Consider the following 113,977-nt stretch of genomic DNA (forward strand, 5'->3'; position numbering starts at 1 on the left):
AGCCAAGCCCTTTTTCAGCAGCCTGTTAGAGGCCCGACTTATAGAAATGGCACTGATTGCCAACCGTGTGACGTTGGACAACGGCACAAGCCCGGCGGGGCAACGGCGCCGTCTGCCCGAAGCAGATCAAGCAAACATGGAGCAGTTTTTAGCAAATCTAAAAATTATCCTGCCCGTGATCGGTTTAGATTTACTCAAGCCCCAGCCACGCGCTGTTGCATATGTCGACACGCCACCAGAACAGCGAACAGCGTTCGAGACGAAATTCGAAATCCGGCACAAATCCGGCGTCTCTGCTGAAGCTGTAGAAGAAGATGGTGAGTTCGTTGTATTGGAAGGCTCTCAAGCCCTTCGCAACACCGGCTATGTTCAGCAAAGTTACGCAAGCCTAAAAGACAATCTCGTCAATTTAGGCATTTTAGTTATGCAGGCTGATGGGATGTATAGCTTTGTAAAGCCGTACAGTTTTAAGAGCCCATCTGCAGCAGCTGCTGTGGTACTTGATCGCAACAGCAACGGACGATCGGAATGGAAGGTTAAAGGCGAACGTCGCACTTACCATGAGTGGCAGCAGGCGCTTACGCCTACCGCCACTTCGGCAATCACGTCAAATTAACCAACGATTTCTTCCGGCTTAAAGAAGTACGCGATTTCGATCTCGGCGTTTTCGTCGCTGTCGGAACCATGCACGGTGTTGGCTTCGATGCTCTCGGCCAGTTCCTTGCGGATGGTGCCGGGTTCGGCATTGGCGGGGTTGGTCGCGCCCATGATGTCGCGGTTACGCTGCATTGCGTTCTCCCCTTCGAGCACCTGTACGACGACAGGGCCGGAGATCATGAAATCGACCAGTTCGCCAAAGAACGAACGCTCGCGGTGGACGGCGTAAAAGCCCTCGGCCTGTTCGCGGGTCATATGGATGCGCTTGGAAGCAACGACGCGAAGGCCTGCTTCTTCCAGCATTTTGGTGACCGCACCGGTCAGGTTGCGGCGGGTTGCATCGGGCTTGATGATCGAGAAAGTACGGGTCGCGGCCATGGCCGTTCGGCTCCATTTATGTGCGTGAAGGGGAATGGCCGCGCCTTAGTCGGGCCAAGTTGCCGATGCAAGCGCGCTTAGGCGGCTTGTTTCCAGCCATTGTCGGTCTGTTTCCAATAGCGCCGATCAATGCCATCGCGGTCGGCCAATGCTTTCCATGCGGCGCGCGCCGGCAGGATCGCGTCTTCGTCGAAAAAGTGAAAGGCGCGCTCGAACGTCAGCGCTTCGTCGCGCCAGACCCCGTCGATCAGCGCGATCATGCGCGCGGCATTTTTTGGCGCCGTTTCGGATGCGATCAATACCGGCTGCACCGAATCATCGCCTGATCCGGCGCAGGCATGCGGCAGGAAGCTGTCGGCGGCAAAGGTCCACAACAGGCGATCAATCGCCCCGCGCTGCTCTTCGCTGGCCGATACGATCAACAGCCGTTCACCGCTGGCCAGCACCTTTTGCGCGATCTGCGGCAGCGCGCGCGCAAGCGGCGTAAGCGTCAGATGATAGAAATCGACCTGCACTCTTGCGCCCCTTCGCTGCCCAGCCGCCGATCGACTTCAGCCTTCGAAATTATCGCGCACCAACCGGTCGAGCACGCGCACGCCGAACCCGGTCGCGCCCTTGTCATAGGTGCTGCCCGGCTTGTCGGCCCACACCATGCCCGCAATATCGAGATGTGCCCAGCGCACGCCCGGATCGACGAAGCGCTGAATGAACTGCGCGGCAGTGATCGATCCCGCGCCGCGCGGCCCGATATTCTTCATGTCGGCGATCGGCGAATCGATCAGCTTGTCATAGGCCGGCGACATCGGGAAACGCCACAGCGCATCGCCCGACGCACGGCTGGCCGCCAGGATCTGATCGGCCAGCGAATCGTCATTGGCGAACAGGCCGCCATGCTCGCTGCCCAGGCTGATGATCATTGCCCCGGTCAGCGTCGCCAGATCGACGATCGTCTTGGGGCGATGAGTCTGCTGCACCCAGGTGATGACATCGGCCAGCACCAGCCGGCCTTCGGCATCGGTATTGAGGATTTCGATCGTCTGGCCCGACATCGATGTCACCACGTCACCCGGCCGCTGTGCATTGCCATCGGGCATGTTCTCGACCAGCCCGACCACGCCGATGACATTTGCCTTGGCCTTACGCACGGCCAGCGCCTTCATCGCGCCCACCACCGCGCCGGCACCGCCCATGTCCCACTTCATGTCTTCCATGCCCGGCCCAGGCTTGAGCGAGATGCCGCCGGTGTCGAAGGTCACGCCCTTGCCGACCAGGGCGATGTCGGGGTCACCAGCGCTGTCGGTGCCGTTCCAGTGCATCGCCAGGATGCGCGCTTCGCGCACCGAACCCTGGCTTACGCCCAGCAGCGCCCCCATGCCATGCTCGGTCATTGCCGCTTCATCCAGGATCGTCAGCGTGACGCCGAGTTCCTCGAGATGGCGGCAGCGATCGACGAAGCTTTCGGGGTACAGAATGTTGGGTGGCTCGGAGACCAGCGTGCGCGTTAGCTCCAGGCCTTCGTTCAGCGCCTTGGCCTTGGTCCAGGCGGCATCGGTGCCGCCTGGCGCACCGACGATGGTGATGCCGGTCAGCGTCGGCTTTTGCCGCTCGGGCTGCTTGGTGCGATACACGTCGAAACGCCATGCACGCGCCGCCGCCGCCCCGGCAAAACGCGCAATGGCAGCGGGGCTTGGGTTGGTCCCGGCAAAGTCGACGATGATCGTCCCAATTCCGGCGGTCAGGAACCGTCCGGCAAGCGCGCCGCCAGCTTTTTCATGATCGATCTCATCGCCCGAACCAACCCCCAACAGGACCACCCGGCCAGTTCCCTGCTCTTGCGGGACGAATATTTCCGCAATCGTTCCTGCGTCACCGTCGAAGCGAGCGGCGATTGCGGCACCCTCGATCAGCGTCCGGGTCGATGCGTCGAAGCGGTCGAGCACCGGCTTGCCGTCGCGCTCGACGATCAGGGCGATCGTATTGGAGTTCTGGGGGGTCTCGGCGGCAAAATCGATCTGCATGCGGAAATGCTCTCTCCATCGGGCGCAAACTGCGCTTGATTGCCCTCATCTAGGGATTGCGGGGGCCGCTGGCAAAAGGCGCTGATTGCGGAAGCCCACACTCGGTGCGATAGGGCGGCGCTGGTCGCTGGTATTTTGCGGCGTAAGGGGACTCAAACCATCGTGAAGCGCCTGGCCTTGTTGCGTACCGCCGCGCTGCCACTCTCGCTTGGCCTGGCGGTCGCGGCGCAGGCGCAGGATTTGCAGGATCGTCCGGTTTCGCCGCCTGTCCCCGAACAGGCCGGCATCGACGCGCGCGGCGGCGACGAGATCGATTTCAGCGCCGATCTGCTCGAATATAATACTGACGGCGACGTCGTCGACGCCAGCGGCGATGTCCGTCTGGCGCGTCAGGGCGAACGGTTGCGCGCCGACAAGGTGACCTGGAACCGCACTACCGGCGAGGTCGTGGCCGAAGGCAACATCGCGATCACCAATCCGCAGGGTGATATTGCCTATGGCGACCGGATCGAACTTAGCGACAGCCTGCGCGACGGCGTCGTCCGGAACATGCTGGTCGTGCTCGAACAGGGCGGACGCCTTGCCGCCGAGCGCGGGGTGCGCGAGGAGGGCGGAATCATCCGGGTCACTCGCGCCGCCTATACCCCCTGCCCGGTCACCGACACCAGCGACTGCCCCAAGGAACCCACTTGGAAAATCAACGCGCGCGAAGTCACTTATGACCCGGCGCGCAGCAGGGTTCGGTACAAGGATGCACGCATCACCCTGTTGGGCATGACGTTGCCGCTGCCCAGCTTCTCACACACCATCGGCGGCAAAAGCGCGGACGGTGTGCTGGCCCCCGAAATCCGTTATGGCCGGGTCAACGGTCTCGAATTTGCGCTGCCCTATCATTTCGATCTGGGGGTAAATCGTGACCTGACGATCACGCCGCGCGTCTTCACCGGGTCATTGCCTATGATCCAGGCAGATTATCGCGAACTGAACAGCCTGGGGGCGTTCCGCGTCAACACCTACGGCACGTATAGTAGGCGCAGCGACGATCTGATCGTCACCGATGTGGCAGCAACCAGCGAAAAAGCCTTTCGCGGCTACATCGACGCCTCGGGCCGCGCGCAGTTTACCCCCGAATGGAGCGCTTATGCCTCGATCCGGGTCGCCAGCGATCGCACTTTCCTGCGACGCTACGATATTTCGCGTGAAGATCGACTGCGCAGCAATATCGGCGTGATGCGGATCACCGAAGACAGTTATTTCGCCATTAATGGTTGGGCGGTCCAGTCGTTGCGGCTCGACGGCACCGGTACCGCGCAACCGCTGGCCTTGCCCGAGATCGACTACCGCAAGCGATTCGACGACGGCATCCTTGGCGGCAAGTTCACGCTGCAATTGAACAGTCTGGCGATCAGCCGAAAGTCGGGACAGGACACCCAGCGCGCCTTTGCATCGGCGCTGTGGGAATTGCGCCGGGTCACCACACTGGGGCAGGAAGTGACGTTCAGCGCGCTTGGTCGCGGCGACGTTTACAACACGCAGGACACGTTGCTGACCAGCGTCATCTCCTATCGCGGCGACGAAGGGTTTTCCGCCCGCGCGATCGGTGCTGCCGCGGTCGACGTCAAATGGCCGTTCATCGGTGAGGCGATGGGCGGAACCCAGCGCTTCACGCCGCGCGTGCAGGTGGTAATCGCACCGCATATCGAAAACCTGTCGATTCCGAATGAAGACGCCCGCGCGGTCGATCTGGAGGATTCCAACCTGTTCGCGCTCAACCGCTTTCCCGGCTATGATCGATTCGAGGATTCGAGCCGCTTCACCTATGGCGTCGATTATGCCCTCGACCTGCCCGGCATCGCAATCAGTGCCAATATCGGCCAGAGTTACCGCCTCATCGAGCGACCTGCGCTTTTCCCTAACGGTACAGGTCTCGATGATCGTTGGTCTGATTTCGTTGGTCGGACCGAAGTGCGCTTCCGTCAATTTGTCAGTCTCACCCACCGCTACCGGATCGACAAAGACGGGTTTGCACTGCGCCGCAACGAAATCGACGCGACGATCGGTTCGCGGCAGACCTATGCGCAGTTCGGCTATCTTCGGTTAAACCGCAACATCGGTGCCGAGCTGGAAGATTTGCGGGATCGCGAAGAGGCGCGCGTCGCCGGGCGGATCGCGCTTTCTGGGCGATGGTCCGCTTATGGCTCCGCAACCGTCGACCTTACCGATCGCAGTGAGGACCCGCTGTCGTTGTCCGACGGCTTTGACCCCGTGCGCCACCGGATCGGCGTGGAATATGAGGACGAATGCCTGCGGATCGGCATTGCCTGGCGGCGTGACTATGCCGACATCGGGGATGCCAGGCGCGGCAACAGCTTTTTGCTGACGCTGGCATTGACGAACCTGGGGCGCTAAGGCGAGGTTCAGGCGAGCAACACCATGACACTGCATGTCAAAGGGCATTTGCCCAGGCGCGTGATGAGGTAACCGGATTTGGGTACGAAGATGAAGCGCTTCAGCGCACTTGCAGCCGCCACGATGCTGGCGGGTATTGCGGCGGCACAGACGGTCAGCGACCCGCAGGCTGGTTCCGGGCAGGAAGCGCCGGCAAGCAACCTAAATTTGCCACGCGATCTGCAGGTGTTCGGCAAGGCCGACCCGAATATCCGCAAGGCGACCGCGATCGTCAACGAAGCGGTTATCACCGGCACCGATGTCGATCAGCGTCTGGCGATGATCACCGGCCTTCGTGGTGTCCAGGTCAGCGCGGAAGAACGCGACCAGCTTCGGTTGCAGGTGTTGCGCGCGATCATCGACGAAACGCTGCAAATTCAGGAAGCGGCGAATAACGACATCAAGGTTGCCAAAGCCGAAATCGATCAGAGCTTTGCCCGGGTGTCGCGTAATTTCGAGCGTACGCCCGAACAGATGACGGCGTTTCTCACGCAAATCGGCTCGTCCGATCGTTCGCTTCGTCGCCAGATCGAAGGCGAACTCGCCTGGACCCGCTTGCTTCGCCGCCAGGTCGAGCCGTTTATCAGCGTCGGCGAAGAAGAAGTGAACGCGATCATTGCACGGCTGGAAGCAGCCAAGGGTACAGAGGAAACACACCTCAAGGAAATTTATCTCAGCGCCACGCCCGATCGTGCGGCAGAAGTGATGGAAAACGGGCGCAAGATGATCGAGGCGATGCGCGGCGGCACGCCTTTTGAATATTTTGCCCGTAATTTTTCGGAAGCGACGACCAAGGCGGTCGAGGGCGATCTCGGATGGATCAGCCCGGCAGTGTTACCCGAACCGCTGGCACAGGCAGCCAGGACCATGCAAGTGGGCCAGATCGCCGGCCCGATCGAAATTCCCGGTGGCTATTCGATCCTGTACATGGTCGACAAGCGGCAGGTGCTGATGGCCGACCCGCGCGATGCGCGGCTAAGCCTGCGGCAGGTCGCAGTGAAGTTTCCGACCGCATTGACACCGACGCAGGTGCAGGCAAGGGCCGACGAATTCGCCGAACTGACGCAAAGCATCCAGGGTTGCGGCAACGTCAATGCCGTCGCGCAGAAAATCGGTGCCGAAGTGGTCGACAATGACTCAATCCGTATCCGCGAGCTGCCGGCACAGTTGCAGGAAATGATGATGAATCTTCAGGTCGGTCAGGCAACTCCGCCCTTCGGCTCGCCTTCCGAAGGGGTGCGCGTTTTGGTGCTGTGCGGCCGCGATGATCCTGCAGCGGCGAATGCGCCCAACCCCGAACAGATTCAGGCCGGCCTGGAGCAAGAGCGTGTGAACCTTCGCGCCCAGCGCATGCTGCGCGATCTTCGCCGCGACGCCATCGTCGACTATCGGTGAGCCACGCCGCGGCCAACCGGCGATGATCCGCCCGCTTGTCGTCCCGTTGGGAGATCCCGCCGGCATCGGGCCAGAGATCGTGGCCAAGGCTTGGGCCGCCCGCAAACAATATGGGCTGGCCCCATTTTTTGCGGTCGGCGATCCGCGCGCAATCACCCAAGTGTGGGACGGTCCTGTCGCGCGGATCGGCGATCCCGATGAGGTTGCCGGTGTATTTGATACCGCGCTGCCGGTGATGGCGGTGCATGACGCCGGCATGGTGACTCCGGGTGAGCCGGATGGCGAAGGTGCCCGCAGCGCGCTTGAGTCGCTCGAAATGGCGGTAGGTCTGGCACGGTCGGGCGCAGCCGGCGCGCTGGTGACCGCGCCGGTGTCGAAGACCCAGCTCTATCGCATCGGCTTCCAGCATCCGGGGCAGACCGAGTTCGTTGCCGAACGCTGCGGCGTTTCGCCCGAAAATGCGGTGATGATGCTCGCCGGTCCGACGCTGCGGGTGGTGCCGGTAACGACGCATGTCGCGCTGTCGGCGGTGCGCGGATTGCTTTCGATCGAATTGATCGTCGCCAAGGCGCGGGTGACGGCGCGCGGGCTTACGCGCAATTTCGGGATCGAATGCCCCCGCCTCGCCTTTGCCGGGCTGAACCCGCATGCCGGTGAGGACGGTGCGCTCGGGACCGACGAGATCGAAGTGATCATGCCCGCGATCGAGCAATTGCGCGCCGAGGGTATCGATGCGGTCGGGCCGATGGCCGCCGACACGATGTTCCATGCCCGCGCGAGGGCGAATTATGATGCGGCGATCTGCTGTTACCATGACCAGGCGCTGATCCCGCTCAAGACGCTGCATTTCGATGAAGGTGTGAACATCACGCTGGGGCTGCCGATCGTTCGCACCTCTCCCGACCACGGCACTGCTTTCGGGATTGCCGGAAAGAATTGTGCCGAGCCGGGCGCGATGATCGCGGCGATCCGGATGGCGGCGAGTGCGGCCGAGCGGCGACTGAATATGCTGCCGTCATGAGCGTCGCGTTGCCGCCGCTGCGCGAGGTGATCCGGGCGCATGGGCTGACCGCCAGCAAGGCGCTGGGGCAGAATTTCCTGTTCGACCAGCAATTGCTCGATCGCATCGCACGGGTGCCGGGCAATCTGGCGGGTGCCGAAGTGCTCGAGGTCGGGCCAGGCCCCGGCGGACTTACCCGGTCGCTGCTGGCGGCAGGAGCGCGGGTGACTGCGATCGAGCGCGACCGGCGGTGTATTCCGGCGCTTGCCGAACTGGGCGAGGCGTATCCGGGGCAGCTCAAGCTGATCGAGGGCGATGCGCTGGCGATCGACCATGCCGGGCTGTTCGAGGGCAAGCCGCATGTGGTAGCGAATTTGCCGTATAATGTCGGCACCGCGTTGTTCGTCGGCTGGCTTTCCGCCGGCTGGACGCCGTGGTGGGAGAGCCTGACGCTGATGTTCCAGCGCGAGGTGGCCGACCGGATCATCGCCAATGCCAATGACGACGCCTATGGCCGGCTGGCAGTGCTGGCGCAGTGGCGGAGCGCCGCGCGGATCGCGATGCCGGTGCACCGATCGGCCTTTACCCCGCCGCCCAAGGTAATGTCGGCAGTGGTGCATGTCGTGCCGGGCGACCAGCCCGAAGGCATCCGGCTGCGGACGCTGGAAACGCTGACCGCGGCAGCGTTCGGCCAGCGGCGCAAGATGCTGCGCGCTAGCCTGAAAGGGATGCCGGGCGCGCTGACGGCGGTCGAGACGCTGGGGATCGACCCCACGCGGCGGGCCGAAACGGTCAGTGTGACCGAGTTCTGCGCGATCGCCCGCGTGATCGATTCCCGACCTAGTTAATTCTTCCCCGCCACCGGCGCGGGCACCGTCGTCGTCGCCGCAGCGGTTGCGGTCACCGGCGGTCCCTTGGCGATCACCGCCGCCAGCTCGGTCGCGTCGCCACATTCGGATTTGCACAGCGTCTTGATCTTGGCGAGGTTTTCCTTGGCCTTGGCCAGAGCACCCTTTTGCACCATCGCCTCACCCTGACCGCGCAGCGCCGCGACGTCGTTCGGCTCCAGCGACAGCGTTTCGCGGTACAGGCGGATCGCCTTGCCCGGCAGATTCTGTGCCCGCGCGACTTCGGCCATGACGATAAAGGCTTCGCGATTGCGCGGATCGACCACCAGAGCGGTTTCGAGCAAGTCGTTCGCCCCGTTCAGATTGCCCGCCGTCCGCGCCGCCCTTGCCCGCTCGACCAGGGCGACCGATCGCGGATCGATCTGGTCGTCGGGGCGCTGGCCGTGCAGCGAGGTCGAGATGCTGACGGCGGCAAGCGACAACGCGATGGTGACGGTGGTAAACCGCATGATCTTCTCCGAAACAGACACAGCTACATGGCTATCATGTGGCGCGAAGCATCGCGACAAAAAAGCCATCGGTCGAATGCGCCGCCGGCGTCAGCCGAATCCCCGCCCCGTGGCGCGCGCCGGCGGGCAGGTCGATCGCCGCCGACTGCCAGCCGGGATGGCGGTCGAGGAAGGCGGCGGCCTGATCGGCCCCCTCGGCATCGAGCAGCGAGCAGACGACATACACCACCGCGCCGCCGGACCGAACCAGCGTCGCCGCCAGATCGAGCAGGCGGCTTTGCGTCGCCTCAAGCTTGGTCAGCCGATCGGCGGTGAGCCGCCAGCGCGCTTCGGGATTGCGCCGCCAGGTGCCGGTGCCCGAACAGGGCGCGTCGATCAGCACCACATCGGCGCGGCCAATCTCGTCGCCGAGCATTTCGGCCTCATGCCCCGGATTGAGCAGCAGCGTGCGCGCGATCGTCACCCCGGCGCGTTCGGCGCGCGGCGACAGGCGTTGCAACCGCCCGCGATCGGTATCGGTGGCGAGCAGGTCGCCCTGGTTGGCCATCGCGGCAGCGAGCGCGAGCGTCTTGCCCCCTGCCCCGGCGCACAGATCGATCACGCGCATGCCAGGCTGCACGCCGCAGGCGAGCGTCACCAACTGGCTGCCGGCATCCTGCACCTCGATCAGCCCGGCTTCATAGGCGGGATGCTTGTCGACCGAGGTATCGGGCGGCAGCCGCAGCGCATCGGGGGCGAAGGCGAGCGGTTCGGCCCCTTCGATTATGATCTCCTCGCGAGTGGCGAGCAGCCGGTTGACGCGAATGTCGAGCGGCGCGCGTTCGAGCAGCGCATCCTGTTCGGCATCGTCCAGCCCTGACGCTGCCAGCGCGGTGACCAGCCAGGCGGGGGCGATGCCGGGGGTAGCGGGCTTTTCATTGGGGTTGATCGCGGGCGGGCCATAGGTCGAGCCATCGAAAGCGGCGGCGACGCCGGGCAGGCGCTGCGCCAGTGCGAGCATCGCGGCGCGCCCGTCGCGCGGCAATTCGCCGCACAGTCGAATCGCGTCATAGACCAGGTTGCGAACCGCGCGCCGATCCTTCGACCCGGCATAGCGCCGCGCAGCGAATCCGCGCGCGATGATGGTATCCGCGGCCGCGCCGCCTTCGCGCGCCGCGGCGATGATGAGGTCGAGCAGGTCGATCGCGGCCTGAACGCGGGCTGGCGGGGTCATGCGCGAAGGCCCGGAAGGGTCGGAAGGCTACAAAAGCTACAGTACGTACCCCCCGGATTCGCCCCTTCCGGGTGATGGCGGGGGGTGCGGATGGCGGCGCGATGGCTGTCGCTGGCGTCGAAAAGCGACGTCGGGTGCGATGAGTTCGACGGCGTGGCGGAATACTGGGCGTAAAGCGAATACATGGGGGCTGACCTAGCCGAATGGCGACGTGTAGGACAGCACCAACCATCGGGGCGGCCAGCCGCGTCCGACAGCAGCGGCCCTATTGGAACATAGCGTGAATCGGGCTACTCCAGCGATGATCGGAAATCCGAATCGGTCGGCGGAGCAATCGTTCAACGCGGCGCAATCGAAGCAGGACGACACCAATGACCGAACCGCGCACCTTCTACGAATTCTTCGCGGGCGGCGGCATGGCTCGGGCGGGATTGGGAAGCGATTGGCAGTGCGTGTTCGCCAATGATTTCAGCGAGATGAAGGCCAAGGTCTATACCGACAATTGGGGTGCCGGGCATTTTCACCCCGGTGACATCGCAGCGGTTTCCACCGAAAACCTGCCTGGCCGCGCCGATCTGGCCTGGGCATCATTTCCCTGTCAGGATTTGTCGCTGGCGGGCGGGATGCGCGGACTGGGCGACGCTTCGGCAACGGCGGCGACGCGATCGGGCACTTTTTGGCCATTCTGGTCCTTGATGACCAAGCTTCAGGACGACAAGCGCGGTCCGCGCGTAATCGTGCTCGAAAATGTGGTGGGCGCGATAACGTCGAAGCAAGGGCGCGACTTCGAGGCGATTTGCCGGGTGCTGGCCGACGCGAAATATCGGTTCGGGGCAATGGTGGTCGATGCGAAATGGTTTTTACCGCAAAGCCGGCCCAGATTATTCTTCGTCGCCATTGCCCAGGACCAGTTCGTGCCGGGCCATGTGATCCATGCGGAGCATGATCCGCTTTGGCATCCGGCGTCGCTCAGGGCTGCGGTCGGGCAATTGCCCAAGGCTTCGCGCAAGCAATGGCTTTGGTGGAAATTGCCCCAGCCATCGGCTCGCAAGCTCGGGCTGGCAGACCTGATCGAGGACGAGCCGACGGGCTGTGCCTGGCATTCGCCGCAGCAAACCAAGCAATTGCTGGCGATGATGGCTCCGCTGCACCAGCAAAAGCTAGAAGCAGCGCGCGCGACCGGGGCGAAGCGGGTCGGCGGCGTCTATAAGCGGACCCGGCTCGACCATGCCGGGGTGAAACGGCAACGCGCCGAAGTGCGGTTCGACGATATTGCGGGGTGCCTGCGAACGCCGGCGGGCGGATCGAGCCGGCAGTTGATCATCGTCGTCGAAGGGAGGACCACCCGATCACGATTGCTGTCGCCGCGCGAGGCGGCGCGGTTGATGGGGCTGAGCGATCAATATCGGCTGCCCGATCGCTATAACGACGCCTATCATGTCGCGGGTGACGGCGTCTGCGTGCCGGTCGTTCGGCATCTGGAACGGCATCTACTGTCGGAAATCCTGGCTGCGAACGAGCGCGGCGCATTGGCAAGCGCGGCATAGCCCCAAAAGATGATCGATCTTTCGTTTCGGCGGGCGGCGGTGAAGACCCTGACCAATCAGATCGGCTGCTATGTGCTGTGCGATCTCGACGATGTTCCGCTATATGTTGGCCAGTCGCGCGACGGCATCCGCGCTCGCGTGAACCGTCATCTGACATCGGCGCGATCGGACATCATCGCCAATCGGCAGATCGATGTGTGGGAAATCGCCTATGTCTGGACCTATCCGGTCGAGCAGGTGGCCGATATTGGCGGCCTGGAAGATCGGCTGTTCCATGCCTTTCACGCGCGATCGGCATTGATGAACGGCAAGGTGCCGCCCAAACCCGCGATTGCCGAGCCATTGCCCGATCCGTTTCAGCGGGTGCAGGTGATGGCGGATGCCGAAATTCGCGAAAAGCTGGACCCGGCCCTGAGGCTGCCGCGCCAGGCCGAGCATTATTCGCAGATTGTCGGGCATTTCCTGGCGGTGAAGAACTCGCGCGAAATCGCAGGCGCGATCGAGGCGCATTTCCAGCGGCTGCAACGCTATCACCGCGAGCTGCTGAAACTGGGTCAGGCAATCGAGGGTGATAGCGAAGAGGCCGAAGGCTAAGCCGGCGGGTGCCCGGCCCGCTGCTTAGCGAGTCGGGTAGTTGGGTGCCTCGCGGGTGATCGTCACGTCGTGAACATGGCTTTCGCGAAGGCCAGCGCCGGTGATGCGGACGAAGCGCGCCTTTTCGCGCAGCTCCTCAAGCGTGGCTGCGCCGGTATAGCCCATCGCCGCCTTCACCCCGCCGACAAGCTGGTGGATCACGTCGCGCGCCGGGCCTTTATAGGGCACCTGACCCTCGATCCCCTCGGGGACCAGCTTCATCTGATCCTTGATGTCCTGCTGGAAATAGCGGTCGGCCGAGCCGCGCGCCATCGCGCCGACGCTGCCCATGCCGCGATAGGATTTATAGGCGCGGCCCTGATAGAGGAAGGTTTCGCCGGGGGCTTCCTCGGTGCCCGCAAGCAGCGAGCCGACCATCACGGTCGATGCGCCAGCTGCCAGCGCCTTGGCGATGTCGCCCGAGGTGCGGATGCCGCCATCGGCGATGACGGGGACGCCCGACTTGGCCGCCTCGCGCGCGCTTTCCATCACGGCGGTGAGCTGCGGCACGCCGACGCCGGCGACGACGCGGGTGGTGCAGATCGATCCGGGGCCGATGCCGACCTTGATCCCGTCTGCGCCCGCGTCGATCAGCGCGCGGGTGGCTTCGGCGGTGGCGACATTGCCCGCGACGACCTGGACCGAGTTCGACAGCTTCTTGACGCGCTCGACCGCGCGGGCGACGTCGCGGTTGTGGCCGTGCGCGGTGTCGATGACGATCAGGTCGACCTCGGCATCGACCAGTTGTTCGGTGCGGTCGAAGCCCTTGTCACCGACGGTGGTGGCGGCGGCGACGCACAGGCGGCCGGTGCGGTCCTTGGTCGCATTGGGGTAGAGCACCGCCTTTTCGATGTCCTTGACGGTGATCAGGCCGACGCAGCGATAGGAATCATCGACCACCAGCAGCTTTTCGATCCGGCGCTGATGCAGCAGACGGCGCGCTTCCTCCTGCGACACCGCGGTCGAAACGGTGGCGAGGTTTTCGCGGGTCATCAGCTCGGCGACCGGTTGCGCGGGGTTTTCGGCGAAGCGGACATCGCGGTTGGTGAGGATGCCGACCAGCTTGCCCGAGGATTCGACCACCGGGATGCCGCTGATCTTGTGGCGCTGCATCAGCGCGCGCGCTTCGGCGAGCGGCGCTTGCGGGTGGATGGTGATCGGGTTGACGACCATGCCGCTTTCGAAGCGTTTGACCTGGCGGACGGCGGCGACCTGCTCCTCGACCGACAAATTGCGGTGGAGCACGCCGATGCCGCCCAATTGCGCCATCACGATCGCCATGTCCGATTCGGTGACGGTATCCATCGCCGATGACAGGATCGGGATGTTGAGGCTCAATTCACGCGAAACGCGGGTGCGGGCATCGGCCTGGCTCGGCACCACGTCTGACGCCCCCGGATACAGCAGGACATCGTCGAAGGTGAGGCCGAGGGGAATGTCCATGTGGTGCCGAATCCTGCGCGAAGGGGAAGGTTGGCGGCCCATGTAACCAAGGGGGCGCGCTGACGCTAGGGGGCGTGTGGGTGCGGGGCCGGTTGTGCTGGTTTGGTGCGGTGATCCTGCTAGCATCGGACGACAGGCAAGCGAGGATGTCGGGCATGGACGTGATTGCAGGGTTGCTGGGCGTGATCGTCGCGCTGGTGCTGGCGTATCTGTTCGCGAGCATCAAGATCGTGCGGCAGGGCTATAACTATACGATCGAGCATTTCGGGCGCTTCACCACCGTCGCGCGGCCGGGGTTCAACCTGTATCCCGCCTTTTTCTATCGTGTCGGCCGCAAGGTGAACATGATGGAGCAGGTGATCGACATTCCGGGACAGGAAATCATCACCCGCGACAATGCGATGATCTCGACCGACGGGGTGGTGTTCTTCCAGGTGCTCGACGCGCCCAAGGCGGCGTATGAAGTGTCGGACCTGTATATGGCGCTGATGCAACTGACGACGACGAACCTGCGCACCGTGATGGGATCGATGGACCTCGACGAGACGCTGTCGAAGCGCGACGAGATCAACGCGCGGCTGCTGAGCGTGGTCGACCAGGCGACGACGCCCTGGGGCGTGAAGATCACCCGCGTCGAGATCAAGGACATCCGCCCGCCCGCCGACATCGTCAACGCGATGGGCCGCCAGATGAAGGCCGAACGCGAGAAGCGCGCCAACATCCTGGAGGCCGAAGGCACGCGCGCGAGCGAGATCCTGCGCGCCGAGGGGCAGAAACAGGCACGCATCCTGGAGGCCGAGGGGCGCAAAGAATCGGCGTTCCGCGACGCCGAAGCGCGCGAACGCGCCGCCGAGGCCGAAGCCAAGGCGACCGAACTGGTCTCGATCGCGATCGAGCAGGGCAGCCCGCAATCGCTCAACTATTTCATCGCGCAGAAATATGTCGAGGCGATCGGCAAGTTCGCGACCAGCCCCAATGCCAAGACGATCCTGTTCCCGGTCGAGGCGACGCAATTGATGGGAACGCTGGGCGGAATCGGCGAGCTGGCCAAGGAAATCGTCGGCGGTGCGTCATCGCCCCCTGCCCCGCCGCCGCGCCCGCGGATCGAGGCGGCGGAGGACTGAGGCCGCATGGACTGGGACAATCCGGGGCTGTGGTGGATCGCCGCCGGCGCGGTGCTGGCAGCCGTCGAGCTGCTGGTGCCCGGCGTGTTCCTGGTCTTCGTCGCGATGGCGGCGGCGATCACAGGCGCGTTCCTGTTGCTGTTTCCCGATTTGCCGCTTGCCGGCCAATTGGCGAGCCTTGCCGTGTGGAGTGCGGTGACGATCGCGATCGGGCGGCGCTGGTATGTCGATTATTCCCCCGACAGCGCCGATCCGCTGCTCAACGATGTCGGCGCGCGGATGCTGGGCGCGACGGTGATCGTCGTTTCGTCGAACGCCGACGGCAGCGGGCGCGTGCGCGTTGCCGATGGCGAATGGCCCTCGCGCGGGCCGGTGCTGCCGGTGGGCGCGGCGGCGCGCGTCGTCGGCGTCCAGAATACCACGCTTATCATTGAACCGATTTCCCCGGAGTGACCGCATGAATCTCGACCGCCGCCAATTATTGCTCGCCACCGGCGCGACTGCCGCGCTCACCGCGATGCCGCTGTGCGCGGCGCAAGCCACTGCCGATGTGCGCGCACAGGCGCTGATGGACGGGATCGCCGAGGAATATCTGCTGCGCTCGCCCGAAAGCGCGACCGCGCTCGGCATCGACACCGGCGCGCGCGCTGGGCTTAAGGCACGCGCATCGGATCGATCGAGCGCTGGACGGTTGCACCAGGCGGCATGGACCAAGAGCGCGCTCGATCGGCTACGCGCGCTCGATACCGCCGCGCTGTCGCCGGCGATCCGCACCGATGTCGAGGTCGCGACCACCGCCTATGCCACCGCGATCGACGGCTTTGCCTTTCCCTATGGCGCAGTCGCGGTCGGCGGGTGGCGCAACGGGCCTTATGTCGTCGCGCAGAATATGGGCGCGTATCTCGACGTGCCGAAATTCCTCGACGCCACGCACAAGGTCGAAACCAAGGCCGATACCGACGCTTATCTGTCGCGGCTGGCGGCGTTCGCCGACAATCTGGATGGCGAGACCGAGCGGCTGCGCGATGCGCGCGGACGGGGGGTGATCGCGTCGGATGTGCTGATGGACAAGACGCTGGCGTCGATCAAGATGACGCGCGCCGGGCCGGCGAAGGACTGGCTGGTTGTCGAATCACTGGCACGGCGGACCAAGGCGATCCCCGGTGACTGGGCCGCGCGCGCCGAGAAGATCGCGACCGCCGACGTCGCGCCTGCGCTCGATCGCCAGATCACCGAACTGGAGCTGCATCGCAAGGCAACCAACGCCGATGCCGGGGTGTCGAAATTCAAGGACGGCCCCGATTATTACGCCTGGACGCTGCGCGCGGCGACCACGACGCGGATGACCCCCGACGAAATCCACGCCATGGGCCAGGACGAATTGCAGCGGCTGCAAGGCGAGATGGACGGCATCCTCAAGACGCTTGGCTATACCAAGGGCAGCGTCGGAGAGCGGATGACGGGCCTGGGCAAAGACCCGCGCTTTCAGTTCGCCGCCGGTGATGCCGGGCGCGCCGAGATCATGGCGATGATCCAGGCGACGATCGCCGATGTCCGCACCCGCCTGCCCCGTGCGTTCGGCGCGCCGGTAAAAGGGATCGTCGAGGTGAAGCGGATCGCGATCGCCGAGCAGGAAGGCGCGCCGCTCGCCTATGGCGGCGCGGGGACGATCGACGGATCGGTGCCGGGGCGTTTCTGGATCAACCTGAAAGACCCCGCGCTCCACACTAAATACAGCCTGCCGACGCTGACCTTTCACGAATCGATCCCCGGCCATGTCTGGCAGGGTGAGTATGCGCAGAAGCTGCCGCTGCTACGCTCGCTGATGGGGTTCAGCGCGATGGGCGAAGGCTGGGCGCTCTATGCCGAGCAATTGGGCAACGAACTGGGGGTGTATGACAATGATCCGGTCGGGCGGCTGGGCTATCTGCAATCGATCGCGTTTCGCGCGTGCCGGCTGGTGGTCGATACCGGGCTGCACACCAAGCGCTGGACCCGCGACTATGCGATCGACTGGTTCGCGCGGACCAACGGGTCGTCGGTGGGCGAAGTGACCAGTGAGGTCGACCGCTATTGCGCGTGGCCGGGCCAGGCATGCGGCTACAAGATCGGGCATAGCGAGATCAACCGGCTGCGGACCAAAGCGCAGGCCGATCTGGGTGCGCGCTATGACTTCAAGGCTTTCAACGATGCGGTGGTCGGCGGCGGCGGGGTGCCGCTGACGGTGCTGGCGGGCAATATCGATCGCTGGACGGCGGCGCGGCGGGGGTGATTGGACAAGTGACACTCGGGTCAGGCCGCTCCCCTACCCTTCCGGGCGGGACGCCATTGGCTCGACCACTGCTCGCGTCCTCGGCAAAGCCTCGGGCATCTCTTCGCGGATGAACGCCAGCAGTGCTTCGCGAATGTCGCAGCGCAGGTCGAAGGTGGTGCTGGCATCCCTTGCCGTCGCCAGGATGCGGACTTCGATCGCATCGGGCTTGGTATCGGTGACCTGCACCCCCTGGGCGCGGCCATCCCAGCGCGGATTCGCGCGGATGACCTCCTCGGCCTTTGCCCGCAGGCGCGGGATGTCGGTGGTGGGGTCGAGCCACAGGAATACCGAGCCGAGCAGTTTCGACGTGCTGCGCGTCCAGTTCTGGAAGGATTCCTCGAGGAATTTGGATACCGGCACCACCAGCCGCCGCTCGTCCCAGATCGCGATGACGACATAGGTGAGGCGGATTTCCTCCACCCTGCCCCATTCGCCATCGACAATGACGACGTCGTCGATTCGGATCGGCTCGGTAAACGCCATCTGGATGCCGGCGATCAGGTTCTTGAGCGCGGGCTGCGCGGCGGCACCGACCGCAAGGCCGACAATACCCGCCGATGCCATCAGCGTGACGCCGACATTGCGGATGCTGGGGATACTCAGCAGCATCAGGCAGATGGTGATAAAGCCGATGAGGAAGATCACGATCCGCCCCAGGATCACGCTGCGGGTGCGGCGGCGGCGCGCGGCCAGATTGTCGGCGACGCTCATGTCGGAGGTCAGTTCGATCGAGCGGCTGATCGCGCGGACCATCGCAATCGCCAGCCAACCCAGGATGCCGGGCACGATCAGCCCGGCAAGCTGAGTCCACAACATGTCGCTGAGCGGCATCAGGTGGAGGAACCGCCGGACGAATGCCAGCGCGATCGCCACCGCCAGCCAGCGCGCCGGGCGACGCGCCTCCTCGACGAACACATCGTCCGACGATGATGGGGTGCGCGCGGCAAAGCCGCGAAGCAACCGAAAGCCGACCGCGTGAACGATCAGCGCGATCAACACCGCCAGCGCGGTAATGGCCAGATTGATGAGCGGGGCGGGAATGTCCCAGGCGGCAATGTCGAACGAAGGCATGAGCGGAGGAACGGTAGGTACGCCACCGAGTTCCCTTTGCAGCCGTCACCGCCGGCACGCTGCCGGGGTGACAGCGGCACGGATCAGGCCGCTATACCATCGGTACAACGCACGCGGACGCCCTTGGTCTCGATCAGCGCCTTTTCGCCAGGTGCGACTTCGACGCGGCCATCGCCTTTGTTGGTCGAAATCGTCAGGATCATCGGGCGATCGATCGCGCAGCGGAAATTGCCCTTCACGATCTGGCAGGCGTTCTGTAGTGCCGCTTGATCCTCGATCGGAGTCGTCTCGGTCGGCTCGACTTGGAACGCGATCGATCCGGTGCCGCCGATAAGCGCGCCCTTCAAACCGTTAACGAGGCGGCCCTGATATAGTTTCGGATCGCTGGTTGGGCTGAGGCCGATCTGCGGCGCAAGGCGCGCGCACAGGCTTTCCTGAACCGAGTTGGCGCTAGCACCGCTGCCTGCCAACATCGCCATCACGCCGATTGCAATTTTCCGCATCACCCTGCCCCCAAAGCCTGCCGCTGCCGATCGAGCGGCAAACCTTGAGGGTAGAGGCGGTATATTACATTTTGATTGCCACCACTTACTCGGCCGCTTCGGCCACCGCGCGCGGCCCGCTGGCGCGCACGCCTTCGTCGACATGCGATTCGAACGGCGCGAAGTTTTCGATGAACAGGTCCACCAGCCTGGCGGCGGTTTCGTCATAGCCTGCCTTGTCGGCCCAGGTGTCGCGCGGGTTGAGGATCGCGCTGTCGACGCCGGGCACCGATACCGGCACTTCGAAGCCGAAATTGGGATCGGTGCGGAAATCGCCATCGTTCAAGCTGCCGTCGAGCGCGGCGTTGAGCAATGCGCGGGTCGCCTTGATCGGCATGCGGCTGCCGACGCCATATTTGCCGCCGGTCCAGCCGGTGTTGACCAGCCAGCAATCGACCTGCCCGCGCGCGATCCGCTGTTTGAGCAAATTACCATAGACCGAGGGGTGACGCGGCATGAAGGGCGCACCGAAGCAGGTCGAGAACGTCGCCTCGGGCTCGGTTACGCCCATTTCGGTGCCTGCGACCTTGGCGGTGTAGCCCGACAGGAAGTGATACATCGCCTGGTCGGGGGTGAGCCTGGCGATCGGCGGCAGCACGCCAAAGGCATCGGCGGTGAGCATCACGATGTTGCGCGGGACCGGCCCCATATTATCGGCGCTGGCATTGGGGATGAAATCGATCGGATAGGCGGCGCGACTGTTTTCGGCGAGCGTCGCGTCGTCGAGGTCGAGGATGCGCGTTGCCGGGTCCATCACGACGTTTTCGAGCACGGTGCCGAACCGCTGGGTGGTGGCATAGATTTCGGGCTCGGCCTGCGGCGACAGGCGGATCGTCTTGGCGTAGCAGCCGCCTTCGAAATTGAAGACATGGGTGTCGGACCAGCCATGCTCGTCATCGCCGATCAGCGTGCGGCTGGCATCGGCGCTCAAGGTCGTCTTGCCGGTGCCTGACAGGCCGAAGAACACCGCGGTATCGCCCTTTGGCCCGATATTGGCCGAGCAATGCATCGGCATCACCCCCTTTTCAGGCAGCAGATAGTTGAGCAGCCCGAACACCGATTTCTTCATCTCGCCGGCATAGCGGGTGCCGCCGATCAAGATCAGCCGGTCGGTGATGTTGACCGCGATCACCGTTTCGCTGCGGCAGCCATGCCGCGCTGGATCGGCGCGGAAATCGGGCAGGTCGATGATCGTATAGTCGGGGATGAAATCGGCGAGATCATCGGCTTGCGGGCGGACCAGCATCGTGCGGATGAACTGGCTGTGCCACGCCAGCGTGTTGATGACGCGCACCTTCACGCGATGTTCGGGCTGCGACCCGCCGAACAGATCCTGGACGAAGAGCGTATCCTGGCGCCCGAGCTGTTCGAGGAAATCGGCCTTGAGCCGGGCAAAGGCATCGGGCTCCATCGGCTTGTTCGCCCCGCCCCACCAAATGGTATCGGCGGTAGCGCTATCGCGGACGGTGAACTTGTCCTTGGCCGATCGCCCTGTATGGCGACCGGTTTCGACGACCAGTGGTCCGTTGGCGGCAAGATGTCCTTCGCCGCGGATCAGCGCTTGTTCGATCAGGGCGGCACTGCCCAGGTTCCAATGCTGCAGCGCAACTGTGGCAAATCCTTGCGCGGCCAGATCATGACGCGCCGCTGGATGATTTATCATATTTAACTTCTCCCGCGACCTGGATCGTCGCACCTGTTTTATTGTTGCCCGGCGCTTATTGATTGAGCCTGATTTCGTCAAATGCTGGGATTGCGCGGGTGATTGAGCCGCGTCCCGGTTTGGGCTAGGCGATGGATATGGTCCGCAGCAGCGCGTGGAGACACGCATGAACACCGCATCGATCGCGCTCGTCGACGACGATCGCAACATCCTCGCATCGGTATCGATCGCCTTGCAGGCCGAAGGGTTTCTGACCCGCGTCTATTCGGACGGTGAGGCTGCGCTGAAGGCATTGGTCGACAATCCCCCCGACCTGGCGGTGCTCGACATCAAGATGCCGCAGATGGACGGACTGGAACTGTTGCGCCGGCTGCGCGAGAAATCGGCGGTGCCGGTGATCTTCCTGACCAGCAAGGACGATGAGCTCGACGAAGCCCTCGGCCTGGCGATGGGGGCCGATGACTATATCTCGAAACCGTTCAGCCAGCGGCTGTTGATCGCGCGGATCCGGGCGATCCTGCGCCGCACCGAAGTGGCGGTGCCCGGCGAACATGGCGAGGCGGCCGCGCCGCCGCAGCCGGTGATCGAGCGCGGGCGGCTGGCGATGGACCCAGCGCGCCACCGCGTCACCTGGGGCGGCGAGAATGTGACGCTGACCGTCACCGAATTCCTGATCCTCGAGACGCTGGCGCAGCGCCCCGGCATCGTGAAGACGCGCAACCAGCTGATGGATGCCGCCTATCACGACGACATCTATGTCGACGACCGGACGATCGACAGCCATATCAAACGCATCCGCCGCAAGTTCCGCCAGGTCGACCCCGAATTCGACGCGATCGAAACTCTATATGGTGCGGGCTATCGCTTTTCCGACGACTGACGAGCGTGAGCTTTCGCTGCGCTGGACGAGCCGGGTCTCGCTCACGCCGCGAATCCTGTTCGTCAATATCTTTGCGCTCGCGCTGCTGGCCGGGGGGTTTTTCTACCTCGATTCCTATCGCCTTCGGCTGATCGACAGCCGGATGGAACAGGCCAGTCGCGAGGCACGGCTGATCGCGCAGGCGCTGATGGCAACCCGCCAGTCGGACGAAGAGGCGCTGGTGACGCGGCTTGCGCGCCAGACCGGCACGCGGATTCGCACCTATGGTGTCGATGGCGTGCAGCGCAGCGACAGCCGCGCGCTGGGCGTCCGCAACTTTTTGTTGCGCGATCCCGACAAGGATCGCTGGCAGACCGAAGCCGCGCGGCTGCTCGACGCGGGCATCGACACGGTGGTCGGGGCCGCCCGTGCGCCACTGTACCGCGAGCGTCCCAGCAATCGTGGCTATGACTGGCCCGACGTCCGCGCCGCCTTTACCACCCACGCCGCCCCCTCGACATTGTGGCGCGCGCCCGATCGCACCCCGGTGATCACCGCCGCCGCCCCGCTGGGCGCGCGCGGCACGCTGCTGACGACGGTGAATGCGCGCGACATCACCAGCGTGGTGCGGGTCGAGCGATTTCGGCTGGGCGTGGTGTTGGCCATCGTCGCGCTGGTTTCGGTGCTGTTGTCGCTGTTCCTTGCGCGGACGATCGTCCGCCCGCTGCGGCTGCTGGCGCGCGCGGCGGTGCGGGTGCGGCTGGGGCGCGCGCGCGAAGTGGTGGTCCCGCGCCTGCCCTCGCGCCGCGACGAGATCGGCATGCTGGCGCGCGCGCTGTCGGACATGAGCCTGGCGCTGCGCGCGCGGATCGACGCGACCGAGGCATTCGCCGCCGATCTGGCGCATGAGCTGAAAAACCCCCTCGCCTCGCTACGATCGGCAGTCGAAGGGCTGGGCAATGTCCGCGACCCCGAATTGCAGGGTCGGTTGCTGGCGATCGTGCGCGACGATGTGCTTCGGCTCGACCGGCTGATTTCGGACATTTCGGAGGCGTCGCGGCTGGACGCGCAATTGAGCCGGGCCAAGTTCGAGCCGGTCGATTTGGGCGCGATGCTCGAGGCGATGGTGGCTGGGCGACTGGCGCGCGGGGTAGAGCGCGGCGTGCAGCTTCGCTTCGATCGCCCTTCACGCGCGGCGATCCAGGTGCTGGGCGAAGGCGTGCGGCTCGAGCGGGTGTTCGAAAATCTGATCGAAAACGCGATTTCCTTTTCGCCCGACGGTGCAATCGTCACCGTCACGGCTACGATCAGCTACAATGCTATTGTGGTGTGCGTCGAAGATGAAGGGCCGGGTGTCCCGCCTGATGCCAGCGAAGCGGTGTTCCGCCGCTTTCATTCGGTGCGCCCCGAAGGTGAAGGTTTCGGTCGCCACTCGGGCCTCGGCCTTGCCATCGCCCGCACGATTGTCGAAGGACATTCGGGCACGATCCATGTCGAATCGCGCGCGGATCAGGCGAACGGCGCACGGTTCGTGGTACGATTGACGGGGTCACCCACCCCATGAGCGCGGAGCATGCGGTGACCCAATTATCGTCCGACACCCTGCATGCTTCCTGTGTCGCGATCGATGGCCATGCGGTGCTGATCGAAGGGCCATCGGGATCGGGCAAGTCCGACCTGACGCTGCGGCTGATCGATCGCGGTGCGGTCCTGGTGAGCGATGACTATACGCTGCTGCTGCGCCGCGACGGGGTGTTGCATGCCAGCCCCCCGCAGACGATTCGCGGCCAGATCGAAGTGCGCGGGATCGGCATCGTCGAGCTGCCCTTCACCCAGGAAGCGCCGGTCGCGGCGGTGATCATGATCGACCCCCGTCCCGATCGCATGCCCGAGCCGGGAAGCAGCCGACGGATCGTCGGCATCGATGTGCCGCAATTCGCGCTCCCCGCGCTCGAGGCTTCGGCCCCGCTGAAGGTGGAAATCGCGCTGCATCAATTGCTCGAATCGCGCGCATGAAACCGCCGCTTCGCCCGCGCCGATTGCTGCTGGTGACCGGCATGTCGGGGGCCGGCAAATCGACGGTGCTTCGCACGCTTGAAGATCTGGGCTGGGAAGTCGTCGACAATCTGCCGCTGCTGCTGCTCGATCGGCTGCTGGCCACCGAATTGCCCGCGCACAGCGAGCAGGATGATCGCCCGCTCGCGCTGGGCATCGGCGCGCAGACTCGGGGTTTCGATGCCGAGCGGATCGTGCGGCGGATCAAGCTGCTGCGCGACACGCATGGCCATAATATCGGCACGCTGTTCCTGGATTGCAGCGGCACCGAATTGGAGCGGCGCTATTCGGAAACCCGCCGCCGCCATCCGCTGGCGCAGGACCGCCCGGCAAGCGACGGCATCGCCCGCGAGCGCGAATTGCTCGCCCCCGTGCGGCGCTGGGCGAACCGGCTGATCGACACGACCGACCTTGCCAGCAACACGCTGGCGCAGGAAATCCGCAACGCTTTTTCCGAAGACAATCTGGGCGAGCCGACGCTGTCGATCCAGTCGTTCGGCTTTGCGCGCGGGTTGCCGCGCAACGCCGACCTGGTGTTCGACATGCGCTTCCTGCGCAATCCGCACTGGGTGCCTGCGCTTCGCCCCGGCACCGGGCGCGATACCGACGTCGCCGAATATGTGAAGGCCGATCCCGCCTATCCCGAAGCGTTCGCGTCGATCGAGGGGCTGCTGAAGCTGCTGCTGCCGCGCTATCGTGCCGAGGGGAAATCCTATGTTACCGTGGCGTTCGGTTGTACCGGAGGGAGACACCGCTCGGTGCATGTCGCTGAACGCATGGCGTCACAGTTGCGCGAAGCCGGATTTTCGCCCACGGTGACGCATCGTGATTTAGGAACGGCACCGCAAGACTCGCTCGAGGGCGCTCCGGTCACGCCATGAAGGCTATGGAAGAAGAAGATTCGATGATCGGCTTGGTACTCGTGACCCACGGGCGGCTCGCCGAAGAGTTCGTCGTCGCGATGGAGCATGTCGTGGGCGGGCAGGAACGCATCGCCACCGTCTGCATCGGTCCCGAAGACGATATGGAAGAACGCCGCGCCGACATCGCGCGCGCGATCGGCGAGGTCGACGACGGCAAGGGCGTGATCCTGCTGACCGACCTGTTCGGCGGCACCCCCTCGAACCTAGCAATCTCGCTGATGGAAACCGGGCGGGTCGAGGTAATTGCCGGAATCAATTTGCCGATGCTGATCCGTCTGGGCGGCGCACGTAAGGCGATGAAGGTCACCGAAGCCGTCGCGGCGGCGCGCGAGGCGGGGCGGAAATATATCTCGGTCGCATCCGAAGTGCTGGGCGAGGCGGCTGCTTGAGCAAGGTAGCGCGCAGCGTGCTGGTGTCGAACCGGCGCGGGCTGCACGCGCGTGCCAGCGCCAAGTTCGTCACGCTTGCCTCGGCGCAACCCACCGAAATCACCGTCGAGAAGGACGGATCGTTCGTCACCGGCACCTCGATCATGGGGCTGATGATGCTGGGCGCGGCGATGGGCGACACGATCACGATCAGCGCCGAGGGCGACGACGCCGAAAGCGCGGTGGCGGCGCTGTGCGAACTGGTCGAGGCGCGCTTCGGCGAGGATTGATGTTCTTCCTCCCCTCCCGCTTGCGGGAGGGATCGGGGGAGGGCATGTGCCGATAGCGTCACTCCAAACCGACATCCCCTCCCCTAGCCCCTCCCGCAAGCGGGAGGGGGATTAGAAGCGATATGCCCCGCCAGATCACCGCCTTTTCCAACCCGCTCGTCAAGCGCATCCGCGGGCTTCGCGACAAGCGCCATCGCCGTGAGGAAGGGCTGTTCCTGGCCGAAGGGCTGCGAATCCTCACCGAAGCGCGCGAGGCGGGTATTCTGCCGCAATTCGTCTTTTACGCCGTCGATAGTGCCCGGCATCCGCTGATCACCGCATTGGTCGATGCGACCGAAGCCAATGGCGGCGAGGCGATCGAAACCGATGCCGATATTCTGTCCAAGCTGTCAGGCAAGGACAATCCGGGGTCGGTGGTGGGCGTCTATGCCGAGTTGCTCACCCCCCTCGACCAGCTTGACCGGACCAGCGCGGGGCTGTGGCTTGTCGCCGAGCGGCTGCGTGATCCGGGCAATTTGGGGACGATCCTGCGAACCGCCGATGCGGTGGGTGCCGGTGGGCTGATCCTGATCGACGATTGTGTCGATCCCTTTTCGGTCGAGGCGGTGCGCGCGAGCATGGGGGCATTGTTCACCGTGCCGATCGCGCGCGCGACGTGGGCGGCGTTCCTGCCCTGGCTGCGCGGCGGGCCGGGGCAGTTGGTGGCGCTAAGCCTGGATACCGACGTCGATTACCAGACCCCGCGCTACGAAGCGCCGACCTTCCTGCTGACCGGCAACGAGGCGCAAGGCCTGCCCCCCGCTTATGCCGCCGAATGCGATGTGCGGGTGAAGATGCCGATGCTGGGCAAGGCCGACAGCCTGAACGCCGCCGTCGCGACTGCGGTGATGGCCTATGAAGTGCTGAACCAGCGGCGCTTAGCTTAGCCCGCCAAGACCGGCGGGCCGCTCCTTATTCCGCCACCTCGGCCCCGATCAGCGCTTTTAGCTTCGACAGCGGGCGTGGGCTGCTTTCCACCATCGGCAGCGAGTCGATCGCCTTGTCGCCGGTGTCGACGTTGAGCGTTTCGAAGCGCTTGGCCGAAGTCATCACCTGGCTTTCGATCGAGCCGACAAAGGCGTTGTAGGCGGTGTTGGCGCTTTCGAGATTTTTGCCCATCCGAGCAATGTGGTTGCCCATCGTCACGATCCGCGCGTGCAGCTCGCGGCCCAGATTGGCGATCTCGCGCGCCTCTCCGGCAAGCTTCTCCTGCCGCCACACCGCCGACACCGTCCGTGCGATTGCGATCAAATTGGTCGGCGTCGCGATCAGCACGCGCTTTTCGAAGGCATAGTCCCATAGGCCCGGCTCATGCTCGAGCGCGGCCGACACGAAATGCTCGCCGGGGACGAACATGATGACGAATTCGGGGGTGTTGGCGAACTGGCCCTGATAGGCCTTGCTGCCCAGCGCGTTCACATGCGCCTTCATCGAGGCGACATGCGCCGTGAGGTGGCGCGCGCGTTCGCCCTCGTCGATCGCGCCATAGGCATCCTGATAGGCGTTGAGCGACACCTTGGCATCGATCACCAGCAGCGAATCGCCGGGAACGCGGATCGTCGCGTCGGGGCGGAGCCGCCCGCCCTCGGCATCGACCGACACTTCCATGTGGAAATCGGTGTGTTCGGTAAGGCCGCAGGTTTCGAGCACGTTCTTGAGCTGCTGTTCGCCCCAGCGCCCGCGCGCCTTGGGCGCGGCGCGAAGCGCGTTGACCAGCTTGGCGGCCTCGCTCTTGACCGATTCCTGGCCAATCCGCATCGCTTCCATCAGCCCGGTGAGGTTGCCATAAGCCTCCGAGCGTTCCTTCTCGACCCGCTCGACCCCCGATTCATAGCGTTTGAGCGTCTGTTCGACCGGAGCGAGCAGCGCCTTGATCTTCATCTCGTTGTTCTCGCCGGCCTGGTGAAAACGCTCATCGGCGCGCGCAAGGAACGCCTTTTGCGCGTCGCCGAGCAGGCGGTTGGCGACGTCGGCGAACTGATTGGCCATCGCGTCCTTGGCCGCTTTGAACTCCTCAAGCCGCGCCTCGAACGCGCGGGCGTCGGCCTTGAGCGTCGCCAAATCGAGCCGCGCACTGTCGCGCTCGATCCGCAGCGTTTCGTTTTCGGCGACCAAAGCGCCGACACGCTCGGCACGATCCGACGCCAGCGCAAGATCGGTGATCGCCTTCTTGAACTCGGCCTCGCGCGAATCGCGTTCGGCGCGCACGCTTTCCAGCCCCCGATTACCCAGGAACCAGCCGAGCACCGCGCCGACGACCAGCGCCGCCACGACCAGAAGAATTGCGAAAACAGGATCCATAAGCGGCGGCACTCCGGGTGAACGAAGCGCGAACCTACCGCGTCATGACGCCGCGCTCAAGCCGCTGCCTTGCGCGCCTTGGCCAGTTTGCGGAGCACCATGTCGCGTTTGAGCCGCGACATATGGTCGATAAACAACACGCCGTTGAGGTGATCCATCTCGTGCTGAAGGCACGTCGACAGCAACCCGTCGAGTTCCTCCTCATGGCTCGCCCCCTCGGTATCGAGCCAGCGGACGCGGCAACGCGCGGGGCGTTCGACCTCGCCATATTGATCGGGGATCGACAGGCAGCCTTCGTTGTAGACGCGCAGTTCTTCCGACACTTCGACGATTTCGGGGTTGATGAAGGCGCGCGGATTACGGACCGGCTTGCCCTCTTCATCCTCTTCCTGAAGGTCGATCACCAGCACCCGCTTGGCCACCGCAACCTGAATCGCGGCAAGGCCGATGCCGGGGGCGTCATACATCGTTTCGAACATATCGGCGATAAGCTGGCGGACGTCGTCGTCAATGTCGGCGACGGGCTGCGACACCAGCTTCAGGCGCGGGTCGGGAATTTCGATGATCGGGAGAATGGCCATCGCGTAAAATTAAGCCTGTGCGGCCGGGGGGTCAAGCACCGGGCTCGATCGGGGCTGGTCAGGCGACGGGGCGGCGCGCGCGCAATGCCTGGGCAAGCGTGCCCTCATCGAGATAATCGAGTTCGCCGCCCACCGGCAGGCCGTGCGCCAACTGAGTCACGCGCACCGGAAACCGCTCGATCCGTTCGGCCAGATAATGCGCGGTGGTCTGCCCTTCGAGGGTGGCGTTCATCGCCAGCACCACTTCGTCGATCCCGCCGGCTTCGATCCGGCGGACCAGCGAATCGATCGCCAGATCCTCGGGGCGAACGCCTTCGAGCGCCGAGAGCTTGCCGCCCAGGACGTGAAAGCGCCCCGGAAATAGCCGCGAGCGATCGAGCGCCCACAGATCGGCAACCTCCTCGACCACGCAAAGCGATCGCCCGTCGCGGCGCGGATCGGCGCAGACGCCGCAAGGGTCGTTGGTGTCGACATTCCCACAGGTCGAGCAAGTGACCAGCCGCTCATTCACCGCATCGAGCGCGGCGAGCAGCGGCGCCAGCGCGGTTTCGCGGCGCTTTAGCAGGTGCAGCACCGCCCGCCGCGCCGATCGCGGGCCAAGGCCGGGGAGCCGCGCCAGCGCCTGGGTGAGCGCGTCGATTTCGGGAGATGCCATCGCAGCCACAGATAGGGGGTTGCATGCCCGCCTGCCAAGCGGTTCAGAAGGGCGATGCGTATCGTATTCATGGGCACTCCCGAATTCGCCGTTCCGATCCTCGATGCGGTGGCCGCCGCCGGGCACGATGTGGTCGCGGCTTACACCCAGCCGCCGCGCCGCGCCGGGCGGGGCAAGGCGCTGACCCCCTCGCCGGTGCAGGCGCGTGCCGAGGCGCTGGGGATCGCGGTGCATTGCCCGGTGAGCCTTCGCGATGCGGCGGCGCAGGCGGTGTTCGCCGGGCATGACGCCGATGTCGCGGTGGTGGCGGCGTATGGCCTGATCCTGCCGCGCGCGGTGCTCGATGCGCCGCGCCACGGGTGCCTCAACGTCCATGCCTCGCTGCTGCCGCGCTGGCGCGGGGCCGCGCCGATCCAGCGGGCGATCCTGGCGGGGGATGCCGAAACCGGGGTGGGGATCATGCAAATGGAGGCGGGGCTTGATACCGGGCCGGTGCGGCTCGAGGGGCGGACGCCGGTCGAAGGCAAGACGGCGGGCGAATTAACCGCGGAACTGAGCGCGATGGGGGCGCGGTTGATGGTCGAGGTGCTGGGCGATCTGGCTGGGTATCCCCCGGTGGCGCAGGCCGATGGCGCGACGCATGCGCCCAAGATCGACAAGGCCGAGGCGCGGTTGGACTTTACCCGGAGCGCGGTCGAGGTCGAGCGACAGGTGCGGGCGTTCAATCCTGCGCCGGGGGCGTTTTTCGAGGTGGCGGGGGAGCGGCTTCGGGTGCTGGCGGCTTCCGTCATCCCCGCGCAGGCGGGGATCCAGGGGGCCGAAGGCAGTGGTGGAGTGGAAACCCTCGCGTCTCTGAACCCCCTCTTTCGCGGGAATGACGAAGTGGGGGCGGTTATCGAACATGCGTCCGGCTTCGCCGTCGCCTGCGCCGACGGCTATCTGATCCCCACCCTCGTCCAGCGCGCCGGTCGCGGGGCGATGACGCCCGCCGAACTGCTCCGTGGCTTCGCCATTCCGCCGGGGACGATCCTGGCGTGACCCGTTTCGCGCTGACGATCGAATATGATGGCCGCCCGTTCATGGGGTGGCAGCATCAGGCGCACGGCCCCAGCGTCCAGCAGGCGATCGAGGATGCCGCGCGGCGGATCCTGGGCGAGGATGTGCTGGTCTATGCGGCGGGGCGGACCGATGCCGGGGTGCATGCGCTGGCGATGCGCGCGCATGTCGATGTCGAGCGGCCGATCGCCGCGTTCCGGCTGATGGAGGGGCTGAACGCGGTGCTACGCCCACAGCCGGTGGCGATCCTCGATTGCGTCGACGTGGCGGGCGATTGGCATGCGCGGTTCGCCTGCACCGCGCGCCATTATGAATATCGCATCCGCTCGCGGCGCGCGCCGCTGACGCTCGAAATCGGCCGGGCATGGCGAATCGCCAACCCGATCGATGCCGATGCGATGGCGGCGGGAGCACGGCATTTGCTGGGGCGGCATGACTTCACCACCTTTCGCTCGACTCATTGCCAGGCCGACAGCCCGCTGCGGACGCTCGATCGGCTCGACGTGGTGCGCGAGGGCGAACTGATCCGCATCTTCGCGTCAGCAAGGTCGTTCCTGCATCATCAGGTGCGATCGATGGTCGGGTGTCTGGCGCTGGTGGGGCAGGGGAAATGGGCGCCCGACGATATTGCGACCGCACTGGCGGCGCGCGATCGGGCGGCGCTGGGGCTTAATGCGCCGGCGGACGGGCTGTACTTCGTCGGGGCGGATTATCCCGCATAGCGCCGTGGCGAAGAGTCAGCGCGTGAAGCAGCCCACCAATTCAACATGCGTCGACCAGCGGAATTGCCCCACCGGCTGCACCCATTCGAGCCGATAGCCACCTTCGCACAATTTCTTTGCATCCCGCGCGAAGCTGCTGGGATTGCAGGAAACATAGGCCACGCGCGGTACCTTGCACGTCGCAAGGTTAACCGTCTGTTCGTGCGCGCCGGCGCGTGGTGGATCGAGGATGATCGCGTCGAACCGGTTCAGCTCTTCGGCGGTCAACGGGCGGCGGAACAGGTCGCGGTGGTCGGCGAATAATTGCCGCTGCACCCGCCCTGCCCCCGCCTTCAGCGCCAACAGCGCCTCGCGCCCGCCCTCGGCAGCATAGACCCTGGTCGCCGGCTTCATCGCCAGGGCGAAAGTACCCAGCCCCGCGAACAGATCGGCGAGCGTGCGCGGCTCGCCGATAATCGCGCGCACCGTCTCGACCAGGCTGGCTTCGCCTTCGCGCGTTGCCTGGAGGAATCCCCCCGCAGGCATCGGCACCGCCACCCCGCCAAGCGTGATCGTCACCGGATCGGGCTCCCAGCGCGCCTCGGGACCATAGCCGTCGTCGATCGACAGCCGCGCCAATTTGTGACGCCGCGAAAAGGCGGTGATCCCCTCCGCAGCCGCCAACCCTTCGCGAAGCTGTCCCTGCAACACCACGTCGACGCCCTGATCGACTTCGGCCAGATGCACGTCGATCCGGCGCGATTCGGTCAATTGCGCGCCGAGCAGGCCGCGCAGCGGCGCGAGCACCGCGAACAGCGCCGGCGTAAGCACCCAGCATTCGTCGAGATCGACCAGATGATGGCTCGCCCCTTGCGTAAAGCCCAGATGCACCTGCCGCCCGCGCCGTTCGGCATGCAGAGTCGCACGGCGACGGGTGCGTGGCGGCGACAGGATCGGCGTGCGGATGTCGGTCGCCAGCCCCTGCGCCTGCAGCCCGCTTTCGATCCGATCGACCAAGAAACGGGCATAGGCGATGTCGTCGAGATGCTGGAGCTGACACCCGCCGCACAATGGAAAGTGGCGGCAGGGCGGCTGTTGGCGGTGCGCGCCCGCGCTGACCGCGCCGTCACTGCCCACGATGTCGCCCGGCGCTGCCATCGCGACATGGCGGCCAGAGGCAGTGACGCCCTCACCGCGCGCGGCGACTCGGATCACGGGATCGGGTTCTACAGACATTCGGCGATCGCTTGGGGAAGGTGCATCGCCAGCCCATCGGCCACGAACGCCGGTCCTGCAAGGCTTGCCGCGCGCGCATGAAGCCAAACCGCCTCGATCGCCGCCTGCATCGGGTCATGCGATGCCGCGAGGCGCGCGGCGGCAAGCCCGGCAAGGACATCGCCGGTGCCCGCGGTCGCAAGCCAGGCGGGTGGGTGCGCCACCACTGCGCAGCCATCGGGGGCGGCGATCACGGTATCGGCCCCCTTATGCACCACCACCGCGCCGGTTTGCTGCGCCGCCTCGCGAGTCCGATCGAGCTTGTTGCCGGTGCCGGGGCCGAACATTCGGTCAAACTCGCCGCCATGCGGGGTGAGGATCGTCGGGGCAGCGCGAAGGGCAAGCCGTTCGAGCGACACCAGCGCCAGGGCATCGCCATCCATCACGATGGGACAGTGACTTGCCACGACTTCTTCACAAAGATTGCGAGCATCGTCGTCGCGCCCCAGCCCCGGCCCGATCACCGCCGCACCGAGCCTTGGGTCTTCGAGCAGGCCAGCGACGGCCCCTACCCCGCGCGATACCACCGCGTCGAACGGCACCCGCGCATCGTCCGACGCCAGCGCGACATAGCCCGCCCCGCCACACGCCGCCGCCTGCGCCGCCAGCCGCGCCGCCCCCGGCATCGCCCCGCCGATCACCAGCACCAGCCCGCGCGTGTATTTGTGATCCCCCGGCAAAGGCCGATGCAGCCGGGGCCGCGCGATCATTCGCGTCTCGCCAGGAACCGCGATCGCCAATTCGGCCAGGGTGACGTGACCGCAAGCGCCGGCATCGCCGACGACATGGCAGGGCTTGAGCGCGCCGAGCGCCACCGTGATGTCGGCCCGCGCGCCTTCGCCGGGCGCGGCATCGGCATCGCGGCCCGATGGCACGTCGATCGCGACCACCAGTTCAGCGGCATCGACCAATAGGCCCAGCCGATCGCGGATCGGTGCGGCGATCGGTCGCGACAGGCCGATGCCGAACAACCCGTCGACCAGCACCGGGCGCGGCGTGGCGACGTCGAGCGTGGCGACCGGCCCGCGCCAGCGGTCGCGCATCACTCCGGCGGCCCCTGCCCAGCATTGGCCAAGCGCCGCCACGGCAACATCATGCCCCCATTCGGCAAGAAACGACGCAACGCCAAAGGCATCGCCGCCATTATTGCCTGGCCCTGCGAGCACCAGCACCGGGCGCGATCGCGCGAACCGCGCCACTTGTCGCGCCACTGTGCGCGCCGCCTGCTCCATCAATTCGGTCTGCGACGCGCCGGCGGCGAAGCACGCAGTCTCGGCAGCGCGCATCTGCGCAGCCGTGACGATCGGCGCGCCGGCGAGCGCCGGGTTCACGCGCCGCCGCCCGCGTCGATCACCGCCGGCAGCCGGAATTTGGCATCGCCCACCGTGACTTCGATCAAGCCGTCGGCGACGATCGCCACGGTCGCGGGCTGCGCCCCGTCGGCGGCGATCACCCCGCCGCCATCGCTCGCCACCCGCAGCCGGTGAAAGCCGCCGTCGGGCAAGCGAAGCGTCAGCAATATGCCCTTGGCATCGACGATTCGATCGGCGGTGCAATTGGGCGCGAAGCCCTGTGTGCCCGGCGGCTGGCATAGAATCCGGCTGTCGGCGGCGCGCGCAACGCGGACCTGTTCCTCGACATTGGCGATCACGGGTTCGTTGGCGATCGGGGGTTCGGCTTCGGAACAAGCGGCCAATGCCAGCAAGGCAACTGCCCCCCATCGCGCAAAGCGAAGGGGAGCGAAGTCAGGTGCCTTGTCAAATATCCGCATAGACATGGGTTTCGCTCGCCGCCCCCGGATGGGTGACCGCGCCGCGACTGGCAGGGCCTACGGTCTTGGCATAGCGCCACAATGCCCCCGCCTGATAGTCATTGGTGCGCGGCCGCCATGCCGCGCGGCGCTCGGCGAGGACCGCTTCGGGTACATCGAGGTCTATCGTCCCCGCTTCGGCATCAATCCGGATGGTGTCGCCATCCTCGACCAGCGCGATCGGGCCGCATTCGGCGGCTTCGGGGCCGACATGGCCGATGCAAAAGCCGCGCGTGCCGCCCGAAAACCGCCCGTCAGTGATTAGTGCCACCTTTTCGCCCAGCCCGAGTCCATAGAGCGCGGCGGTGGTCGACAGCATTTCGCGCATGCCGGGACCGCCCTTGGGGCCTTCATAGCGGATGACCAGCACCGATCCCTCGGCGATGTCGCGTTGCTCGACCGCGGCAAAGGCGTCCTCCTCGCAATCAAAACAGCGGGCAACGCCCTCGAACTGCAAACGCTGCAGCCCCGCAACCTTCACGATCGCGCCATCGGGGGCAAGCGATCCGCGCAGGCCGACGACGCCGCCGGTCGGGGTGATCGGTGTCTTGACGTCGTAAATCACCTTTTGGTCGGGGTTCCACGTCACCTGATCGATATTCTCGCCCAGCGTCCGCCCGGTGACGGTGATGCAATTGCCGTCGAGCAATCCCCCCGCCAGCATCGTCTTCATCAGCATATAGACGCCGCCGGCAGCGTGCATATCCTTGGCGACATATTTGCCGCCGGGTTTCAGGTCAGCCAGATAAGGCGTTGATTTGAAGGCTTCTGCGACGTCGAACAGGTCAAAGTCGATCCCGGCCTCGCTCGCCATTGCGGGCAGATGCAGTGCGGCATTGGTCGATCCGCCAGTCGCGGCGACGACACGCGCTGCGTTGACGAAGGCGGCGCGGGTGGCGATGTCGCGCGGGCGCAGATTGCGCTCGACCAGGGTCATTACCTGCTTGCCGGCCGCGATCGCGATCGCCTCGCGGCTGTCATAGGGCGCGGGCACCATGTTGGAGTTGGGCAGCGACAGCCCGATCGCCTCGCCGACACAGGCCATCGTGTTGGCGGTGAACTGGCCGCCGCAGGCACCATGACCGGGACAGGCGACCTTTTCGAGCGCGGTCAATTGTGCGAGCGGGCAATTGCCTGCGGCATATTGGCCCACCGCTTCGAACACATCGACCACGGTTACATCGCGCTCCTGAAAGCGGCCGGGCAGGATCGAGCCGCCATAAACGAAGATGCCGGGCACGTTGAGGCGAAGCATCGCCATCATCATACCGGGCAGCGATTTGTCGCAGCCGGCAAAACCCAAAAATGCGTCGTAGCAATGCCCACGCATGCTGAGTTCGATCGAATCGGCAATCACTTCGCGGCTGACCAGCGAGGATTTCATCCCCTGATGCCCCATCGCGATCCCGTCGGTTACGGTGATCGTATTGAAGCGGCGCGGCATGCCGCCGCCGTCGATCACGCCCGCGCGCGCGGCATCGGCCTGGGCATTGAGCGTGGTGTTGCACGGCGCGCTGTCATTGCCCGCGCTGGCGATGCCGACAAAGGGCTGGGCAATATCTTCCTCGCGCAGGCCCATCGCATAATAATAGCTGCGATGGGGTGCGCGCTCGGGTCCGAGCGAAACATGGCGGCTTGGCAGCTTCGTCTTGTCGAAGCGCGGGGGGGCTTGGTCAGTCATACGCAAGCCTATTGCGTAGGGGCGGCCCCGAACGCAAGACTGTTACGTGCCTTTTCGATCATCGGTGCCAGCAGATCGCACCAGCGCCGCACCCCGGCGGCATCGGCGATCCGATCGTTACATACTTCGATCGAGACACAGGCGATTCCCCTACCCTCGCCATGCCGGTTGAGCGTCGCGTTCAGCGCGCGGCCCGAATAGGGCGCGTTGTCGCCGGTTTCGATCCCCGCCGCGCGAAGTTCCGCCAGCAGCACCCGCGCGGCGCGGTCGTCGCGATTATAGAGGATGCCCGCCGCCATCGCACGCGGATCGCCGCCGGCTTCGAGCTGGCGGGTGAAGCTGTGGATCGCCACCAGCAAGCGGGGGCGGCGCGCGGTGATCTCGCGCGACAATGCCGCATGATAGGGCGCATGGAAGCGCGCGATCCGATCGAAGCGGTCGACTCCGACATTGCCGGGCACCGCATACCCATCGCTGATCACGGGCACCAAGGCCGGGTGATCGGGTTCGCGGTGCAGGTCGATCACCAGCCGCGACACGGTGCCCGACAATGCAGGCGCCGCAAGCCGGACAGCCAATGCCTCGGTCAATGCCGCCGCGCCGATGTCGACGGCGATGTGCTTGGCAAGCAACGCGGGCTCGATGCCCAGATCGACGCCATCAGGCACGGTGGCGGAGGCATGGTCGCACAGCAGCATGATGTCGCTGCTGCCCTCGACGATCGCGACCGGGGGATGGCTCATGGGAAATCGGGCTTTCGTTTCCTCGCGAACGCCGCGAGCCCTTCGGCAAAGGCGGCGGTGCCGAAGCGGGCGTCGAACGCCGCATCATGCCCCGGATCGGCGGGATGGCGGAGCACGCGCTTGAGCAAGCGCACGGCGGCTGGGGCGTTGGCGGCGATGGTTCGGCAAAGGCTTTGCGCGGCGGCGAGCGGATCGTCGGCAAGCTGCTCGACCAGGCCGATCCTGAGCGCTTCGGCGGCAGCGATCGGTTGCGCTGCGAACAGCATCCGCGCGGCATTGCCCTGTCCTACCCGTTGGGCAAGCCTGGCGACATCGGTGGCGGGGTAGCCGATCCCCAGCCGGGCCGGGGTGGTGGCGAACACTGCATCGGGCGATGCGATCCGCATATCGGCGGCAATCGCCAGCGCGACGCCGGCACCATAGCAGCCGCCGCCGATCGCCGCGATCACCGGCACCGGGCATGCCGCCAGCCCCTCGATCGCCGACGCCATCGCGAGGCGAAAACGCGGACGCATCGCGGGGTCGTCGCGAAGGGTTTCGAGTTCGCGAAGATCGGCTCCCGCGCAGAAACTGTCGCCGCCATGCAGCACCAGTGCGCGGACTACCGGCGAAAGATCGCGGATGGCGGCGGCCAAGTCATCCCAATCGGCGATTCGCATGGCATTGCGTGCGGCAGGACGGTTCAGCGTAAGCACCGCAATGTGGTCGGTGATCGACAGCGCGATCATATGGGAACGTCGAGGCGGCACGCTCGCGCGCACCGCCCCTCCGCTTTCCCACGGCGTGGCCGTGAGGCGCAGGCCGTTAGCGAACGATACGCTCCCGGCGTAGGATCCGCTTGTCCGGCGAGCGGCACGATATGCGCCAACCGGTTAACAGGCTGATACCCGCCGCTCACGCCGCCAGCGAGTCGCCGTGGGACAAGCCCTGCCTTCCCGCCAGTGCCGTTTCGAGACACCACCATGAATGGGCACGACGAACCGCCTGGGCGGCAGCGGCGCGGTTGGCGGCGCTGTCGAACAGCGCAAAGCAGGTGGCCCCCGATCCCGACATCCGCGCCAGCGTCACGCCGGGCTGCGCCTGTAGCAATGCGAGGACATCGGCAATTTCAGGGGCCAATGCGAGCGCCGGTGGCTCCAGATCATTGCGTCCGGCGAGTGCGGCTGCCAGCGGATCGCCAGCGCCGATCGGCCCGTGATCAATCCCGTCCCAGCGCGCGAACACCGCCGCAGTCGATACCGCAACGCCCGGATTGACCAGCAATGCCGGCAGCGATGCCAGCCCGTCGAGCGGCAGCAAAACTTCGCCGCGCCCGCGCCCGAGCGCCGTTCGGCCGAGCAGACAGGCAGGCACGTCCGATCCCAGCGCCTCGGCACAATCCACCAGACGCGGATCATCGATCGGCACCGCCGCAAGCCGTGCCAGCGCGCGCAGCGTCGCCGCCGCATCGGCCGATCCGCCGCCAATGCCCGACGCCACCGGCAGTCGCTTGTCGAGCAGGATCGCGACCGGCGCGCCATTGGCGACGCGCGCGCGAAACAGCCGCTCGGCGCGCAGCACCAGATTGTCGCCCTCGCCCGACAGCCCGGCGGCAAACGGCCCAGTCAGGGTGAGCCCCGGCGCGCCGGCGGGCTCGATCGTCACCACATCGCCATCGGCGACGAAGGCGAACAACGTCTCCAGCTCATGATAGCCATCGGGCCGCCGCGCGCGCACGTGCAGCGCCAGGTTCAGCTTGGCGGGTGCCGGTTCGACGATCATCAGATCAACGCGCTGCGGTTGCCGGGGCGAGCCCATCGGCGAGCTTGGCCGCCAGCCGCTTGGCATCGTCGCCCTCGGCCTGGACCGCAGCGGCGCGCCAGGCATAGCGCGCCTCATATCGCCGCCCCGTGCGCCAATAGGCATCGCCCAGATGCTCGTTGATCGTGACATCGGCAGGTTCGGCGGCAGCTGCCTGTTCGAGCAGCGGCAGCCCCTTGTCCCATTGCCCGCGCTGAACATAGGCCCAGCCGAGCGAATCGGTGATCGAGGGGTCATCGGGCCGCATCGCGCTTGCCTGTTCGAGCAGCGCCTGTCCCTCGGCCAGGTTTTCGCCGCGTTCGACCTGAGCATAGCCAAGGTAATTCAGCGCCACCGGCTCTTGTGGCGCAAGCTCGACCGCGCGGCGAAGAAAGGGCAGCGCCTCGTCCCAGCGCCCAGCCTGTTCGAGCGCGCCGCCGCGTTGCAGGTTGAGCACCCAATCGGCACCGTCGCCCGCGCGCGTCATCGCCAGCGCATAGGCTGCGGCGGCATCGGCAAACTGGTTTTGTTCGATCAGCAGGTCGCCATAGGCCTGCGCCGCTTCGGCAGTTGCGCCGGGTGCCTGTGCAAGCCCTTTGGCCACGGCCAGCGCGCCGGTCGCATCCTCCATGCGCGTCAGCACCGTTACCCGCGCGCTCTTTGCCACGCCGGCAAACGGGCTTTTGGGCGAAATCATATCGAGCAGCGTCAGGGCGCGGGTGCCCGATCGCTGCTGCGACAGCGTATCGGCGAGCAGCAACCGGGCGCGATCGTCGGCTGGATCGAGCAACAAGGCGGTACGGCTGAGCAGAATCGACAGCGGCGACGCTTCCTCGCGCCCAAGATCAGCGGCCAGCCGGGTGAACAGCCGCGACGCACCGAAGGCAGCACCCGCCTTGACCCCGCGCCCCAGCCGCTCGCGCTGCGCCACCAGCACCGGATCGCTGCCGGCGAGCAGTTCGCGCGCCAGCTTCCCCTGCCGCTTGCCATGAAACAGCGCCGCCGCGTTCAGCCGCAGGTCGAGGCTGGCCTGGTCATTGCCGAGCAGGGTGCTCAGCGCGTCGGCGGCTACGGCATATTGCCCCTGCGCGATCAATAGCAGCGCGCGGTTTTCGGCGGCATAGCGGCGGGCGATGATGTTGGCTTCGCTCGGCACCAGTTCGGCGGCGGGATCGGCTGCACCCTCTTCAAACGCGACCCAGGCAAGCAGCACCGGCCCGACGAAATCGAGCGGCCCTTGCGACACCTCGACCGCAGCGGCGCGGGCGCCTGCCCAATCGCGGGCGCGGACTCGATCGGCATAGCGGAGCATCACGGTATCGGCGGGGGCGACCTTTGATCGTTCGAGCACCGACAGCGCGCGGCGCGCCAGATCGATGTCGCCCACCGCCATACCCTCACGAAACGCGCGGATGGCGATGACTTCGTTGCCAGGATCAGCGGCCAGCGCGATGGCATAGCCACGCGCGGCAATATCGGCGGCACCGTCAGCAGCGGCGGCGCGGGCACGAACATAGGCGGCAAGGCTGGCGCCGGTCGGCGGGTCGCTGGCTGCGACCGCCGGAGGCACGGCCAGCGCGGCGAGCATTGCCGCGCCGGTCAGGACCGCACCACCGATGATGCCATGCCTACATATTGGGATAATTCGGCCCTCCGCCGCCTTCAGGCACCACCCAGTTGATATTCTGAGTAGGGTCTTTGATGTCGCATGTCTTGCAGTGGACACAGTTCTGGGCGTTGATGACAAACTTCGGATCGCCCGTCTCCTGGCCCACCACTTCGTACACACCGGCGGGACAATAACGCTGTGCCGGCTCGTCATACAAGGGCAGGTTGTGCGCGATCGGCACGTCGGGGTTCTTCAGCGTCAGATGGACCGGCTGGTCCTCCTCATGATTGGTGTTCGACAGGAACACCGACGACAGGCGATCGAAGGTCAGCACGCCGTCGGGCTTGGGATAGTCAATCGCCGGCACGTCTTCCTTGCGCCACAGGCTGTCGTGATCGGGATGGTGATGCATCGTGCCGGGCATCTTCAGGCCCAAATGCTCGGCCCACATATGCACGCCGGCCAGCCCCGACCCGATCAGGTCGCCATGCTTCTTCACCAAGGGCACGACATTGCGGACGCGGCGAAGCTCCTCGCGCACCCAGCTTCCTTCATAAGCACTGGCATAAGCAGTCAGCTCGTCGGCGCGGCGATCGGCGGCGATCGCCTCGAGCGCTGCTTCAGCGGCCATCATGCCGGTTTTCATCGCGGTGTGGGTGCCCTTGATCCGGGGCACGTTCACGAACCCAGCCGAACAGCCGATCAGCGCGCCGCCGGGGAAGATGAGCTTTGGCACCGACTGGAACCCGCCATCGTTAATCGCCCGCGCGCCATAGGACACGCGCTTGCCGCCCTCTAGGATCGCCGCGATTTCGGGGTGAGTCTTCCACCGCTGCATCTCGCTGAACGGCGATAGATGCGGGTTGGAATAGTTGAGCCAGGTGACAAAGCCCAGCGACACCTGGCCATTGGCCTGATGATACAGGAAGCCGCCACCGTTCGACCCCTGGGTCTCGCTGAGCGGCCAGCCCTGGGTGTGGATGACCCGGCCCGGCACATGCTTGCCCGGCGCGATGTCCCATAATTCCTTGACGCCCAGGCCATAAACCTGCGGATCGCAATCCTTACGCAGGTCGAACAGCCGCATCAGCTCCTTCGACAAATGCCCGCGCACACCCTCGGCAAAGAAAGTGTAGCGCGCGTGGAGTTCGAGTCCGGGCTGCCAATCGGGTTTGCGCGTGCCGTCCTTAGCTATGCCCATATCGCCGGTGGCGACGCCCTTTACCGATCCGTCTTCGTTGAACAGCACTTCGGCGGCAGCGAAGCCGGGGAAGATTTCGACGCCAAGCCCTTCGGCCTGTTCGGCAAGCCAGCGGCAAAGGCTGGCCAGCGATCCGGTGTAGCAGCCATCATTGTGCATGATCGGCGGCAGCGCGAATTCGGGAAGCGTCTGCTTGCCCTTTTTCGACAGCACCCAGTGATGATTTTCGGTCACCGGGGTCTGCGCCAGCGGACAGCCCATCTCACGCCATTCGGGAAGCAATTCGTCGAGCGCCTTGGGATCGATCACCGCACCCGACAAAATATGCGCGCCGACCTCGGAGCCTTTTTCGAGCACGCATACCGATAGTTCGCTGCCGCCCTCGTTCGCGAGCTGTTTGAGCCGGATCGCCGCCGAAAGTCCCGCAGGACCGGCACCGACAATCACGACATCATAGGGCATCGACTCGCGTTCACTCATCCCAGTCTCCAATCGGCAGCGTTGACCGCTACCCGGTCGTCGGGCCAAGGCACCGCCCTGGCAGAAATTCGGTTCACGCAGATTGACCTAAACGTCAAGCTGCCATCGAGTAGGTGGGTATGGAGGCGGACCAACACAACGATTGGCATGCGACTACGGCAAGCGCGCTCGAATGGTGGGCCGATGCCGGGATCGATGTGCTTGTTGAAGACCATGTACGCGACTGGTTCGCCGCCCCGATCCGGCCTGCGCCCGCCACTGCTCCTGCGGCCGCTGATTCGCCGGCTGCCACGGTAGAGGCCCCGTTTCCCGATACGCTGGCGGCGTTTCTGGCCTGGCGGGCGGACAAAGGCGCGCCCGAAGCGCGCTGGCCCGAAGCGCGCTGGAATGCGCCGATTGTCATGGGCGAAGGCGATCCATCGTCCGAATTGATGGTGATGCTCGATTACCCCACCGGCGATCGCTTGCTGCTCGACGCCGAATCGCGGCTGCTCGACCGGATGCTCGCCGCGATCGGGCGAAGCCGTGAGGACGTGTATTTGACCAGCTTATGCCTCGCCGCACCGCTGGCACAGTCGATCCCGGTCGATGACGAGCCGGCATTGGTCGCACGGGCGCACCATCTCGCCGCGCTGGCGGGCACCAAAACGGTGCTTTTGCTGTCGCAATCGGCGAGCCGTGCGTTCCTTGGGACAGAGCGCGCTAACGCACGTGCATCTTTTCATGACATTAAGCACCGACAGGCCATGTTCCAGGCGATCTCCAGCGTGCATCCCCGGTTTCTGCTGAGCAGCCCGGCACACAAACGGGAGGCCTGGAAAGATTGGCAGTTGTTGCTTGGGAGAAAGCGCACGTGAGTATCCGCGCCGTTATCGCAGTCGCCCTGGTCGCCGCACCGGCTGCCGCTTACGCTTCCGACGACGATCGCATCCCCAGCAAGCGGGACGCCGGCAGCACCGCGTCGCCCAGCCCCACCGCCAGCGCGATCCCGCAGCAACTCGATGATTCGCAGCGCGCCGCCTATCGCCAGGTTTTCACAGCGATCCGAGCCGAGCGCTGGAACGACGCGCGGTTGCAATTGGCCGCGATGCGCCCCGGCCCGCTCCACGCCATTGCCCGCGCCGAGCTCTACACCGCAAAGAATTCGCCCAAGGTCGAATTACAGCCGCTGCAAGCGCTGCTGACCGAAGCCCCCGAGCTCCCCCATGCCGAAAGCCTGGCACGGCTGGCAAAGATTCGCGGTGCCGAGACGCTGCCGACGCTGCCCAGCGCACAGCGGCTGATGTGGTATGATGGCGCGCCCAACCGTATCCGCCTCAAATCGGTCGCCAACGATGCCGCCGCCGCCGATCTCGCGCGGCGGATGGAGCCGATCATCAAGGACGATATGGGCGCGGCGGGCGAAGCGTTGGTGGCCGAATATGCCGACCGGCTCAGCCCCGATTGCCTGACCGAATGGCAACAGCGCGTTGCCTGGATCCACTATCTCAACGGTGACGACACCGCCGCCCGCCGCATCGCCGCCGTGGCGCAGCGCGGATCGGGCGAATGGGTGCCGCAGGCCGATTGGGTCCAGGGCCTCGCCGCCTGGCGGCAGCGCGACTTTGCCGCCGCGCAAATGGCCTTCACCGCGGTTGCCCAGCGCGCCAAGGACGTCGATCTGCGCGCCGCCGGTCTGTATTGGGCGGCCCGCGCCGACATGGCCGCCGCCCGCCCCGATCTGGTTCAGGCACGGCTGCAAAGCGCGGCGCAGTTCAACGAAACCTTCTATGGCATGCTCGCACGCCAGGCATTGGGCATTGCCGAGGCGACCGATCGGGTGCCCACCCGCCCCGCCAGCGCCGACTGGACCGCGCTGGAGCGTCGCCCCAATGTCCGCATTGCCGCAGCGCTGATGGAAATCGACGAGGACGTTCTCGCCGCCAGCGTGGTCCGGCATCAGGCGCGGATTAGCGATGCGTCCGAACACGCAGCGCTCGCGCGCGTCGCCGGTGCGATCAACCTGCCCGCAACGCAGATCTGGCTGTCGCACAATGCCCCGCGCGGATCGGCACCGCAGGTCGCGACGCGCTATCCCGCCCCCAATTGGACCCCCGATGGCGGCTGGCGGGTCGACAAGTCGCTGGTCTATGCCCACGCCCTGCAGGAATCGCGCTTTCAATCGACCGTCGTCAGCCCGGCGGGTGCCTATGGCTTGATGCAGATCATGCCGGCAGCCGCCACTGACATCGCCCGCAAAAAAGGGATCGTAATCGATCGTTCGGCGCTGTCGCGTCCGTCGACCAATATCGAGGTCGGGCAAAGCTATCTGGAAAAACTGCGCGACATGCCCACCACCGGCGGCCTGCTGCCCAAGGTCATCGCGGCGTACAACGCCGGCCCCACCCCGGTTGAGGCGTGGAATCTGTCCTCGCGCGATGGCGGCGATCCGCTGCTATATATCGAATCGATCCCTTATTGGGAGACGCGCGGGTACGTCATGACGGTGCTGCGGAACTATTGGATGTATGAAGCGCAAGGCGGCAAGGCATCGGCCAGCCGCACTGCCTTGTCGCAGGGGCTGTGGCCGCGCTTCCCGGGGATGCCGGGCAAGAGCGCGGTGAATGGCCGCACTGCGCCGGGGGCAAGCGCCAAGCTTCGTGTCCGATAGCGCCGCCGCGCCGATCCCAGTGCGGATCGCGGTGCTGACCGTGTCCGATACGCGCCAGCTTGCCGAGGACCGATCGGGCGACGTGCTGGTACAGCGATTGACCGATTTCGGCCATGCCCTGGCCGCACGCGACATCGTTCGCGACGAAGTCAATACGATCGTATCACGGCTGCACGCATGGATCGACGACCCCGAGATCGACTGCATCATCACCACCGGCGGCACCGGCGTAACCGGCCGCGACGTCACCCCCGAAGCGGTCGAGCGCGTCGCCGACAAGCTGATCCCAGGCTTTGGCGAATTGTTTCGCTGGCTGAGCTTTGCCAAGATCGGCACCTCGACCATCCAGTCGCGCGCGACTGCCTGCGTGGCGCGCGGCACCTATATCTTCGCGCTGCCCGGGTCGACCGGCGCGGTGCGCGACGGCTGGGACGGCATCCTGGCGCAGCAGCTCGACAGTCGGCACAAGCCGTGCAATTTCGTCGAGCTGATGCCGAGGTTGCTCGAGCGGTAAAGCCTTAGCTCGCGATTTTTTTCGCCGGGTCGGCGTCGCCCATGACCGTGAACAACTCGGCGGTCATGACCGTCCACCAGTCAAAGCTATCGGCAAAGGATTCGCGCGTCCCACCAAGTGACGTGATGTCATAGACGGTCGCGAGGTCACCGTCCTTGTCGATATGGGCCTTCAGAAACCGTTTCCTGGTGTTCCAGCTATTGACGAACGCCTCGGTATATTCAGGCTTTTTCTTATACCAGGCATAGAATTGCATCGATGTGCATTTGCCCGCCTCACAGCCGTAAAACTCGATGGTGAAAGACGATCCGTTCGCGGCACTGGCGATATAGGGCTCACCGGCCTGGTTGACCTTGCTTTCGGCCTTGTAGCCAAGGTCGCGGACCAAGGTGGCGACGACGGCGGGGTCAGTGAGATCGACCGGTTGTGCCTTGGCTGCCTGGGGTGCGCCGGCCAGGGCCAGAAAAAGAGTTGCGACCAACATCATGAGTTTTGTTCCCCCGCCAAGGCACCTGGCTCTAGCATGGTCGCAGGCGCTTTCAAGCAGCGGACCGGCCACAAGTTCTTGATATGTTCCGTGTAGAATGGTAACGCTGGGGCATGAGCCACAAGCGCGCCAGTCGCGGTGCCACGCTGAACACCGAAAGCGCACGGTTCAATCTGCCGGCGCGCGAGGAGGATGGCGACTGGCTCGATAATCGCGACAGCATCGACGGGGCACCCCCGCCGGTTCGCACCAACGTCACGATCGAAACGCCGCGCACGATCCTGGCGCGCAACACATCTCCCGACATCCCGTTCGATCGCTCGATCAACCCCTATCGCGGCTGTGAGCATGGTTGCATCTATTGCTTCGCGCGCCCGACCCATGCCTATCACGATCTGTCGCCGGGCATTGACTTCGAGACCCGGCTGTTCGCCAAGCCGATCGCGGCGGAGCTGCTTGCCGCCGAACTTTGCAAGCCCGGCTATGTCTGTAAGCCGATCGCGCTGGGCACCAACACCGATCCCTATCAGCCGATCGAGCGCGAATGGCGGATCACCCGCGCATGTATCGAGGTGCTGGCGGCAACCCGGCATCCGCTGACGATCACCACCAAATCGGATCGGATAATGCGCGACATCGACCTGCTGGCACCGATGGCGGCGCAGGGACTGGCGGCGGCGATGGTGTCGATCACCACGCTCGATCCCCGAATCGCGATGACACTGGAGCCGCGCGCGCCGACTCCCGAGAAACGGCTTAAGGCAATCGCCGCGCTGGCGGCGGCTGGCATCCCGACCTTTGTGTCGCTCTCGCCGATAATCCCCGCGATCACCGATCACGAGATCGAGCATATCCTGGCGCGCGCAGCCGATGCCGGCGCACAGGCAGCATTTTTTCTGCCCGTCCGATTGCCGCATGAAGTCGCCCCGCTGTTTCGCGCCTGGCTCGACACCCATTTTCCCGATCGCGCGGCCAAGGTCATGGCGACGATCCGGTCGCTTCGTGGCGGGCGCGATAATGACCCCAATTTTGGTTCGCGGATGCAGGGTCAGGGGCCGTGGGCCGAATTGCTGCGAACCCGTTTCCAGATTGCCTGCCGCAAATACGGCCTGAACGGCGACCGAGTCCGCCTTCGCACCGATTTGTTCCGGCCGCCTGCCGGGGCGCAAGGCGAGTTGTTCGGATAGTACGCAGCATCGCCGCCAATCAATAAATCCGAATTACGGTTACCAGCCGCACGGGAGCATACTACCATAGCAATATGGCTCTTGATCTCCAGAATAACGCACTTTCAGACGCGCTCGTCATCCTCGGCGCGGCCGGGTTGGTGATCCCAGCCTTCGCGCGATTTCGCATCAGCCCGGTGATCGGCTTCATCCTGGTCGGTATCCTGGTCGGCCCCAACGCGCTCGGATCGATGATCGGCCAGGTGCCGTGGCTCTATTATGTCAGTATCTCTGACCCCGAAGCGATCGCGCCCTTTGCCGAGTTCGGCATCATCCTGTTGCTGTTCTCGATCGGGCTTGAGCTGTCGATCAAGCGGCTATGGGCGATGCGCGGCACCGTATTTGGCATCGGCGCCGCCGAACTGCTGCTGTCGGGATTGCTGATCGGCTTCGCGCTGCATCTACTGGGTCAGCCCTGGGGCGGTGCGATCGGCCTTGGCCTTGCGCTGGCGCTGTCATCGACCGCGCTGGTGTTGCCGATCGCCGGGATGACCAGCCCGGTCGGGCGGGTCGCCTTCGCCATGCTGTTGTTCGAGGATGTGGCGCTCGTCCCGATCATCTTCATGCTGGGCGCGCTCGCACCGACCGCTGCCAGCGGTGGTTTGCAGGGATTGAGCGAAGTCGCGATCGCCGGGGGCATCACCATCGCGATCCTGTATCTGGCAGGTCGGTTCATCCTGCCGCGCCTGTTCGCGCAGGCGGCACGCACCAAAAGCCCCGAATTGTTCCTTGCCGCCAGCCTGTTGGTGGTAATCGTCGCCAGCGTCGCCACCGCCGCCGCCGGCCTGTCGCCGATCGTCGGCGCGCTGCTTGCGGGCCTGCTGGTGGCCGAAACCGAATATCATGGCGAGGTCGAAGCGATCATATCGCCGTTCAAGGGATTGGCGCTGGGGGTGTTCCTGATCTCGGTCGGGATGCAGCTCGACCTTAGGATGGTCGCGCGCTATTGGCCCGAATTGCTCGCGGCGATCACCGGAGTGATGCTGGTGAAGGTCGTAGTGACGACCCTGCTGCTGCGGGTATCGGGCGCAAGCGCGGGCACCTCGGCGGAAACTGGCGTGCTGATGGCAAGCCCTTCTGAAACCACGCTGATCGTGCTTGCCGCCGCCACCGCCGCCGGGCTGATCCAGCCATCGACCGCCACTTTCTGGACCACCGTCACCGCGATCGGGCTGACGATCACGCCGTTGCTGGCCAAGGGTGGGCGGTTGATCGCCCGCCAGATCGAACGGCAAATGGGCGAGGAAGCGATGCCCGCCGATCTTGATGATGAAAAAGGCACGGTGATCATCGGCTTTGGCCGGGTCGGTCGCACCGTTGCCGACATGCTGCGCGCGCATGACAAGCCGTATATGGCGATCGAGGCCGACATCGATGTCGTCAACGCCGCCCGGATCGAGGGCTATAATGTCCGCTTTGGCGACGTCGCGCGCAGCGACATGGTCGATCGGCTCGACCTTGGCCATGCCAAGGCGCTGATCATCACGATGGACGATCCGGTGCTGAGCATCCGCCTGACCCGCCGCGTGCGGGGGTGGGTGCCGGCGCTGCCGATCATCGTGCGCGCCCGCGATGCCACCCATGCTGCCGCGCTATATCGCGCCGGCGCGACCGATGCGGTGCCCGAAGCGCTCGAAAGCTCGCTGCAATTGTCCGAAGCGGTGCTGGTCGATCTCGGCGTAGCGGTGGGGCCAGTGATCGCGTCGATCCACCAAAAGCGCGATGAGATGCGACAGGAGATCAAGCTGGCTGCGGGGCTCGATCGCGATCCAAGGATCCGGCGAGTGCGGGGCGAGCGCGCGGTGGAGAATTGATCCTGATCCCCCAAAAGACCTAACCCGCCAACAATCCCCGCACCGCCGCCAGCGCCTCGACGCCCTTGTCGCCATCAGGCCCGCCGCCCTGCGCCATGTCGGGCCGGCCACCGCCACCCTGCCCGCCCAATGCCGCGACCGCAGCTTTCACCAGATCGACCGCGCTAAAGTTCGCGACCAGATCGTCGCTCACCCCGACCGCGACCGAGGCGCGGCCGTCATTCACCGCGACCAGCGCGACCACCCCAGAGCCTATCCGCGCGCGCTCTTCATCGACCGCACCGCGCAGCGCCTTTGCCTCAAGGCCATCGAGCACCTTGCCGATGAAATTGACCGAACCGATCTGCTCCGGCCCGACCGCAGCCGCGCCGCCGCCGCCTAGTGCCAGCGCCTTCTTGGCATCGGCCAGTTCGCGTTCGAGCCGGCGGCGTTCCTCGACCAAGGCGGCGACGCGCGCGGGCACGTCATCAGGCGTGGTCTTGAGTACCGATGCCGCCTCGCGCAATTTCTCGTCGCGCGCGTTGAGATAGGCGCGCGCCGCCTCACCAGTCAGCGCCTCGACCCGGCGGATGCCCGACGACACCGCGCCCTCACCCACCAGCTTGAGCACCCCGATATCGCCCAGCGCGCGGACATGCGTGCCGCCACACAATTCGAGCGAATAGGTGTGGCCATCGTCGTCGGTGCCCATCGACACGACGCGAACCTCGTCACCATATTTCTCGCCGAACAGCGCCATCGCCCCCTCTGCGATCGCCTCATCAGGGGTCATCAGCCGGGTCGAGACCAGGCCGTTGGCGCGGATGTGGCGGTTTACATCCGCCTCGACCGCCGCCAGTTGCGCCGGATCAATCGCGGTCGGCTGCGAAAAGTCGAAGCGCAGCCGCTCGGGCGCGACCATGCTGCCCTTTTGCGCGACATGCTTGCCCAGCGTCTGGCGCAGCGCCTCGTGCAGCAGATGCGTCGCCGAATGATTGGCGCGGATCGCGGCGCGGCGCGCGTGATCGACGGTGAGGTGGACAGCATCGCCGATCGCGATCTCGCCGGCGGTGATCGTCGCCTGATGCGCGAACACGCGGCCCAGATATTTGCGCGTGTCGGTGATCGTCGCCGCCATGCCATCGCCGGTGATGCTGCCGGCATCGCCGACCTGCCCGCCGCTTTCGCCATAAAACGGCGTCTGGTTGACGATCAGCTCGACGCTGTCGCCCGCAGCCGCGCGATCGACCTTCTGGCCGTCGCGGATGATCGCGACGACGGCGGCTTCGCCTTCTTCGGCCGAATAGCCGATAAATTCGGTCGCACCATGTTCTTCGGCGAGGTCGTACCAAAGATCGTCCGACGCCTTTTCGCCCGAACCCTTCCAGGCGGCACGCGCGGCGCGCTTCTGCTCGGCCATCGCGGTGTCGAATCCCGCGCGATCAACGGTGAAGCCCTGCGCGCGCAGCGCGTCCTCGGTCAGGTCATAGGGGAAGCCGAAGGTGTCATAGAGCTTGAACGCGGTTTCGCCCGCGAGCGTCGCGCCGCTAGGCATATCGGCGGTCGCCTCGTCGAGCAGCCGCAGGCCGTTGACCAGGGTTTGACGGAAGCGCGTTTCTTCCTGCAGCAACGTCGCCTCGATCAGCGGCTGCGCCCGAACCAGTTCGGGGAAGGCCGCGCCCATTTCGGCGACCAGGCTGCCGACCATCCGGTGCATCAGCGGATCCTTGGCACCCAGCAAATGCGCGTGCCGCATCGCGCGGCGCATGATCCGGCGAAGCACATAGCCCCGCCCTTCATTGGCGGGCAGCACGCCATCAGCGACCAGGAAGCCCGATGCGCGCAGGTGATCGGCGATGACGCGATGGCTCGCCTGCGTCTCCGGCGTCGGCGCGCTGCCAGTGAGCGCACTCGATTCGGCGATCAGCGCCTTGAAAGTGTCGATGTCGTAATTGTCGGTGACACCCTGCAGCACTGCGGCGACTCGCTCGAGCCCCATGCCGGTGTCGATCGACGGACGCGGCAGGTCGCTGACGATGACATTGGCTTCCTGAACATGCTGCATGAACACCAGGTTCCAGATCTCGACGAAGCGATCGCCATCCTCGTCGGGACTTCCCGGCGGGCCGCCTGGAATATGATCGCCATGATCGTAGAAGATTTCGGAGCACGGCCCGCACGGCCCGTTCTCACCCATCGCCCAGAAATTATCGGCGGTGGCGATACGGATGATGCGATGCTCAGGCAGGCCTGCGATCTTCTTCCATAATTCGAACGCCTGATCGTCGGTGTGATAGACCGTCGCGGTCAGCCGATCGGGCGAAAGCCCCCATTCGCGCGTCAGCAAGGTCCAGGCGTGGACGATCGCCTGTTCCTTGAAGTAATCGCCGAACGAGAAATTGCCGAGCATTTCGAAGAAGGTATGGTGCCGGGCGGTGTAGCCGACATTGTCGAGGTCGTTATGCTTGCCGCCTGCACGGACGCATTTCTGGCTCGATGTCGCAGTCACATAAGGCCGGGTTTCGAGCCCGGTGAAGACATTCTTGAACGGCACCATGCCCGCGTTGACGAACATCAGCGTCGGGTCGTTTTGCGGGATCAGCGGCGCCGATGGCACGCGCACGTGCCCCTCCTTCGCAAAATATTCCAGGAACGAGCGGCGGATGTCGTTGGTCGATGTCATGGGTGACGCTTATGCGAGGTGCGAGCGTGGCTCAAGTCGTCCATTCAAGCCCGCCAGGCAGATCGAAGGCAGCAAAGTCGATCTGGATCACCCGCCGGCGACTGCCGGATGCCAAGCGAGCCGACGCATGCAGGATCGGCGTGCTGTAAAACCACCCATCCCCGCGATCGGCCAGACAGGTTGAGACACCGCAATTCGCAACGACAGCATCAATCGCACTTTCGCGAATCAGCCCCATCCGATGCGACCCCGGCGCGATCAGGAGCGGCGCGTTGCGCTTATCGACATGGTCAAGGTGCAGCCGAGCAGTGATCATCCTTTGCAAAACGTCGATCGGCGGCGCGGCATGGGCTACCCCCGCCTTTCGCGTCCAGGCACCGAAGCCCGCGACCTCGCGCCGCGCCCGCACGGCGACGGTGCGATCCTGATGCCAGCCAAGCGCCCAATTCGCCGTTGGGCTCTTGTCGAGCAACAGGATCCGGACAGGCCGGGTTTGCGGTCCTAGCCATGTGCCGACAATGGCGCGCACTCGCTCCACAGCCGTTAACGGGGCGATCGTCGCGATCGAGGGCCGGGCACCAGGACGGCCCGAAGCGACTTGGTCGAACAGCCCTTCCAAGGCACCTGCCTCTGGCCCTTCGACGACATCCGGCATTCTAAGCGCGCCAACTTGCCGCAGCACAGAAGGCACCGGAAAATGGTCAATCGCAAGGTCGGTACTTCGCGATTCGGGGAACATAACCCCGATTACGGTGCTTGACCCGCGCGTCGCAATCCCCTTGGTTGGATGTCGTGTTTCCATTCGGAGTTGCCCCTTGGCCAAGCGCCTGACCCTCTACATCCTGATCGGCCTGGTGCTCGGCATCATCGTCGGCCTTGCGCTCAATTTGTCGCTCACCGACGGTGGCGGGCCGGGCGATGCCCAGTTGACGCAATATGCCGAATATTTCTCGATCGTCACGACGCTGTTCCTGCGGCTGATCAAGATGATCATCGCGCCGTTGGTGTTCGCGACGTTGGTCGCGGGGATCGCGCATATGGGCGATACCGCCGCGTTGGGCCGCGTAGGGTTCCGCGCCGTGGGGTGGTTTCTCTGCGCCAGCCTGGTGTCGCTGACTTTGGGGCTGTTTCTGGTCAATCTGTTCGAGCCCGGGGTTGGCCTGGCAATCCCGATCCCGCCCGCCGACGCGGCATCGGGGGTCGAGCGCGGGGCGTTCAACCTCAAGAATTTCATCACGCATATCGTCCCCGCCTCGGGTGTCGAGGCGATGGCCGACAATGAAATCCTCCAGATTGTGGTCTTCTCGCTGTTCGTCGGGGTCGCGATCACTGCGGTGGGTGAAAAGGCCGCGCCTTTGGTGCGCGGGATCGAGGCGCTGGCGCAGGTGATCCTGCAGGTGACCAACTACGTCATGCGCTTCGCTCCCTTCGCGGTGTTCGCGGCGGTAGCGGGTACGCTGGCTGAGCGCGGGCCGGGGATCATCATGAGCCTCGCCTATTTCATGGGCACTTTTTACCTGGGCATGGGGTTGCTGTGGCTGTTGCTGATCGGCGCGGGGTTCCTGGTGGTGGGGCCGCGAATCCTGCAACTGGTGGGCTATATCCGCGCGCCGTTGCTGCTGGCCTTTTCGACCGCGTCGTCGGAGGCCGCCTATCCGCGCACGCTGGAGGCGCTCGACAAGTTCGGGGTGCCACCGCGCATCGCCAGCTTCGTGCTGCCGCTGGGCTATTCGTTCAACCTCGATGGGTCGATGATCTACATGACCTTTGCGACGATGTTCATCGCGCAGGCCTATGGCATCGATCTGTCGCTGGGGCAGCAGATCACGATGCTGCTGGTGCTGATGGTGACGTCGAAGGGCGTCGCCGGGGTGCCGCGCGCATCGCTGGTGGTGATCGCCGCGACGCTGGCATTTTTCGACATTCCCGAGGCGGGGCTGTTGCTGATCCTGGCGGTCGACCATTTCCTCGACATGGGGCGGTCGGCGACCAACGTCGTTGGCAATGCGGTGGCTAGCGCGGTGGTGGCAAAATGGGAAGGCGGGCGGCTCGATCCACCCGAGCCCGAAGATTACAGCACGCATGTGGCACCGCACGACCTGCCCCCGGTGACCGGCCCGACCAGCTTCGACGAGTTCGGTGAACCGGTCCGCCGCGGCTGACCATCAAGCGTAGGCGTAGGGGCCGCCCGCCTTGAGCGCCGCCTGATAGGCCGGGCGGGCATGGATTTTCTCGAGCCAAGCGATCGTCGCGGGGCGCGAGGCGTTCAGCCCGGCCCGGCTGCGCGCAGCTTCGAGCGGGAAGCTCATCATCACATCGGCGGCGGTGAAGGCGTTGCCGGCGAACCAGGATCGGCTGGCGAGCTCGGCCTCGACATAATCGAGGTGGACGGCGATCATCGGCTGTATCTTCTTTTGCGCCGCCTTGCCGAACAGCGGCACCCGCGCCAGCACCAGCTTGAGCAGCAGCGGCGGCATCAGCGACCCTTCGGCATAGTGCAGGAAATGGCGATAGCGTAGCAGCGCGGCGCGATGCGCGGGAGCACCAAGCCGTCCGTCAGCCTTGTCGACCAGATATTCGACAATCGCGCCGGTTTCGGCGACGACCTGTGCCGTATCATCGCCGGCAGGCGCGGTATCCTCAATCACCGGCGACTTGCCCAGGGGATGGACGCGGCGCAGCTCGGGCGGTGCCAGCATCGTCGCCTTGTTCCGCGCATACCGCTTGACTTCATAGGGCAGCGCCAGTTCCTCGAGCAGCCAGAGCACGCGCTGCGACCGCGAATTTTCGAGGTGGTGGACGATGATCGTCATGGCGGCTCCTTGGCAATGTAGCGCGTGCTTCAGCGAGGTGCCTGTGCCGACCAGAGCCAGGCAGCGGCGGGAAAATCGACGACACCGCCCAGCAGGCGATCGGCGCAAGCCCGGGTCAAACGTTCGACCAGTGCGGGGCGTTCCGGTTCGGCGGCAGCGGCGATCAGCGCAGCCGCCGGGCCGATTCGCCGCAGGAAATCGACCGCGTCGGCCAGGGCGTCCAGCCCGGCACCGGCGCGATAGGCATAGTCGATCGGCCGGGCATCGATCGCCGTCCAACCGGCGGATGCCAGAAACTCGGCTACTTCGCTGCGATCGGCAAAGGCGAACGGACCAGGGCCAGCACCCAGCGATCCCCCGCTAGGCGTTGGCGACGCACCGAGCGCTGCGGCGGTTTCGGTTGCCCAGCCATTCAGGGATCGATCGCGAAAGCTGGAAAAGACCAGCGCGCCGCCGGGCCGGACAAATTGGATCAGGCGAGCAAACGCGGCCGCCGGATCGGGGAAAAACATCACCCCGTGGCGCGAGAAGATGAGATCGAATGGGGTGGCTGACCCGGCATCGAGCACGTCACCGGCGAAGACTTCGGCATTGGGCAGGTCGGCGGTACGGGCTTGCGCGACAGCCACCAGTGCGGGCGAAAGATCGACTGCGGCGATCGCCAGGTCGGGGCGAGCCGAGGCAATCGCCAGACTGGTCGCGCCGGCACCGCAGCCAAGGTCGAGAGCGCGGCCATTAGGCGGCGCGGCGGCAAGGATCGCCGCCACCAGATGGGGGTCGAGCCCTTCAAAGCTGCGATCGGTGCGCTGCCATTCGGCGGCCCAATTATCGCCGACCCGCGCTTTCCAATCCGCCGCGCCGGTCATGCTGAAACCGGACGAAGTGTACGCTGAAGGCAGGTTGCCGTCAGCAGCGGCAGCCTTTCAGCAAAGAAGCCCGCAATGGGCAGGGGCGCGGCGGATGCCCGCACGTTGATGCCCCTGCCCTTCACGATCATTCGTCGTCGAGATCGTCTTCGGCGCTGGGGCCGACCATCAATTCCTCGGCGACCTTGTCGGTACGCGCGCGGATCGCCTTTTCGAGCTTGTCGGCCATTTCGGGATGTTCGCGCAGATAATTTTTCGAATTCTCACGCCCCTGACCGACGCGGACGCTGTCATAGCTGAACCATGCGCCCGATTTCTCGACCAGTCCGGCCTTGACGCCGAGATCGAGGATTTCGCCGATCTTGGAAATTCCTTCGCCATACATGATGTCGAATTCGACCTGCTTGAACGGCGGCGCGACCTTGTTCTTGACCACTTTCACGCGAGTCGCGTTGCCGACGATGTCTTCGCGATCCTTGATCTGGCCGGTGCGGCGAATATCGAGGCGGACCGAGGCGTAGAATTTGAGCGCGTTGCCGCCGGTCGTCGTCTCAGGGTTGCCGTACATCACGCCGATCTTCATCCGCAGCTGGTTGATGAAGATCACCATGCAGCGCGACCGGCTGATCGAGCCGGTGAGCTTGCGCAGCGATTGCGACATCAACCGCGCCTGAAGGCCGACATGGCTGTCGCCCATCTCGCCCTCGATTTCGGCGCGCGGCACCAAGGCGGCGACCGAATCGATCACCAGCACGTCGATCGCGTTCGAGCGCACCAGCGTGTCGACGATCTCGAGCGCCTGCTCGCCGGTGTCGGGCTGCGACACGATCAATTCGTCGATGTTGACGCCCAATTTCTTGGCATAGACCGGGTCGAGCGCATGTTCGGCATCGACGAACGCCGCCGTGCCGCCGCCGCGCTGCGCCTCGGCAATCACATGCAGCGCCAGCGTCGTCTTGCCCGAGCTTTCGGGGCCATAGACTTCAATCACCCGGCCACGCGGCAGACCGCCGACGCCAAGCGCGATGTCGAGCCCGAGCGACCCGGTCGAGATGACCTCGACCTGCATCGTCTCCTTCGAACCCAGCCGCATCGCCGAGCCCTTGCCGAATGCACGGTCGATCTGTGCGAGCGCAGCGTCGAGCGCCTTTTGCCGGTCACCCGCAATTTTGTCCGAGGAAGCTGCCATTTTGCTGTCGATCACCTTGAGTTGTGCTGCCATGTCGAGGCATCCCTATCGCTAGAACAACCGCGCGAACCGTTCAACGCATGATGGCTATGTATATGGTTTGTTCTATCGGAACAAGAGGTGAACTTGGACAGCCAAGGCACGCGGCGCTCCTTCCGCCGGAACCGCGACATGTCGGAGATTCGTCAAACGGTTACACTGCTGTCGGCGGCCCGGTTTCCCGACTTCGCTCGAAACGAACGGGGATGGCGGGCGGCCTGCGCTTCGTGGGGTGCGGATGGGACATAGGGCGGCAACGGCCCCCAAGCCTCCGCTCGCCCGCAGCTTCAGAGCGAATCCAGCGCCTTTTCCACGCCGTCCATCGTGAAGGGCTTGGACAATACCGGGCGGTCGCGATGGGCTTCGGCAAGGACATCGCCGCCGGTGGCGAGGACGAAAGGGATGCCGGCGGCGGCCAGTGCGTCGGCTACCGGCCAGCTTTTCTCGCCGCCGCGCAAGTTCACGTCGAGGATCGCGGCATCGACGCTACCCGCCTGTACCAGTTCGAGCGCGGTCTGCACCGTTTCGGCGGTGCCCGCGACATCACGGTCGAGCGCGTCGAGGAAATCCTCGAGCATCATGGCAATAAGGGGTTCGTCCTCAACAATGAGGACACGCTGGCGTTCGGTCATTCCGGGTCATAGGCAGAACATGGCGGTTTCGCCAAGTCTCAATCGGTCAGCAACGCCGTCTGCGCCGCCTCGGCAAGCTGTTGCACCGAGAAGGGCTTGGGAAGAAAGGCGACATTGTCGAGGTCGATCGAGCGCCGCAATTGTTCCTCGGCATAGCCCGACATGAATAGGATCGGCAGATCGGGATATTGTTCGCGGACATGGCGAACCATCGTCGGGCCGTCCATCATCGGCATGACGACATCAGAGATCAACAGATCGGGGCGGCCCGACGTCGCCAGCAGTTCGAGCGCGGCTTCGCCATGTTCGGCGGTGAGCACCTTATACCCCTGCCGCGTCAGCGCGCGCTCGGCGACGGCGCGCACCATTGCCTCATCCTCTACCAGCAGGATCGTGCCGGTGCCCCAGGTATCGGCTTTCTTGACCGGCTTTGGCGGTGCCTTTGCCGGTGTTTCGGTCGCGGTGTGGACCGGCAGATAGATGGTGAATATCGCCCCCTGCCCAGGCGGCGATTCGGCGAAGATATAGCCGCCCGACTGTTTGACGATGCCATAAACGGTCGAAAGGCCAAGGCCGGTGCCCTTGCCGATTTCCTTGGTGGTGAAAAACGGTTCGAAGATTTTCGACAGCGCCTCGATCGGGATGCCGGTGCCGGTGTCGCTGACGCGAAGCACCGAATAATCCCCGATCGGCAGCACGTCATTATCCATCTGGCGGACGTCGGCGGCGGTGACCGCGAGCGTTTCGATCGTCAGCGTGCCGCCGCCATTAGGGTTAGCGGCGAGCATGGCGTCGCGGGCGTTGACGGCAAGATTGACGACGACCTGTTCGAGCTGTCCGGGATCGGCGCGTACTGCCCCCAGCCCGCGGCCATGCTTCACGTCGAGCAGGACGGTTTCGCCCAAAAGGCGGTTCAGCAGGTTCGAGACTTCGGAAATGACGTCGGGCAATTGCAGCGTTTGCGGGCGAAGCGTCTGCTGGCGCGAGAAGGCGAGCAACTGGCGGGTAAGCGCGGCGGCGCGGTTCGAATTGGCGCGCACCTGCTGGATGTCGTCATAATCGCTGTCGCCGGGCGAATGGCGCATCAGCATCAGGTCGCAATGCCCGATGATCGCGGTGAGGATATTGTTGAAATCATGCGCGACGCCGCCGGCGAGCTGGCCGACCGCCTGCATCTTGATCGCCTGCGCGACCTGGCGCTTGAGTTCGCCCTCCTGCCCGGTCTCCTTCAGGCTGATGAGGACTGCCGCCTCGCCCAGGCCGCGCGCGCCGGCCAGCGTCAGCGCGATCGGATCGTCGGGGCGGCCGGCGAGGCGGACCTGCATATCGGCGGAATGCGCGGCACCGCCCGAAAAGCGGCGGATGGCATCGGCTAGCGCGCCCTTGTCCTCGCGGATCACCAGATCGCCGGGATAGAGCGGCGGTGGCCCCGCGCCGATGCCGGCGGCGCGGACAAAGGCATCGTTCATATGCACGAAGCGCCCCTCACGATCGACCAGCGCCATCCCGAAAGGCAATAACGAGACGAGCGCGCGAACATGCGCGGTGACGTTCGATCCGATCGCGGCGGGAAGGCCGGCGTCTTCCTCATCGAGCAGCGCGACCACCAGCGGCGCATCGTCCTGCGCGCTCACGGGCACCTGAAGCAGCCGCAGCGGATTGCCGGCGGCCCCTTCGCGTTCGAACCGAAGCACGCCATTGCTGTCGGTGGTGAGAAAGCGGGCGAAGTCGCGCCCCGCAATCGCGCCATCGGGCTGCCCCATCGCGCGCAGGCACAGCACCCGGTTGGCGGCGCGAACCCGGCCCTGCGACGTGAGCGTGGCCACCATGATGCCGGCGCTGGCCAGCCGGTCGCCGATTTCGCCGCCAAGCAACGGATCGAGATCGACCGCCGATCCAGCATCGGCGGCACGCGCGAAACGCCAGACCAGCATGTCGTCGCCGGCGCGGACGATTCCGACATCGAGCGCCGCACCGCCGTGCGTCAGTGTCGACTGGCCTTCGCCGTCGCGCCAGGCGGTGCGCCCGGTGGTGCCGAGCGCGGTGGCAGCGGCAGGGTCGATCGGCAGGTTGGGCGGGGTCGGCAGCCCTTCGAACAGTAGTTCATAGGCGCGATTGGCACAGACCAGCCGCCCGTCGCAATCGGTGACCGCCAGGGCATCGACACTGGCAGCGGCAAGCGCATTGGCGACCGACCAGTCGATCGTCGGGGCGACCGCCGCCTGCGCCGGGCGGGCAGCACGAAACGCCAGCATCGCGCCGCCAAGCACCAATGCGGTCGCCAGGAAAGCGGCGGCGACCTGCCAATCGTCGAGTATGAACAAGATGGTGAGCGCAGCGAGCAACCCCGCCCCGCCCGCAATCAGCAGCGCGCGGGTTGCGGGGGCTTGCGCGTCAGGAGGGGAAAGCGATGCCATCGCCGCGTGTTGGGGCCGGGTTTTCGGGCCGTCAAGCGGGCCGTTGGTTCGCCGCGCCGGGTGGTGCGAGCAGCATGGCGGGGGAAGTCCTCCCCCGCCCCTGCCCTACCTAGCAGATCATCGGACTTACCAGATCGAAATGCGGTCCTTGGGCGCAAGATATAGCTCGGTGCCCGGCTGCACCTTGAACGCGGCGTACCAGGGATCGATATTGCGGACGACCGCGACCCGCTGAACCGAGGGCGAGTGCGAATCCGTCAGCAAGCGGCGGCGTAGCTCGGCATCGCGATATTTGCGCCGCCACAGTTGCGCCCAGCCGAGGTGGAACCGCTGATCGCCGGTAAAGCCGCCGATCACCGGCGCGGGCTTGCCGCCGAGCGAGGCGATATAGGCGTCATAGGCCATCGTCAGCCCCGCCAGATCGGCGATGTTCTCCCCCAGCGTCAGTTCGCCATTCACCTTCATGCCGGGCATGCCGTCATAGGCCGCATATTGCGCGACAACGGCTTGCGAGCGCTGCTTGAACCGCTCGACATCCTGCGGCGTCCACCAGGTGGTGAGGCGGCCTTCCAGGTCGTATTTCGATCCCTGATCGTCGAAATGATGGCTCAGCTCATGGCCGATCACCGCCCCGATGCCGCCATAGTTGATCGCCGGATCGGCATTGGGGTCGAAGAAGGGCGGCTGGAGGATCGCGGCGGGGAAGACGATCTCGACCATGCCGAAATTGGCATAGGCGTTCACCGTCATCGGGGTCATGCCCCATTCCCATTTGCGGATCGGTTGGCCCAGCTTCGAGATATTGTCCTGATACGCCCAGTGATTGGCGCGCAGCGCGTTGCCGAAAGCGTCGCCCGCGCGAATCTCAAGCGACGAATAATCACGCCACTGGTCGGGATAGCCGATCTTGGGGGTGAAGGCGGCGAGCTTGGCCTTGGCCTTCACCTTGGTCGCGGGGTCCATCCAGTCGAGCTTGTCGATCCGCTTGTCGAACGCGGTGATGACGTTCTTGACCAGATCGTCAGCCGCCGCCTTGGTCGAGGCGGGAAAGTGGCGATCGACGTAAAGCTTGCTGACCTCGTCCGACAGCGCACGGTTGGTGAAGCTGACCGCCCGTTTCCAGCGCGGCTCCTGCTCGGGCGTGCCGGCGAGCGTGGTGCCGCTAAAGGCAAAGACGGTCTGGTCGATCGCGCTCGGCAGGCTGCCAGCGAAGTTTTCGAGTGAGCGGACGATCATCTGGTCCTGCAACACCTGCATCGGCGCGGCGGCGATCAGCTTGGCGGTGCCCGCGATCGCGCTTGGTTGCGCGACGATCAGCGTGTCGACGGGCGTCCCTGCGGCAGCGAAATAGCGCTTGAAATCGAAGCCGGGCGCGGCGCGCGTCAGATCGGCGAGGCTGGTCTTGTTATACGTCTTCTCGCTGTCGCGGCTCTCGGTGCGGGTCCAATGGACGCGGGCGATGTCGGTTTCGAACGCTAGGATCGCGGCGGCGCGCTGGGCGGCGTTGGCCTCGCCCGCCAGCGTCAACAGCTTGGTGAGATAGGCAAGATAGGCGGCGCGCGTCTCGACCTGCTTGGCGTCGGTCGACAGGTAGTAATCGCGGTCGGGCATGCCCAGGCCCGATTGGCCCAGGGTCACGGCATAAATGGTGGGGTTCTTGTCATCGATGCCGACATAGGTGCCGATCGGACCGTCGACGCCGCTTCGCTGCGCCTCTGCCACCAGCGCGGCATAGCCCGCCTTGTCGCCAACCGCCTTGATCTGAGTAAGCCAGGGCTGGATCGGGGCAAGGCCCTTGGCGTCGATCGCTGCCTGGTCGAGATAGGTTGCATAGGCGGTGCCGATCTTCGATCCGGCAATGTCCTTTTGCTCTTCCAAGATCGCGCGAGTCTGGGTGCGGGCCTGGTCGTCCAGCACGTTGAACAGGCCGTAATTCGATTTGTCGGCGGGGATCGGGGTGGTCTTTGCCCAGGTGCCGTTGGCGAAATCGTAAAAATCGTTACCGGGCGCGATGCCCGTGTCCATGCCGGCGGTGTCGAAGCCGAATACGCCATAACGCGGGGCATTTGCCGGCTGCGGTGCGGTTACAGTCGCAGCGACGGTGTCGGTCGCGGGGCTGGGGGTGGCGCAGCCCGAAAGCATGGCGGCACCGCCAAGCAATGCTGCGGACATGGCGGTAAAACGCATGAGCTACCTCTCGATTTTCTGGTTGCTCAGCGTCTTACGCCGCTGACACGCCGCGTCAACGGCGGCGTAGTTGTTCAATCGGGGTGCTGGCGCAGGTGGCGGATCTTCCACTTCGCCGCGACGCGAAGCCGCCAGAACAGCACCGCGATCCAATAGCCGATAAAGGCCGATACCGCCGAGATCACGAACAGCCCCAATATCATCGCCGGCGCAGCTTCCGACAGCAGCCAGGTGACCCATTCGGCGACGCCGGCATGCGCGTTGACCAACGCCATGAACCCCGACGCATCGGCGCTTCGGCCCAGCAGGAAATTGCCCAGCCAGATCGATGCGTAGAGGATGAACGGCGTCGTCGCGGGATTGCTGAGAAAGGTCATCGCAACGGCGATGGGCACATTGGCGCGAAACGGCAGCGCCAGCAGCGCCGCGCCTGCCATCTGAACACCCGGAATCAACAGGAATATCCCCACGAACAGCCCAAGCGCGGTGCCGCTGGGCACCGAGCGGCGCGTGAAGCGCCATAATTCAGGTGCGAGCACCCGATGCGCGACGGGGCGAAGGATTCGATTGCTCTCAAGCTGTTCGCGGGTCGGTACATTGGCCGCAATGGTGCGCGCCAGCCAATCCTTGTCACCCTGTTTGCGCGCCATGGTTCAGCCCCGGTCGCGCAAGATACGTTGCTGGTCCCGCTTCCAGTCGCGGTCCTTGATCGTATCGCGCTTGTCGTGGTTCTTCTTGCCCTTGGCGAGCGCCAGTTCGACCTTCGCGCGCCCCTGCGTATTGAAATAGACGCTGAGCGGCACGAGCGTCATGCCTTCGCGGGCGACCGCGCCATGCAGCTTGTTGATCTGCCGCTCTTTCAGCAGCAATTTGCGCGGACGCTTTGGCTCATGATTGAAGCGGTTGCCGTGGCTGAATTCGGGGATGTTGGCGTTGACCAGCCAGATCTCTTCGCCCTTCACCTCGGCATAGGCTTCGGCGATCGAGCCTTCGCCGCCGCGCAGCGCCTTCACCTCGGTGCCGGTCAGCGCGATGCCTGCCTCATACACGTCGTCGATGAAATATTCGAAGCGCGCGCGCCGGTTCTCGGCGACGGTCTTCACTTTGTCGAATTCGATGGGACGGGGTCGGGCCATGGGATGCGGGACATAGGCGCAGTAAACGGCAAACAAAAGGCGTGGCGCGCATGCCACACGGGATTTAGCCCATATGGGCGATTGCCGCGATCCCCAACCGCATCCTGGCGCGTATCTATGCCGTGCCCGATGGCCGGGTTACGCCAAGGAGAGATCTCATGCCAAAGACCTTCAAGACGATGATGCTGACCGCCACGATGCTGGTCGGCGCAAACGCCGCGGCGCTTCAGGCCGAAACGATCCCAACCGAAACCCCCGCCGCAGCGCAGGGTGCGTCCAACCCGATGGTGGGCGGTGCCGCCATGTATGCCAACAAGACGATCGTTGGTAACGCGGTCAATTCAAAGGATCACACCACGCTGGTCGCGGCGGTGACCGCAGCAGGGCTGGTCGATACGCTGAATTCGGCGGGTCCGTTCACCGTGTTCGCACCGACCAACGCGGCATTCGCCAAGCTGCCTGCCGGCACCGTCGAGACGCTGGTAAAGCCCGAGAACAAGGGCACGCTGACCACCATCCTCACCTATCATGTCGTATCGGGAGCGGTTTCGGCGAGCGACGTCGCAGCATTGGTCCAGGCGGGTGGCGGCAGCGCGACCGTGCCGACCGTGCAGGGCGGAACGCTGACGTTCCGCAAGGCGGGCAATGGCTATACCGTGACCGATGCCAAGGGCGGGACGGCGAATATCACCATCGCCGATGTCCGCCAGTCGAACGGCATGATCCATGTGATCGACGGCGTCCTGATGCCGTAATGCTGGGGCGGGGTGGGTTCGTTTGCACCCACCCCCGCCTTATCGCGAGGGGCGTGTGGTAGCGCACAGCCCTATGTAATTTACACCAACCCCGCATGCGCCAGTGCGGCATCGACGAGCGCCTTTGACTCGTCGCAGGGCGGCGTCATCGGCAAGCGCAGATCGTCCGAAAAGCCGGGGCGCACCTTCGACAGCGCATGTTTGACCGGCCCCGGCGAAGCATCGCTGAACAAGGCCGAATGCAGCGGGAACAGCCGGTCTTGCAGCACCAGTGCCGTCGCATAGTCGCCGGCGCGACATGCCGCCTGGAAATCGGCACACAAGCGCGGTGCGACATTGGCGGTGACCGAGATGCACCCTGCCCCGCCCATCGCCATAAACGCCAGGGCGGTGTCGTCATTGCCCGAAAGCTGGACGAAGCCTTCGCCGCACGCCGCGCGCTGCATCGAGACGCGCGCCAACACGCCGGTCGCGTCCTTCACGCCAACGATCACATCAGGGAACGCCGCGACGATCCGCGCCATCGTTTCGACCTGAATGTCGGTGACGGTGCGCGCGGGCACATTGTAGAGCATGATCGGCAGGCCGCCCTCGCTCGCCAATTTCTCGAAGTGGCGAAAGACGCCCTCCTGATTGGGGCGGTTGTAATAAGGCGGGACGAGCAAAGCGGCGGCTGCACCCGCAGCCTTGGCGGCGCGCATATGTTCGAGCGCGACCGAGGTGTCGTTCGATCCGCAGCCCGCGATCACCGGCACCCGGCCCGCCGCCTGATCGATGCACACCGACAGCACATAATTATGCTCGTCGATCGACATGGTCGCGGCTTCGCCGGTGGTGCCGCAGGGAACCAGCCCCGATGAGCCTTGTTCAATCTGCCAGTCGATCAAGGCGCGATATTGCGGCTCGTCAAAGCGGCCTGAGCGAAACGGCGTGGCGAGCGCCGGGATGGAACCGGAAAACATGCGATGAAACTGCCGATCAGAGGTAATTCGGAGGCGACAGATAGGTCGCAGTGCCATAGTCTGTCCAGCATGCTAGGGTCGTATTCCAAGCTCGCATTGGTAATCGCCGGTGTTTCGGGCGTCACCTTATCCGCTCACTCGCTTGCGCCCCAGGTGCAGACGCAGCCATCGGCTGGGCAAAGCTGGCCGCCGCGCGGCATGGCGACACAGCCTCTGTCGCAGCAGACCGGCCCGCAGCCGACTGGGCCAATAGTCCAGCCGCTGCCCGCTTACGCCAGCGACCCGCTGACCCGCGACATCAATGAATGGAAGCGGCTGCAACAGTCGGACAATTATAGTTTCGCCGAATATGCCAATTTCCTGCTCGCGCATCCGGGCTGGCCGGGCGAGGTGAGCCGGCGTTCTGCGGCCGAGACGATGCTCGGCAGCGGCGCGACCAATGCCGCGCTGGTCGTGCGCTTCTTCGGGCGCTTTCCGCCGCTGACCGCCGCCGGCCATATCCGCCATGCCGAGGCGTTGCTGGCGACCGGCCAGCAGACCCAGGCGCAAGCAGCGGCGCGTGCGGCGTGGCGCAAAGGATCGCTGCGTGTTGCTGACGAGGCCAGACTGCTTGGCGGTTTTCCCGGCGCGATCGGCCCCGCCGATCATGATGCGCGGATGGATATGCTGCTGTGGCAGGGCGCGACCAGCGCGGGCGACCGGCAATTGGCGTTGGTGTCACCCAGCAAGCGCGCACTCTTCGCCGCGCGGCTCGCGTTCCGCAAGCGCTCGCCCGAGGCGGCTATCTTCGCCGCGCAAGTGAGCCAAAGTGACCGGCAGGATCCGGGCTATATCGCCGATCGCGCGACCTGGCTGCGCGCGAGTAACCAGTCGCCGGCCGCGCGCACCTATCTGGCGCAACCGCGCCGGCTGTCAGCGCTGCCCGGCCGGGTCGAGGATTGGTACGAGGTGCTGCTGCAACAGGCGCAGGGTGCCGCTGCCGATCGGCAATACGGCACCGCCTATGACATCGCGCGTCAGATCGACGACGCCTATCCGGCGGGCACCGATGTTTCGACGCGCCCCTATGGCGAGCGCGACGATTATACCAGCCTGGCGTGGCTGGCGGGGCAGACCGCGATGCGCCGGCTCAACCGTCCACGCGATGCGATCGGGATGTACGAGCGTTATGGCATGGCATCGCAAACCCCGCAGACCCGGTCGAAGGGCCTGTATTGGGCCGGGCGCGCTGCCGAGGCGGCGGGCGACCGGACCGCGGCGCAGGGATTTTACCAGCGCGCGGCGGTGTTCCCCGACCTGTATTACGGGCAATTGTCGCTCGAGCGGCTGGGCCAGCCGATCCGCCGGTTGCCAGCGCCACCGACGGCAGCGTCGGTCAACCCTGGGGTGCGCGCTGCATTTCAGAACCGCGAGGTGGTGCGCGCGGCGCGGTCGCTGGGGCAGATGAACCGGGCTGCTGATCAGGGGCTGTTCCTGCGCCAGATCGCCGCCGACGCCACCACCGCCGAGGACCATATCCTGGCTGCCGACCTTGGCCAGTCGATCGGGCGGCCCGACCTTGGCGTGATGGTGGGGCGGAGCGCGTCGACCAACGGGCACTATACCCAGGCGGCGTTCGGCTTCCCCAGCGTCGCGGTGCCGGGGTCGCAAGCGTCGAACTGGACGATGATCCACGCGATCGCGCGGCAGGAAAGCCAGTTCGACCGGGCAGCGGTAAGCCGGGTGGGTGCACGCGGGCTGATGCAGTTGATGCCGGCGACCGCGCGTGAGCAATCAGGCAAGATCGGGCTGAGCTACAACCCGGAATCGCTGACCAGCGATCCGAGCTACAATATCCAGCTCGGCTCGACCTATTTCCAGCGGATGCTGAGCTATTATGGCGACAGCTATCCGCTGGCGATCGCGGCGTACAACGCCGGCGCGGGCAATGTGAACAAATGGCTGCGCGCCAATGGCGATCCGCGCACTGGCGCGGTCGACTGGCTCGATTGGGTCGAGGACATCCCGTATTTCGAGACCAAGAATTACGTCCAGCGCGTGCTGGAAAACGCGGTGGTGTATGACCTGATGCACCCCGACAAAGCACGGTCGCGCGGGCCGACGAACCTGTCCTGGTATATGGGCAAACGGACGCCGGGCTGACATTAGTCGATGATGGATCGCCCCAACTATATCACCCCGGCGGGCTATTCGGCGTTGATGGCCGAATATGACGCGCTGCTCAGTGGCGAGCGGCCCAAGTTGGTCGAGGTTATCTCGTGGGCGGCGGGCAACGGCGACCGGTCGGAAAATGGCGACTATATCTATGGCCGCAAACGGCTGCGCGAAATCGACCGGCGGCTGGGGTTTTTGTCGCGGCGGATGAAGGCCGCCAAGGTCGTCGATCCCGCGCGCCAGCCCGATCGTGACCGGGTGTGGTTCGGCGCGACGGTGACGCTGGCCGATGAGGATGATGCCGAGCGGGTGCTGACGTTGGTGGGCGATGACGAAACCGATGCGGCGGCCGGCAGGATCGGGTGGAATTCGCCGATCGCGCGCGCGGTGCGGGGGGCAACGCTTGGCGACCTTCGCCGTGTCGTGCTGCCGGCGGGCGAGCGCGAATATGAGGTGGTGGCGATCGCCTATCCCCCCTGCCCCGCCGATGTGGCGGCGGACGCTTAACAGCGTTGGGCTTTCGACATCGGCTGGCCTAAGACTGCGCACATGACCGATTTTTCAAATGACGCGCCGCCAAGCGGCAATGTCGCGCTGCTGATCGACGCCGACAATGCCTCCTCTGCCACGATCGATCCGGTGCTGACCGTGCTGGCCGAACTCGGCACCGTCAACGTCCGGCGTGCTTATGGCAATTGGAGCAAGCCCGGCCTCAAGCGCTGGGCCGAGCTGACGATGAAGCACGGGATCGAGCCGTATCAGCAGTTCGACATCACCAAGGGCAAGAACGCCACCGACATGCGGATGACGATCGATGCGATGGATTTGCTGTTTCGCGGGCGAGTCACCGGCTTTGGCCTGATGTCGTCGGACAGCGACTTCATGCCGCTGGCGATGCGAATCCGCCAGGAAGGCTTGCCGGTCTATGGCTTTGGGAGTCAGCGCGCACCTGAAGGGTTCCGCGCCGCGTGCAGCCGCTTCATCGACCTCGACCGGCTCGAAAAAGACCGCGCCCAGCAAATCGACACCCCGCTTGCGATGGAAACCACCAAGGGTGCGGTGAGCGACGAATTGGTGAAGCTGCTGATCGATGCGTATAATGCTAGCAAGCGCGACGAGCGGGGTTATGCCAGCCTGAACGATGTCGGCCAATTGGCGGGCAATCGTTCGAGTTTCGATACCCGCAACTATGGCTATGCGCGGCTGTCCGACCTGATCGGCGACGTGCCGAATTTCCAGGTCGAGCGGCGCGAAGGCGGCCGCGTGTTTGTGAAACGAGTACGATGATGATGGCGACGCAGCGAGTATTTGTTTCAGGCAAGGTGCAGGGCGTCGGCTATCAGGACTATATGGTCCGCAAGGCGCGCGAGCATGGCGTGGTCGGCTGGGTCCGCAATACCCGCGACGGCCGGGTAGAGATGCTGGCGTCGGGCGAGGATGAAGCGGTGGCGGCGTTCATCGAATCATCGCGCCAGGGGCCGATGTTTTGCCGAGTCGATAGTGTCGAGGCGGATCCCGACAGCGAAAAGCCGGCCAAGGGCTTCACCAAGCGGTTCGCTGCCTGAGAGCTTGGGCGGCCTATCGTTCTTGTGATAGCCTTACCGCATGACCGAGTACCGCCCCCTGAACACCACGCCGGAAGCGGTGCGGTTGCGGATCGAGGACTATCTTGTTCTCGACCAAACCGGCGCGTTTGAGGGCTATGCCAAGACCGAGCTGATCGCGGGGGAAATCTGGTTCGCGAACGCACAGCACCGCCCGCATGCGCTGACCAAGATGCGGCTATATGATGCGGTTCGCGATGCGCTTTCGGTATTAGGCTCGACGCTTTGTCCGATCGTCGAAGCCAGCATCGCCTTTCCCCCGAGCGACGCGCCCGAACCCGACATCATTGTGACCAGCGAACCGCTGGGCGAAGGCTTGATACCTGGTACGTCGGTACATCTGGTGATCGAAGTTGCCGACACGACGTTGCAGACCGATCTGGGTAGCAAAGCCGATCTATATGCCCGCAATGCCGTGCCCGAATATTGGGTTGCCGACATCAACCGGCGGGTGATCCACCAACTGAGCCGCTCTGCCGATGGCAGCTATAGCGACCGACATGAAATCGCTTTTGGCGATGCGATCGAATCGATTGCGATCCCAGGGCTGCGGATCTCGAGCTCGGCCCTATAGCGCGCGCGGGTTGGGGAATGTCAGGCACACGCGGGTGCCCTTGTCATTCAGATCGGGGGTGAAGGCGATGGTGCCGCCAAGCTGACGGGTCAGGCTGGCGATCATCCGCATGCCAAGGCTGGCGCGCGACTGAGTATTGATGTCGAAGCCCTTGGGCATGCCGGGGCCGTTATCGGTCACCGTCATCATGATCACATCGCCCTCTTCGGCAATGCGGACGTCGATCGCGCCGCTTTGCCGCTCACCACCGGCATATTTGATTGCGTTGGTGACCAATTCGGTCAGCATCAGCCCCAGGGGGATCGCGGTATCGGCACTGATCGCGATCGGTTCGGCGGCGCATTCGATCCGGCATTGCGGTGCCTGCTCCTGCAGCCCGGTTACCAGGCCGCTCGCCAGATCGTCGAGCACGACGATGCCGATCCGGTCGCCGCGCCAAAGCTGGTCGTGGGTCTGTGCGATCGCGGTGATCCGTGCCTGGGCATCGCCGAGCAAGCGGATGATCCGCGGATCATCATCCTCCTGCATCTGGAGATTGAGCATCGCCGAGACCAGCGCCAGGCTGTTCTTCACGCGATGGCTTGCTTCGCGCACCAGCAATTCCTGATGCTCAAGTGCCGCGTTCAGCTTGCCTTCGGCATGCTGACGCTCGATCGCGACGCCGATCAGGTTCGCAAAGCCCTGCATGAACGCGAGATCGTCTTCGTCGAACTTGCCGTCATGGACGCTGTCGACCTCGATCACGCCATAGCGATGGCCGTCGGTTTCGACGAGGACGTTGATCGCGCGCCGGATGCCGTGATCGGCCATGATGTCGGGCGTGCGAAACCGCTCCTCGTCCTCCAGATGGTTCGAGATCACGGGTTCGCCGATCTTGAAGGCAAAGCCGGCGGGCGAGGCGATGTCGGCACCAAGATGTGCCGATCCGACGATCCCGTCCGCCCAGCCAACCCCGGCGCGCACCAGCATCCGCCCCTGATCGTCGGGCGCATCGAGATATTTGCAGAAACCGGCGTTCATGCCAGCCGCGCACAACTCGGTCGCGCGCTGCAACAATTGCTCCAGGTCGCGCGACCGCAGCGCGTCCATGCCGAAGCGGGCGAGGATACGCTGCTGCCCCAGACGATAGTCGATCTCGCCCTGTGGGCGCGGCCCCGGATCGGCCGGCGCATCCTCTACCACGGCCATGACCTCAGCGAGTCAGTTTCTTGTACGCCAGCCGCGTCGGGCGATTGGCGGCATCGCCCATGCGGCGGCGCTTGTCTTCCTCATAGCTGTCGTAATTGCCTTCGAACCACTCGACATGGCTGTCGCCTTCGAACGCCAGGATGTGCGTACACAGGCGATCGAGGAAGAAGCGGTCATGGCTGATGACCACCGCGCAACCCGCGAAGGTTTCGAGCGCCTCTTCGAGCGCACGCAGCGTCTCGACGTCGAGATCGTTGGTCGGCTCGTCGAGCAGCAGGACGTTACCGCCCTCCTTCAGCATCTTGGCGATATGCACGCGATTGCGCTCACCGCCCGAAAGCTGGCCGACCTTCTTCTGCTGGTCCTGGCCCTTGAAGTTGAACGCGCCGACATAGGCGCGCGTGCCCAGCTCCTGCTTACCGAAGCGGAAGACTTCGAGCTTGTCGGAGATTTCCTCCCACACATTGTTCGCAGGATTGAGCGCATCGCGCGATTGGTCGACATAGCCAAGCTTCACCGTCTGGCCGATGTCGATCTTGCCCTCGTCGGGCTGTTCCTGGCCGGTGATCAGCTTGAACAAGGTCGACTTGCCCGCGCCGTTGGGACCGATCACGCCGACGATGCCGCCCGGCGGCAGGCTGAACGTCAAATTCTCGAACAGCAATTTGTCGCCATAGGATTTGGTTAGCCCCTCGGCCTCGATCACCTTGCCGCCCAGGCGTTCGGGGATCTGGATGAGTATCTGCGCCTTGCCGACCGCGCGATTTTCCTGGCTTTTGACCAGATCGTCGAACGCGCGGATTCGCGCCTTCGACTTGGTCTGACGTGCCTTGGGGGTCTGGCGCATCCAGGCGAGCTCGTCGGCGATCGCCTTCTGCTTGCCCTGCTCCTCGCGCTCCTCCTGCTCGAGCCGCTTGACCTTCTTTTCGAGATACCCCGAATAGTTCGATTCATAGGTATAATAGCGCCCGCGATCTAGCTCGAGCACCCAGTTGACGACATTGTCGAGGAAGTAGCGGTCATGCGTCACCAGAATGACGTTGCCGGTATATTCCTTGAGATAATTTTCGAGCCACGCGACGCTTTCGGCATCGAGATGGTTGGTCGGTTCGTCGAGCAGCAGGATTTGCGGCTTTTCGAGCAGCAGCTTGCAGAGCGCCACCCGGCGCTTCTCGCCGCCTGACAGGTTGCTGACATCGGCATCGCCCGGCGGGCAGCGCAATGCCTCCATCGCGATCTCGAGCTGGTTGTCGAGCGTCCAGCCATCGACCGCGTCGATCTTTTCCTGCAGCTCGCCCATCTCGGTCATCAGCGCGTCGAAATCGGCATCCTCGGGCGGGTCGCCCATGATGTTCGAAATCTCGTTGAAGCGATCGACCAGGTCGGCGACCGGACGCACGCCATCCTTGACGTTGCCCATGACGTCCTTGCTTGGATCGAGCTGCGGCTCCTGCGCCAGATAGCCGACCTTGATCCCCTCGGCGGCCCAAGCCTCGCCGGTGAATTCGGTATCCATCCCCGCCATGACCTTCATCAGCGTCGACTTGCCGGCGCCGTTGGGGCCGATGATCGCGATCTTGGCGTCGGGCAGGAATTGCAGGCTGATATTGCTCAGGACGGGCTTGTTGGCGCCAGGAAAGGTCTTGGTCAGGCCTTTCATGACGAAGCTGTATTGGACGGCCACGAGCGAGGTCTCCGCTAGACGGAATTGCGATGAAGGGAATTTCGTTGCCGGGACATAGCGATACGGCGGCGCATTGGCAAACGAACGGTCGCCCGATAGGCTGTCGCTATGGAGCGCTTCTAAGTCGACGCCGGCAAGTTGCAGGCACCGTCGATGCCAGGCCCCGACGCTATTTCCCCCGAAACCTGAGGATTCGCTCAAATCATGAAGAATGTTTTTTTAGCGACGCTTGCCTTGGCCTCTTCGCTCACCCCCGCCACCGCGCAGCAAGTGCCCGACCAGGTAGCGCAGCTGCGTGACGCTGCACTCGACGACGAGATCGCCTATGCGATTACCGAGGGGCTGACGACCGAGGTCGGGCCGCGACTTGCGGGGACCGAGGCCGAGGAGCGGGCTCGCGCCTGGTCACTAAAGACGCTGACGGCAATGGGTTTCAGCAATGTGCGAAACGAGCCGTTCCCGCTCAAAACCTGGGTGCGCGGCGAGGAGAGTGCTGAGATCCTAGCGCCTTTCCCGCAACCGCTGAGACTTACCGCGCTCGGCAATTCGGGCGCGACCCCCGCGCGCGGGATCGAAGGCGAGGTGGCGTATTTCGCTAGCTATGCCGATCTGGTCGAAGCCAAGGACGGATCGCTCAACGGCAAGATCGCCTTTATCAGCCATGAAATGACCTCGACCCAGGACGGGTCGCAATATGGCACTTATGGCATTGCGCGGCGCTCGGGGCCGGGTCTGGCAGCGCAAAAAGGTGCGGTGGCGATCCTGATCCGGTCGATCGGCACCGATTACCATCGCAATCCGCACACCGGCGGCACCAATTTTCCCGACGGGGTCGCCGCGATCCCGGCGGCTGCGCTGTCGATCCCCGATGCCGAGCAGCTCGAACGGATCATCCAGCGCGGACAGCCGGTGCGGATGAAGCTGACCCTGACGCCGCGTATCCTTGGCACCCGGCAGTCGGGCAACGTAATCGCCGAGGTGCCTGGTACTGATCCGGCGGCGGGGATCGTGCTAGTCGCGTGCCACCTCGATAGCTGGGATTTGGCAACGGGTGCATTTGATGACGCGGCTGGCTGCGGCATCGTCACCGCTGCCGCCAAGCGAATCATGGATGCCGGCAAACCGCGCCGAACGATTCGTGTCCTGTGGGCCGGGGCCGAGGAAGTGGGCGTATTCGGTGGCCGTGCTTATTTCGAGGCGCACAAGAACGAGCGCCATGTCGCCGCCGCCGAATCCGATTTCGGGGCCGATCGCGTCTGGCGGGTCGACACCAGCTTTGCACCCGAAGCCAAGCCGGTCGCCGACCGGCTGAAGGCGGCTTTGTTGCCGCTGGGTATCGCCGGCGGCTCGGCCCCCGCACGCGGCGGGGCCGATGTGTCGGCGGTGATCGCGGCAGGAACGCCGGGCATCGACCTGCAACAGGACGGCACGCGCTATTTCGATCTGCACCACACGCCCGACGACACGCTCGACAAAATCGACCCGGCGCAAATGCAGCAAAACGTAGCGGCGTGGACCGCGATGCTGGCAGTCGTGGCGAATGCGCCCGAGGAGATCGGGATGCGAAATGCGGCGAATTGAGGCAGGTTTTCCCCCTCAAACCTTACCGTAGGATGAATTTGGCGTTGACCTGCCACGCTGCGTCGCTAAATGCGGCATCTTCGTGACGGCATTCGGGCCGGCTACGAAACAGATTATTGCTTGGGAGCAATCGCACATGAAGAAGATGGTTCTTGTCGCTGCTGCCGCTGGCCTGATGTCTTTGGCCGCGTGCAACCAGGGTACCCCTGCCGAGAACGCTGGCGACGCGATGGCAGCGAACCTGGAAATGGAAGCCGACAACATGGAAATGATGGCTGACAACGCCACCACCGAGTCGGAAGCCATGATGCTTGAGAACGCTGCCGACAACCTCGAAGAGGCTGCCGACAACGCCGATGCCACGGGCGAAGCGAACGTCGCAAACGCCATGTAATCGGATCGATCGTCCTAGCGGCGATCGAACGGTTTTGGAAAAGGGGCGTCCCTCGCGGGATGCCCCTTTTTCATGTCTGGCGAAGATGCGGGTCGACCTGAGGCGCGCGGCAATTCGCCGGGCCGATCAGTCGATCCTAAGCGCCTGCCAGCCTGTCACGCCTTTTGGGGAAGCGGCTGGGTCGGGATCGATCGAACGATCCCCGACGATGGCCTGATAAAGCTGTGGCCCTTGCGGCGTAGGCATGACAAAGCGCAGGCGATCACCGCGCAACACCGGTCGCTCGATTGGTACGCCATCGATGGTGCCGCTGATCTGTTGAAACCGCTGGTCGAACGCCAACATCGCGGTTCGTCCGTCAGCCATCGTCAGTTGCCATTCGCCGCCAACCGTTGCCGGCACGATCCAAAGATACAGGTTCTTTTCCTGCACCACCCGGTGCTCATCGGGCGACCATTCGGTCATGTCGAAGGCATGACTGACGATTCGCGTGCCGGGCCTGAGTTCGTTGAGCAATTTAGGGCGAAGCGCGAGGTTCACCGTCGGCAGCAGGTACAAGGTGACGACGTTGGCATCGCGGATGCGCGCGGCGAACAAGTCGCCTTGCTCGAAGCGCGTGCGACCGGGCAGTTCCTGGCTGCGCGCCAGCATCCGGGCACGTGCTACCAGCGGCGAGCTTCGGTCGATCCCCAGACCGCTGGCACCGCGGCGGGCGGCTGCGATGACGATGCGGCCATCGCCCGATCCCAGATCGATGAGCATGTCGCCCGCGCCAAGCTGGGCGAGATCGAGCATTCCCTCGACGATGGGCTGCGGCGTGGGGACATAGGGGACGCTGTCTTCTTCCTGCGGAGCTGAGGCCGCCGGCGCAAGTGCCGGTGCCAGCCACAGCGCCGCAGCGATCGCACCCAAGCCGGTCCAGTTCATCATCGCCCCTCACGCCGATTGGACGCTGATCTTGCACGGGGCGAGCCGGTACCGCAATCGCGGCACCGGCCCTTGATGCGTTTAGGCAGCCATGCCGGGCTTCAGGATGACCTTGGTGAAATCATCCTGCTTCGTCTTGAAGTTGCGATAGCCATCTGCCGCCTGTTCGAGCGGCAGGGTGTGCGAGATCAGGAAGGTCGTGTCGATCTTGCCATCGGTGATCATGCCCAGCAGCTTTTCCATATATTTCTGGGTGTGGGTCTGCCCCGATTTGATGCTGAGGCCCTTTTCCATCAGCGCGCCCAGCGGAAACTTGTCTGTCATGCCGCCATAGACGCCGGGAATCGATACCCGCCCGCCCTTGCGAACCGCCAGGATGGCGTGCTTGAGCGCCGATGCGCGATCCGCACCCATGCCGACCTTCTGCTTGGCGATGTCGAGCATGTTGTCGAAACTAAAGCCGTGCGCTTCCATGCCGACTGCATCGATAACTGCATCGGGGCCGATGCCGCCGGTCATCTCCATCAGCGCCTCGCGGACATTGCTTTCGCGAAAGTTGATGACGTCGCAGCCAAGCCCCTTCGCCAGCCGCAGCCGGTTGGGATAGTGATCGATGACGATCACCTTGTGCGCGCCCATCAGCAGCGCGCTTTGGGCAGCGAACAGGCCAACCGGCCCTGCGCCCCACACGGCAACGGTATCGCCATTGGTGATTTCGGCATTTTCCGCCGCCATCCAGCCAGTCGGCAGAATGTCAGAAAGAAACAGCACCTTGTCATCGTCGAGGCTGTCGTCTTCGATGACGATGGGGCCGACATCGCTATAGGGCACCCGCACCAGATCGGCCTGGCCGCCGGGATAGCCGCCGGTGAGGTGCGAATAACCGAACATGCCGCTCATCGGGGTGCCGTAAAGCTGTTCGGACATGTCGCGCTTGTCGACGGGGTTCGAGTTATCGCATGCGCTGAATTGCTGCTGGCCGCAGAAGAAGCATGCGCCGCACGAGATCGTAAAGGGGACGACAACGCGCTGGCCCTTTTTCAGCGTCGAATGCGGTCCAACCTCGACCACTCGGCCCATGAATTCATGGCCCAGAATATCGCCCTTCATCACGGCGGGAATCACGCCGTCGTACAGATGCAGGTCGGAGCCGCAGATCGCGGTCGAGGTGACCTGGATGATCGCATCGCGCGCATTGACGATTTCGGGGTCGGGATGGGTATCGACGCGCACGTCCTGCGTGCCGTGGAAGGTAAGAGCGCGCATCAGGCAGCTTCCTCTAAATTTAGCCGATTATCGGATGTGGCGATTTCGCCGGTTTCCATCAGGCTCTTGAAGCGCCGAAGGTCGCGGCGCGCCTGTATCTTTGGCTCGCGCTGAAACAACGTGGCCACCAGGCGACCGGCACCGCCGAACGGTGCCTTGTACGCAACGATCAGTTCGACCTGCGTTCCCCGACCACCGGGGGCGTCGCGAAAGGCGACCCGCCCTTCGGTGTCGATTTCGGAGCCTTCGACCGAGCGCCAGGCGATCAGCTCCCCTTCGCGCTCCTGGGCGATCTCGCTATCGACGGTCACGGTGCCGCCGGGCGACTTGATCGTCCAGCGCGATCGATTGCCCCCGGTCATGACCACCGAATCGAGATTTTCCATAAAGGCGGGCAGGTTGGTGAAGTCGCGCCAAAAGGCGAACAGCTCGGCGCGCGACGGCTTGGCGATCGTCACGGTCTTGCCGACCACGGTATAGTCGCCAAAGTTGCCGTGCCGGGCGGTGCGGCCAGGCGCGCTGTCTTCGCCGCCTTCGGGCTTGCGAGGACGCGATGCGACCGCGCCGGCAACCCCAGCGATGGCGAGCAGCCCCAAGCTGGCGAAGATCGTGGCGCTGGAACCGGAAGATGTCTGGGAAGGCTTACGCATCATTTGTTCTCCGCTGTGAATGAATGGGAAATACGGTGCGGAAACGTGCCCCCATCATTCGGGTTGCGGTGGCGATGAAAGATAGTCGTTTCGCTTGGCGTATTGGTTCAACGTGCCTGAGTCGTTTCGCAGCGTCGTGCGTTATGACCGCATGGCCGATACCATTGCTTCGATCGAACGCCGGATGATGCTGGCCGCGGACGCACTCGACTTCGAGGAGGCCCGGCGATTGCGTGATCAGCTCAACCTGTTGCGCGGCGGTGCCGATCCCGAGGGGGCAGCGCAAGCCGATACCGCCGGCCTGACTCGCCAACAGCCAGGCGCGATGGGCCTTGGCAGTAGCCGCAGCCGACCGATGCCACCCCCCGGCTGGAAGCCCCCTGCCCGTCCCGATTCGATGACCAGCGGTCGATCGAAGCGAAAGCGCCCCAACTGACGGGAAAGCTGTGGGAAAATTATCGCACTGCAACGATCGAACGAAAAACTTTGCATCGCAGCAATTTTCCTTCTTGCCAGCGCCCCGTTTATGCGTTGTCATATAGCAGTCACGATTTGACGCGTTCCAGATAAGAGCAAGCGCGTAGTGCTTCGCTCATCGGGAGAGTGCATGTCCGATACGTCCAGTAATGGGCGAATCAAAGGTCCCTGAAATTCACCGCTCGCATCCTATTGATGCGGGACAGCCGGGGGGCATGCCTTGACTATTTCACGTCGTACCTTGCTACAACATATCGGAAACGTCGGCGGTACTGCAGCCACTGTAAGCGCGATGCAGGCAATAGGGTTGTTCGGCAACCTTGCCGCCGCGCAGAACTTGCCAGCGCTGCCCGCCAATTTCGGATCGGGCAAATCGGTTATCGTGCTTGGTGCCGGGATCGCGGGCCTTACCGCCGCCTATGAACTGCAACAGGCGGGGTTCACCGTCCATGTGCTGGAAGCGCGCAATCGGGTCGGCGGGCGAAACTGGACGGTGCGCGATGGTGACCGGATCGTGATGAATGGCGAGGCCGACCAGATCGCGCGTTTTTCGGACGGTGCCTATTTCAACGCCGGACCGGCGCGCATTCCAAGCTTTCACGAGCGGTTGCTAGGCTATTGCGCCAAATTGGGCGTACCGCTGGAGGTGGAGATCAACGCCAGCCGCGGTGCCTATGTGATGGGCAATGACGGCCGCAAGCAACGGATGCGCGTCGCGATCAACGACACGCGCGGGCATGTTGCTGAGTTGTTGACTAAGGCTGTGAACCAGGGTGCGCTCGATCAGGCGCTGACGCCTGAGGACAAGGCGGCGCTGCTGCCGTTCCTGAAAACCTATGGCGATCTCGACGACAAGGGCAGCTTCACCGGCACGTTGCGGTCTGGCTTCAAGACGTTTCCCGACGCCGGGGTGCGATCCTTTGCCACCCCGCCCGAGGCGGTGCCGCTGCGCGACTTGCTGGCCAACGAACAGCTGCCGGCGACGTTGTTCGAAGACAATGTCTATATGCAGGCGACGATGTTCCAGCCGATCGGCGGCATGGACCGGATCGCGGCAGGGTTCGAGCGGGCGCTGAAGCGACCCGTGATCCTGAACGCCGATGTGCAGCGCGTCCGCAATGGCGAGCGCAGCGTCGATGTCGCGTTCAAGGATACCCGCAGCGGGGCGATGCGATCACTGTCGGCCGACTATATGGTCTGCACCATCCCCTTCCCGGTGCTGGCAAAGGTCGATTGCGATTTCGAAGCGCCGGTGGCGCAGGCGATCAAGAGCGTGGTCTATGACCATTCGAACAAGGTAGCCTTCGACGCGCCGCGCTTTTGGGAAAAGGAACAGATTTTCGGCGGCATCAGCTTCGTCGGCGGCGACACGTCGCTGGTGTGGTATCCCAGCGCCGGCCTGTTCAGCCCGCGCGGCATGTTGCTTGCCTGCTACGCATCGGGCCAGCGCGCGGCGCGCTTTGCCAAGCTGCCGATTGCCGACCAGATCGAGCAGGCTCGCGCGGTGGTCGAGCGGCTGCATCCAGGGCATGGTCCTTCGTGCGCGAACGGCGTTGCCGTCAATTGGGACAAGATACCCTACAGCCTGGGGCCGTGGCCCAATTGGTATGCCGGCATGGCGGGGCGACAGGAAGGCGATATCGACACCGAGCCGTATCGTCTGCTCAACAAGCCGACCGGCCGGGTGATCTTCGCAGGCGCGGCGCTCAGCCAGACACCGGGCTGGCAGGAGGGCGCGATCCAATCGGCGCATGGCGCGGTCGCCGATCTGGCCAAGCTGCAAAGCGCGCATGCCGTCACGCAACCGACCCGCATCGCCGCGTGACGACCGCAACCTTGTCCGCCGCGGCCGATGCGATCACCGTTCGACGAGCGATCGATACCGACATTCCGGCGATGGCCGAACTGATCGAGGTATCGGCGCGCGTGCTTGGCCGCGACTATTACGACCAGCGCGCGCTGACGGCGGCGATCGACGGTGTGTTCGGTGTCGACAGCGTGCTGGTGCAGGACGGCACGTATTTCATCGCGAAGTTAGGGAATGAAATCGCCGGATGCGGCGGCTGGAGCAAGCGCGGCACCTTGTTCGGCGGCGATCGCTTTGCCGGGCGCGCCGATGATCTGCTCGATCCTGCCATCAGCCCGGCGCGGATCCGCGCGATGTTCGTCGTGCCGGGCTTCGCAAGGCGTGGGGTGGGCAGCGCACTGCTTCACGCCGGAGAGGCTGCGGCGCGCGCGGCGGGCTTTTCCGCGATCGAGCTGATGGCGACGCTGTCGGGCGTAGATTTCTATCGCAAGTGCGGTTTCGTCACCGCACCCGAAGTTACCGTGACGGTGGGCGATACCGCCGTCGTGTTCGTACCCATGCGAAAGCATCTGTCGGCGTAAATCATAACAGAAAAGCGATGGGAGAGGCCCTTCGAAGGCGCGAGCCTGGATATAATTGGGGGCTTTTGGGAATGAAGATCATTACGTCTATTTCGATGATCGCGTTGGCGACATCGATGCATGCGGGGGTGGCGCATGCACAGGCGCAGACCGAGTCTGTAGCGGAAAGCGCGGTGCAGGATGACGCACCGACCGAGATTGTTTCGCAAGGCGAGATCATCGTCACCGGCACCAGGCGTACCGACCGTACCGTTTTGGAATCGTCCGCCCCGGTCGATGTCTTTACTGCCGAGACGCTGCGGACTCAGGCGTCGGGCGACATGAACAATATCCTGCGCAACCTGGTCCCTTCGTTCAATGTCGGGCGGTTTTCGATTTCGGATGGATCGACCTTCGTTCGACCGCCAACCTTGCGCGGCCTGCCACCCGACCAGATCCTGGTGCTGGTCAACGGCAAGCGGCGGCATCGCGCGGCACTGGTGCAGATCGGCGGCGGTGCGCTGGCGGCTGGTTCACAGGGTGTCGATCTGGCGCAGATTCCGACGATCGCGGTCGAGCGGATCGAAGTGCTGCGCGATGGTGCAGCGGCGCAATATGGTTCGGACGCCATCGCCGGCGTCATCAACTATGGCCTGAAACGCAATAGCGACGGTATCGAACTCACCGCCCGCTACGGCCAATTCTATGAAGGCGACGGCGAAAATCTCCAGCTTGCCGCCAATGTCGGGCTGCCGCTCACCGATGCGGGATTCGTCAATATCAGCGGCGAATATCTCGACTCGAAACAAACCAGCCGCGGGGTCCAGCGGCCCGGCGCACTGGCATTGCAGGCGCAATTCCCCGGCACTTATGACGGCCTTCGCGATCCGGTGCAGATCTTCGGCGATCCCCAGGTCGAGGCTTCACGGCTGTTCGTCAATGCCGGGCTGGAAGTCGCCGAGGGGGCCGAAGTCTATATGTTCGGCAACTATGGCGTGTCGCGGCAAGAGGGCGACTTCAACTATCGCCAGCCGGTCAGCTCGACCGGTCCCAACGCGGTGGGCAACGGCACCCAGACCTTCGGGGCTGCCGGCGGTATCTTCACCACCTTGTTCATCGATCCGATTCCCGGGCAGTTCGATGCGCGCGGGCGGCCGGTGTATAATGGTGCCGGTCGCACGTTCAATTTCAACAGCTTGTACCCGATCGGCTTCACACCGCGCTTTTTCGGCAAGGTATCCGATTATTCGATCGTCGGCGGGCTGAAGGGCGAAGCGATCGAAGGGCTGACCTATGATCTGAGTGCCTCCTATGGTCAGAACCGGATCGATTACCGGATGACCAACACACTGAACCCATCGATGGGGCCGGCATCGCCGACCGCCTTCAACATGGGTTCGCTCGAGCAGCGCGAGACCAACTTCAATGCCGATGTCGCCTATGAAACCGACATTGGCCTAGCCTCGCCGCTGACGATCGCGGCGGGTGCCGAACATCGACGAGAGGCGTATGCGATCCTGCTGGGCGATCCGGCATCGTATCAATTCGGCAATTTCGGATTGCAGACGGTCCAGCGCGCCGATGGCACCCGCTTCGTCAACACGGCGCAGCAGGTGGGGTCGAACGGCTTCCCTGGCTATGGTCCCGATTCGGCAATCGATCAGGATCGCACCAGCTATGCCTTTTATGCCGAAGTCGAGGCCGACATCGTCGCCGGCCTGTCGCTGTCGGGGGCGATCCGGCACGAGGAGTTCAGCGACTTCGGATCGACCACCAACTGGAAAGCGACCGGGCGGTATGAGTTCACCCCTGCGATTGCGATACGCGGTGCAGCCAGCACCGGGTTCCGCGCGCCGACGCCGGGGCAATTGTTCACCACCAACGTCGCGACCGCTTTCACCGGCTCCAATCCGATCGAAAGCGCGATCCTGCCGGTAAGCACCGCTGCCGCGCAGGTATTCGGGGCGACGCCGCTGCAACCGGAAAAATCGAAAAACTATTCGGCGGGTCTGGTGCTGACCCCAACCGCGTCGTTTTCGATCACGCTCGATGCCTATCAGATCGACGTGACCGATCGTATCGGCCTGACCGGCAATATCGAAATCAATACCGAGGCGCGGCGTCAGGCATTGCGTAACGCCGGCGTACCCAATGCCGAATCGCTGGGGCGGCTGCGCTACTTCACCAACTCGTTCGACACCCGGACCAAGGGCGTCGATCTGGTCGCCAACCACACCGCCAATACCGGTTTCGGGCGGTTCAACACCAGCCTGGCGATGAACTATAACGAAAGCGAAGTGACCGCGATCGACACGGTGAACCTGCTGGGCACGCAGACGGCGGTGATCGACGCCGTGCGCGTGGGCAATATCGAGAATCTCAACTCGAAATGGCGCGGAAATTTGACCGAGAACTGGTCGCTCGACCGGTGGAACATCATGGCACGGGCGAGCTATTGGGGAGAGTTCACCAGCTATGCCGCTGCGGCGGACGGCGGCAACCTGACATTCGGTGCCGACGTGACCTTCGACCTGGAGGTCGGCTTTGACCTCAATGAAACCATTCGCCTGGCGGTGGGCGGTGAGAACATCCTCGACAATTATCCCGACAAGAACCGCCGCGCGACCGGCCAGTCCAACCAGAACTGGTTTGCCGCGACGGGGGGCACCATCGGCGGGGCGGTCTATCCCGACGATGCACCTTATGGCTTCAACGGCGGCTTCTGGTACGTTCGTGCCGCAGCGCGCTTCTGATGCACGACAGAAATACAGGGGAGAGCATACACATGATGTTTCGGACGATTGCGGCGGGTATGTTGCTGGCGGGGGCGCTTGCCGTCCCCGCCGGGGCACAAGTGGTACGGCACCAGAATCCGGGGACGACGCCGTCGCTGATCCTGCAGGCGGTGACGGTGCCGCCGGGGGCCGAAACGCTGATCCTGTCGGGTCAGCTCGCCGCGCCGATCGATCCGTCGAAACCGCCGACGAGCTGGGAATCGTTCGGCGACACCAAGACGCAGACGGTGAGCATCCTTACCAAGATCAAGGCGATCCTGGCGTCCAAAGGCTATGCGATGTCGGACATCATCAAGATGACGGTGTTCGTGACCGCCGATCCGGCACGCGCCGACGGCAAGATGGACTTTGCCGGCATGAACGAGGGGTTCAAGCTGTTCTTCAACACCGCTGACAACCCGAACACGGTGACGCGATCGACGGTGCAGGTGGCGGGCTTGGCTAGCGCCAATTTCCTGGTGGAGATCGAAGTGACCGCCGCCAAAATGCCGGCGGATTAGGATCGGCGGTTCTGGAGCGCCGGAAGTCGGTGGTCGCGGGTTTTGGGCCGCGACCACCGTTACCTTGGCTTAGTTAGCGCCGCCCAGCGCGGTGCCGCCGGTCGTGCTGACCTGCGCCATTGCATTCGACACTGATTGGTCGAGGCAGCGGCGATAGTCCGCCGGAGGGCGGACGCCGTACATGTCGACACGGCCGCAGCTTTGCTGTGCGGCGATGCGCACCCGACGCTCGATGGCGGCACGTCCGCGCGGATCGTCGGGGTTCAGATCGGTGATGCTGACCGTAGTGGCGCGCGTCACCATATTGGCTCCACCGCGAACCACGGCGGTGTCGCTGTCGGCGGCAAAGGCGGCGGCGGGAAGCGCCACCATCGTTGCGACGAGCGCGACGGTTAGTTGTCTGCGGATCATCATTTCTCTCCTGCCAGGCCGATCATTGTCGGCCGTCCGGCGGTCGTTGCCGCCAGGCGCGCATGTACGCCTGCTGCCGCCCGGCTTCAACTGGGCGGTGCAGCATGAACCGAGGCCCAAGCGCTTCGCACGATCGGCGTGATTGGGCTAAGGTCGACCAACGACCCTTTGCCCATACAGGATGCGCCATGCCGCTGTACGCGATCGACGGAAAACAACCCCAGCTCGGACGCGGCGTGTGGATCGCGCCCAGCGCCGATGTAATCGGCGACGTGGGTTTGGGCGAGGATGCCAGCGTCTGGTTCGGCGCGGTCATTCGCGGCGACAATACGCCGATCCTGCTCGGCGCGCGGAGCAATGTGCAGGAGGGGGCGATGCTGCATTCGGACCCCGGCGCGCCGCTGACGATCGGGGAGGATTGCACGATCGGCCATCACGCGATCCTGCATGGCTGCACCATCGGCGATCGGGTGCTGATCGGCATGGGCGCGACGATCCTGAACCGCGCGCATATTCCAGACGATTGCATGGTGGGTGCCGGCGCGCTGGTGACCGAAGGGAAGAGCTTTCCTTCCGGCCATCTGATCCTAGGCAGTCCGGCGCGCGCGGTCCGCCCGCTCGATGCTGGGGCGATCGCAATGCTGCGGGTTTCGGTGCAGCATTATGTGCAGCGCGCGGCGCATTTCGCGGCGCGGTTACAGCGCATCGATTGACGCTCTGCGCGTGCATTCCAGTTGCGCGATGAAACCGACTTGAGGTATGTTTGCACCATGGCTTTACCCCCCCTTTTCGATCGCTTGCGCCTGCCGATCATCGGCTCGCCGCTGTTCATCATCTCCGGCCCCGAGCTGGTCATCGCGCAATGCAAGGCGGGCATCATCGGGTCGTTCCCCGCGCTGAATGCGCGACCGCAGAGCGAACTCAGCGAGTGGCTGCACCAGATCACCGAGGAGCTAACGGCATGGAATCGCGAGCATCCCGATCGACCCGCGGCCCCATTTGCGGTCAATCAGATCGTCCATAAATCGAATGACCGATTGGAGGCCGATCTGGAGACATGCGCCAAATGGCAGGTGCCGATCGTCATCACCTCGCTTGGCGCACGCGCCGAACTTAACACCGCGGTCCATAGCTGGGGCGGGATCACGCTGCACGATGTGATCGACGATCGTTTCGCGCACAAGGCGGTGGAAAAGGGTGCCGATGGCCTGATCCTGGTATGTGCCGGTGCCGGCGGCCATGCCGGGCGGCTAAACCCCTTTGCCTTTACCCAGGAGGTGCGCGCCTGGTTCGACGGGCCGATCGCGCTGTCGGGTGCGATCGCCAATGGCGGCGCGGTGCTGGCGGCACAGGCGATGGGGGCGGACCTGGCCTATATCGGTTCGCCCTTCATCGCGACCGCCGAAGCGCGGGCGGCGGATGAATATAAGCAGGGTATCGTCGACGGCTGCGCGGAGGATATCGTCTACACCAACCTGTTCACCGGGGTGCACGGCAATTACCTGCGCAGTTCGATCGAGGCGGCGGGGCTCGATCCCGACAACCTGCCCGCCAGCGATCCCTCGGCGATGAACTTCGGATCGGGCAGCAACACCAAGGCAAAGGCTTGGCGCGACATCTGGGGATCGGGCCAGGGCATCGGCGCGGTCGATCGGGTCGAGCCGGTGGCGGTGCGGGTCGACCGGCTGGCGGCGGAGTATGCGGCGGCCAAGGCGCGATTGGGGTGAGCGATAGCCCCTCTCCCGCCCGGCGGGAGAGGGGTCTTACCCTGCCCGCTTGAGCAACACGCCTGCGCGCCAGTAATGGAAGATCGCCCAGGGGGTGACTGCCGCGAACAGCATCATCGCCCAGCGAAGCGAATCCGCACCGAAGGTCGGCTTGAGCAAATCGCTGATCACGCCGACCAAGGTCGGTCCGGCCCCAAGCCCGATCAGATTGATCACCAGCAACGTGATCGCCGCCCACAAGGCGCGCAGCCGCAGCGGTGCCAGCCCCTGGATCAGTGCGAAGGTTGGCCCGAGATAGCTGTTGGCGAACAGGATGTAGAGAAAATACGACCCGATCGCGAGCATCGGCTCGTCGAACAGGAAAAAGCCCAAGGTAAAGGGTAGCGCGAGCGTCTTGAGGACAGCAACCATCGTGCTCTGCGCGTGCAGCCCGTGCCGGCGCGCCAGCCAGTCGGCAATCTTGCCGCCGCCAACGGCGGATGCGATGCCGAAAATCCCGCCGGGCAGCGCGACATAGAGCGAGATGTCGCGAACGCCGATCCCCAGCGATCGCTGCATATAGCTCGGTCCCCAGGCGGTGAGGCCATAGCCGATCATCGATGTCAGTGTCACCGCGGCCACCAAGTGCAACGCCGGCCCCGAAGCGATGAGTGATGCAAAGCCGGCACCCAAGCTCGGCATCGGTTCCTTGGCCGCATTGGGCGCGCGATTGGGGTCCGACAGACCGCGACGCGGCTCGACGACGAACAGCCAGACAATCAGCGCCAGCACCACGCCGGGCATGCCGATGACGAACATCGCGGTACGCCAGCCAAACGCCGCCGCTACCAAGCCGCCAACCGACGTGCCGATCGCACTGCCCAGCACGACGCCGAGCGAAAAGACCCCCATCGCCCCGGCGCGTCGATCGGGCGGGTAAAGATCGGCGATGATCGAATGGCTTGGCGGCGAAGACCCCGCCTCGCCGATGCCGACGCCGATACGGGCCAGCAGCAACTGGGTGAAATTCTGCGCCAGTCCGCCAACGGCGGTCATCGCGCTCCACGCGGCCAGGCTTAGCGCGACGATGTTCTTGCGGTTGAACCGATCGGCCAGCCGCGCAACCGGAATACCAAGCGTTGCGTAGAACAGCGCGAAGGCCAGCCCGGACAGCAGGCCCAGTTGGGTATCGGAAAGTTTCAGATCAGCTTTTATCAGTTCCTGAAGGATCGCCAGGATCTGGCGGTCCATATAGCTGAAGAAATAAGTGGTCGTGAGCAGCGCCAGGGTGAGGCCCCTGCGGCGAATTGCCTTTTCATCGGCGATGGCATGGGCGGCAAGCGTCTGCGGTTCGGTCACGCATCATCCTCGTTGGTCGCACCCCTGTTGGTTCGACACCGGCGGCTCCCCCGAACCGCCAGCATCTCGCGGCGTCAGAAACTACCGCGAAGCGTCAAGCCATAGGTGCGCGGTTCGGCGAGAAACTGCGAGAAGATTTGGCGGCCACCGGGATATTGCGGATCCTGGAAAGCGGCGGTGGTGGCACCCTCCTGGAAAGGCGAGTTGAACGCGACCTGTGCGTTATCCTGGTCAAGCAGGTTCTGTGCCCAGATTTCGACGGCCCAACGCTGGTCAGGACCGCGCACACCGAAGCGGGCGTTGACCAGCAAAAAGCTGTCCTGCATCTTTTGCGGGAACAGGTCCGACCCGGTGTTGAAATCATCGGTCAGGCGGCCGTCGATGTAGAACAGCCCCGACAGGCCCGAGCTGCCCAGATCGGGCGTCCAGGCGACCGACGAGGTAGCGACGATCTGCGGCGCGTTCGACAAATTCTGACCGGGCAGCTTCCGCAGCGCCTGATTGAGCGGTGCGCCACTGTCATTGCCGACCAGATTGTCGCGGAACGTGGTGTCGGCATAGGTGAGGCCGGCGGCGATCCGCAGGTCGCGGATCGGCACCATCTGCGCCTCAAGCTCGACACCCTGCGCGAGGACGCCATAGCCCAGATTGCCCGCGCCGCATGCGCCGGTGGCGCTGGCGGTGGGGCTGAAATTGGGCGCGGCGGCGAACTTGCTCTGGTCGCGATCGCCGCCGTTCAAACTCTCGGTGCAGCCATTGACGTTTTCGACGATGAAGACGGTGCCGTCGAAGGTGTTGAGCTGGAAGTTCTTGAACTCCTGCCGGAAGGCGGCGACTGCCAGAGTGAACGGGCCGGTCGCGTATTTTGCGCCGATTTCGTAAGAGTTCACCGTCTCAGGATCGAATTGCAGGTTGCCGACCAGCGCTTGTGCCCCACCTAGCGACGCCAGCGTCTGGATCGGCAGCTTCAAGGACGAACGATCAAGGTTGAAGCCGCCCGCCTTATAGCCACGGGTGTAGCTGCCATAGAGCAGCAGGTCTTCGGTTGCCTTCCACGACAAGACCGCGGTGCCGGTGAATTCGCTTTCGTTGCGTTGGTCGTTGATGCTGACGCCGTTCAATTCAGACGTCGAATTGCCCTGGCAGGAAAGGCCCAGGATCGCGCCGGCAATCGGGGCGAGGCCGGGATTCGCCAGGAACGGTGTCAACGCCTGTTGGTTGGCGACGCAGGCGGTATTGTCGTTGGTGAAGTCAGCCGAGAACCGCTTGCGCTCGTCGGTGTAGCGCAGACCCAGCGTCAAATCGACGGTGTCGGTGACATGGACGATGTTGTGCGTGAACGCCGCGAAGCTGCGGGTATCCTGGCGATAGACGTCGACGATCGAGCCGCGATCGCTGATCCCGTCGAGCCGATCGAATGCCGCCAACACGGTTGGTCCCGCTGCGCCGAAGGGCGATGGTGCGCCGGGCACCTGCCCGCCGATCACTGCGCGCCCGGTCGGCGACAAGCAGCCGGTGCCGGTGGGCGAATATAGCCCCGCCAACCCGCCGCCCGAAACGATACGACAGGCAGCGAACCGGCCATATTGCGTGCCGAACCGCAAATTGCTGTTTACCCGGATTTTTTCGTCGAGGAAGAAGCCGCCGACCAACCAGTCGAGCTTGTCGTCGAACAGGCTGCCTTGCAACCGCAGTTCCTGGGTAAAGGTCTTGAACAGCCGCGAATTGCCGTCACCGCCCGCATTGTACAGCAGATCCGGCGTGCCATAGTCGGTGTCCGAGCCTTGCGCGTTATAATAGGTGCGATAGGCGGTGATCGACGTAAGCGAAATATCGCCGAAGCGCCAATCGATCTGCCCCGATATGCCCCAATCCTCTGACCCGCTGCTATAGTCGCGGCCGGGTGTGACCGAGACGTTGCGGCTGTAACCCTGATTGAAGGCCGCCGGATTCTGGCCAAGTGCGGTCAACACGTTGATGATGTTGTTGCCATTGGGCAGGCCGGTGGTGAGCGGCGTGGCGGGATTGTTCAAATTGCCGATCGACTGGTTGACCGAGCGATCGACATAGGTCGCCGCGCAGCAATTTTCGTCGCGCTTGCTGTAATCACCGATCAGCCGGACATCGATGTCGGTCGTGGGCTGGTACAACAGCTGGCCACGCACGAAATACCGATCGCGGTCGTTGATCTGAGTGTTGTTGGCGGGATCATTATAAAAGCCGTCGCGCTGGACGAACACGCCATCGAGCCGTGCGGCCACCGTCTGGCTGATCGGGCCGGTGATGGTGCCGGCCAGGCGGACGAAATCATAATTGCCGTAGTTCGCTTCGCCGCTGCCGCTCAGCGTGAATTCGGGCTTCTTGCTGTGGATGCTGATCAAGCCCGCCGACGAGTTGCGCCCACCAAGCGTTCCCTGCGGACCGCGCAACACTTCGATCCGGTCGATCTCGCCCAGTTCGTTCAGGCCGATGCCCGAACGCGAGCGGTAAACGCCATCGATGAAGGTGACGACCGAGCTTTCGAGGCCGGGATTGTCGCCGACGGTGCCGATACCGCGGATACGCGCCGAGCCATTGGCCTCTGACCCGGTCGACGACACCAGCAGCGACGGCGCCAACTGGTTGAGCTGCCGGATGTCATTCGCTCCCGAGAGCAACAGATTCTCACCGCTGATCGCCGAAACCGCGATCGGCACGTCGGCGAGCGCCTGGGCGCGGCCTTGGGCGGTGATCACGATGTCGCGGCTGATGTCCTGCGACGGATCTTCGTCCTGCGTCGCCGCCTCGGCAGCCTCTGTCGGGGCCGCAGCCGGCGCATCCTGGGCATGTGCCGGGTGCGCCAGGGCCAGGACGAAAGCGGGGACCGCGCAGGCGGTAAGCAGCTGCCGTTTCATCATCATCTCCTCCAAAGGGTTGTATCTGTCGTGCGATACATACCGTGAGCTCGAAGTAAGCTTAGCTCGCTTCAAGCGTCAAGCGGATGATTACCGACGATCCCCGCATTTTCACGGGATTGTTGCGAATTTGTCATCCCGCAACGCACCATACCCCAACGCCTAAAAGTTGTGTTGCGTAACTTTCCGTAGTTAATAGCCGTTCAACCGGGCAAAGCGTTCGCGGTGCCAGGCGGCATTGCCCCACATCGCTTCAAGCACGCGGGCGCGCTTGAGATAAAAGCCGGCATCATATTCATCGGTCATGCCGACCCCGCCATAGAGCTGCACCATCTCGCGGCTGACCAGATGCAACGTATCGCCCGCCACCGCCTTGGCCAGGCTGACCGCCTGATCGATGTCGGATCGTTTGGCGTCGATCGCCTCGAGCGCGCCCTCGACCGCCGAACGCATCAGTTCGAGTTCGGTGAACATCTTGGCCATGCGATGTTGCAGCGCCTGAAAGGTCGACAGTTTCTGCCCGAACTGCACGCGCTGCTTGAGGTAGTCATTGACCTGCGCGAACACCGAATCCGCCATGCCGAGCATTTCAGCGGCGGTCGCGGCGGCGGCCCGATCGGTGACCTGCCGCAACAAATGCTCGCCGCCATCGGCCAGTTTCTGCGCTGGCGCATCGGCAAAGACGATTTCGGCATGGCTCCGCGAGTCCGCCATTTTGCGGGTGTTGCGGGTGACGCCCTGCTCGCCGCTCACCAGATACAGCCCGTCGGTTGCAGCGACCACGAACAGTACCGCGCCATCGCCTTCGGCGACGAACGCCTTGGTGCCGCTGAGCTTGCCGCCCTCGACACGGGTAGCGATGCGATCGGGTGCGAAGTGCGCCCCTTCGTCGACCGCCAGCGTCGCGACGATCTCACCCGCGGCAATCCGGGGCAGCCATTCGGCCTGTTGCGCCTGCGATCCGCCGAGCATCAACGCGCTGGTCGCCGCCGCGGTCGCGGCGAGCGGCGAAGCGACCAGATTGCGGCCGAGCTGTTCGAGCACCAGGCCAAGTGACAGGAACCCCATGCCCGCCCCGCCCTGTGCTTCGGGCACCAGCACCCCAGCCCAGCCCATTTCGGCCTGCGCCTGCCACAGCGCGGCGTCATAGCCTTCGGGCGGGGCGGCATCGCGGGTCTTGCGAAACGCCGCCACCGGCGCTTCGTTGTCCGCCCATTCGCGCGCCATGTCGCGCAGCATCGTCTGGTCTTCGCTCAGAATTGCCATGATATTCCCTCTGTCCTTGAGGAAAGAGGCCGATGGCGACGGAGTGTAGCCGCCCTCCCCACTGCCCCTCTCCCCGGCCCTCTCCCCTACAGGAGAGAGGCAGTTTGCTATTTCGCTTCGGTCATCCCGAGGATCCGCTTGGCGATCACATTGTTCTGGATTTCGGTCGATCCGCCATAGATCGACACCGCCTTGCCCCACAGCCAGGTGCGGGTCTGCGCGAGTTCTTCCTCGCTGAACCCCTCACCTTCCCAGCCCAAGCCCTGCATCCCCATCACTTCGATCGCGAGTTCGGCGCGGTCCTGGGTGATGCGCGCGCCGACATTCTTCATGATCGACGACGTCGCCGACGGCCCCGAATTGGATTTCGATTCGAGCGCGGCCCGGCGCAACGTGAGGGCAAAAGCGCGCACATCCATTTCATGCCGGATGATGCGGGTGCGAAGGTCGGCATCGCTCAGCCGCCCGACATCGTCGGCTCCGCGATAGTCGAGCGCCATCTGCCCAAGTGGCGTTCCCGCGAACAGCCGGCTGGCGCTGCCGCCACCCGACAGGCTCGACCGCTCATGCTGGAGCAGGCGGGTGCCGATCTCCCATCCCTGCCCCTCGGTGCCGACCAGATTGGCCTTGGGCACCTTCACATCGGTGAAGAAGGTTTCGCAAAAGGGCGATTGGCCCGAAATCAGCCGGATCGGCTTGGTCTCGACACCGGGGGCATCCATGTCGATCAGCAGGAAGCTGATGCCGGCATGTTTGTGAGCCTTGTCGGTACGGACCAGCGCAAAGCATTTGTCGGCCCATTGCCCGCCCGAGGTCCAGGTTTTCTGCCCGTTGACGACATAATGATCGCCCGCATCGACCGCCGAGGTCTGGATATTGGCAAGGTCCGACCCGGCATTGGGCTCGGAATAGCCCTGGCACCAGCGCACCTGCCCGCGCGCGATCGCCGGGATATGCTCGGCCTTTTGCGCCTCGCTGCCATATTCGAGCAGCGTCGGGCCGAACATCATCACGCCCATCCCGCCGATCGGGTTCCACGCCGCGGCGCGCGCCATCTCCTCTTGCAACACGCGCGCCTCGGCCCGACTGAGCCCGCCGCCGCCATATTGGCTGGGCCAGGTCGGCACCCCCCAGCCCTTGTCACCCATCGCCGCTTTCCAGCGGAGTTCGGCTTCGCTGGCTTCGTCGGGGCCGTCGACCGCCGACATCGGGTTTTCCTTACCCTTCAGCTCAGCGGGAAAATTCGCGGCCAGCCATGCGCGGGCCTCGGCGCGGAATGCGGCGGTCGGATCGGTCGCGGTGTCGATTTCGGGTGCGGTTGCCATGATGCCTCTCCTCGTATCGGATGCTTGTAGCAGCTTTACGAAGATCGGGTATGGTTTTCGAGCGGGTTTTTGGACGGTAGCTGCAAAATGCCCGATCGACTTGTGGGGAGGCTATCCACTTTTCGACGTTCGGACATCGATTGTGGGGCTATGCGGATTTCGAAGAATGCGTATGGGTCACTCGATCTTTTTCCACTGCTTTCCACCGAAAGGCACTGCATGACCCCATTGCGCGACATTCTGGCCCAGACAACGCCGATCGACACCGGTTTTGCCGCCACGATTCCCGCCAGTTGGATGCAGGGGCGCACCGCCTATGGTGGCCTGTCTACCGCATTGGCGCTGCATGCCGCCCAAACGCTCGAACCCGATCTGCCGCCGCTGCGATCGGCGCAGGTGAGCTTCATCGGACCGCTCGCCGGCGCGGTCAGCGTCACCGCGACGAAGCTGCGGCGCGGGCGCAACGCCGCCTTCATCCAGGCGGATGTGACCAGCGAAGCCGGACTGGGGCTGCGCGCCACTTTCGTATTCATGGCGGCGATCGAGTCGCGGGTGGCGCATGATGCGGCGGAGCGCGCGCCGCGCACCCCGCCGGGTGCCGATGCGAAGCCGCACAGCGGGCCGGATCATTTCTTCACCGGCAATTTCGAGTATCTGGATGACAAATCGGCGCTGGCACCGGCGGAATGGCTGCGCTGGCTTCGCTTGCGCGAGCGGGGTGGCGTCGATCCGCTGGTCGAGCTGCTGGCGATTGGCGATGCCTTGCCGCCGGCGGCGTTCCGGCTGTTCGATGCGCCGGTGCCGATCAGTTCGCTTAGCTGGATCGTCAACATCCTGACCCCCGCCCCGGCCACCGATGACGGCTGGTGGTTGCTCCACGCCAAGGCCGATCGCGCGGTCGACGGTTATTCGAGCCAGCGGATGACGATCTGGAACGCGGCGGGCGAACCGGTGGTCGAGGCGATGCAGGGGGTGGCGATTTTCGGGTGAGCGCGCCCTGCGCCCAAAAGCGCCAAAGGCTTGGCAGGGACGCGCCCGCGTACTAGACCAAAGGGAACCACCCAACCCGAAAGCGAAAACCAGCCTTGACCGACGAGACCGTCCTCGCGGACCCTTCCGATATTTCCCCGATCTCGATCGTCGACGAGATGAAGGCGAGCTATCTCGACTATGCCATGTCGGTCATCGTCGCGCGCGCGCTGCCCGATGTGCGCGACGGGCTGAAGCCGGTCCACCGCCGCATCCTCTATTCGGCGTATGAAAGCGGCTATGTCGCGGGCAAGCCGTATCGCAAATCGGCGCGCATCGTCGGCGATGTCATGGGTAAATATCACCCGCATGGCGACAGCTCGATCTATGACGCGCTGGCGCGGATGGCGCAGGATTGGTCGATGCGGGTGCCGCTGGTCGACGGTCAGGGCAATTTCGGGTCGATGGATCCCGATCCGCCTGCCGCGATGCGCTACACCGAGTCGCGCCTTGCCAAGGTCGCCAATGCGCTGCTCGACGATCTCGACAAGGATACCGTCGATTTCACCCCGAACTACGATGGTTCGGAAAGCGAGCCCTCGGTCCTTCCTGCGCGCTTCCCCAATCTGCTCGTCAACGGCGCGGGCGGTATCGCGGTCGGCATGGCGACCAACGTGCCGCCGCATAATCTGGGCGAAGTGGTCGACGCCTGCATCGCCTATGTCGACGCAGCGACCGGCGGCGAGCCGCTGACCACCGAAGCGTTGCTCGACATCGTTCAGGGGCCGGATTTCCCGACCGGGGCGATCATCCTGGGGCGCGCGGGCATCCGTTCGGCGTTCGAGACCGGGCGCGGATCGATCATCCTGCGCAGCCGCCACATCCTGGAGCAGCGCGGCGAGCGGCGCTCGATCGTGCTTACCGAAATCCCGTTCCAGACCGGCAAGAACGGACTGGTCGAAAAGATCGCCGAAGCCGCCAAGGACAAGCGGATCGAGGGCGTCAGCGACATTCGCGACGAATCGAACCGCGAGGGCGTTCGCATCGTCATCGACCTTAAGCGCGATGCCACCGCCGATGTCGTGCTCAACCAATTGTGGCGGCACACCCCGGCGCAATCGAGCTTTTCGGCCAACATGCTCGCGATTCGCGGCGGTCGCCCCGAATTGCTGAACCTGCGCGACATTATCGACGCCTTCGTGAAGTTCCGCGAGGAGGTGATCACCCGCCGGTCGAAGTTCGAACTCGCAAAGGCGCGGGACCGGGCACATCTGTTGCTTGGCCTGGTCGTCGCGGTCACCAATCTTGACGAGGTGGTGAAAATCATTCGCGGCTCGTCTAGCCCCGCCGAAGCGCGCAACAAATTGCTGGTGCGCGAATGGCCGGTCGCCGAGATCGCGCAATATATCAAGCTGGTCGAAGCGGTGGAAACCGAGATTTCGGGCGACACTTATCGGCTGTCGGACCTGCAGGTCCGCGCGATCCTCGACCTGCGGCTGCATCGCCTCACCGCGCTGGGGCGCGACGAAATCGGCAACGAGCTGGCGGCGCTGGCGGCGGTGATCACCGAATTGCTCGCCATCCTGGGTGACCGTGCCAAGCTGTATGCGGTGCTGCGCGAAGAACTGGTCGAGGTGCGCGCCGCCTTTGCCACCCCGCGCAAGACCGAGATTGCCGCCGCCGCCGACGGCATCGACGACGAAGACCTCATCGAACGTGAGGAAATGGTCGTGACGGTGACGATGGAGGGCTATATCAAGCGCACCCCGCTCGCCACCTTCCGCGCCCAGGCACGCGGCGGCAAGGGTCGCGCCGGGATGGCGACCAAGGACGAGGACGCGATCACCAATTTGTTCGTCACCTCGACGCACACGCCGGTGCTGTTCTTCTCGACCGCGGGCAAAGTCTATCGGATGAAGGTGTGGAAGCTGCCCGAAGGCGGCCCGGCCACACGCGGGCGCCCGATGGTGAACCTGCTGCCGCTGGCCACCGGCGAGACGATCTCGACCGTGCTGCCGCTTCCCGAGGACGAGGAGGAATGGGCAAAGCTCGGCGTGGTGTTCGCGACCGCCAGCGGCACCGTTCGGCGCAATTCGATGGATGCGTTCACCAACGTGCCCACCGCCGGCAAGATCGCGATGCGCTTCGAGGATGACAGCAGCGACCGGCTGATCGGCGTCGCGCTGCTCACCGAGGGCGACGACGTGCTGCTCGCCAGCCGCGAGGGCAAGGCGATCCGCTTCGCCGCGACCGACATCCGCGAATTCCAGAGCCGCACCGCCACCGGCGTGCGCGGCATGACCCTGCGCGAGGGCGATGAAGTCATTTCGGCATCGATCCTTCACCGCGTCGGCACCACGCAGGAGGAGCGCGAGGAATATCTGCGCTTCGCACCCTGGAAGGCCGCGCGCGAAGGCGAGATGGAAGATCGCGAGCGCTTCGATCTGATGGCGCAATCCGAACAGTTCATCCTGACGGTGTGCGCCAATGGCTATGGCAAATTGTCGTCGGCTTATGAATATCGCCGGATCGGGCGCGGCGGTCAGGGCGTGACCAATATCGACAATATCGCGCGCAACGGCCGCGTCGTCGCCAGCTTCCCGGTGAAATTCGGCGATCAGTTGATGCTCGTCACCGATCAGGCCAAGCTGATCCGCATTCCGATAGAGCGGCGTTCGGTGGGCGAAGATGCCGGCGGCAGCGACAATGGCCTGCGCGTCATCGGTCGCGGATCGGCGGGCGTTCGCCTGTTCAATGTCGCCGCGAACGAACATGTCGTCGGCGTCGCGCTGATCGACGAGGAGCCAGCGCCCGAGAACGAGGCCGAGGAAATGATCGCCAGCGAGATAGCCGACGCCCCTGCCGCCGATCCCGACAAGGCGATCACGCTCGACGACGGCACCGGCCCCGACACGATCAGCGAGACCATCCCCGAGGACGACGACGACATCGACGACGAGGCATGAGCGATACCCCCATCACCGCGTACAAAGTGCTGACCGGCGAACAGATGGCGGCGCTAGAAGCCGATAGCTTCGCCGGCGCGCCGGTCGATATTGCCGATGGCTATATCCATCTGTCGACGCAGGCGCAGTTGACCGAGACGGTCGAAAAGCATTTCGCCGGCCAGACCGACCTGCACGTCGCGGCGGTCGATCTGGCGGCGCTGGGCGATTCGGTGCGGTGGGAGGAAAGCCGCGGCGGCGCGCTGTTTCCGCATATCTATGGCCGGCTGCCGCTCGAAGCGGTGGTCGCCTATGGCCCGCTCGAACGACTGGGTGACGGCACGGTGCGGCTGCCCGTTACCGGCTAGCCCGCGTGAAGGGACGGGCAATCGGGGTCGCCCCGCCCTTTGCCCCCCCTGTCTTTGATCGCCGCTATCGCTTATCGCCGACCGACCAGGTCAGCGCAGAAGGACGAGCCCATCACCGTGAGCGGCGAATACGATATCCATATCATCGGCGGCGGGCTCGCCGGGTCCGAGGCGGCGTGGCAATTGGCCAATGCCGGTTGGCGGGTCAAACTCTCCGAAATGCGCGGCGGTGGCGACGGCACGCCGGCGCACCAGACCGACTCGCTTGCCGAACTGGTCTGTTCGAACAGCTTTCGATCGGACGATGCCGAGCGCAACGCCGTGGGGCTGCTGCACGCCGAAATGCGCGCGCTGGGTTCGATCATCATGGCGCAGGCCGACGCGCACCAAGTTCCCGCAGGATCGGCGCTGGCGGTCGATCGCGACGAATTCGCCGCATCGGTCACCCGCGCACTGACGGCGCACCCCAACATCAGCATTGTGCGCGAGCGCGTCGACACGCTTCCCACCGACGGCCCCGCAATCATCGCCACCGGCCCGCTGACCGCGCCGATCCTGGCCGACAGCATCGCCGGCGCGACCGGCGCCGATGCGCTGGCGTTCTTCGACGCGATCGCGCCGATCGTCCATGCCGAGAGCATCGACATGAGCATCGCGTGGAAACAGTCGCGCTGGGACAAGGCGGGGCCGGGCGGCGACGGCAAGGATTATATCAACTGCCCGCTCGACAAGGACCAGTATCTCGCCTTCCACGCCGCGATGATGGCGGGCGAGAAGGCGTCGTTCCGCGAATGGGAGAATGTCCCCTATTTCGACGGCTGCATGCCGATCGAGGTGATGGCCGAGCGCGGGCTCGACACGCCGCGCTTCGGGCCGATGAAGGGCGTCGGGCTCGACGATCCGCGCACCGGGCGCTGGCCCTATGCCTGTGTCCAGCTTCGCCAGGACAACGCATCGGGCACGTTGTGGAACATGGTCGGCTTCCAGACCAAGCTCAAGCACGCCGAACAGGTCCGCATCTTCCGCACCATTCCCGGCCTGGAAAACGCCGAGTTCGCGCGGCTGGGCGGGCTGCATCGCAACACCTTCATCCGCTCGCCCGATCTGCTCGATCGCACGCTGCGGCTGAAGTCGCGGCCCAATCTTCGCTTTGCCGGGCAGATCACCGGGTGCGAAGGCTATGTCGAAAGTTCGGCGATCGGCCTGCTCGCGGGCCGCTTTGCCGCTGCCGAACTGGCGGGCCAGACGCTCGCGCCGCCGCCGGTGGAAACCGCGTTCGGCGCGCTGCTGGCGCACATCACCGGCGATGCCGATGCCGCGACCTATCAGCCAATGAACGTCAATTTCGGGCTGTTTCCGCCGATCGTCTATGAGGGCAAGAAGATCAAGAAGCCCGATCGCAAGCTGCTGTATACGGCGCGGGCGCGCGAAGCCTTTGCGCGCTGGGTGCCCGACAACGCGCAGGCGGTTGCCGCCGAATAGCCGGCGGGATCAGCTCTCCTCCTCCGTCGCTGCCGCCGGCGGACAATTTGCCGGGCGCGTTGGTGCCTTGCGCTTGACCGCGGTGGTCGCGAACTCGGCGCGGGTCAGTCCGCCCGAGCGGTCGCGATCGGCGGTGGTGAATTTGGTGGTGGTCTTCACCGCCCATTCGTCGAACGAGAGGCGACCGTCGCCATTGGTGTCGAGCTTGGCAAAGGCCTTGCGGCGGCTGGCCAGATATTCCTCGCGCGTGATCCCGTCGTCGCGATCCTTGTCATAGCGATCGAAGCGGCGCTGCTCGCGCGTCTTGGGTGTCGCTTCGGCCACGCGATCGGGCAGCGGCGCGCTATCGGTGCCGGCGACGCCCGAGGCTGGCGGCGGCGGCAATGCTATTTCCTGGCTGGCGCTGCCCTGGAACAGGAACATCCCCGCCATCGCCAGCGCCAGCGCGGCGGCAGCCCCCACGAAATAACGCCACATCGGCCCTCTCCCCCCAGCCCCGTTTTCAACCCGAAGGCTAGCCGCTTCACCGGGGCGAACAAGCCCCTACCGACCGGTCAGCCGATGCCATGCCAGCCGCGCGACCCGGCGCGGGGTGGCCGCCGGCAGCGGCATGGCGGGTGCGACGCCAAGGTCCATCGCCGAGCGATGCGCCAGCGCGCCAAGACTACGAAGCGATCGCGGCCAGCGCTGGCCAAGCGCCGCAGCGAGTGCTTCGCCAGCTTCGGCGCGAGCAGCCTGCGCAGCCACCGGATCGGACAGCTTGCGCGACAAGTCCGCCAGCGCCCAGCCACGCCCGGCATCGCCGGTGGCGAAATCGGGGTTGCCGGACAGCCGCGCCGCAAGCGCGAACAGTAGCGCGCCGCGCTGCCGGGCATAGGCCGATCGCACCGAAGGATCGGCAGGATCGCCCTCCCCGAGGGTTTCCCATCCCTCGACCAGCGCCGCCAATTCGGTGCCACGCACCCCCAACGGCACGATCCGATCGGCCAGCACGGTGAGCACCGGCATTGCCGGGGCCGGCGATTCGTCCAGCCGACACAGCGCCTGATGCCACCAGGTCAGCCGCATCTGGACGAGCATGGCATCGCGCGACGCGCGCAGGACATCGGCCAATGCGGCATCCAGATCGAGCAACGCAGCCAGCGCCCCGCGCGCGGCAGCATCGGGGCTGTACGACAGGATCAGCGCCAGTTCGGCTTCGGCGGCGCGCACCTGACGGATCGCGTCGCCTTCGCGGGTTAGGTTTGCGTTTACCATATGCCTTCAATCACATTTATCGCTTGAGCCTGCATAGGCTTCGCTTGGAATTCGATGTCAAACGAAGGCGATGCATGACCAATCAGCGTAGCAGGGCAGCGAGGATGGCCAAGGGGTTTCTCGCCCGGCTTTCCAGCGATACGCGGGCCAATGTGATGGCGATCGTCGCGGCCAGCATGGTGCCGCTGATCGGCATGGTCGGCGGCGGTTTCGACCTGTCACGCATGTACATCGTCAAGACGCGGTTGCAGCATGCCTGCGACGCCGGTGCCCTTGCCGGGCGCAAGGCAATGGGCGGCGGCACCTGGACCCAGCAGAGCAACACGCCGCGCGCCGAGGCGATCCGCTTCTTCGAAGCCAATATCGCCGACAATGCCTATGGCGCGCAGCAGATGACCAAGAACTTCACCGAAAATGCAGGCAAGGTGACCGGCACCGCCTCTGCGGTACTGCCGATGACGCTGATGCGCGTGTTCGGCGAGACCCAGTCGACGCTCACCGTGCGATGCGATGCCGAGATGCGGTTGCCCAATACCGATGTGATGTTCGTGCTCGACGTGACGCTTTCGATGGCGTCGAAGGCAGTCAGCAGCGATCCCGACACCAAAATCGCCAGTCTCCGAACGGCAGTGAAGTGCTTCTATGAAATCGTCGCTCGCCTCGACACGCCAGCGACGTGCGTCGGCGGCGCGCCGTCGGGCGGCACCGGCAACCAGGTGCAGATTCGGTTTGGGTTCGTTCCCTATAATATGAACGTCAATGTCGGCCGCCTGCTGCCGACGTCGTATTTCAATGATCGCTGGACCTATCAGTCACGCCGGGCGGTGCGGACGGGCAACCAACAATTTTCACACTGGGTCTATGAGGCAGTCGAGCACCCGATCGCCGGCCTAAAGAATGGTGCGGGATGGAACGCCAGTCTGCAGTTGCCGCTGGGCAGAAATGGCACCAACCGCACGATCGCCTGGGACGGCTGTATCGAAGAACGCCAGACCGTGTCTGGCACAAATTTCAATCCGATCCCGTCGGGTGCGATCGATCTCGACATCGATCGGGTTCCCAATTCAAGCGACAGCCGTTGGGGGCCGTCGCTGCGCGATGTGATCTACACGCGCGATGCCAACAATGCTTACACCCGTAATCCTGTGACAACCTCGGCAGAGCTTCGATCTTATCACAACTATTTTTGCCCGACCGAGAGCCGCAAGCTGCAAAGCTGGACCAATCCGGCGAATTTTTCGAGCTATGTCGACACGCTTCAGCCCAATGGGAACACCTATCACGACATCGGCTTGCTCTGGGCAGCCCGGCTCATGTCGCCGACCGGCATCTTTGGATCTGAGAACGCCCTGACGCCGGCCGGCGGCGAAATTGAGCGCCATATGATCTTCATGACCGACGGCGACACGTCGACCAACAATATCAATTATTCGGCATATGGCGTGCCCTGGTATGATCGTCGCAACGTGGCGAACCCAGGCAATGTTGGCAATAATTTCAATGCGGAAGTGAACGCCCGTTTCAGCGCTCTTTGTCTCGCTGTTCGCAACAAGAACATCACCCTGTGGGTGATTTCCTTCGGCAACGGTTCGAACAGCGCAACCGAAACCCGGCTGTCGCAATGCGCGACGCCTGGCCGCTATTTCGTGGCGCGTAATTCGGCTGCGTTGCAACAGACGTTCAAGTCGATCGCCGACCAGATTTCTGCGCTGAGGCTAACCGAATGACGCCCCGCACCCGCTCGCCGCTGACCCGCCTGCCGGTTTCCGATCGTCGCGGTAGCACGATCGTGGAATTCGCCATCATCGCGCCGGTATTGTGCCTGATCCTGCTCGGATCGTTCGAGGTCGCGCACACGCTGTATATGCGCGGCGCGTTGCAGGGCGTGTTGCAAAAGATCGCTCGCGACAGTTCGCTCGAAAGCGGGACCGAAGCGGAACGCATGGAAGCGCTCGACGCGCAAGTGACCCAAAGCGCGCTGGGGCTGGCCAACCATGCCGAAGTCGACATCACCCGCCGCTTTTACCGCACCTTTTCCGAAGCGGCGGCGGCACATGCCGAGGATTGGGACGATACCAACGGCAATGGTCGCTGCGACAATGGCGAGCCCTATGAGGATGCCAACCATAACAATGTCTGGGACGCCGATGGCGGCAGCGAAGGCCAGGGTGGCGCAAAGGACGCCGTCGTCATGACCGTGAAGGTCAGCTATCCCTCGATGTTCCCGCTGCGGAAGCTGCTGGGCAAGGCGGCAGCCGATACGTCGGTCACCGCCGCCACCGTGCTGCGAAACCAGCCCTATGGCGACCAGGGCAGTTTTGCCCAGCCCGTTTCCAGAAATTGCCCGGCATGATCCGCCGCCTCCCCCGATCAATGCTTCGCGACAAGCGCGGCGTCGCGCTGATCGAATTTGCGCTGTCCTTGCCGATTTTGGTGCTGCTGGGTTTAGGCGGGGCCGAGGCGACCAATTACATCATCACCCGGATGCGCATCAGCCAGATCGCGCTGCACCTGGCCGACAATGCCGCCCGTATCGGCACCGGCAGCCCGATGCAGGCCAAGACGATCAGCGAAGTGGACATCAACGATCTGCTGACCGGCGCGGATTATCAAGCGGGCGAGTTGGGCCTGTACACGCGCGGGCGCGTGATCGTTTCGAGCATCGAACAGGATCCCGCGAATGTCGGGCGTTTCCGCATCCGGTGGCAACGCTGCAGGGGCGCGAAAACCTATGATTCGCCGTATGATAACCAATTGACCAACCTGCTCGGCGTGGGGCCTGGCCCTGCGTCGCGCCAGGTGCGCGCACCCGTCGACGGCGCATCGATCTGGGTCGAGGTCTATTATGAATATCGGCCGCTGGTGATGGCAAGCTATGCCCCATCGCTGACCATGATCGAAACCGCATCGATGATGGTGCGCGATCGCCGCGCGCTCGACGTCGGCACCAACGGCATTGTGCAGGTGTCGGGCGAAACCCCGGCCACCTGCACCTGATGCTTGCGGCCCTCCCGCGATCGGGAGGGCCGTGGCTTACGCCTTGTACGTCACCTTCTTGACAGCCGCGACCACGCGGGTCGCATCGATCAACGCCAGCTTTTCGAGGTTGGCGGCATAGGGCAGCGGCACGTCTTCGTTGGCGACGCGCAGCACCGGGGCGTCGAGGTCGTCGAAGCCCTGCTCCATCACCACCGCCGCCAGTTCCGACGCGATCGAGCAGGTCGGCCAGCCTTCCTCGACCACGACCATGCGATTGGTCTTCTTGAGGCTTTCGAGCACCGTCGCGGTGTCGAGCGGGCGCAGCGTGCGAAGGTCGATCACCTCGGCGTCGATCCCCTCGCCCGCCAGCGTCTCGGCGGCTTCGAGCGCGAGCCCGACGCCGATCGAATAGCTGACGATCGTCACGTCCTTGCCCGCCTTCATGATCCGCGCCTTGCCGATCGGCAGCACGAAATCGTCGAGCTTGGGCACGTCGAAGCTGCGACCGTACATCAGCTCGTTTTCGAGGAATACCACCGGATCCTGGGTGCGGATCGCAGCCTTCAGCAAGCCCTTGGCATCGGCGGCGTCGTAGGGCGCGATCACGATCAGGCCCGGAACGCTGGCGTACCAGGGGCCGTAATTCTGCGAATGCTGCGCGCCCACCCGGCTGGCAGCGCCGTTGGGACCGCGAAACACCACCGGGCAGCGCATCTGGCCGCCCGACATATAATTGGTCTTGGCCGCCGAATTGATGATGTGGTCAATCGCCTGCATCGCGAAGTTGAACGTCATGAATTCGACGATCGGACGAAGCCCGCCCATCGCCGCGCCGGTGCCGATGCCGGCAAAGCCATATTCGGTAATCGGCGTGTCGATCACGCGCTTGGGGCCGAATTCCTCGAGCAGCCCCTGCGTGACCTTGTACGCGCCCTGATATTCGGCGACTTCCTCGCCCATCACGAAGACCCGGGGGTCCGCGCGCATCTCTTCGGCCATCGCGTCGCGCAAGGCTTCGCGGACGGTGGTCTTCACCATTTCGGTGCCGGCGGGGATTTCAGGCTGCTGGACGCCGGCCTTTTCCGCCGACTGGGTGAGCTGCGTCGTGCCGGTTTCCTTAGGCTCGGGCGCGCCGCCACCGGCGGTAATCGGCTCGACCGGAGGAGTGGGAGCGGCTGCGGGCTTGGGAGCAGGCGCGGCGGATGCGTCCTCCCCTTCCTCGGCGATCATTGCGATCACCGTGCCGACCTTTACGCCGTCGGTGCCCTCGGCAATCAGTATCTGCGAGACGATACCTTCGTCGATCGCTTCGAATTCCATCGTCGCCTTGTCGGTTTCGATCTCGGCGAGGATGTCGCCCGATTTCACCGCGTCGCCTTCCTTGACCAGCCACTTGGCCAGCGTGCCCTCTTCCATCGTGGGCGACAGCGCCGGCATCTTCAGTTCGATCGCCATCTCAATATTTCTCCACCAGGACGTCGGTGTACAGTTCGGCCGGAGCGGGCTCGGGGGTCGATTCGGCGAAATCAGCCGATTCGTTCACCAGCTTGCGGATCGCCTGTTCGGTCGCCTTCAGTTCAGCCTCGGTGACACCAACCGCCACCAACTCGCGCTTCAACGCCTCGATCGGGTCGGAATTGTCGCGCATCGCCTGCACTTCGTCGCGAGAGCGATATTTCGCCGGGTCGGACATCGAATGGCCGCGATAGCGATAGGTCTTCATCTCGAGGATGATCGGCCCCTTGCCCGCGCGGACCCAGGCAAGCGCCGTCTCAGCAGCCGCACGGCAGGCCAGCACGTCCATGCCGTCGATCTGCAATCCGGGAATGCGGAAGCTTTCGCCGCGCTTGTACAACTGGTCCTCTGCCGAAGCGCGGTTGACCGAGGTACCCATCGCATATTGGTTATTTTCGATCACGAAGATGATCGGGAGCTTCCACAGCTCGGCCATGTTGAAGGTTTCGTACACCTGGCCCTGATTTGCGGCACCGTCGCCGAAATAGGTCAGGCAGACGCCGCCATCCTCGTCATATTTATGCTTGAACGCGAGGCCCGCGCCGAGCGACACCTGCGCGCCGACGATGCCGTGGCCGCCGAAGAACTTATGCTCGGTCGAAAACATGTGCATCGACCCGCCCTTGCCGCGCGAGATACCCGCAGCGCGTCCGGTCAGCTCGGCCATGATCACCTTGGGATCGATGCCATAGGCAAGCATATGGCCATGATCACGATAGCCGGTGATCACGCTGTCCTTGCCCGGCTGCAACGCCGACTGGAGCCCGACCGCAACCGCCTCCTGGCCGATATACAGATGGCAGAAGCCACCGATCAGGCCGAGGCCGTAAAGCTGCCCGGCCTTCTCTTCGAAGCGGCGGATCAGCAGCATCTGATGATAGAATTCTAGAAGCTCTTCCTTCGAGGCTTCATAGCGCGTCGGCTGTTCAGGCCGCTCGCGATTGGGGGTTGCGGGTTCGCTGTTGGCGGTACGCGCCGGTGCCTTGGCCACGATAGGAATAACCTCGTTCCTGGGGAGCGGGAAGTTGTGCCGGGGGCTATAAGCGTGTTTGCCGGAAATACGCAACGCCGTAGGGGCAATGAAGCCGGTAATCCGGCCTACGGGGCGCGAAAATCGTGGATAGTTCAGTCGGTAGTCGCCGTTCGTCACCCCGCATTTGGCCGGGCAAACCCGCCAGAGGTGCAGCGCGCCGGAATCCGTGACGGCAGATCAGTTCAGCGGGACGATGATCTCGTCAGGATGCGCGACGTTCAGTTCGCGGCGGACCAGTTCATCGACCATGTCGGGGTTGGCCCCGCGCTGAGGATCGAGCAGCCGCACCTCGTTCCGCAATTCGGCGCGCCGTTTTTCGAGCGAGGCGAATTCGACCTCCTTGCGCTCGATCTCGCGGGTATATTCGCTAAAGGCCACGACGCCATTGGGGCCGAGCACCGCGTAATAGCCGAAAAAACCCATGAAAATGATGGCGAGCGCCGGCATGCCGGCGCTCTGCAACATCAACTGCAGCTTGGATTTAGGGGCGACGCGGCGCATCGCGCAGCTATCGCCCCTAAACCATCACGAATCAAGCAAAGTTGCGAAGGATGTCGCGGCCGGCATAGCGCGCCGAATCGCCCAATTCTTCCTCGATGCGGATCAACTGGTTGTACTTGGCCAACCGGTCCGACCGCGCCAGGCTGCCGGTCTTGATCTGGCCGCAGTTGGTGGCGACCGCGAGATCGGCGATCGTCGTATCCTCGGTCTCGCCCGAACGATGCGACATCACCGCGGTGTAGCGCGCGCGATGCGCCATGTTTACGGCTTCGAGCGTTTCGGTCAGCGTGCCGATCTGGTTGACCTTCACCAGCAGCGAATTGGCGAGGCCACGCTGAATACCGTCGGCCAGCCGCTCGGGATTGGTGACGAACAGGTCGTCACCGACGATCTGCACCTTGGCCCCCAGCTTGTCGGTGAGCAGCTTCCAGCCGTCGAAATCATCCTCGGCCATCCCGTCCTCGATCGACAGGATCGGGTAACGGCCCGCCAGATCGGCGAGATAGTCGGCCATTTCGCCGGGGCTCAGCGTGCGGCCTTCGCCGGCCAGCACATAATTACCGTCCTTGAAGAACTCGGTCGCGGCGCAATCGAGCGCGAGCATCACGTCCTCGCCGGGGCGATAGCCAGCCTTTTCGATGCTCGACATGATGAAATCGAGCGCCTCGGTCGCGCTGGCGATATTGGGCGCGAAGCCGCCTTCATCGCCGACCGAAATCGACAGACCCTTTTCGGACAGCCCCTTCTTGAGCGTGTGGAAGATTTCCGCCCCGCAGCGCACCGCCTCGGCAATGCTGTCGGCACCGACCGGCATCACCATGAATTCCTGGAAATCGATCGGATTGTCGGCATGCTCGCCGCCATTGATGATGTTCATCATCGGCACCGGCAGCAGGCTCGCGCCGATCCCGCCGACATAGCGATACAGCGGCAGGCCGCGCGCTTCCGACGCAGCCTTGGCCACCGCCAGGCTGACGCCCAGGATCGCATTCGCGCCCAGCCGGTGCTTGTTGGCAGTGCCGTCGAGCTCGATCATCGTCTGATCGACATCGGCCTGATCCTCGGCCTCCATCCCGAGCACCGCTTCAGCGATCTCGGCGTTGACGGCTTCGACCGCCTGGGTGACGCCCTTCCCCATCCAGCGATCCTTGTCGCCATCGCGGCGTTCGACCGCCTCATGCGCGCCGGTCGAGGCACCTGAAGGAACGGCGGCGCGACCGAAGCTCCCATCTTCGAGCAGAACGTCAACCTCAACGGTTGGATTGCCTCGGCTATCGAGGATTTGGCGTGCATGGAGGTCAATGATTGCGGTCACGTAACGGTCTCCCTATGTCGATTGGGACCAGAATGGCGCGGCAGCCTCTATCGGGTTCGGGGTCGGCGGGCAATTCGCGAGCGTGATGGAACCGCGACGGCGCCCTGCGGTTCTTCGTATGAACGACGGAGGATGATTTTATGGTAGACAACACACTCGGCAGCCAGCCTGTCGGATTTGAACCACCCAAGGCCAGCACGGCCAATGGCAATGCGGGCAATACCGGCGGCGAAGCGGCCAGTTTCGAGCCTAGCCCCAAGCTGGAAACTGCGGGCAACGTCGATTTCCATGCCGCTTCGGACAGCGATTCGAGCGACGCCAAGCGAACCGCCGCCGAAACCATCAAGGGCGAAGCAAGCAAGCTGGGGAGCCAAGCCGCGGAAAAGGCGCGGTCGTTTGCGGGCGATGGCAAGGCCAAGGCTTCGGGTGCGCTGGATGAATTCTCGCGCATGATGAGCGATGCCGCCGATACCGTCGATGAGAAGCTCGGCGCGCAATATGGCCAATATGCGCGTTCGGCAGCCGACCAGATCGGCGGCTTCGCCGAAACGCTGCGGAACAAGGAAGTCGACGAGTTGATCGAGGACGCCCGCGTATTCGTGCGCAAGAGCCCTGCGATCGCAATCGGCACCGCAGCGGCACTTGGTTTCGTGCTGGCGCGAGTCATCAAGGCCGGGGTCGATGACATATCGGGCTCCAGCGACACCAATCCGGGCGCGTGATTCGCGTAGCCGTATCGCAACCCGACAGGAGCATGATGTCGAGCAATGACCCCGATCAGCCCGGCGTCGCGACTCTGGTCGCGCGCACGGTCGAAGACGCCAAACGCTGGAGCCGGGCGGAAATCGCCTATTACAAGGCGTTGGCGGGGGATCGTGGCAAGGATGTCGGCACCGGCATGGGGCTTGGCATCGCCGCGATCGTGCTGGGCCAGGCTGCGTTGATCGCGGCACTGGTCGGCATTGTCCTGACGCTGTCGCCGCTCATCGGACCCGGCTGGGCGACGTTGGCCGTCGTGCTGGCAACGCTGGCGCTGGCCGGGCTGCTGGCCTGGATGGCGGTGGGCAAGATGCGCCGTGCCACGCGCCCGGTTTCGGACATGACATCATGAGGGCAAAAGTGGCCTTGGCGCGCCGAGAAGCCGACGCCGCCAAGGCAGTGATGATGGCCGATGTCGAGGCGGTACGCCATGCGCTTACCCCTGCCGTCATCGCCGGGCGCGCAAGCGTTCGGGCGGCGACGGCAGTGGATAGCGTCAACCGCGAGATCAGGGCGCGGCCCGGCGTGGTCGCTGCTGCACTTGGCCTGATCTGGCTGCTGGCGGCGCGTCATCGCCTGTCGCGAATGCTATGTCGCACCAAGCCCGTCGCGCCGACCGACCTGAACCCCCAATTCCCCCCCATCAGCCCGCAAGTTGCGGGACAGGAAGGAATATAATCATGACCACCCACGACAGCTCGATCGTCGATCGGACCAAGGAAGTCGCCGCACAGGCACTCGACACCACCAAGCAGAAGACCAGCCTGGCAGTCGGCAAGACCCGCGAGGTCACGTCGCATGCCTATGACAATACGCGCAAGACTGCGGGCGATGCCGCCCATCAGGCGGCCGATGTGATCAAAGCCAATCCGCTGGCCGCGCTGGTCGGCGGGATTGCGGTTGGCGTTGCGATTGGTGCGATGCTGCCGAAGACGCATGCCGAGGGCAAGCACCTTGGCCCGATCGGCAAGCGCCTCACCGATTCGGCTGCCGCCGCTGCTCGCGCCGCACGCGACCAGGGCCGGCAGGAGCTGAGCGGGCTGGTGCCCGACAAGAGCAATGCCAAGGAAAAGGCCGGATCGGTCGTCGAAGCGGTGATCAAGGCGGCCCGTAGCGGTGCCAAAAACGTCTGATTTTGCGGCAACGCAGCATCTGACGGGTTGAGGATTTCGCCCCGTGCGGTATGCGCGGGGCGAAACTGCAACTAATCGGAAGGCCGTGGACGATGAGCAAGCTGCATCTGGTATTCGGCGGCCGCGTGGCCGATCCGCGCACACTCGATTTCAACGATCTGACGACGATCGACATCGTCGGCGTGTTTGCCGATTATGCCAGCGCCGAAAAGGCATGGCGCGGCGCGGCACAGCGCACCGTCGATGATGCCGAGATGAAATATGTCGTGGTGCATCTGCACCGCCTGCTCGAGCCCGACCCCGAACTGGCTCGCGGCGCGTAATCGCGGCGGGGAACGGGTGGGCCTCAGCGCCCGCCCCTCCCGTAGCCAGTGCCTCAGATCAGGCTCCGCGCCACTGCCATGCCAGCAACGGACGAACCAGCGCGACACCGGCGATGAAGCCGCCCACATGCGCCGCCGCGGCGATGGGGCTATCGGTGCCAAGGCTTAGGAAACCGATCAGCAGGTTGATCGCGGTCCAGGCACCGACCAGCCACAGCATCTGCACGATGCGCGGCGAAAACGGGCCGATCGCCCCCGTCCGCTGGCGACCATAGAGCATCGCATAGGCACCGACGATCGCCGACACCGCGCCGCTGGCACCGATCATCGGCGAGGTCGATACCGGGTTGATCAGCCAGTGCATCGCGACCGACGCCACCGCGCCGATCAGATAGAGCGTGACCAGTCCGCGCGTCCCGATCGCGGTTTCGGTCGCCTGTCCGACGATCAGCAGCATCACCATGTTGAACAGCAGATGCGCGATACCGCCGTGGATCAGCGTCGCGCTGAACGGCGTCAACCAGGCGGGCAATAGTTGCACCGCGTCGAGGAAAGTCGCCTGGCTGCCGAAACGCGCGGGGATGAACCCTGCATAGACCGACACATAATCGAGATTGCCGGTCAGGATCAGCGTGAGGCTGCAAAAGGCCGTCACCGCCGCGATGGCAGCGGTGCCGGGTGCCTTTTCAAACATGGGTGTCAGATAAACTCGATCTTCGACACCACATAATAGCGATCGCCCGACGGCACCGTGACCTCGACCTCTTCATCGACCTTGCGACCGATCAGGGCACGGCCCAGCGGCGAATTATAGCTGATCCGCCCGGTCTTGGCATTGGCCTCGGTCTGGCCGACGATCTGATACTTCACCGGCTTGGCATTATCGTCGAGCAACGTCACCGTCGCGCCGAACACGATCTTGTCGCCCGAAAGCTCCTTGGGATCGATGATCTGCGCGCGGCTCAGTTTGTCTTCGATGTCCGACAGCGACGCTTCGATCTGGCCCTGGCGTTCCTTGGCGGCGTGATATTCGGCATTTTCCGAAAGGTCGCCATGCGCGCGCGCTTCCTCGATCGCATCGACGATCAACGGGCGTTCGGCCTTCAATCGCTTCAGCTCGACGCTCAGGGTCTCATACCCTTCGGCCAGCATCGGCATCTTTTCCACCGTCGCCATGTCGTCAATCCTTGATAAGTCGCTTATCGCGCGATCCCCAACGGGTCGCCCGCACCGATGTTCCTATGGGGTGGGATCAATTGTGCAGTCGCGAATAATAGGATTGTAACGGCCGCACTTCAAGAGATTGTCGCGATAGCGCCTCCATCGCGCGCGCAGCGGCGACGCTGGCGGCGGCGGTGGTGAAATAGGGTATCTTTTGCGCGAGCGCCGAACGGCGGATATCCGACGAATCCTTGAGCGATTGCCAGCCTTCGGTGGTGTTGAAGATCAGGTCGACCCGGCGATCGAGAATGCGATCGACGATGTGCGGCCGCCCTTGCGCCACCTTGTTCACGCGCTCGACCGCAATCCCCTGCCCGGCAAGGAAATCGGCGGTGCCGGCGGTTGCGATGATCGTGAAGCCGAGATCGGCCAGGATACGCACGCCGGGGAGGATCACCGCCTTGTCGCTTTCCTTGACGCTGACGAACACCGTCCCCGCCGATGGCAGGATCGTGCCGGCTCCCAATTGCGCCTTGGCAAAGGCGATGGCGAAATCGGTATCGATTCCCATCACTTCGCCGGTGGACTTCATTTCCGGCGACAACACTGGATCGACGCCGGCAAAACGGCCCCAGGGGAATACGGCTTCCTTCACCGCGACATGATCGACGCGCCAGTCGATCTTGGGCAGGTCGGCGAGCATTTCGCCCGCCATTACCCGGCTGGCGATCTTGGCGATCGGCACGCCGATTGCCTTGGCGACGAAGGGCACGGTGCGGCTGGCGCGCGGATTGACCTCGATCAGGTACACCACGCCATCCTTCACCGCGAACTGGATGTTCATCAGCCCGCGTACCGACAATGCGTGCGCGAGCACGACGGTCTGCCGCTCGATCTCGGCGATGATATCGGCGGGCAGGCTGTAGGGCGGCAGCGAGCAGGCGCTGTCGCCCGAATGGACGCCCGCCTCCTCGATATGCTGGAGCACGCCCGCCACCACCACATCGGTGCCGTCGCAGATCGCATCGACATCGACCTCGATCGCGTCGCGCAGATATTGGTCGATCAAAACGGGTGAGTTGCCAGACACTTGCACCGCAGTCTGGATATAGGCTTCGAGCTGCGCGGTGCCGTCGACGATCTCCATCGCGCGCCCGCCCAGCACATAGCTTGGGCGCATCAGCACCGGATAGCCGATGCGTTCGGCCACCGCGATCGCCTCTTCGCGGCTGCGCGCAATGCCGTTGGCCGGCTGTTGCAGCTTGAGCTTGCCGATCAGCGCGGCGAAGCGCTCACGGTCTTCGGCCAGGTCGATCGCGTCGGGGCTGGTGCCCAGGATCGGAATCCCCGCATCCTCAAGCGCCTGCGCCAGGTTGAGCGGCGTCTGGCCGCCGAACTGGACGATCACGCCGACCAGCGTGCCATTGGCCTTTTCGACCTCAAGCACTTCGAGCACGTCCTCGGCGGTCAGCGGCTCGAAATACAGCCGGTCGCTGGTGTCGTAATCGGTGCTGACGGTCTCTGGATTGCAGTTGATCATGATCGTTTCATAACCGGCATCGGCCAGCGCGAAGCAGGCATGGCAGCAGCAATAATCGAACTCGATCCCCTGCCCGATCCGGTTGGGTCCGCCGCCCAGGATCACGATCTTCTTTCGATCGGTGGGCATGCTTTCGCATTCGGGTTCGCCGAAGGACGGCCCCTCATAGGTCGAATACATATAGGGCGTCTTGGCGTCGAATTCGGCGGCGCAGGTGTCGATCCGCTTGAACACCGGGCGCACGCCAAGTTTGTGGCGAAGCGCGCGCACTTCCTTTTCGGTGACGCCGCCGGTCATCGCCACCACCGCCTCGTGGATCAGCCCCGATCCGCGCGCGATGCCGCGCTCGCTGCCGCCGCGAAGATTGGCCGATTGCAGCGCGAGATAGGCGAGCCTTTTGTCGCTGAAGCCCATCGCCTTCAACCGGCGCATGCCCGCCGCATCGCGGGGCAAGCCGCCGGCGCGCACTTCGTTCTCGGCTAGCACGATCTCTTCGATCCGCGCGAGGAACCAGGGGTCGTATTTGGCGATCGCATGCACTTCGGCAACGGTCATGCCCTCGCGCAGCGCCTGCGCCGCGACCAGCAGCCGATCGGGCGTGGCGACCGAAAGCGCCGCCTCGATCTCAGCGCGCGGCGCGCCGATCAGCCGGTCGACATCGTTGAAGCCCGACAGCCCGGTTTCCAGCCCGCGCAACGCCTTTTGCATGCTTTCGTGGATGCTGCGGCCGATCGCCATCACTTCGCCGACCGATTTCATCGCGGTCGACAGCACTTCTTCGGCGCCCTTGAACTTCTCGAACGCGAAGCGCGGGATTTTGGTGACGACATAGTCGATCGTCGGCTCGAACGCCGCCGGGGTCGCGCCGGTGATGTCGTTGGTGATCTCGTCGAGCGTATAGCCGACCGCCAGCTTGGCGGCGACCTTGGCGATCGGGAAGCCGGTCGCCTTGCTCGCCAGCGCCGACGAACGCGACACGCGCGGGTTCATCTCGATCACGATCAGGCGGCCATCGGCGGGGTTCACCGCGAACTGGACGTTCGACCCGCCGGTTTCGACGCCGATCTCGCGCAGCACCGCGATGCTGGCGTTGCGCATGATCTGATATTCCTTGTCGGTCAGCGTCATCGCGGGGGCGACGGTGATCGAATCGCCGGTATGCACCCCCATCGGATCGATATTCTCGATCGCGCAGACGATGATGCAATTGTCCGCCTTGTCGCGGACGACCTCCATCTCATATTCTTTCCAGCCGAGCAGCGATTCCTCGATCAGCACCTCGGTGGTCGGGCTGGCATCGAGGCCGCCGCGGACGATCTTGACGAACTCGTCGCGGTTATACGCAACGCCGCCGCCGGTGCCGCCCAGCGTGAAGCTGGGGCGGATGATCGCGGGCAGCCCGGTATGCTCGATCGCGGCCAGCGCCTCTTCCACCGTATGCGCGATCCGCGAGCGTGCGCTTTCGAGGCCGATTCGGTCCATCGCGTCGCGGAACTTGATCCGGTCCTCGGCCTTGTCGATCGCTTCGGCATCGGCACCGATCATCTGGACGCCGTATTTTTCGAGCGTGCCGTCCTGCGCCAGCGCCAGCGCGGTGTTGAGCGCGGTCTGCCCGCCCATCGTGGGGAGCACCGCATCGGGCCGCTCCTTGGCGATGATCTTGGCGACGATTTCGGGGGTGATCGGCTCGACATAGGTGGCGTCGGCGAGGTCGGGATCGGTCATGATCGTCGCCGGGTTCGAATTGACCAGGACGATGCGATAGCCCTCTTCCTTGAGCGCCTTGATCGCCTGCGTGCCCGAATAATCGAACTCACAGGCCTGGCCGATGACGATCGGCCCCGCGCCGATGACGAGGATCGAGGAGATGTCGGTACGTTTGGGCATTAGGTTCGATTATCCAGCGCAGATGGGTCTTGAGGGATAAGAGCTTCAGGCTCGGCGGGCGTGGCAAGCCCTGCAGCTTGGTTCTGTTGCTCCAGCGCATTAGCAATTCTGATCCAAGCTACTTGTGCCTGAACGTTAAGCTGATCGCGATCAACAAATGACTGCGAACTGTAGCTGCGCTTCTCCAGATCGGATTCCGCGATGTCATACCGCATGAAGCGCGTAATCTCGAATATCAATTTTGTTTGGCGCATCAGCATTTCTTGATTATGTCGATCAAGATTGTCTGGTGACGCCTTATAATACACAGCTTCCATGTACTTTTCCCACGCAGCCATGATCGTTTGCTGGCGGTTAAAGTCGACCGGGATCATATTAATTGCGATTGAGTAAGCAGGGTCGGCTACAACATGGCGGGTGCCGATTAGCATTCTCAACGTTTGAAGCTGCCGATCCCGTTTTGCACTCCTGGCTTGGCTCCAAAGGGTCACAAGGACCGCGCTTAGCGGACCGACAATCAAGCCGATAAGTGCGAAGGTCTCATAGGGTGTCACCGAAGCGCCCCCACAAACCGCTCGAACAGGTACAAGCTATCCTGCGGCCCCGGGCTCGCCTCGGGATGATATTGCACGCTGAAGGCCGGGCGGTCGGTCAGTTCGAAGCCGGCGTTCGAGCCGTCGAACAGCGACACGTGCGTCTCGCGCGCGGTTTCGGGCAGCGTTTCGGTCAGCACCGCGAAGCCGTGGTTCATGCTGGTGATTTCGACCACGCCGTCGGCGAGCCGCTTGACCGGATGGTTCGCGCCGCGATGGCCCTGATGCATCTTGGTGGTCTTTGCCCCTACCGCCAGGCCGAGCAACTGGTGGCCCAGGCAAATGCCGAACACCGGCATCTTGTCGTCGAGCAGGCGGCGGATGACGGGGACGGTATAGTCGGCGGTCGCGGCAGGGTCGCCGGGGCCGTTCGACAGGAACACGCCATCGGGGGCGAGTGCCATCACCTGCTCATAGGTCGCGGTGGCAGGCAGCACCGATACGCGCGCGCCGGCGGCGACGAGGTTGCGGAAGATGTTGCGTTTGGAGCCGTAGTCGATCGCGACGACGTGGGGGGCCTTCTCGCCCCCCTCCCGCTGGCGGGAGGGGTTGGGGGTGGGCAGTTCTTCAGTCGACGGGCTCGGTGAGATTCCGTTCCCACCCCCGGCCCAGTTCGGGGTCGGATGTGCCCCCGGCACATCCTCGACAGCGCGGGGCGCTGTCGACCCCGAACTCGCAGGCGGGAGGGGGGAAGAAGAAGTGTCATACCCCGCGCCCAGCTTCCACAGGCCGCCTTCCCAGCCATAATGCGTCTCGCACGATACGGTCTTGGCGAGGTCCATGCCCTCCAGCCCCGGCCATGCCCGCGCCATCCGCAGCAGCGAATCGAGGTCGAACACGCCATCCGCGGCATAGGCGATCACGCCGTTGGGCGCGCCGCCAGTGCGGATCCGGCGGGTGAGCGCGCGGGTGTCGATGCCCGACAGGCCGATGCGGTTATGCGCCTTCATCCAGTCGTCGAGCCGCGCCGCGCTGCGGAAGTTCGACGGCTCGGTCACATCGGCGCGCACGATCATGCCCAGCGCATGCGGATCGTCGGCCTCGACATCGTCGGCATTGGTGCCGGTATTGCCGATATGCGGGAAGGTGAAGGTGATGATCTGACCGGCATAGGAAGGATCGGTCATCACCTCCTGATATCCGGTCATCGCGGTGTTGAAGCAGACTTCGCCGACCGCGGCACCCTCGGCACCAAAGCCCCGGCCCCACAGCATTTCACCGCTGGCAAGAACCAATACGCCGGTCGCACCTTCGGGCGCGGACATGGGTTTGGCTTCGGCCATGAATGGGGGCACTCCGTTGTGTTGAATTCCAGCGATGTCGCTAAGGGGTCCGGCTAGCCCCCTGCCCGCGCCCCGTCAACCGGTGACGAAGCGGCGCGGTTCGGCTAGGCTCCCCGGCTTGCCCGCACGAGAGGCCATTACATGATTCGCGACGACATCAAGACCGCCCTCATCACCGCGATGAAGGGCGGCGACAAGGCTACCACCGGCACGATCCGCCTGATCCAGAGCGCGATCAAGAACCGCGACATCGA

Annotated in this window: 107 protein-coding genes (1 of these 107 cut by a window edge); 53 read left to right on the forward strand and 54 right to left on the reverse strand. The window is 64.5% G+C overall.

Annotation, left to right across the window (positions count from 1 at the left end):
• A partial coding sequence (locus tag QU44_RS17665; protein WP_156140875.1) for a DUF4357 domain-containing protein occupies positions 1–616 on the forward strand: 616 nt, incomplete at its 5' end.
• On the opposite strand, the gene ndk is transcribed toward QU44_RS17665, so the two are convergent.
• The 3 genes from ndk to QU44_RS02095 form a co-directional block, all read right to left on the reverse strand.
• Positions 613–1,035, reverse strand: a complete 423-nt coding sequence (gene ndk, locus QU44_RS02085) for a nucleoside-diphosphate kinase (protein ID WP_033919802.1) — start codon at positions 1,033–1,035, stop codon at positions 613–615. The genes QU44_RS17665 and ndk overlap by 4 nt on opposite strands.
• Before the next feature lie 77 nt (positions 1,036–1,112).
• Entirely contained in the window at positions 1,113–1,550 is a 438-nt protein-coding gene (locus QU44_RS02090) for a DNA polymerase III subunit chi (RefSeq protein WP_033919803.1), read from the reverse strand.
• Positions 1,551–1,586: 36 nt separating this feature from the next.
• The gene (locus QU44_RS02095) at positions 1,587–3,053 is read right to left on the reverse strand and encodes a leucyl aminopeptidase (protein WP_033919804.1); all 1,467 of its coding nucleotides are present in this window, start codon (positions 3,051–3,053) and stop codon (positions 1,587–1,589) included.
• A 162-nt stretch (positions 3,054–3,215) separates the two neighbouring features.
• Between QU44_RS02095 and QU44_RS02100 the strand changes: the two genes are divergently transcribed.
• The 4 genes from QU44_RS02100 (at position 3,216) to rsmA (ending at position 8,744) form a co-directional block, all read left to right on the forward strand.
• Positions 3,216–5,462, forward strand: a complete 2,247-nt coding sequence (locus tag QU44_RS02100) for an LPS-assembly protein LptD (protein ID WP_033919805.1) — start codon at positions 3,216–3,218, stop codon at positions 5,460–5,462.
• 90 nt (positions 5,463–5,552) lie between these two features.
• A complete protein-coding gene (locus QU44_RS02105) occupies positions 5,553–6,896 on the forward strand; it encodes a peptidylprolyl isomerase (RefSeq protein ID WP_052134252.1) in 1,344 nt (447 codons plus the stop codon).
• 22 nt (positions 6,897–6,918) lie between these two features.
• On the forward strand, positions 6,919–7,917 hold the full coding sequence (pdxA, locus tag QU44_RS02110) for a 4-hydroxythreonine-4-phosphate dehydrogenase PdxA (protein WP_081987816.1): 999 nt from the start codon (positions 6,919–6,921) through the stop codon (positions 7,915–7,917).
• Positions 7,914–8,744, forward strand: a complete 831-nt coding sequence (rsmA, locus tag QU44_RS02115; protein WP_033919807.1) for a 16S rRNA (adenine(1518)-N(6)/adenine(1519)-N(6))-dimethyltransferase RsmA — start codon at positions 7,914–7,916, stop codon at positions 8,742–8,744. The genes pdxA and rsmA overlap by 4 nt, the downstream gene beginning before the upstream one ends.
• Here the strand turns inward: rsmA and QU44_RS02120 are convergent.
• Positions 8,741–9,253, reverse strand: coding sequence for a tetratricopeptide repeat protein (locus QU44_RS02120; protein ID WP_033919808.1), 513 nt, complete (start codon positions 9,251–9,253; stop codon positions 8,741–8,743). The genes rsmA and QU44_RS02120 overlap by 4 nt on opposite strands.
• A gap of 34 nt (positions 9,254–9,287) precedes the next feature.
• Positions 9,288–10,466, reverse strand: coding sequence for an RsmB/NOP family class I SAM-dependent RNA methyltransferase (locus QU44_RS02125; protein ID WP_033919810.1), 1,179 nt, complete (start codon positions 10,464–10,466; stop codon positions 9,288–9,290).
• Between the two features lie 371 nt (positions 10,467–10,837).
• On the opposite strand from QU44_RS02125, the gene QU44_RS02130 reads away from it, so the two are divergent.
• Positions 10,838–12,013, forward strand: coding sequence for a DNA cytosine methyltransferase (locus QU44_RS02130; protein ID WP_033919812.1), 1,176 nt, complete (start codon positions 10,838–10,840; stop codon positions 12,011–12,013).
• A 9-nt stretch (positions 12,014–12,022) separates the two neighbouring features.
• Positions 12,023–12,607 carry a GIY-YIG nuclease family protein gene (locus QU44_RS02135; RefSeq protein WP_033919813.1) on the forward strand — a complete coding sequence of 195 codons (585 nt, stop codon included), beginning with the start codon at positions 12,023–12,025 and terminating at the stop codon, positions 12,605–12,607.
• A gap of 24 nt (positions 12,608–12,631) precedes the next feature.
• Here QU44_RS02135 and guaB read toward each other — a convergent pair whose 3' ends face one another.
• The gene (gene guaB / locus QU44_RS02140) at positions 12,632–14,089 is read right to left on the reverse strand and encodes an IMP dehydrogenase (RefSeq protein WP_033919814.1); all 1,458 of its coding nucleotides are present in this window, start codon (positions 14,087–14,089) and stop codon (positions 12,632–12,634) included.
• A gap of 155 nt (positions 14,090–14,244) precedes the next feature.
• Between guaB and QU44_RS02145 the strand changes: the two genes are divergently transcribed.
• Genes QU44_RS02145 through QU44_RS02155 form a run of 3 tightly spaced genes read left to right on the forward strand, consistent with a single transcriptional unit; the run spans position 14,245 to position 17,485 of the window.
• Complete coding sequence (locus QU44_RS02145) at positions 14,245–15,213, forward strand: SPFH domain-containing protein (protein WP_052134253.1); 969 nt, start codon at positions 14,245–14,247, stop codon at positions 15,211–15,213.
• Positions 15,214–15,219: 6 nt separating this feature from the next.
• Positions 15,220–15,666 carry an NfeD family protein gene (locus QU44_RS02150; protein WP_033919816.1) on the forward strand — a complete coding sequence of 149 codons (447 nt, stop codon included), beginning with the start codon at positions 15,220–15,222 and terminating at the stop codon, positions 15,664–15,666.
• Positions 15,667–15,670: 4 nt separating this feature from the next.
• The gene (locus QU44_RS02155) at positions 15,671–17,485 is read left to right on the forward strand and encodes a DUF885 domain-containing protein (protein ID WP_033919817.1); all 1,815 of its coding nucleotides are present in this window, start codon (positions 15,671–15,673) and stop codon (positions 17,483–17,485) included.
• A gap of 33 nt (positions 17,486–17,518) precedes the next feature.
• Here the strand turns inward: QU44_RS02155 and QU44_RS02160 are convergent, their stop codons facing one another.
• The 3 genes from QU44_RS02160 to QU44_RS02170 form a co-directional block, all read right to left on the reverse strand.
• The gene (locus QU44_RS02160; RefSeq protein ID WP_052134254.1) at positions 17,519–18,598 is read right to left on the reverse strand and encodes a mechanosensitive ion channel family protein; all 1,080 of its coding nucleotides are present in this window, start codon (positions 18,596–18,598) and stop codon (positions 17,519–17,521) included.
• An 83-nt stretch (positions 18,599–18,681) separates the two neighbouring features.
• Entirely contained in the window at positions 18,682–19,101 is a 420-nt protein-coding gene (locus QU44_RS02165; RefSeq protein WP_033919819.1) for a hypothetical protein, read from the reverse strand.
• An 85-nt stretch (positions 19,102–19,186) separates the two neighbouring features.
• Positions 19,187–20,803 (reverse strand): phosphoenolpyruvate carboxykinase, encoded by a 1,617-nt coding sequence (locus QU44_RS02170; RefSeq protein WP_033919820.1) that lies wholly within the window; start codon positions 20,801–20,803, stop codon positions 19,187–19,189.
• A gap of 166 nt (positions 20,804–20,969) precedes the next feature.
• Here QU44_RS02170 and QU44_RS02175 point away from each other — a divergent pair, with 166 nt between their 5' ends.
• The 7 genes from QU44_RS02175 to QU44_RS02205 all read left to right on the forward strand — a co-directional run bounded on the left by QU44_RS02175 (position 20,970) and on the right by QU44_RS02205 (position 26,224).
• Positions 20,970–21,683, forward strand: coding sequence for a response regulator transcription factor (locus tag QU44_RS02175; protein WP_033919821.1), 714 nt, complete (start codon positions 20,970–20,972; stop codon positions 21,681–21,683).
• The gene (locus QU44_RS02180; RefSeq protein ID WP_033919822.1) at positions 21,652–23,226 is read left to right on the forward strand and encodes an ATP-binding protein; all 1,575 of its coding nucleotides are present in this window, start codon (positions 21,652–21,654) and stop codon (positions 23,224–23,226) included. The genes QU44_RS02175 and QU44_RS02180 overlap by 32 nt, the downstream gene beginning before the upstream one ends.
• On the forward strand, positions 23,223–23,678 hold the full coding sequence (locus QU44_RS02185; protein ID WP_033919824.1) for an HPr kinase/phosphorylase: 456 nt from the start codon (positions 23,223–23,225) through the stop codon (positions 23,676–23,678). The genes QU44_RS02180 and QU44_RS02185 overlap by 4 nt, the downstream gene beginning before the upstream one ends.
• Positions 23,675–24,598 carry an RNase adapter RapZ gene (gene rapZ / locus QU44_RS02190; RefSeq protein WP_033919825.1) on the forward strand — a complete coding sequence of 308 codons (924 nt, stop codon included), beginning with the start codon at positions 23,675–23,677 and terminating at the stop codon, positions 24,596–24,598. Before QU44_RS02185 ends, rapZ begins: the two co-directional genes overlap by 4 nt.
• 23 nt (positions 24,599–24,621) lie before the next feature.
• Positions 24,622–25,029 carry a PTS sugar transporter subunit IIA gene (locus tag QU44_RS02195; protein ID WP_033919995.1) on the forward strand — a complete coding sequence of 136 codons (408 nt, stop codon included), beginning with the start codon at positions 24,622–24,624 and terminating at the stop codon, positions 25,027–25,029.
• Complete coding sequence (locus tag QU44_RS02200; protein WP_033919827.1) at positions 25,026–25,298, forward strand: HPr family phosphocarrier protein; 273 nt, start codon at positions 25,026–25,028, stop codon at positions 25,296–25,298. The genes QU44_RS02195 and QU44_RS02200 overlap by 4 nt, the downstream gene beginning before the upstream one ends.
• Before the next feature lie 122 nt (positions 25,299–25,420).
• A complete protein-coding gene (locus tag QU44_RS02205) occupies positions 25,421–26,224 on the forward strand; it encodes a TrmH family RNA methyltransferase (protein WP_033919828.1) in 804 nt (267 codons plus the stop codon).
• 25 nt (positions 26,225–26,249) lie between these two features.
• Here QU44_RS02205 and rmuC read toward each other — a convergent pair whose 3' ends face one another.
• Genes rmuC through recR form a run of 3 tightly spaced genes read right to left on the reverse strand, consistent with a single transcriptional unit; the run spans position 26,250 to position 28,874 of the window.
• Positions 26,250–27,638, reverse strand: a complete 1,389-nt coding sequence (gene rmuC / locus QU44_RS02210) for a DNA recombination protein RmuC (RefSeq protein ID WP_033919829.1) — start codon at positions 27,636–27,638, stop codon at positions 26,250–26,252.
• A gap of 56 nt (positions 27,639–27,694) precedes the next feature.
• Positions 27,695–28,219 carry a peptide deformylase gene (def, locus tag QU44_RS02215; protein WP_033919831.1) on the reverse strand — a complete coding sequence of 175 codons (525 nt, stop codon included), beginning with the start codon at positions 28,217–28,219 and terminating at the stop codon, positions 27,695–27,697.
• 58 nt (positions 28,220–28,277) lie between these two features.
• Positions 28,278–28,874 carry a recombination mediator RecR gene (gene recR / locus QU44_RS02220; RefSeq protein ID WP_033919832.1) on the reverse strand — a complete coding sequence of 199 codons (597 nt, stop codon included), beginning with the start codon at positions 28,872–28,874 and terminating at the stop codon, positions 28,278–28,280.
• Between the two features lie 54 nt (positions 28,875–28,928).
• Here recR and fmt point away from each other — a divergent pair, with 54 nt between their 5' ends.
• Both fmt and truA read left to right on the forward strand, forming a co-directional pair.
• On the forward strand, positions 28,929–29,912 hold the full coding sequence (gene fmt / locus QU44_RS02225; RefSeq protein ID WP_033919833.1) for a methionyl-tRNA formyltransferase: 984 nt from the start codon (positions 28,929–28,931) through the stop codon (positions 29,910–29,912).
• Positions 29,909–30,652, forward strand: a complete 744-nt coding sequence (gene truA, locus QU44_RS02230) for a tRNA pseudouridine(38-40) synthase TruA (RefSeq protein WP_033919834.1) — start codon at positions 29,909–29,911, stop codon at positions 30,650–30,652. Before fmt ends, truA begins: the two co-directional genes overlap by 4 nt.
• A 15-nt stretch (positions 30,653–30,667) precedes the next feature.
• Here the strand turns inward: truA and QU44_RS02235 are convergent, their stop codons facing one another.
• From QU44_RS02235 to QU44_RS02275, 9 genes are all read right to left on the reverse strand, one after another.
• Positions 30,668–31,867: a class I SAM-dependent RNA methyltransferase gene (locus QU44_RS02235; RefSeq protein ID WP_033919835.1), complete on the reverse strand. Its 1,200-nt coding sequence runs from the start codon at positions 31,865–31,867 to the stop codon at positions 30,668–30,670.
• Positions 31,858–33,237, reverse strand: a complete 1,380-nt coding sequence (locus tag QU44_RS02240) for a bifunctional ADP-dependent NAD(P)H-hydrate dehydratase/NAD(P)H-hydrate epimerase (protein WP_033919836.1) — start codon at positions 33,235–33,237, stop codon at positions 31,858–31,860. Before QU44_RS02240 ends, QU44_RS02235 begins: the two co-directional genes overlap by 10 nt.
• Positions 33,234–33,611, reverse strand: a complete 378-nt coding sequence (locus QU44_RS02245; protein WP_033919838.1) for a hypothetical protein — start codon at positions 33,609–33,611, stop codon at positions 33,234–33,236. Before QU44_RS02245 ends, QU44_RS02240 begins: the two co-directional genes overlap by 4 nt.
• A 52-nt stretch (positions 33,612–33,663) precedes the next feature.
• A complete protein-coding gene (ilvD, locus tag QU44_RS02250) occupies positions 33,664–35,397 on the reverse strand; it encodes a dihydroxy-acid dehydratase (protein WP_033919839.1) in 1,734 nt (577 codons plus the stop codon).
• Positions 35,398–35,405: 8 nt separating this feature from the next.
• Positions 35,406–36,140: an N-formylglutamate amidohydrolase gene (locus QU44_RS02255; protein ID WP_033919840.1), complete on the reverse strand. Its 735-nt coding sequence runs from the start codon at positions 36,138–36,140 to the stop codon at positions 35,406–35,408.
• Positions 36,137–36,868 (reverse strand): enoyl-CoA hydratase/isomerase family protein, encoded by a 732-nt coding sequence (locus QU44_RS02260; RefSeq protein WP_033919841.1) that lies wholly within the window; start codon positions 36,866–36,868, stop codon positions 36,137–36,139. The genes QU44_RS02255 and QU44_RS02260 overlap by 4 nt, the downstream gene beginning before the upstream one ends.
• Before the next feature lie 166 nt (positions 36,869–37,034).
• A complete protein-coding gene (locus tag QU44_RS02265; protein ID WP_052134270.1) occupies positions 37,035–37,901 on the reverse strand; it encodes a 4-(cytidine 5'-diphospho)-2-C-methyl-D-erythritol kinase in 867 nt (288 codons plus the stop codon).
• Positions 37,902–37,905: 4 nt separating this feature from the next.
• On the reverse strand, positions 37,906–39,507 hold the full coding sequence (locus QU44_RS02270) for a tetratricopeptide repeat protein (protein WP_033919842.1): 1,602 nt from the start codon (positions 39,505–39,507) through the stop codon (positions 37,906–37,908).
• A 40-nt stretch (positions 39,508–39,547) separates the two neighbouring features.
• Complete coding sequence (locus QU44_RS02275) at positions 39,548–41,209, reverse strand: electron transfer flavoprotein-ubiquinone oxidoreductase (RefSeq protein WP_033919843.1); 1,662 nt, start codon at positions 41,207–41,209, stop codon at positions 39,548–39,550.
• Positions 41,210–41,328: 119 nt separating this feature from the next.
• Here QU44_RS02275 and QU44_RS02280 point away from each other — a divergent pair, with 119 nt between their 5' ends.
• Genes QU44_RS02280 through moaB form a run of 3 tightly spaced genes read left to right on the forward strand, consistent with a single transcriptional unit; the run spans position 41,329 to position 44,373 of the window.
• Entirely contained in the window at positions 41,329–42,066 is a 738-nt protein-coding gene (locus QU44_RS02280) for a uracil-DNA glycosylase family protein (protein ID WP_033919844.1), read from the forward strand.
• Positions 42,063–43,859: a lytic transglycosylase domain-containing protein gene (locus tag QU44_RS02285; RefSeq protein ID WP_052134255.1), complete on the forward strand. Its 1,797-nt coding sequence runs from the start codon at positions 42,063–42,065 to the stop codon at positions 43,857–43,859. The genes QU44_RS02280 and QU44_RS02285 overlap by 4 nt, the downstream gene beginning before the upstream one ends.
• Entirely contained in the window at positions 43,813–44,373 is a 561-nt protein-coding gene (gene moaB, locus QU44_RS02290; protein ID WP_052134256.1) for a molybdenum cofactor biosynthesis protein B, read from the forward strand. The genes QU44_RS02285 and moaB overlap by 47 nt, the downstream gene beginning before the upstream one ends.
• 4 nt (positions 44,374–44,377) lie before the next feature.
• On the opposite strand, the gene QU44_RS02295 is transcribed toward moaB, so the two are convergent.
• Positions 44,378–44,932, reverse strand: a complete 555-nt coding sequence (locus tag QU44_RS02295) for a YbjN domain-containing protein (RefSeq protein WP_156140877.1) — start codon at positions 44,930–44,932, stop codon at positions 44,378–44,380.
• A 41-nt stretch (positions 44,933–44,973) separates the two neighbouring features.
• Between QU44_RS02295 and QU44_RS02300 the strand changes: the two genes are divergently transcribed.
• On the forward strand, positions 44,974–46,047 hold the full coding sequence (locus QU44_RS02300; protein WP_033919845.1) for a PA0069 family radical SAM protein: 1,074 nt from the start codon (positions 44,974–44,976) through the stop codon (positions 46,045–46,047).
• A 74-nt stretch (positions 46,048–46,121) separates the two neighbouring features.
• The gene (locus QU44_RS02305; protein ID WP_033919846.1) at positions 46,122–47,900 is read left to right on the forward strand and encodes a cation:proton antiporter domain-containing protein; all 1,779 of its coding nucleotides are present in this window, start codon (positions 46,122–46,124) and stop codon (positions 47,898–47,900) included.
• A gap of 19 nt (positions 47,901–47,919) precedes the next feature.
• On the opposite strand, the gene alaS is transcribed toward QU44_RS02305, so the two are convergent.
• Together alaS and QU44_RS02315 are read right to left on the reverse strand one after the other, a co-directional pair.
• On the reverse strand, positions 47,920–50,562 hold the full coding sequence (gene alaS / locus QU44_RS02310; RefSeq protein ID WP_033919848.1) for an alanine--tRNA ligase: 2,643 nt from the start codon (positions 50,560–50,562) through the stop codon (positions 47,920–47,922).
• Positions 50,563–50,593: 31 nt separating this feature from the next.
• On the reverse strand, positions 50,594–51,217 hold the full coding sequence (locus QU44_RS02315) for a phytanoyl-CoA dioxygenase family protein (RefSeq protein ID WP_052134271.1): 624 nt from the start codon (positions 51,215–51,217) through the stop codon (positions 50,594–50,596).
• A 160-nt stretch (positions 51,218–51,377) separates the two neighbouring features.
• Here QU44_RS02315 and QU44_RS02320 point away from each other — a divergent pair, with 160 nt between their 5' ends.
• Positions 51,378–52,724 carry a dicarboxylate/amino acid:cation symporter gene (locus QU44_RS02320; RefSeq protein ID WP_033919849.1) on the forward strand — a complete coding sequence of 449 codons (1,347 nt, stop codon included), beginning with the start codon at positions 51,378–51,380 and terminating at the stop codon, positions 52,722–52,724.
• A gap of 3 nt (positions 52,725–52,727) precedes the next feature.
• On the opposite strand, the gene QU44_RS02325 is transcribed toward QU44_RS02320, so the two are convergent.
• The 8 genes from QU44_RS02325 to smpB form a co-directional block, all read right to left on the reverse strand.
• On the reverse strand, positions 52,728–53,375 hold the full coding sequence (locus QU44_RS02325) for a glutathione S-transferase family protein (protein WP_033919850.1): 648 nt from the start codon (positions 53,373–53,375) through the stop codon (positions 52,728–52,730).
• A gap of 29 nt (positions 53,376–53,404) precedes the next feature.
• Positions 53,405–54,241, reverse strand: a complete 837-nt coding sequence (locus tag QU44_RS02330) for a class I SAM-dependent methyltransferase (protein ID WP_033919851.1) — start codon at positions 54,239–54,241, stop codon at positions 53,405–53,407.
• 127 nt (positions 54,242–54,368) lie between these two features.
• A complete protein-coding gene (gene recA / locus QU44_RS02335) occupies positions 54,369–55,463 on the reverse strand; it encodes a recombinase RecA (protein ID WP_033919853.1) in 1,095 nt (364 codons plus the stop codon).
• 293 nt (positions 55,464–55,756) lie between these two features.
• Positions 55,757–56,101: a response regulator gene (locus tag QU44_RS02340; protein ID WP_033919855.1), complete on the reverse strand. Its 345-nt coding sequence runs from the start codon at positions 56,099–56,101 to the stop codon at positions 55,757–55,759.
• 38 nt (positions 56,102–56,139) lie between these two features.
• Positions 56,140–58,518, reverse strand: a complete 2,379-nt coding sequence (locus tag QU44_RS02345) for a hybrid sensor histidine kinase/response regulator (RefSeq protein WP_033919856.1) — start codon at positions 58,516–58,518, stop codon at positions 56,140–56,142.
• A gap of 126 nt (positions 58,519–58,644) precedes the next feature.
• Positions 58,645–60,705 carry a M13 family metallopeptidase gene (locus tag QU44_RS02350; protein WP_033919857.1) on the reverse strand — a complete coding sequence of 687 codons (2,061 nt, stop codon included), beginning with the start codon at positions 60,703–60,705 and terminating at the stop codon, positions 58,645–58,647.
• Positions 60,706–60,779: 74 nt separating this feature from the next.
• Positions 60,780–61,355: a DUF2062 domain-containing protein gene (locus QU44_RS02355; protein ID WP_052134258.1), complete on the reverse strand. Its 576-nt coding sequence runs from the start codon at positions 61,353–61,355 to the stop codon at positions 60,780–60,782.
• A 3-nt stretch (positions 61,356–61,358) separates the two neighbouring features.
• Positions 61,359–61,841: an SsrA-binding protein SmpB gene (gene smpB, locus QU44_RS02360; protein WP_033919858.1), complete on the reverse strand. Its 483-nt coding sequence runs from the start codon at positions 61,839–61,841 to the stop codon at positions 61,359–61,361.
• Positions 61,842–62,038: 197 nt separating this feature from the next.
• Between smpB and QU44_RS02365 the strand changes: the two genes are divergently transcribed.
• Positions 62,039–62,596 (forward strand): fasciclin domain-containing protein, encoded by a 558-nt coding sequence (locus QU44_RS02365; RefSeq protein WP_443018066.1) that lies wholly within the window; start codon positions 62,039–62,041, stop codon positions 62,594–62,596.
• A gap of 80 nt (positions 62,597–62,676) precedes the next feature.
• Here QU44_RS02365 and dapA read toward each other — a convergent pair whose 3' ends face one another.
• Entirely contained in the window at positions 62,677–63,558 is an 882-nt protein-coding gene (gene dapA / locus QU44_RS02370; RefSeq protein WP_033919859.1) for a 4-hydroxy-tetrahydrodipicolinate synthase, read from the reverse strand.
• 69 nt (positions 63,559–63,627) lie between these two features.
• Between dapA and QU44_RS02375 the strand changes: the two genes are divergently transcribed.
• From QU44_RS02375 to QU44_RS02395, 5 genes are read left to right on the forward strand one after another with little or no spacing between them, the layout of a single operon-like run.
• On the forward strand, positions 63,628–65,700 hold the full coding sequence (locus QU44_RS02375) for a lytic transglycosylase domain-containing protein (protein WP_033919860.1): 2,073 nt from the start codon (positions 63,628–63,630) through the stop codon (positions 65,698–65,700).
• A 9-nt stretch (positions 65,701–65,709) separates the two neighbouring features.
• Positions 65,710–66,219, forward strand: a complete 510-nt coding sequence (gene greB / locus QU44_RS02380) for a transcription elongation factor GreB (protein WP_197054225.1) — start codon at positions 65,710–65,712, stop codon at positions 66,217–66,219.
• A 42-nt stretch (positions 66,220–66,261) separates the two neighbouring features.
• Positions 66,262–66,999 carry an NYN domain-containing protein gene (locus QU44_RS02385; RefSeq protein ID WP_033919863.1) on the forward strand — a complete coding sequence of 246 codons (738 nt, stop codon included), beginning with the start codon at positions 66,262–66,264 and terminating at the stop codon, positions 66,997–66,999.
• Positions 66,996–67,277: an acylphosphatase gene (locus tag QU44_RS02390; RefSeq protein WP_331377413.1), complete on the forward strand. Its 282-nt coding sequence runs from the start codon at positions 66,996–66,998 to the stop codon at positions 67,275–67,277. The genes QU44_RS02385 and QU44_RS02390 overlap by 4 nt, the downstream gene beginning before the upstream one ends.
• Positions 67,278–67,317: 40 nt before the next feature.
• The gene (locus QU44_RS02395) at positions 67,318–67,890 is read left to right on the forward strand and encodes a Uma2 family endonuclease (protein WP_033919864.1); all 573 of its coding nucleotides are present in this window, start codon (positions 67,318–67,320) and stop codon (positions 67,888–67,890) included.
• Here QU44_RS02395 and QU44_RS02400 read toward each other — a convergent pair.
• Together QU44_RS02400 and ettA are read right to left on the reverse strand one after the other, a co-directional pair.
• Complete coding sequence (locus tag QU44_RS02400; RefSeq protein WP_052134259.1) at positions 67,885–69,078, reverse strand: sensor histidine kinase; 1,194 nt, start codon at positions 69,076–69,078, stop codon at positions 67,885–67,887. The genes QU44_RS02395 and QU44_RS02400 overlap by 6 nt on opposite strands.
• Positions 69,079–69,082: 4 nt before the next feature.
• On the reverse strand, positions 69,083–70,762 hold the full coding sequence (gene ettA / locus QU44_RS02405; RefSeq protein WP_033919865.1) for an energy-dependent translational throttle protein EttA: 1,680 nt from the start codon (positions 70,760–70,762) through the stop codon (positions 69,083–69,085).
• Between the two features lie 204 nt (positions 70,763–70,966).
• Here ettA and QU44_RS02410 point away from each other — a divergent pair, with 204 nt between their 5' ends.
• Positions 70,967–72,343, forward strand: a complete 1,377-nt coding sequence (locus QU44_RS02410; RefSeq protein WP_033919866.1) for a M28 family peptidase — start codon at positions 70,967–70,969, stop codon at positions 72,341–72,343.
• A 136-nt stretch (positions 72,344–72,479) separates the two neighbouring features.
• Entirely contained in the window at positions 72,480–72,737 is a 258-nt protein-coding gene (locus tag QU44_RS02415) for a hypothetical protein (protein ID WP_033919867.1), read from the forward strand.
• 126 nt (positions 72,738–72,863) lie between these two features.
• On the opposite strand, the gene QU44_RS02420 is transcribed toward QU44_RS02415, so the two are convergent.
• The 3 genes from QU44_RS02420 to QU44_RS02430 form a co-directional block, all read right to left on the reverse strand.
• Entirely contained in the window at positions 72,864–73,664 is an 801-nt protein-coding gene (locus QU44_RS02420; RefSeq protein ID WP_033919868.1) for a class I SAM-dependent methyltransferase, read from the reverse strand.
• An 81-nt stretch (positions 73,665–73,745) separates the two neighbouring features.
• The gene (locus tag QU44_RS02425) at positions 73,746–74,930 is read right to left on the reverse strand and encodes a zinc-dependent alcohol dehydrogenase (RefSeq protein WP_033919869.1); all 1,185 of its coding nucleotides are present in this window, start codon (positions 74,928–74,930) and stop codon (positions 73,746–73,748) included.
• Positions 74,930–75,580, reverse strand: coding sequence for an SRPBCC family protein (locus QU44_RS02430; RefSeq protein ID WP_052134272.1), 651 nt, complete (start codon positions 75,578–75,580; stop codon positions 74,930–74,932). The genes QU44_RS02425 and QU44_RS02430 overlap by 1 nt, the downstream gene beginning before the upstream one ends.
• Positions 75,581–75,731: 151 nt before the next feature.
• Between QU44_RS02430 and QU44_RS02435 the strand changes: the two genes are divergently transcribed.
• The 5 genes from QU44_RS02435 (at position 75,732) to QU44_RS02455 (ending at position 81,719) form a co-directional block, all read left to right on the forward strand.
• Positions 75,732–76,016, forward strand: a complete 285-nt coding sequence (locus QU44_RS02435) for a UvrB/UvrC motif-containing protein (RefSeq protein WP_033920009.1) — start codon at positions 75,732–75,734, stop codon at positions 76,014–76,016.
• Between the two features lie 348 nt (positions 76,017–76,364).
• Positions 76,365–77,882, forward strand: a complete 1,518-nt coding sequence (locus QU44_RS02440; protein WP_197054226.1) for a flavin monoamine oxidase family protein — start codon at positions 76,365–76,367, stop codon at positions 77,880–77,882.
• A complete protein-coding gene (locus tag QU44_RS02445) occupies positions 77,879–78,445 on the forward strand; it encodes a GNAT family N-acetyltransferase (protein ID WP_231621580.1) in 567 nt (188 codons plus the stop codon). Before QU44_RS02440 ends, QU44_RS02445 begins: the two co-directional genes overlap by 4 nt.
• Positions 78,446–78,516: 71 nt before the next feature.
• Positions 78,517–81,177, forward strand: a complete 2,661-nt coding sequence (locus QU44_RS02450) for a TonB-dependent receptor plug domain-containing protein (protein ID WP_033919870.1) — start codon at positions 78,517–78,519, stop codon at positions 81,175–81,177.
• A 32-nt stretch (positions 81,178–81,209) separates the two neighbouring features.
• Positions 81,210–81,719, forward strand: a complete 510-nt coding sequence (locus QU44_RS02455) for a RidA family protein (RefSeq protein WP_033919871.1) — start codon at positions 81,210–81,212, stop codon at positions 81,717–81,719.
• Positions 81,720–81,788: 69 nt separating this feature from the next.
• On the opposite strand, the gene QU44_RS02460 is transcribed toward QU44_RS02455, so the two are convergent.
• Positions 81,789–82,130 carry a UrcA family protein gene (locus tag QU44_RS02460; protein WP_197054227.1) on the reverse strand — a complete coding sequence of 114 codons (342 nt, stop codon included), beginning with the start codon at positions 82,128–82,130 and terminating at the stop codon, positions 81,789–81,791.
• Positions 82,131–82,318: 188 nt separating this feature from the next.
• On the opposite strand from QU44_RS02460, the gene QU44_RS02465 reads away from it, so the two are divergent.
• Positions 82,319–82,843 (forward strand): gamma carbonic anhydrase family protein, encoded by a 525-nt coding sequence (locus QU44_RS02465; RefSeq protein WP_033919873.1) that lies wholly within the window; start codon positions 82,319–82,321, stop codon positions 82,841–82,843.
• Between the two features lie 57 nt (positions 82,844–82,900).
• The gene (locus QU44_RS02470) at positions 82,901–83,857 is read left to right on the forward strand and encodes an NAD(P)H-dependent flavin oxidoreductase (RefSeq protein WP_033919874.1); all 957 of its coding nucleotides are present in this window, start codon (positions 82,901–82,903) and stop codon (positions 83,855–83,857) included.
• A gap of 36 nt (positions 83,858–83,893) precedes the next feature.
• Here the strand turns inward: QU44_RS02470 and QU44_RS02475 are convergent, their stop codons facing one another.
• The 4 genes from QU44_RS02475 to QU44_RS02490 all read right to left on the reverse strand — a co-directional run bounded on the left by QU44_RS02475 (position 83,894) and on the right by QU44_RS02490 (position 90,680).
• Positions 83,894–85,195: a spinster family MFS transporter gene (locus QU44_RS02475; RefSeq protein WP_231621581.1), complete on the reverse strand. Its 1,302-nt coding sequence runs from the start codon at positions 85,193–85,195 to the stop codon at positions 83,894–83,896.
• Between the two features lie 74 nt (positions 85,196–85,269).
• The gene (locus QU44_RS02480) at positions 85,270–88,092 is read right to left on the reverse strand and encodes a TonB-dependent receptor (protein WP_033920015.1); all 2,823 of its coding nucleotides are present in this window, start codon (positions 88,090–88,092) and stop codon (positions 85,270–85,272) included.
• A 189-nt stretch (positions 88,093–88,281) separates the two neighbouring features.
• On the reverse strand, positions 88,282–89,355 hold the full coding sequence (locus QU44_RS02485) for an acyl-CoA dehydrogenase family protein (RefSeq protein WP_033919876.1): 1,074 nt from the start codon (positions 89,353–89,355) through the stop codon (positions 88,282–88,284).
• Between the two features lie 107 nt (positions 89,356–89,462).
• The gene (locus tag QU44_RS02490) at positions 89,463–90,680 is read right to left on the reverse strand and encodes an acyl-CoA dehydrogenase family protein (protein WP_033919877.1); all 1,218 of its coding nucleotides are present in this window, start codon (positions 90,678–90,680) and stop codon (positions 89,463–89,465) included.
• 219 nt (positions 90,681–90,899) lie between these two features.
• Between QU44_RS02490 and QU44_RS02495 the strand changes: the two genes are divergently transcribed.
• From QU44_RS02495 to trmFO, 4 genes are all read left to right on the forward strand, one after another.
• On the forward strand, positions 90,900–91,670 hold the full coding sequence (locus QU44_RS02495) for a thioesterase family protein (RefSeq protein ID WP_033920016.1): 771 nt from the start codon (positions 90,900–90,902) through the stop codon (positions 91,668–91,670).
• 95 nt (positions 91,671–91,765) lie between these two features.
• On the forward strand, positions 91,766–94,615 hold the full coding sequence (gyrA, locus tag QU44_RS02500) for a DNA gyrase subunit A (protein ID WP_033919878.1): 2,850 nt from the start codon (positions 91,766–91,768) through the stop codon (positions 94,613–94,615).
• Complete coding sequence (locus QU44_RS02505; protein WP_033919879.1) at positions 94,612–94,962, forward strand: DUF952 domain-containing protein; 351 nt, start codon at positions 94,612–94,614, stop codon at positions 94,960–94,962. The genes gyrA and QU44_RS02505 overlap by 4 nt, the downstream gene beginning before the upstream one ends.
• Before the next feature lie 117 nt (positions 94,963–95,079).
• Positions 95,080–96,444 carry a methylenetetrahydrofolate--tRNA-(uracil(54)-C(5))-methyltransferase (FADH(2)-oxidizing) TrmFO gene (gene trmFO, locus QU44_RS02510; protein WP_033920017.1) on the forward strand — a complete coding sequence of 455 codons (1,365 nt, stop codon included), beginning with the start codon at positions 95,080–95,082 and terminating at the stop codon, positions 96,442–96,444.
• Positions 96,445–96,453: 9 nt separating this feature from the next.
• Here the strand turns inward: trmFO and QU44_RS02515 are convergent, their stop codons facing one another.
• Positions 96,454–96,921: an EF-hand domain-containing protein gene (locus QU44_RS02515; RefSeq protein ID WP_033919880.1), complete on the reverse strand. Its 468-nt coding sequence runs from the start codon at positions 96,919–96,921 to the stop codon at positions 96,454–96,456.
• A 66-nt stretch (positions 96,922–96,987) separates the two neighbouring features.
• Positions 96,988–97,701 carry a hypothetical protein gene (locus QU44_RS02520; protein ID WP_052134262.1) on the reverse strand — a complete coding sequence of 238 codons (714 nt, stop codon included), beginning with the start codon at positions 97,699–97,701 and terminating at the stop codon, positions 96,988–96,990.
• Between the two features lie 104 nt (positions 97,702–97,805).
• On the opposite strand from QU44_RS02520, the gene QU44_RS02525 reads away from it, so the two are divergent.
• From QU44_RS02525 to QU44_RS02535, 3 genes are read left to right on the forward strand one after another with little or no spacing between them, the layout of a single operon-like run.
• Positions 97,806–99,428 carry a Tad domain-containing protein gene (locus tag QU44_RS02525; RefSeq protein WP_033919881.1) on the forward strand — a complete coding sequence of 541 codons (1,623 nt, stop codon included), beginning with the start codon at positions 97,806–97,808 and terminating at the stop codon, positions 99,426–99,428.
• The gene (locus tag QU44_RS02530) at positions 99,425–100,054 is read left to right on the forward strand and encodes a TadE/TadG family type IV pilus assembly protein (protein WP_033919882.1); all 630 of its coding nucleotides are present in this window, start codon (positions 99,425–99,427) and stop codon (positions 100,052–100,054) included. Before QU44_RS02525 ends, QU44_RS02530 begins: the two co-directional genes overlap by 4 nt.
• Entirely contained in the window at positions 100,051–100,698 is a 648-nt protein-coding gene (locus QU44_RS02535) for a TadE/TadG family type IV pilus assembly protein (protein ID WP_033919883.1), read from the forward strand. The genes QU44_RS02530 and QU44_RS02535 overlap by 4 nt, the downstream gene beginning before the upstream one ends.
• Positions 100,699–100,734: 36 nt before the next feature.
• Here QU44_RS02535 and QU44_RS02540 read toward each other — a convergent pair whose 3' ends face one another.
• The 4 genes from QU44_RS02540 to eno all read right to left on the reverse strand — a co-directional run bounded on the left by QU44_RS02540 (position 100,735) and on the right by eno (position 105,044).
• A complete protein-coding gene (locus QU44_RS02540; protein WP_033919885.1) occupies positions 100,735–102,135 on the reverse strand; it encodes a pyruvate dehydrogenase complex E1 component subunit beta in 1,401 nt (466 codons plus the stop codon).
• Between the two features lies 1 nt (position 102,136).
• A complete protein-coding gene (gene pdhA, locus QU44_RS02545; protein WP_033919886.1) occupies positions 102,137–103,186 on the reverse strand; it encodes a pyruvate dehydrogenase (acetyl-transferring) E1 component subunit alpha in 1,050 nt (349 codons plus the stop codon).
• A 219-nt stretch (positions 103,187–103,405) separates the two neighbouring features.
• Positions 103,406–103,675 carry an FtsB family cell division protein gene (locus QU44_RS02550; RefSeq protein WP_231621582.1) on the reverse strand — a complete coding sequence of 90 codons (270 nt, stop codon included), beginning with the start codon at positions 103,673–103,675 and terminating at the stop codon, positions 103,406–103,408.
• A gap of 85 nt (positions 103,676–103,760) precedes the next feature.
• Complete coding sequence (gene eno, locus QU44_RS02555) at positions 103,761–105,044, reverse strand: phosphopyruvate hydratase (protein WP_033919888.1); 1,284 nt, start codon at positions 105,042–105,044, stop codon at positions 103,761–103,763.
• 140 nt (positions 105,045–105,184) lie between these two features.
• On the opposite strand from eno, the gene QU44_RS02560 reads away from it, so the two are divergent.
• The 5 genes from QU44_RS02560 (at position 105,185) to QU44_RS02580 (ending at position 107,259) form a co-directional block, all read left to right on the forward strand.
• Positions 105,185–105,766 (forward strand): hypothetical protein, encoded by a 582-nt coding sequence (locus QU44_RS02560; protein ID WP_231621583.1) that lies wholly within the window; start codon positions 105,185–105,187, stop codon positions 105,764–105,766.
• 35 nt (positions 105,767–105,801) lie between these two features.
• Positions 105,802–106,155 (forward strand): phage holin family protein, encoded by a 354-nt coding sequence (locus tag QU44_RS02565; protein WP_197054228.1) that lies wholly within the window; start codon positions 105,802–105,804, stop codon positions 106,153–106,155.
• A 14-nt stretch (positions 106,156–106,169) separates the two neighbouring features.
• Positions 106,170–106,481, forward strand: a complete 312-nt coding sequence (locus QU44_RS02570; protein WP_033919890.1) for a hypothetical protein — start codon at positions 106,170–106,172, stop codon at positions 106,479–106,481.
• A gap of 2 nt (positions 106,482–106,483) precedes the next feature.
• Positions 106,484–106,936 (forward strand): hypothetical protein, encoded by a 453-nt coding sequence (locus tag QU44_RS17345; protein ID WP_052134263.1) that lies wholly within the window; start codon positions 106,484–106,486, stop codon positions 106,934–106,936.
• Positions 106,937–107,028: 92 nt separating this feature from the next.
• On the forward strand, positions 107,029–107,259 hold the full coding sequence (locus QU44_RS02580) for a DUF4170 domain-containing protein (RefSeq protein WP_033919894.1): 231 nt from the start codon (positions 107,029–107,031) through the stop codon (positions 107,257–107,259).
• A gap of 58 nt (positions 107,260–107,317) precedes the next feature.
• Here the strand turns inward: QU44_RS02580 and QU44_RS02585 are convergent, their stop codons facing one another.
• The 5 genes from QU44_RS02585 to QU44_RS02605 form a co-directional block, all read right to left on the reverse strand.
• Positions 107,318–107,953 carry a rhomboid family intramembrane serine protease gene (locus tag QU44_RS02585; protein ID WP_033919899.1) on the reverse strand — a complete coding sequence of 212 codons (636 nt, stop codon included), beginning with the start codon at positions 107,951–107,953 and terminating at the stop codon, positions 107,318–107,320.
• A 5-nt stretch (positions 107,954–107,958) separates the two neighbouring features.
• On the reverse strand, positions 107,959–108,435 hold the full coding sequence (greA, locus tag QU44_RS02590; protein ID WP_033919904.1) for a transcription elongation factor GreA: 477 nt from the start codon (positions 108,433–108,435) through the stop codon (positions 107,959–107,961).
• Between the two features lie 76 nt (positions 108,436–108,511).
• Positions 108,512–111,847, reverse strand: coding sequence for a carbamoyl-phosphate synthase large subunit (gene carB / locus QU44_RS02595; RefSeq protein ID WP_033919905.1), 3,336 nt, complete (start codon positions 111,845–111,847; stop codon positions 108,512–108,514).
• The gene (locus QU44_RS02600) at positions 111,847–112,401 is read right to left on the reverse strand and encodes a DUF6680 family protein (protein ID WP_033919907.1); all 555 of its coding nucleotides are present in this window, start codon (positions 112,399–112,401) and stop codon (positions 111,847–111,849) included. The genes carB and QU44_RS02600 overlap by 1 nt, the downstream gene beginning before the upstream one ends.
• On the reverse strand, positions 112,398–113,723 hold the full coding sequence (locus QU44_RS02605; RefSeq protein WP_033919908.1) for a carbamoyl phosphate synthase small subunit: 1,326 nt from the start codon (positions 113,721–113,723) through the stop codon (positions 112,398–112,400). Before QU44_RS02605 ends, QU44_RS02600 begins: the two co-directional genes overlap by 4 nt.
• Positions 113,724–113,864: 141 nt before the next feature.
• Between QU44_RS02605 and QU44_RS02610 the strand changes: the two genes are divergently transcribed.
• Positions 113,865–113,977 carry the start of a GatB/YqeY domain-containing protein gene (locus QU44_RS02610; RefSeq protein WP_033919910.1) on the forward strand. 340 nt of this gene lie beyond the right edge of the window, so the window shows 113 of its 453 coding nt (coding positions 1–113); it begins with the start codon at positions 113,865–113,867; its stop codon lies beyond the right edge, outside the window.

It is taken from the genome of Sphingomonas sp. 37zxx, assembly GCF_000786205.1.
Taxonomy (GTDB): Bacteria; Pseudomonadota; Alphaproteobacteria; order Sphingomonadales; family Sphingomonadaceae; genus Sphingomonas.

What these genes read in the sequence shown, in the direction of transcription:
- QU44_RS02265 (WP_052134270.1), bottom strand. Translation starts at nt 37,901, where the DNA reads ATGATCGTCGAACCGGCACCCGCCAAGCTGAACCTGGCGCTGCACGTG.
- rmuC (WP_033919829.1), bottom strand. Translation starts at nt 27,638, where the DNA reads ATGGATCCTGTTTTCGCAATTCTTCTGGTCGTGGCGGCGCTGGTCGTC.
- QU44_RS02375 (WP_033919860.1), top strand. Translation starts at nt 63,628, where the DNA reads ATGCTAGGGTCGTATTCCAAGCTCGCATTGGTAATCGCCGGTGTTTCG.
- alaS (WP_033919848.1), bottom strand. Translation starts at nt 50,562, where the DNA reads ATGACATCGACCAACGACATCCGCCGCTCGTTCCTGGAATATTTTGCG.
- QU44_RS02105 (WP_052134252.1), top strand. Translation starts at nt 5,553, where the DNA reads ATGAAGCGCTTCAGCGCACTTGCAGCCGCCACGATGCTGGCGGGTATT.
- QU44_RS02390 (WP_331377413.1), top strand. Translation starts at nt 66,996, where the DNA reads ATGATGATGGCGACGCAGCGAGTATTTGTTTCAGGCAAGGTGCAGGGC.
- ilvD (WP_033919839.1), bottom strand. Translation starts at nt 35,397, where the DNA reads ATGACTGACCAAGCCCCCCCGCGCTTCGACAAGACGAAGCTGCCAAGC.
- QU44_RS02235 (WP_033919835.1), bottom strand. Translation starts at nt 31,867, where the DNA reads ATGTCTGTAGAACCCGATCCCGTGATCCGAGTCGCCGCGCGCGGTGAG.
- QU44_RS02330 (WP_033919851.1), bottom strand. Translation starts at nt 54,241, where the DNA reads ATGACCGGCGCGGCGGATTGGAAAGCGCGGGTCGGCGATAATTGGGCC.
- QU44_RS02585 (WP_033919899.1), bottom strand. Translation starts at nt 107,953, where the DNA reads ATGTTTGAAAAGGCACCCGGCACCGCTGCCATCGCGGCGGTGACGGCC.
- QU44_RS02385 (WP_033919863.1), top strand. Translation starts at nt 66,262, where the DNA reads ATGACCGATTTTTCAAATGACGCGCCGCCAAGCGGCAATGTCGCGCTG.
- QU44_RS02160 (WP_052134254.1), bottom strand. Translation starts at nt 18,598, where the DNA reads ATGCCTTCGTTCGACATTGCCGCCTGGGACATTCCCGCCCCGCTCATC.
- QU44_RS02165 (WP_033919819.1), bottom strand. Translation starts at nt 19,101, where the DNA reads ATGCGGAAAATTGCAATCGGCGTGATGGCGATGTTGGCAGGCAGCGGT.
- QU44_RS02480 (WP_033920015.1), bottom strand. Translation starts at nt 88,092, where the DNA reads ATGATGAAACGGCAGCTGCTTACCGCCTGCGCGGTCCCCGCTTTCGTC.
- QU44_RS02485 (WP_033919876.1), bottom strand. Translation starts at nt 89,355, where the DNA reads ATGGCAATTCTGAGCGAAGACCAGACGATGCTGCGCGACATGGCGCGC.
- QU44_RS02420 (WP_033919868.1), bottom strand. Translation starts at nt 73,664, where the DNA reads ATGAACTGGACCGGCTTGGGTGCGATCGCTGCGGCGCTGTGGCTGGCA.
- QU44_RS02450 (WP_033919870.1), top strand. Translation starts at nt 78,517, where the DNA reads ATGAAGATCATTACGTCTATTTCGATGATCGCGTTGGCGACATCGATG.
- QU44_RS02315 (WP_052134271.1), bottom strand. Translation starts at nt 51,217, where the DNA reads ATGCCGGATGTCGTCGAAGGGCCAGAGGCAGGTGCCTTGGAAGGGCTG.
- QU44_RS02565 (WP_197054228.1), top strand. Translation starts at nt 105,802, where the DNA reads ATGTCGAGCAATGACCCCGATCAGCCCGGCGTCGCGACTCTGGTCGCG.
- def (WP_033919831.1), bottom strand. Translation starts at nt 28,219, where the DNA reads ATGGCCATTCTCCCGATCATCGAAATTCCCGACCCGCGCCTGAAGCTG.
- QU44_RS02515 (WP_033919880.1), bottom strand. Translation starts at nt 96,921, where the DNA reads ATGTGGCGTTATTTCGTGGGGGCTGCCGCCGCGCTGGCGCTGGCGATG.
- QU44_RS02325 (WP_033919850.1), bottom strand. Translation starts at nt 53,375, where the DNA reads ATGACGATCATCGTCCACCACCTCGAAAATTCGCGGTCGCAGCGCGTG.
- QU44_RS02260 (WP_033919841.1), bottom strand. Translation starts at nt 36,868, where the DNA reads ATGATCGCGCTGTCGATCACCGACCACATTGCGGTGCTTACGCTGAAC.
- recA (WP_033919853.1), bottom strand. Translation starts at nt 55,463, where the DNA reads ATGGCAGCACAACTCAAGGTGATCGACAGCAAAATGGCAGCTTCCTCG.
- QU44_RS02355 (WP_052134258.1), bottom strand. Translation starts at nt 61,355, where the DNA reads ATGGCGCGCAAACAGGGTGACAAGGATTGGCTGGCGCGCACCATTGCG.
- guaB (WP_033919814.1), bottom strand. Translation starts at nt 14,089, where the DNA reads ATGGACATTCCCCTCGGCCTCACCTTCGACGATGTCCTGCTGTATCCG.
- QU44_RS02520 (WP_052134262.1), bottom strand. Translation starts at nt 97,701, where the DNA reads ATGGTAAACGCAAACCTAACCCGCGAAGGCGACGCGATCCGTCAGGTG.
- QU44_RS02435 (WP_033920009.1), top strand. Translation starts at nt 75,732, where the DNA reads ATGGCCGATACCATTGCTTCGATCGAACGCCGGATGATGCTGGCCGCG.
- greB (WP_197054225.1), top strand. Translation starts at nt 65,710, where the DNA reads ATGATGGATCGCCCCAACTATATCACCCCGGCGGGCTATTCGGCGTTG.
- QU44_RS02280 (WP_033919844.1), top strand. Translation starts at nt 41,329, where the DNA reads ATGGAGGCGGACCAACACAACGATTGGCATGCGACTACGGCAAGCGCG.
- QU44_RS02205 (WP_033919828.1), top strand. Translation starts at nt 25,421, where the DNA reads ATGCCCCGCCAGATCACCGCCTTTTCCAACCCGCTCGTCAAGCGCATC.
- QU44_RS02505 (WP_033919879.1), top strand. Translation starts at nt 94,612, where the DNA reads ATGAGCGATACCCCCATCACCGCGTACAAAGTGCTGACCGGCGAACAG.
- pdxA (WP_081987816.1), top strand. Translation starts at nt 6,919, where the DNA reads ATGATCCGCCCGCTTGTCGTCCCGTTGGGAGATCCCGCCGGCATCGGG.
- QU44_RS02560 (WP_231621583.1), top strand. Translation starts at nt 105,185, where the DNA reads ATGGTAGACAACACACTCGGCAGCCAGCCTGTCGGATTTGAACCACCC.
- QU44_RS02425 (WP_033919869.1), bottom strand. Translation starts at nt 74,930, where the DNA reads ATGCGCGCTCTTACCTTCCACGGCACGCAGGACGTGCGCGTCGATACC.
- QU44_RS02270 (WP_033919842.1), bottom strand. Translation starts at nt 39,507, where the DNA reads ATGCTCGCCGCGCTGGCCGTGCCTCCGGCGGTCGCAGCCAGCGACCCG.
- QU44_RS02170 (WP_033919820.1), bottom strand. Translation starts at nt 20,803, where the DNA reads ATGATAAATCATCCAGCGGCGCGTCATGATCTGGCCGCGCAAGGATTT.
- QU44_RS02540 (WP_033919885.1), bottom strand. Translation starts at nt 102,135, where the DNA reads ATGGCGATCGAACTGAAGATGCCGGCGCTGTCGCCCACGATGGAAGAG.
- QU44_RS02300 (WP_033919845.1), top strand. Translation starts at nt 44,974, where the DNA reads ATGAGCCACAAGCGCGCCAGTCGCGGTGCCACGCTGAACACCGAAAGC.
- dapA (WP_033919859.1), bottom strand. Translation starts at nt 63,558, where the DNA reads ATGTTTTCCGGTTCCATCCCGGCGCTCGCCACGCCGTTTCGCTCAGGC.
- QU44_RS02345 (WP_033919856.1), bottom strand. Translation starts at nt 58,518, where the DNA reads ATGGCATCGCTTTCCCCTCCTGACGCGCAAGCCCCCGCAACCCGCGCG.
- QU44_RS02125 (WP_033919810.1), bottom strand. Translation starts at nt 10,466, where the DNA reads ATGACCCCGCCAGCCCGCGTTCAGGCCGCGATCGACCTGCTCGACCTC.
- moaB (WP_052134256.1), top strand. Translation starts at nt 43,813, where the DNA reads ATGGCCGCACTGCGCCGGGGGCAAGCGCCAAGCTTCGTGTCCGATAGC.
- QU44_RS02400 (WP_052134259.1), bottom strand. Translation starts at nt 69,078, where the DNA reads ATGGCCGTGGTAGAGGATGCGCCGGCCGATCCGGGGCCGCGCCCACAG.
- QU44_RS02340 (WP_033919855.1), bottom strand. Translation starts at nt 56,101, where the DNA reads ATGACCGAACGCCAGCGTGTCCTCATTGTTGAGGACGAACCCCTTATT.
- QU44_RS02150 (WP_033919816.1), top strand. Translation starts at nt 15,220, where the DNA reads ATGGACTGGGACAATCCGGGGCTGTGGTGGATCGCCGCCGGCGCGGTG.
- QU44_RS02605 (WP_033919908.1), bottom strand. Translation starts at nt 113,723, where the DNA reads ATGGCCGAAGCCAAACCCATGTCCGCGCCCGAAGGTGCGACCGGCGTA.
- QU44_RS02465 (WP_033919873.1), top strand. Translation starts at nt 82,319, where the DNA reads ATGCCGCTGTACGCGATCGACGGAAAACAACCCCAGCTCGGACGCGGC.
- QU44_RS02135 (WP_033919813.1), top strand. Translation starts at nt 12,023, where the DNA reads ATGATCGATCTTTCGTTTCGGCGGGCGGCGGTGAAGACCCTGACCAAT.
- QU44_RS02275 (WP_033919843.1), bottom strand. Translation starts at nt 41,209, where the DNA reads ATGAGTGAACGCGAGTCGATGCCCTATGATGTCGTGATTGTCGGTGCC.
- QU44_RS17345 (WP_052134263.1), top strand. Translation starts at nt 106,484, where the DNA reads ATGACCACCCACGACAGCTCGATCGTCGATCGGACCAAGGAAGTCGCC.
- greA (WP_033919904.1), bottom strand. Translation starts at nt 108,435, where the DNA reads ATGGCGACGGTGGAAAAGATGCCGATGCTGGCCGAAGGGTATGAGACC.
- ndk (WP_033919802.1), bottom strand. Translation starts at nt 1,035, where the DNA reads ATGGCCGCGACCCGTACTTTCTCGATCATCAAGCCCGATGCAACCCGC.
- recR (WP_033919832.1), bottom strand. Translation starts at nt 28,874, where the DNA reads ATGGCATCTCCCGAAATCGACGCGCTCACCCAGGCGCTGGCGCGGCTC.
- QU44_RS02365 (WP_443018066.1), top strand. Translation starts at nt 62,039, where the DNA reads ATGCTGGTCGGCGCAAACGCCGCGGCGCTTCAGGCCGAAACGATCCCA.
- QU44_RS02550 (WP_231621582.1), bottom strand. Translation starts at nt 103,675, where the DNA reads ATGCCGGCGCTCGCCATCATTTTCATGGGTTTTTTCGGCTATTACGCG.
- fmt (WP_033919833.1), top strand. Translation starts at nt 28,929, where the DNA reads ATGCGTATCGTATTCATGGGCACTCCCGAATTCGCCGTTCCGATCCTC.
- QU44_RS02180 (WP_033919822.1), top strand. Translation starts at nt 21,652, where the DNA reads ATGGTGCGGGCTATCGCTTTTCCGACGACTGACGAGCGTGAGCTTTCG.
- QU44_RS02120 (WP_033919808.1), bottom strand. Translation starts at nt 9,253, where the DNA reads ATGCGGTTTACCACCGTCACCATCGCGTTGTCGCTTGCCGCCGTCAGC.
- QU44_RS02350 (WP_033919857.1), bottom strand. Translation starts at nt 60,705, where the DNA reads ATGCGTTTTACCGCCATGTCCGCAGCATTGCTTGGCGGTGCCGCCATG.
- QU44_RS02490 (WP_033919877.1), bottom strand. Translation starts at nt 90,680, where the DNA reads ATGGCAACCGCACCCGAAATCGACACCGCGACCGATCCGACCGCCGCA.
- QU44_RS02305 (WP_033919846.1), top strand. Translation starts at nt 46,122, where the DNA reads ATGGCTCTTGATCTCCAGAATAACGCACTTTCAGACGCGCTCGTCATC.
- QU44_RS02145 (WP_052134253.1), top strand. Translation starts at nt 14,245, where the DNA reads ATGGACGTGATTGCAGGGTTGCTGGGCGTGATCGTCGCGCTGGTGCTG.
- QU44_RS02455 (WP_033919871.1), top strand. Translation starts at nt 81,210, where the DNA reads ATGATGTTTCGGACGATTGCGGCGGGTATGTTGCTGGCGGGGGCGCTT.
- QU44_RS02530 (WP_033919882.1), top strand. Translation starts at nt 99,425, where the DNA reads ATGACGCCCCGCACCCGCTCGCCGCTGACCCGCCTGCCGGTTTCCGAT.
- QU44_RS02580 (WP_033919894.1), top strand. Translation starts at nt 107,029, where the DNA reads ATGAGCAAGCTGCATCTGGTATTCGGCGGCCGCGTGGCCGATCCGCGC.
- rsmA (WP_033919807.1), top strand. Translation starts at nt 7,914, where the DNA reads ATGAGCGTCGCGTTGCCGCCGCTGCGCGAGGTGATCCGGGCGCATGGG.
- QU44_RS02255 (WP_033919840.1), bottom strand. Translation starts at nt 36,140, where the DNA reads ATGAGCCATCCCCCGGTCGCGATCGTCGAGGGCAGCAGCGACATCATG.
- QU44_RS02460 (WP_197054227.1), bottom strand. Translation starts at nt 82,130, where the DNA reads ATGATCCGCAGACAACTAACCGTCGCGCTCGTCGCAACGATGGTGGCG.
- QU44_RS02410 (WP_033919866.1), top strand. Translation starts at nt 70,967, where the DNA reads ATGAAGAATGTTTTTTTAGCGACGCTTGCCTTGGCCTCTTCGCTCACC.
- QU44_RS02495 (WP_033920016.1), top strand. Translation starts at nt 90,900, where the DNA reads ATGACCCCATTGCGCGACATTCTGGCCCAGACAACGCCGATCGACACC.
- QU44_RS02195 (WP_033919995.1), top strand. Translation starts at nt 24,622, where the DNA reads ATGATCGGCTTGGTACTCGTGACCCACGGGCGGCTCGCCGAAGAGTTC.
- QU44_RS02535 (WP_033919883.1), top strand. Translation starts at nt 100,051, where the DNA reads ATGATCCGCCGCCTCCCCCGATCAATGCTTCGCGACAAGCGCGGCGTC.
- QU44_RS02095 (WP_033919804.1), bottom strand. Translation starts at nt 3,053, where the DNA reads ATGCAGATCGATTTTGCCGCCGAGACCCCCCAGAACTCCAATACGATC.
- QU44_RS02175 (WP_033919821.1), top strand. Translation starts at nt 20,970, where the DNA reads ATGAACACCGCATCGATCGCGCTCGTCGACGACGATCGCAACATCCTC.
- carB (WP_033919905.1), bottom strand. Translation starts at nt 111,847, where the DNA reads ATGCCCAAACGTACCGACATCTCCTCGATCCTCGTCATCGGCGCGGGG.
- QU44_RS02130 (WP_033919812.1), top strand. Translation starts at nt 10,838, where the DNA reads ATGACCGAACCGCGCACCTTCTACGAATTCTTCGCGGGCGGCGGCATG.
- QU44_RS02155 (WP_033919817.1), top strand. Translation starts at nt 15,671, where the DNA reads ATGAATCTCGACCGCCGCCAATTATTGCTCGCCACCGGCGCGACTGCC.
- QU44_RS02395 (WP_033919864.1), top strand. Translation starts at nt 67,318, where the DNA reads ATGACCGAGTACCGCCCCCTGAACACCACGCCGGAAGCGGTGCGGTTG.
- QU44_RS02430 (WP_052134272.1), bottom strand. Translation starts at nt 75,580, where the DNA reads ATGCGTAAGCCTTCCCAGACATCTTCCGGTTCCAGCGCCACGATCTTC.
- QU44_RS02185 (WP_033919824.1), top strand. Translation starts at nt 23,223, where the DNA reads ATGAGCGCGGAGCATGCGGTGACCCAATTATCGTCCGACACCCTGCAT.
- QU44_RS02525 (WP_033919881.1), top strand. Translation starts at nt 97,806, where the DNA reads ATGGCCAAGGGGTTTCTCGCCCGGCTTTCCAGCGATACGCGGGCCAAT.
- smpB (WP_033919858.1), bottom strand. Translation starts at nt 61,841, where the DNA reads ATGGCCCGACCCCGTCCCATCGAATTCGACAAAGTGAAGACCGTCGCC.
- rapZ (WP_033919825.1), top strand. Translation starts at nt 23,675, where the DNA reads ATGAAACCGCCGCTTCGCCCGCGCCGATTGCTGCTGGTGACCGGCATG.
- QU44_RS02415 (WP_033919867.1), top strand. Translation starts at nt 72,480, where the DNA reads ATGAAGAAGATGGTTCTTGTCGCTGCTGCCGCTGGCCTGATGTCTTTG.
- QU44_RS02470 (WP_033919874.1), top strand. Translation starts at nt 82,901, where the DNA reads ATGGCTTTACCCCCCCTTTTCGATCGCTTGCGCCTGCCGATCATCGGC.